The organism is Acetoanaerobium noterae, from assembly GCF_900168025.1.
Lineage (GTDB): Bacteria > Bacillota > Clostridia > Peptostreptococcales > Filifactoraceae > Acetoanaerobium > Acetoanaerobium noterae.
This window is the reverse complement of sequence record NZ_FUYN01000001.1, coordinates 288,357-403,699: the sequence shown is the minus strand read 5'-3', so window position 1 is coordinate 403,699 and position 115,343 is coordinate 288,357. Positions and strand designations below refer to the sequence as shown.

Annotated in this window: 118 protein-coding genes, 3 riboswitches and 1 other annotated feature (2 of these 122 cut by a window edge); of the genes, 103 read left to right on the top strand and 15 right to left on the bottom strand. The window is 33.0% G+C overall.

What is annotated here, in order from left to right:
• The 12 genes from priA to B5X47_RS01960 form a co-directional block, all read left to right on the top strand.
• Nucleotides 1-2,038 carry the 3' portion of a replication restart helicase PriA gene (gene priA, locus B5X47_RS02015; RefSeq protein ID WP_079588549.1) on the top strand. Its footprint begins 209 nt before the window's first position, so only the last 2,038 of its 2,247 coding nucleotides appear in the window; its start codon lies off the left edge, out of view; it ends in the stop codon at nt 2,036-2,038.
• Nucleotides 2,039-2,166: 128 nt separating this feature from the next.
• Nucleotides 2,167-2,625, top strand: coding sequence for a peptide deformylase (gene def, locus B5X47_RS02010; RefSeq protein ID WP_079588548.1), 459 nt, complete (start codon nt 2,167-2,169; stop codon nt 2,623-2,625).
• 6 nt (nt 2,626-2,631) lie between these two features.
• On the top strand, nt 2,632-3,567 hold the full coding sequence (gene fmt, locus B5X47_RS02005; RefSeq protein WP_079588857.1) for a methionyl-tRNA formyltransferase: 936 nt from the start codon (nt 2,632-2,634) through the stop codon (nt 3,565-3,567).
• Nucleotides 3,560-4,075, top strand: a complete 516-nt coding sequence (locus B5X47_RS02000; protein ID WP_143215737.1) for a DUF116 domain-containing protein — start codon at nt 3,560-3,562, stop codon at nt 4,073-4,075. Before fmt ends, B5X47_RS02000 begins: the two co-directional genes overlap by 8 nt.
• A gap of 1 nt (nt 4,076) precedes the next feature.
• A complete protein-coding gene (locus tag B5X47_RS01995; RefSeq protein WP_013362065.1) occupies nt 4,077-4,766 on the top strand; it encodes a zinc metallopeptidase in 690 nt (229 codons plus the stop codon).
• A 75-nt stretch (nt 4,767-4,841) separates the two neighbouring features.
• A complete protein-coding gene (rsmB, locus tag B5X47_RS01990) occupies nt 4,842-6,146 on the top strand; it encodes a 16S rRNA (cytosine(967)-C(5))-methyltransferase RsmB (RefSeq protein ID WP_079588546.1) in 1,305 nt (434 codons plus the stop codon).
• Between the two features lie 53 nt (nt 6,147-6,199).
• Complete coding sequence (rlmN, locus tag B5X47_RS01985) at nt 6,200-7,225, top strand: dual-specificity RNA methyltransferase RlmN (protein ID WP_079588545.1); 1,026 nt, start codon at nt 6,200-6,202, stop codon at nt 7,223-7,225.
• Between the two features lie 15 nt (nt 7,226-7,240).
• Entirely contained in the window at nt 7,241-7,984 is a 744-nt protein-coding gene (locus tag B5X47_RS01980; protein WP_079588544.1) for a Stp1/IreP family PP2C-type Ser/Thr phosphatase, read from the top strand.
• 4 nt (nt 7,985-7,988) lie between these two features.
• Complete coding sequence (pknB, locus tag B5X47_RS01975) at nt 7,989-9,974, top strand: Stk1 family PASTA domain-containing Ser/Thr kinase (RefSeq protein WP_242950984.1); 1,986 nt, start codon at nt 7,989-7,991, stop codon at nt 9,972-9,974.
• Between the two features lie 21 nt (nt 9,975-9,995).
• Nucleotides 9,996-10,889: a ribosome small subunit-dependent GTPase A gene (gene rsgA / locus B5X47_RS01970; RefSeq protein WP_079588543.1), complete on the top strand. Its 894-nt coding sequence runs from the start codon at nt 9,996-9,998 to the stop codon at nt 10,887-10,889.
• A gap of 5 nt (nt 10,890-10,894) precedes the next feature.
• The gene (gene rpe / locus B5X47_RS01965; protein WP_079588542.1) at nt 10,895-11,551 is read left to right on the top strand and encodes a ribulose-phosphate 3-epimerase; all 657 of its coding nucleotides are present in this window, start codon (nt 10,895-10,897) and stop codon (nt 11,549-11,551) included.
• 3 nt (nt 11,552-11,554) lie between these two features.
• On the top strand, nt 11,555-12,202 hold the full coding sequence (locus tag B5X47_RS01960) for a thiamine diphosphokinase (RefSeq protein ID WP_079588541.1): 648 nt from the start codon (nt 11,555-11,557) through the stop codon (nt 12,200-12,202).
• Between the two features lie 180 nt (nt 12,203-12,382).
• Here the strand turns inward: B5X47_RS01960 and rpmB are convergent, their stop codons facing one another.
• A complete protein-coding gene (gene rpmB, locus B5X47_RS01955; protein WP_013362057.1) occupies nt 12,383-12,574 on the bottom strand; it encodes a 50S ribosomal protein L28 in 192 nt (63 codons plus the stop codon).
• Nucleotides 12,575-12,780: 206 nt separating this feature from the next.
• On the opposite strand from rpmB, the gene B5X47_RS01950 reads away from it, so the two are divergent.
• The 6 genes from B5X47_RS01950 to B5X47_RS01925 all read left to right on the top strand — a co-directional run bounded on the left by B5X47_RS01950 (nt 12,781) and on the right by B5X47_RS01925 (nt 18,466).
• Nucleotides 12,781-13,137, top strand: coding sequence for an Asp23/Gls24 family envelope stress response protein (locus B5X47_RS01950; protein WP_079588540.1), 357 nt, complete (start codon nt 12,781-12,783; stop codon nt 13,135-13,137).
• Between the two features lie 19 nt (nt 13,138-13,156).
• Nucleotides 13,157-14,800 (top strand): DAK2 domain-containing protein, encoded by a 1,644-nt coding sequence (locus tag B5X47_RS01945; RefSeq protein WP_079588539.1) that lies wholly within the window; start codon nt 13,157-13,159, stop codon nt 14,798-14,800.
• A gap of 97 nt (nt 14,801-14,897) precedes the next feature.
• Nucleotides 14,898-16,955, top strand: coding sequence for an ATP-dependent DNA helicase RecG (gene recG, locus B5X47_RS01940; protein ID WP_079588538.1), 2,058 nt, complete (start codon nt 14,898-14,900; stop codon nt 16,953-16,955).
• 12 nt (nt 16,956-16,967) lie between these two features.
• Nucleotides 16,968-17,534, top strand: a complete 567-nt coding sequence (rsmD, locus tag B5X47_RS01935) for a 16S rRNA (guanine(966)-N(2))-methyltransferase RsmD (RefSeq protein ID WP_079588537.1) — start codon at nt 16,968-16,970, stop codon at nt 17,532-17,534.
• A complete protein-coding gene (gene coaD, locus B5X47_RS01930) occupies nt 17,527-18,015 on the top strand; it encodes a pantetheine-phosphate adenylyltransferase (protein ID WP_079588536.1) in 489 nt (162 codons plus the stop codon). The genes rsmD and coaD overlap by 8 nt, the downstream gene beginning before the upstream one ends.
• A 1-nt stretch (nt 18,016) precedes the next feature.
• Nucleotides 18,017-18,466 carry a hypothetical protein gene (locus B5X47_RS01925; RefSeq protein WP_013362050.1) on the top strand — a complete coding sequence of 150 codons (450 nt, stop codon included), beginning with the start codon at nt 18,017-18,019 and terminating at the stop codon, nt 18,464-18,466.
• Nucleotides 18,467-18,532: 66 nt separating this feature from the next.
• On the opposite strand, the gene B5X47_RS01920 is transcribed toward B5X47_RS01925, so the two are convergent.
• Together B5X47_RS01920 and B5X47_RS01915 are read right to left on the bottom strand one after the other, a co-directional pair.
• Complete coding sequence (locus B5X47_RS01920; RefSeq protein ID WP_079588535.1) at nt 18,533-19,765, bottom strand: nucleotidyltransferase; 1,233 nt, start codon at nt 19,763-19,765, stop codon at nt 18,533-18,535.
• Entirely contained in the window at nt 19,762-20,337 is a 576-nt protein-coding gene (locus B5X47_RS01915) for a hypothetical protein (protein ID WP_079588534.1), read from the bottom strand. Before B5X47_RS01915 ends, B5X47_RS01920 begins: the two co-directional genes overlap by 4 nt.
• A gap of 72 nt (nt 20,338-20,409) precedes the next feature.
• Here B5X47_RS01915 and B5X47_RS01910 point away from each other — a divergent pair, with 72 nt between their 5' ends.
• The 12 genes from B5X47_RS01910 (at nt 20,410) to B5X47_RS01855 (ending at nt 33,708) form a co-directional block, all read left to right on the top strand.
• Entirely contained in the window at nt 20,410-21,117 is a 708-nt protein-coding gene (locus B5X47_RS01910; RefSeq protein WP_079588533.1) for a tRNA threonylcarbamoyladenosine dehydratase, read from the top strand.
• A gap of 59 nt (nt 21,118-21,176) precedes the next feature.
• Complete coding sequence (locus tag B5X47_RS01905; protein WP_079588532.1) at nt 21,177-22,775, top strand: DUF342 domain-containing protein; 1,599 nt, start codon at nt 21,177-21,179, stop codon at nt 22,773-22,775.
• Between the two features lie 11 nt (nt 22,776-22,786).
• Nucleotides 22,787-24,334 carry a hypothetical protein gene (locus B5X47_RS01900; protein ID WP_079588531.1) on the top strand — a complete coding sequence of 516 codons (1,548 nt, stop codon included), beginning with the start codon at nt 22,787-22,789 and terminating at the stop codon, nt 24,332-24,334.
• A 142-nt stretch (nt 24,335-24,476) separates the two neighbouring features.
• Nucleotides 24,477-26,252 (top strand): EAL domain-containing protein, encoded by a 1,776-nt coding sequence (locus B5X47_RS01895; RefSeq protein ID WP_079588530.1) that lies wholly within the window; start codon nt 24,477-24,479, stop codon nt 26,250-26,252.
• Nucleotides 26,253-26,315: 63 nt separating this feature from the next.
• Nucleotides 26,316-26,774, top strand: a complete 459-nt coding sequence (locus B5X47_RS01890) for a YbaK/EbsC family protein (RefSeq protein WP_079588529.1) — start codon at nt 26,316-26,318, stop codon at nt 26,772-26,774.
• Between the two features lie 88 nt (nt 26,775-26,862).
• A riboswitch (Lysine riboswitch) is annotated at nt 26,863-27,021 on the top strand.
• A gap of 165 nt (nt 27,022-27,186) precedes the next feature.
• Nucleotides 27,187-28,080 carry a 4-hydroxy-tetrahydrodipicolinate synthase gene (dapA, locus tag B5X47_RS01885; protein ID WP_079588528.1) on the top strand — a complete coding sequence of 298 codons (894 nt, stop codon included), beginning with the start codon at nt 27,187-27,189 and terminating at the stop codon, nt 28,078-28,080.
• Entirely contained in the window at nt 28,077-28,838 is a 762-nt protein-coding gene (dapB, locus tag B5X47_RS01880) for a 4-hydroxy-tetrahydrodipicolinate reductase (protein ID WP_079588527.1), read from the top strand. The genes dapA and dapB overlap by 4 nt, the downstream gene beginning before the upstream one ends.
• A gap of 97 nt (nt 28,839-28,935) precedes the next feature.
• Complete coding sequence (dapD, locus tag B5X47_RS01875; RefSeq protein WP_079588526.1) at nt 28,936-29,652, top strand: 2,3,4,5-tetrahydropyridine-2,6-dicarboxylate N-acetyltransferase; 717 nt, start codon at nt 28,936-28,938, stop codon at nt 29,650-29,652.
• A 196-nt stretch (nt 29,653-29,848) separates the two neighbouring features.
• Nucleotides 29,849-30,025: riboswitch (cobalamin riboswitch) on the top strand.
• 117 nt (nt 30,026-30,142) lie between these two features.
• Nucleotides 30,143-31,090, top strand: coding sequence for an ABC transporter substrate-binding protein (locus tag B5X47_RS01870; protein WP_079588525.1), 948 nt, complete (start codon nt 30,143-30,145; stop codon nt 31,088-31,090).
• A 22-nt stretch (nt 31,091-31,112) separates the two neighbouring features.
• Complete coding sequence (locus B5X47_RS01865; protein ID WP_079588524.1) at nt 31,113-32,165, top strand: FecCD family ABC transporter permease; 1,053 nt, start codon at nt 31,113-31,115, stop codon at nt 32,163-32,165.
• Between the two features lie 4 nt (nt 32,166-32,169).
• The gene (locus B5X47_RS01860; RefSeq protein WP_079588523.1) at nt 32,170-32,985 is read left to right on the top strand and encodes an ABC transporter ATP-binding protein; all 816 of its coding nucleotides are present in this window, start codon (nt 32,170-32,172) and stop codon (nt 32,983-32,985) included.
• Nucleotides 32,986-32,997: 12 nt separating this feature from the next.
• The gene (locus tag B5X47_RS01855) at nt 32,998-33,708 is read left to right on the top strand and encodes a pseudouridine synthase (RefSeq protein ID WP_079588522.1); all 711 of its coding nucleotides are present in this window, start codon (nt 32,998-33,000) and stop codon (nt 33,706-33,708) included.
• Nucleotides 33,709-33,749: 41 nt separating this feature from the next.
• Here B5X47_RS01855 and glsA read toward each other — a convergent pair whose 3' ends face one another.
• On the bottom strand, nt 33,750-34,667 hold the full coding sequence (gene glsA / locus B5X47_RS01850; RefSeq protein WP_079588521.1) for a glutaminase A: 918 nt from the start codon (nt 34,665-34,667) through the stop codon (nt 33,750-33,752).
• A 180-nt stretch (nt 34,668-34,847) separates the two neighbouring features.
• On the opposite strand from glsA, the gene B5X47_RS01845 reads away from it, so the two are divergent.
• The 5 genes from B5X47_RS01845 to B5X47_RS01825 are packed head-to-tail and all read left to right on the top strand — an operon-like array spanning nt 34,848 to nt 36,944.
• Complete coding sequence (locus tag B5X47_RS01845) at nt 34,848-35,399, top strand: ribonuclease domain-containing protein (protein WP_079588520.1); 552 nt, start codon at nt 34,848-34,850, stop codon at nt 35,397-35,399.
• Between the two features lie 2 nt (nt 35,400-35,401).
• Complete coding sequence (locus tag B5X47_RS01840; RefSeq protein ID WP_079588519.1) at nt 35,402-35,692, top strand: barstar family protein; 291 nt, start codon at nt 35,402-35,404, stop codon at nt 35,690-35,692.
• Nucleotides 35,692-36,306, top strand: a complete 615-nt coding sequence (locus tag B5X47_RS01835) for a HutD family protein (protein WP_079588518.1) — start codon at nt 35,692-35,694, stop codon at nt 36,304-36,306. The genes B5X47_RS01840 and B5X47_RS01835 overlap by 1 nt, the downstream gene beginning before the upstream one ends.
• 55 nt (nt 36,307-36,361) lie before the next feature.
• Nucleotides 36,362-36,622, top strand: coding sequence for a hypothetical protein (locus B5X47_RS01830; protein ID WP_079588517.1), 261 nt, complete (start codon nt 36,362-36,364; stop codon nt 36,620-36,622).
• Nucleotides 36,623-36,638: 16 nt separating this feature from the next.
• Nucleotides 36,639-36,944: a hypothetical protein gene (locus B5X47_RS01825; RefSeq protein ID WP_079588516.1), complete on the top strand. Its 306-nt coding sequence runs from the start codon at nt 36,639-36,641 to the stop codon at nt 36,942-36,944.
• Here B5X47_RS01825 and B5X47_RS01820 read toward each other — a convergent pair.
• Entirely contained in the window at nt 36,896-37,951 is a 1,056-nt protein-coding gene (locus B5X47_RS01820; protein WP_079588515.1) for an aromatic acid exporter family protein, read from the bottom strand. The two genes, B5X47_RS01825 and B5X47_RS01820, sit on opposite strands and share 49 nt — an antisense overlap.
• Before the next feature lie 92 nt (nt 37,952-38,043).
• A complete protein-coding gene (locus B5X47_RS01815) occupies nt 38,044-38,385 on the bottom strand; it encodes a 4a-hydroxytetrahydrobiopterin dehydratase (protein WP_079588514.1) in 342 nt (113 codons plus the stop codon).
• A gap of 243 nt (nt 38,386-38,628) precedes the next feature.
• On the opposite strand from B5X47_RS01815, the gene B5X47_RS01810 reads away from it, so the two are divergent.
• Together B5X47_RS01810 and B5X47_RS01805 are read left to right on the top strand one after the other, a co-directional pair.
• Nucleotides 38,629-39,651 (top strand): NAD(P)H-dependent flavin oxidoreductase, encoded by a 1,023-nt coding sequence (locus B5X47_RS01810; RefSeq protein ID WP_408605641.1) that lies wholly within the window; start codon nt 38,629-38,631, stop codon nt 39,649-39,651.
• Nucleotides 39,652-39,759: 108 nt separating this feature from the next.
• Complete coding sequence (locus B5X47_RS01805; protein WP_079588512.1) at nt 39,760-41,004, top strand: competence/damage-inducible protein A; 1,245 nt, start codon at nt 39,760-39,762, stop codon at nt 41,002-41,004.
• A gap of 144 nt (nt 41,005-41,148) precedes the next feature.
• Here B5X47_RS01805 and B5X47_RS01800 read toward each other — a convergent pair whose 3' ends face one another.
• From B5X47_RS01800 to B5X47_RS01785, 4 genes are all read right to left on the bottom strand, one after another.
• Nucleotides 41,149-42,060, bottom strand: coding sequence for an NAD(P)-dependent oxidoreductase (locus B5X47_RS01800; protein ID WP_079588511.1), 912 nt, complete (start codon nt 42,058-42,060; stop codon nt 41,149-41,151).
• Between the two features lie 25 nt (nt 42,061-42,085).
• Nucleotides 42,086-43,147 (bottom strand): pyridoxal-phosphate-dependent aminotransferase family protein, encoded by a 1,062-nt coding sequence (locus B5X47_RS01795; RefSeq protein ID WP_079588510.1) that lies wholly within the window; start codon nt 43,145-43,147, stop codon nt 42,086-42,088.
• Between the two features lie 104 nt (nt 43,148-43,251).
• Nucleotides 43,252-43,471, bottom strand: a binding site (T-box leader).
• Between the two features lie 154 nt (nt 43,472-43,625).
• Nucleotides 43,626-43,838: a DUF3006 domain-containing protein gene (locus tag B5X47_RS01790; RefSeq protein ID WP_079588509.1), complete on the bottom strand. Its 213-nt coding sequence runs from the start codon at nt 43,836-43,838 to the stop codon at nt 43,626-43,628.
• A gap of 10 nt (nt 43,839-43,848) precedes the next feature.
• Nucleotides 43,849-44,754, bottom strand: a complete 906-nt coding sequence (locus B5X47_RS01785; RefSeq protein WP_079588508.1) for a ComEC/Rec2 family competence protein — start codon at nt 44,752-44,754, stop codon at nt 43,849-43,851.
• Nucleotides 44,755-44,950: 196 nt separating this feature from the next.
• On the opposite strand from B5X47_RS01785, the gene B5X47_RS01780 reads away from it, so the two are divergent.
• The 5 genes from B5X47_RS01780 (at nt 44,951) to holA (ending at nt 50,091) form a co-directional block, all read left to right on the top strand.
• On the top strand, nt 44,951-45,853 hold the full coding sequence (locus B5X47_RS01780; protein WP_079588507.1) for a DUF2156 domain-containing protein: 903 nt from the start codon (nt 44,951-44,953) through the stop codon (nt 45,851-45,853).
• A 9-nt stretch (nt 45,854-45,862) separates the two neighbouring features.
• Nucleotides 45,863-47,026, top strand: a complete 1,164-nt coding sequence (locus B5X47_RS01775; RefSeq protein WP_079588506.1) for a GNAT family N-acetyltransferase — start codon at nt 45,863-45,865, stop codon at nt 47,024-47,026.
• A gap of 72 nt (nt 47,027-47,098) precedes the next feature.
• Nucleotides 47,099-47,602: an ECF transporter S component gene (locus tag B5X47_RS01770; protein ID WP_079588505.1), complete on the top strand. Its 504-nt coding sequence runs from the start codon at nt 47,099-47,101 to the stop codon at nt 47,600-47,602.
• A gap of 154 nt (nt 47,603-47,756) precedes the next feature.
• Nucleotides 47,757-49,061, top strand: a complete 1,305-nt coding sequence (locus tag B5X47_RS01765) for a ComEC/Rec2 family competence protein (RefSeq protein ID WP_079588504.1) — start codon at nt 47,757-47,759, stop codon at nt 49,059-49,061.
• Nucleotides 49,030-50,091: a DNA polymerase III subunit delta gene (gene holA / locus B5X47_RS01760; RefSeq protein WP_079588503.1), complete on the top strand. Its 1,062-nt coding sequence runs from the start codon at nt 49,030-49,032 to the stop codon at nt 50,089-50,091. Before B5X47_RS01765 ends, holA begins: the two co-directional genes overlap by 32 nt.
• Before the next feature lie 140 nt (nt 50,092-50,231).
• Here the strand turns inward: holA and rpsT are convergent, their stop codons facing one another.
• The gene (rpsT, locus tag B5X47_RS01755) at nt 50,232-50,501 is read right to left on the bottom strand and encodes a 30S ribosomal protein S20 (protein ID WP_013362016.1); all 270 of its coding nucleotides are present in this window, start codon (nt 50,499-50,501) and stop codon (nt 50,232-50,234) included.
• 316 nt (nt 50,502-50,817) lie between these two features.
• Between rpsT and lepA the strand changes: the two genes are divergently transcribed.
• From lepA to B5X47_RS01725, 6 genes are all read left to right on the top strand, one after another.
• On the top strand, nt 50,818-52,620 hold the full coding sequence (gene lepA, locus B5X47_RS01750; RefSeq protein ID WP_079588502.1) for a translation elongation factor 4: 1,803 nt from the start codon (nt 50,818-50,820) through the stop codon (nt 52,618-52,620).
• Between the two features lie 224 nt (nt 52,621-52,844).
• Nucleotides 52,845-53,762: a quinolinate synthase NadA gene (nadA, locus tag B5X47_RS01745; protein ID WP_079588501.1), complete on the top strand. Its 918-nt coding sequence runs from the start codon at nt 52,845-52,847 to the stop codon at nt 53,760-53,762.
• A complete protein-coding gene (locus B5X47_RS01740; protein WP_079588500.1) occupies nt 53,759-55,270 on the top strand; it encodes an L-aspartate oxidase in 1,512 nt (503 codons plus the stop codon). Before nadA ends, B5X47_RS01740 begins: the two co-directional genes overlap by 4 nt.
• Nucleotides 55,251-56,081: a carboxylating nicotinate-nucleotide diphosphorylase gene (nadC, locus tag B5X47_RS01735; RefSeq protein ID WP_242950982.1), complete on the top strand. Its 831-nt coding sequence runs from the start codon at nt 55,251-55,253 to the stop codon at nt 56,079-56,081. The genes B5X47_RS01740 and nadC overlap by 20 nt, the downstream gene beginning before the upstream one ends.
• Nucleotides 56,082-56,317: 236 nt before the next feature.
• Nucleotides 56,318-56,788, top strand: coding sequence for a thioredoxin family protein (locus B5X47_RS01730; protein WP_079588499.1), 471 nt, complete (start codon nt 56,318-56,320; stop codon nt 56,786-56,788).
• A complete protein-coding gene (locus B5X47_RS01725) occupies nt 56,788-57,486 on the top strand; it encodes a cytochrome c biogenesis CcdA family protein (RefSeq protein WP_079588498.1) in 699 nt (232 codons plus the stop codon). The genes B5X47_RS01730 and B5X47_RS01725 overlap by 1 nt, the downstream gene beginning before the upstream one ends.
• Nucleotides 57,487-57,628: 142 nt before the next feature.
• On the opposite strand, the gene hemW is transcribed toward B5X47_RS01725, so the two are convergent.
• Nucleotides 57,629-58,789, bottom strand: coding sequence for a radical SAM family heme chaperone HemW (hemW, locus tag B5X47_RS01720; protein WP_079588497.1), 1,161 nt, complete (start codon nt 58,787-58,789; stop codon nt 57,629-57,631).
• Nucleotides 58,790-59,020: 231 nt separating this feature from the next.
• On the opposite strand from hemW, the gene hrcA reads away from it, so the two are divergent.
• The 11 genes from hrcA (at nt 59,021) to B5X47_RS01665 (ending at nt 69,813) form a co-directional block, all read left to right on the top strand.
• Complete coding sequence (gene hrcA / locus B5X47_RS01715) at nt 59,021-60,067, top strand: heat-inducible transcriptional repressor HrcA (RefSeq protein WP_013362007.1); 1,047 nt, start codon at nt 59,021-59,023, stop codon at nt 60,065-60,067.
• Between the two features lie 35 nt (nt 60,068-60,102).
• Nucleotides 60,103-60,702: a nucleotide exchange factor GrpE gene (grpE, locus tag B5X47_RS01710; protein WP_079588496.1), complete on the top strand. Its 600-nt coding sequence runs from the start codon at nt 60,103-60,105 to the stop codon at nt 60,700-60,702.
• 73 nt (nt 60,703-60,775) lie between these two features.
• On the top strand, nt 60,776-62,614 hold the full coding sequence (gene dnaK, locus B5X47_RS01705) for a molecular chaperone DnaK (RefSeq protein ID WP_079588495.1): 1,839 nt from the start codon (nt 60,776-60,778) through the stop codon (nt 62,612-62,614).
• A 127-nt stretch (nt 62,615-62,741) separates the two neighbouring features.
• Nucleotides 62,742-63,890: a molecular chaperone DnaJ gene (gene dnaJ, locus B5X47_RS01700; protein ID WP_079588494.1), complete on the top strand. Its 1,149-nt coding sequence runs from the start codon at nt 62,742-62,744 to the stop codon at nt 63,888-63,890.
• A gap of 39 nt (nt 63,891-63,929) precedes the next feature.
• Nucleotides 63,930-64,868 (top strand): 50S ribosomal protein L11 methyltransferase, encoded by a 939-nt coding sequence (gene prmA / locus B5X47_RS01695; protein WP_079588493.1) that lies wholly within the window; start codon nt 63,930-63,932, stop codon nt 64,866-64,868.
• A gap of 10 nt (nt 64,869-64,878) precedes the next feature.
• Complete coding sequence (locus tag B5X47_RS01690; protein ID WP_079588492.1) at nt 64,879-65,625, top strand: 16S rRNA (uracil(1498)-N(3))-methyltransferase; 747 nt, start codon at nt 64,879-64,881, stop codon at nt 65,623-65,625.
• Nucleotides 65,626-65,852: 227 nt separating this feature from the next.
• The gene (mtaB, locus tag B5X47_RS01685; protein WP_242950981.1) at nt 65,853-67,217 is read left to right on the top strand and encodes a tRNA (N(6)-L-threonylcarbamoyladenosine(37)-C(2))-methylthiotransferase MtaB; all 1,365 of its coding nucleotides are present in this window, start codon (nt 65,853-65,855) and stop codon (nt 67,215-67,217) included.
• Nucleotides 67,218-67,288: 71 nt separating this feature from the next.
• A complete protein-coding gene (locus tag B5X47_RS01680; RefSeq protein ID WP_079588491.1) occupies nt 67,289-67,630 on the top strand; it encodes a histidine triad nucleotide-binding protein in 342 nt (113 codons plus the stop codon).
• A 123-nt stretch (nt 67,631-67,753) separates the two neighbouring features.
• Nucleotides 67,754-67,930: a 30S ribosomal protein S21 gene (rpsU, locus tag B5X47_RS01675; RefSeq protein WP_005367905.1), complete on the top strand. Its 177-nt coding sequence runs from the start codon at nt 67,754-67,756 to the stop codon at nt 67,928-67,930.
• Nucleotides 67,931-67,945: 15 nt separating this feature from the next.
• Entirely contained in the window at nt 67,946-68,389 is a 444-nt protein-coding gene (locus B5X47_RS01670; protein ID WP_079588490.1) for a GatB/YqeY domain-containing protein, read from the top strand.
• Between the two features lie 149 nt (nt 68,390-68,538).
• Nucleotides 68,539-69,813 carry an MFS transporter gene (locus B5X47_RS01665; RefSeq protein ID WP_079588489.1) on the top strand — a complete coding sequence of 425 codons (1,275 nt, stop codon included), beginning with the start codon at nt 68,539-68,541 and terminating at the stop codon, nt 69,811-69,813.
• Here B5X47_RS01665 and B5X47_RS14070 read toward each other — a convergent pair.
• A complete protein-coding gene (locus B5X47_RS14070) occupies nt 69,775-70,110 on the bottom strand; it encodes a LiaI-LiaF-like domain-containing protein (RefSeq protein WP_079588488.1) in 336 nt (111 codons plus the stop codon). The genes B5X47_RS01665 and B5X47_RS14070 overlap by 39 nt on opposite strands.
• An 864-nt stretch (nt 70,111-70,974) precedes the next feature.
• Here B5X47_RS14070 and B5X47_RS01655 point away from each other — a divergent pair.
• The 4 genes from B5X47_RS01655 (at nt 70,975) to B5X47_RS01640 (ending at nt 74,621) form a co-directional block, all read left to right on the top strand.
• Nucleotides 70,975-72,258: an NfeD family protein gene (locus B5X47_RS01655; RefSeq protein ID WP_159446365.1), complete on the top strand. Its 1,284-nt coding sequence runs from the start codon at nt 70,975-70,977 to the stop codon at nt 72,256-72,258.
• Between the two features lies 1 nt (nt 72,259).
• A complete protein-coding gene (gene floA / locus B5X47_RS01650; RefSeq protein WP_013361996.1) occupies nt 72,260-73,270 on the top strand; it encodes a flotillin-like protein FloA in 1,011 nt (336 codons plus the stop codon).
• Nucleotides 73,271-73,351: 81 nt separating this feature from the next.
• Nucleotides 73,352-73,888: a hypothetical protein gene (locus B5X47_RS01645; RefSeq protein ID WP_079588486.1), complete on the top strand. Its 537-nt coding sequence runs from the start codon at nt 73,352-73,354 to the stop codon at nt 73,886-73,888.
• Nucleotides 73,889-73,904: 16 nt separating this feature from the next.
• Nucleotides 73,905-74,621, top strand: coding sequence for an MBL fold metallo-hydrolase (locus tag B5X47_RS01640; RefSeq protein WP_079588485.1), 717 nt, complete (start codon nt 73,905-73,907; stop codon nt 74,619-74,621).
• 29 nt (nt 74,622-74,650) lie between these two features.
• Here the strand turns inward: B5X47_RS01640 and B5X47_RS01635 are convergent, their stop codons facing one another.
• Nucleotides 74,651-75,085 (bottom strand): S1 RNA-binding domain-containing protein, encoded by a 435-nt coding sequence (locus B5X47_RS01635; RefSeq protein ID WP_079588484.1) that lies wholly within the window; start codon nt 75,083-75,085, stop codon nt 74,651-74,653.
• A 168-nt stretch (nt 75,086-75,253) separates the two neighbouring features.
• Nucleotides 75,254-75,628, bottom strand: coding sequence for a class II SORL domain-containing protein (locus B5X47_RS01630; RefSeq protein ID WP_013361992.1), 375 nt, complete (start codon nt 75,626-75,628; stop codon nt 75,254-75,256).
• A gap of 306 nt (nt 75,629-75,934) precedes the next feature.
• Between B5X47_RS01630 and B5X47_RS01625 the strand changes: the two genes are divergently transcribed.
• The 40 genes from B5X47_RS01625 to B5X47_RS01430 all read left to right on the top strand — a co-directional run.
• The gene (locus tag B5X47_RS01625) at nt 75,935-76,960 is read left to right on the top strand and encodes a PhoH family protein (RefSeq protein ID WP_079588483.1); all 1,026 of its coding nucleotides are present in this window, start codon (nt 75,935-75,937) and stop codon (nt 76,958-76,960) included.
• On the top strand, nt 76,961-77,434 hold the full coding sequence (gene ybeY, locus B5X47_RS01620; protein ID WP_079588482.1) for an rRNA maturation RNase YbeY: 474 nt from the start codon (nt 76,961-76,963) through the stop codon (nt 77,432-77,434).
• 15 nt (nt 77,435-77,449) lie between these two features.
• Complete coding sequence (locus B5X47_RS01615) at nt 77,450-78,151, top strand: diacylglycerol kinase (RefSeq protein WP_079588481.1); 702 nt, start codon at nt 77,450-77,452, stop codon at nt 78,149-78,151.
• A 28-nt stretch (nt 78,152-78,179) separates the two neighbouring features.
• On the top strand, nt 78,180-78,572 hold the full coding sequence (cdd, locus tag B5X47_RS01610; RefSeq protein WP_079588480.1) for a cytidine deaminase: 393 nt from the start codon (nt 78,180-78,182) through the stop codon (nt 78,570-78,572).
• Nucleotides 78,573-78,583: 11 nt separating this feature from the next.
• The gene (gene era, locus B5X47_RS01605) at nt 78,584-79,501 is read left to right on the top strand and encodes a GTPase Era (RefSeq protein ID WP_079588479.1); all 918 of its coding nucleotides are present in this window, start codon (nt 78,584-78,586) and stop codon (nt 79,499-79,501) included.
• Nucleotides 79,502-79,509: 8 nt separating this feature from the next.
• The gene (recO, locus tag B5X47_RS01600) at nt 79,510-80,256 is read left to right on the top strand and encodes a DNA repair protein RecO (RefSeq protein ID WP_079588478.1); all 747 of its coding nucleotides are present in this window, start codon (nt 79,510-79,512) and stop codon (nt 80,254-80,256) included.
• A gap of 12 nt (nt 80,257-80,268) precedes the next feature.
• Complete coding sequence (locus tag B5X47_RS01595) at nt 80,269-80,775, top strand: DUF4342 domain-containing protein (protein ID WP_079588477.1); 507 nt, start codon at nt 80,269-80,271, stop codon at nt 80,773-80,775.
• Between the two features lie 142 nt (nt 80,776-80,917).
• Complete coding sequence (gene glyQ / locus B5X47_RS01590; RefSeq protein WP_079588476.1) at nt 80,918-81,802, top strand: glycine--tRNA ligase subunit alpha; 885 nt, start codon at nt 80,918-80,920, stop codon at nt 81,800-81,802.
• The gene (glyS, locus tag B5X47_RS01585; RefSeq protein ID WP_079588475.1) at nt 81,795-83,858 is read left to right on the top strand and encodes a glycine--tRNA ligase subunit beta; all 2,064 of its coding nucleotides are present in this window, start codon (nt 81,795-81,797) and stop codon (nt 83,856-83,858) included. Before glyQ ends, glyS begins: the two co-directional genes overlap by 8 nt.
• A 267-nt stretch (nt 83,859-84,125) precedes the next feature.
• Nucleotides 84,126-84,770, top strand: coding sequence for a helix-turn-helix transcriptional regulator (locus B5X47_RS01580; protein ID WP_079588474.1), 645 nt, complete (start codon nt 84,126-84,128; stop codon nt 84,768-84,770).
• 17 nt (nt 84,771-84,787) lie between these two features.
• Entirely contained in the window at nt 84,788-85,615 is an 828-nt protein-coding gene (locus tag B5X47_RS01575) for a pyruvate, water dikinase regulatory protein (protein ID WP_079588473.1), read from the top strand.
• A gap of 31 nt (nt 85,616-85,646) precedes the next feature.
• Nucleotides 85,647-88,292 carry a pyruvate, phosphate dikinase gene (gene ppdK / locus B5X47_RS01570; protein WP_079588472.1) on the top strand — a complete coding sequence of 882 codons (2,646 nt, stop codon included), beginning with the start codon at nt 85,647-85,649 and terminating at the stop codon, nt 88,290-88,292.
• Between the two features lie 128 nt (nt 88,293-88,420).
• On the top strand, nt 88,421-90,406 hold the full coding sequence (tkt, locus tag B5X47_RS01565; RefSeq protein ID WP_079588471.1) for a transketolase: 1,986 nt from the start codon (nt 88,421-88,423) through the stop codon (nt 90,404-90,406).
• Between the two features lie 340 nt (nt 90,407-90,746).
• Entirely contained in the window at nt 90,747-91,181 is a 435-nt protein-coding gene (locus B5X47_RS01560; protein ID WP_079588470.1) for an ACT domain-containing protein, read from the top strand.
• Between the two features lie 82 nt (nt 91,182-91,263).
• A riboswitch (THF riboswitch) is annotated at nt 91,264-91,354 on the top strand.
• A gap of 79 nt (nt 91,355-91,433) precedes the next feature.
• On the top strand, nt 91,434-92,003 hold the full coding sequence (locus B5X47_RS01555) for an anthranilate synthase component II (RefSeq protein WP_041487457.1): 570 nt from the start codon (nt 91,434-91,436) through the stop codon (nt 92,001-92,003).
• On the top strand, nt 92,003-93,358 hold the full coding sequence (gene pabB, locus B5X47_RS01550; protein WP_079588469.1) for an aminodeoxychorismate synthase component I: 1,356 nt from the start codon (nt 92,003-92,005) through the stop codon (nt 93,356-93,358). The genes B5X47_RS01555 and pabB overlap by 1 nt, the downstream gene beginning before the upstream one ends.
• The gene (locus tag B5X47_RS01545; protein ID WP_079588468.1) at nt 93,342-94,448 is read left to right on the top strand and encodes an aminotransferase class IV; all 1,107 of its coding nucleotides are present in this window, start codon (nt 93,342-93,344) and stop codon (nt 94,446-94,448) included. Before pabB ends, B5X47_RS01545 begins: the two co-directional genes overlap by 17 nt.
• 39 nt (nt 94,449-94,487) lie before the next feature.
• On the top strand, nt 94,488-95,081 hold the full coding sequence (folE, locus tag B5X47_RS01540; RefSeq protein ID WP_079588467.1) for a GTP cyclohydrolase I FolE: 594 nt from the start codon (nt 94,488-94,490) through the stop codon (nt 95,079-95,081).
• Nucleotides 95,082-95,096: 15 nt separating this feature from the next.
• A complete protein-coding gene (gene folP / locus B5X47_RS01535; protein WP_013361973.1) occupies nt 95,097-95,897 on the top strand; it encodes a dihydropteroate synthase in 801 nt (266 codons plus the stop codon).
• A gap of 1 nt (nt 95,898) precedes the next feature.
• The gene (gene folB, locus B5X47_RS01530; protein WP_079588466.1) at nt 95,899-96,270 is read left to right on the top strand and encodes a dihydroneopterin aldolase; all 372 of its coding nucleotides are present in this window, start codon (nt 95,899-95,901) and stop codon (nt 96,268-96,270) included.
• Complete coding sequence (gene folK, locus B5X47_RS01525; RefSeq protein ID WP_079588465.1) at nt 96,264-96,752, top strand: 2-amino-4-hydroxy-6-hydroxymethyldihydropteridine diphosphokinase; 489 nt, start codon at nt 96,264-96,266, stop codon at nt 96,750-96,752. Before folB ends, folK begins: the two co-directional genes overlap by 7 nt.
• Nucleotides 96,742-97,515 (top strand): 3-deoxy-7-phosphoheptulonate synthase, encoded by a 774-nt coding sequence (gene aroF, locus B5X47_RS01520; protein WP_013361970.1) that lies wholly within the window; start codon nt 96,742-96,744, stop codon nt 97,513-97,515. The genes folK and aroF overlap by 11 nt, the downstream gene beginning before the upstream one ends.
• Nucleotides 97,516-97,645: 130 nt before the next feature.
• Nucleotides 97,646-99,388 (top strand): DNA primase, encoded by a 1,743-nt coding sequence (dnaG, locus tag B5X47_RS01515; protein WP_159446364.1) that lies wholly within the window; start codon nt 97,646-97,648, stop codon nt 99,386-99,388.
• Between the two features lie 84 nt (nt 99,389-99,472).
• On the top strand, nt 99,473-100,573 hold the full coding sequence (rpoD, locus tag B5X47_RS01510) for an RNA polymerase sigma factor RpoD (RefSeq protein ID WP_408605640.1): 1,101 nt from the start codon (nt 99,473-99,475) through the stop codon (nt 100,571-100,573).
• A 154-nt stretch (nt 100,574-100,727) separates the two neighbouring features.
• Nucleotides 100,728-101,456, top strand: coding sequence for a tRNA (adenine(22)-N(1))-methyltransferase (locus B5X47_RS01505; RefSeq protein WP_159446363.1), 729 nt, complete (start codon nt 100,728-100,730; stop codon nt 101,454-101,456).
• Nucleotides 101,422-102,207, top strand: a complete 786-nt coding sequence (locus tag B5X47_RS01500; RefSeq protein WP_079588461.1) for a Nif3-like dinuclear metal center hexameric protein — start codon at nt 101,422-101,424, stop codon at nt 102,205-102,207. Before B5X47_RS01505 ends, B5X47_RS01500 begins: the two co-directional genes overlap by 35 nt.
• A gap of 19 nt (nt 102,208-102,226) precedes the next feature.
• Entirely contained in the window at nt 102,227-102,952 is a 726-nt protein-coding gene (locus B5X47_RS01495) for a zinc ribbon domain-containing protein (RefSeq protein WP_079588460.1), read from the top strand.
• Nucleotides 102,936-104,213, top strand: coding sequence for an ATP-dependent sacrificial sulfur transferase LarE (gene larE / locus B5X47_RS01490; protein ID WP_079588459.1), 1,278 nt, complete (start codon nt 102,936-102,938; stop codon nt 104,211-104,213). Before B5X47_RS01495 ends, larE begins: the two co-directional genes overlap by 17 nt.
• 15 nt (nt 104,214-104,228) lie before the next feature.
• On the top strand, nt 104,229-105,359 hold the full coding sequence (locus tag B5X47_RS01485) for a THUMP domain-containing class I SAM-dependent RNA methyltransferase (RefSeq protein ID WP_079588458.1): 1,131 nt from the start codon (nt 104,229-104,231) through the stop codon (nt 105,357-105,359).
• 29 nt (nt 105,360-105,388) lie between these two features.
• Nucleotides 105,389-106,849 carry a putative glycoside hydrolase gene (locus B5X47_RS01480; protein ID WP_079588457.1) on the top strand — a complete coding sequence of 487 codons (1,461 nt, stop codon included), beginning with the start codon at nt 105,389-105,391 and terminating at the stop codon, nt 106,847-106,849.
• A 131-nt stretch (nt 106,850-106,980) separates the two neighbouring features.
• Nucleotides 106,981-108,036, top strand: coding sequence for a spermidine/putrescine ABC transporter ATP-binding protein (gene potA, locus B5X47_RS01475; RefSeq protein WP_079588456.1), 1,056 nt, complete (start codon nt 106,981-106,983; stop codon nt 108,034-108,036).
• On the top strand, nt 108,029-108,871 hold the full coding sequence (locus B5X47_RS01470) for an ABC transporter permease (RefSeq protein WP_079588455.1): 843 nt from the start codon (nt 108,029-108,031) through the stop codon (nt 108,869-108,871). The genes potA and B5X47_RS01470 overlap by 8 nt, the downstream gene beginning before the upstream one ends.
• Complete coding sequence (locus tag B5X47_RS01465) at nt 108,865-109,656, top strand: ABC transporter permease (protein WP_041487169.1); 792 nt, start codon at nt 108,865-108,867, stop codon at nt 109,654-109,656. Before B5X47_RS01470 ends, B5X47_RS01465 begins: the two co-directional genes overlap by 7 nt.
• A gap of 39 nt (nt 109,657-109,695) precedes the next feature.
• Entirely contained in the window at nt 109,696-110,733 is a 1,038-nt protein-coding gene (locus B5X47_RS01460; RefSeq protein WP_079588454.1) for an ABC transporter substrate-binding protein, read from the top strand.
• A gap of 253 nt (nt 110,734-110,986) precedes the next feature.
• On the top strand, nt 110,987-111,379 hold the full coding sequence (gene flgB, locus B5X47_RS01455; protein ID WP_079588453.1) for a flagellar basal body rod protein FlgB: 393 nt from the start codon (nt 110,987-110,989) through the stop codon (nt 111,377-111,379).
• Nucleotides 111,379-111,819: a flagellar basal body rod protein FlgC gene (gene flgC / locus B5X47_RS01450; RefSeq protein ID WP_079588452.1), complete on the top strand. Its 441-nt coding sequence runs from the start codon at nt 111,379-111,381 to the stop codon at nt 111,817-111,819. Before flgB ends, flgC begins: the two co-directional genes overlap by 1 nt.
• 13 nt (nt 111,820-111,832) lie before the next feature.
• A complete protein-coding gene (fliE, locus tag B5X47_RS01445) occupies nt 111,833-112,132 on the top strand; it encodes a flagellar hook-basal body complex protein FliE (RefSeq protein ID WP_079588451.1) in 300 nt (99 codons plus the stop codon).
• A gap of 22 nt (nt 112,133-112,154) precedes the next feature.
• The gene (gene fliF / locus B5X47_RS01440) at nt 112,155-113,720 is read left to right on the top strand and encodes a flagellar basal-body MS-ring/collar protein FliF (RefSeq protein ID WP_079588450.1); all 1,566 of its coding nucleotides are present in this window, start codon (nt 112,155-112,157) and stop codon (nt 113,718-113,720) included.
• A gap of 11 nt (nt 113,721-113,731) precedes the next feature.
• Nucleotides 113,732-114,754, top strand: coding sequence for a flagellar motor switch protein FliG (gene fliG / locus B5X47_RS01435; RefSeq protein ID WP_079588449.1), 1,023 nt, complete (start codon nt 113,732-113,734; stop codon nt 114,752-114,754).
• Nucleotides 114,738-115,343, top strand: partial view of a FliH/SctL family protein gene (locus tag B5X47_RS01430; RefSeq protein WP_079588448.1) — the 5' portion only. 201 nt of this gene lie beyond the right edge of the window; only the first 606 of its 807 coding nucleotides appear in the window; its start codon is at nt 114,738-114,740; its stop codon lies beyond the right edge, outside the window. Before fliG ends, B5X47_RS01430 begins: the two co-directional genes overlap by 17 nt.

Here is a 115,343-nt window from a genome sequence, read left to right as displayed (position 1 = left end):
AGGAGAAAAAACAAATCTAGACTATGACAAGATTGCTCTTGCATTTTGGATTAGAGATTATTATATGTGTAGCTATTTAGATGCACTAAGCTTACTTTATCCGTCTCAAATTAGAAAAGGAAGTGCTAAGTTTGAGGATTTTGTTGTCCTAAAGGACAAGCTTGCTTTGCAGCTTGAGTATTTAGACTTAAAAACAAATGCACATGTAAAAAAATACTTATATAAATTGATACTGGATAATGTGGAGTTATCAAGGGATAAATTAAATGAAGAATTTAAGGGTAAAAATATTTCTGCATATATAAATAATCTTAAAGAAAAAGAAATAATTGAGATTAAAAGCAGCAGAATTTTTAGAGACTCAAGCAATGACAATATAAATAATACCACCTATATAAGGCATGCTTTAAATAAAGAGCAAAATAATATATTTGAAGAAATAAGTGATGAGCTGAGCACCAAAAACAGACCTGTTTTATTAAAAGGAATAACTGGATCTGGAAAGACAGAAATATATATGGAGCTCATAGACAAAATGATAGAAGAAGGTAAAGGCTCTATAGTATTAGTCCCTGAAATTTCACTTACTCCTCAAACCATTGCTAGATTTACAGCAAGATTTAAAGCAAAGGTAGCTGTCCTTCACAGTCACCTTAGCGTAGGGCAAAGATATGACGAATGGTCAAAGATAGAAAATATAGACGCTCCAGTAGTTATAGGGGCTCGCTCTGCGCTATTTGCTCCAGTTAGAAATCTAGGACTGATAGTCATAGATGAGTGCCATGAGGATGCATACAGGTCCGAGCTTAACCCAAAATATGATAGCGTAGAAGTAGCATGTAAATTAAATGAACTTCAAGCTGTCTCAGTAATATTAGGCTCAGCGACCCCAAAAGTAGAGCAATATTACAAAGCTAAAAATAAGGAATACAAGCTAGTTGAGCTAAGTAAAAGAGCAAATAACAAGCCTCTTCCTTCGATTGAGATAATAGATATGAAAGAAGATGCGAAATTAGGAAATTTGTCTTTTTTGAGCTTTAGCCTGCAAACTAAAATAAGTTCAGCTATGAAAAAAAAGGAGCAGGTAATTCTGTTTTTAAACAGAAGAGGATATGCGAATTTTTTAAGCTGTGATAGCTGTGGACATGTACCAAAATGCAAAAACTGCGATATTTCTCTTACCTATCATAAGAAAAACCAAACCTTAAGATGTCATTATTGCAATTTTGAAATTCCATTTCATAAATCATGTGAAAGCTGCAATGAAGGTACAATGAAAGATATTGGAATAGGAACTGAAAGAATTGAAGCTGAGGTAAGGGAGCTTTTTCCAGAGGCTAAGGTGTTTAGAATGGACAAAGACACTGTAAGCAGAAAAAACAGTCATAGCGAAATACTTTCAGCTTTTAAGCATACTAAAGGAGCTATACTTATTGGAACCCAAATGATAGGTAAAGGCTTGGATTTTCCAATGGTAAGCTTAGTAGGAGTTATAAATGCTGACCAAGGTTTAAATGCTCCAGATTTTAGAAGCTATGAGAGAATGTTTAGCCTTATTGAGCAGGTAGGCGGGAGAGCAGGCAGAGGGGATATAGATGGAAAGGTTTTAATTCAGACATTTTCGCCTGATAATTATGTTCTTAAATACATTTTAAATCATGATTTTGAAGGATTTTATAGTGAAGAAATAAAATTAAGAGAAACCTTTAACTATCTTCCATACAGTAATATAATCAGGGTACTTGTAAGCAGTGTAAATGAACAAAACGCAGCTAATAGCAGTATGCAAATTAAGGATGCAATTATTTTTTATTTAAAGAAAAAGTCTGTTCATAATGTCAATATTATGGGACCTTTTCCTTGTCTTGTAAGTAAAATAGAAAATAAATACAGATGGCAGATTTTAATAAAAGATAGTGAAGTTGAAATTCATTTAATTAAGAGTATAATAAACTATATACTTACAGAAAAAAGAAGTGTAGTTCTTCTAGACAATGTAAATGCTTCAGTTGATATAAATCCTATCAATATGGTATAAATTCTATAGATAGGGTATAAACTATAGTTAAGAATACTTTGTAATCGAGAGATTGCTTATAAAACTATGATATTTTGTTATATTTATACCAAGATTGATAAATTATTTAAAAATTATGGAGGTAAGAAATGGCAATTAGAATTATTAGAACTGATGGAGACGAGGTACTAAGAAAAAAATCTCGCGCTGTTGATAAAATCAACGATAAGATTTTAGAGCTAGTAGAAGACATGATAGATACTATGTATGAAGCTGATGGGGTAGGACTTGCAGCTCCACAGGTGGGTGTGCTTAAAAGAGTAGTGGTTATAGATGTAGGAGATGGTCCTATAGTGATGATAAATCCAGAAATTCTAGAGTCTAGTGGTGAACAAACAGATGATGAAGGTTGTCTTAGCCTACCAGGAAAATTCGGCTGTGTTACTCGTCCGTATTATGTAAAAGCCAAGGCTTATGATACTGATATGAAGGAATTTGTGGTTGAAGCTGAGGAGCTTTTTGCAAGAGCTATTTGTCATGAAATTGATCACCTAGACGGAATTTTGTTTAAGGACAAGGTAGAAGGAAGTTTAAACGAAAGTGAGTAGATGCAGATGAAAGCTATATTTATGGGAACACCTGAATTTGCGATTCCATCCTTTGAAGCATTATATGAAAGTGATTTTGAAATAGCTTTAGTAGTTACTCAGCCAGATAGACCAAAAGGTAGAGGCAAAAAGCTTTCATCTCCACCAGTAAAATTAGTTGCTCTAGAGCATAATATAGAGGTGTTTCAGCCAGAGCGAATTAAAGACAGCGAGGCTATTGAAAAGATAAAGCAAGTAAAGCCTGACCTCATAATTGTTGTTGCTTTTGGTCAGATTCTTCCCAAAGAAATTTTAGAGCTTCCTAAATATGGGTGTATAAATGTACATGCTTCTTTACTTCCTAAATATAGAGGAGCAGCTCCGATTAATTTTGCTATAATTAATGGAGAGAAAAAAACAGGTGTGACTACCATGTATATGGAAGAAGGCCTAGATACGGGAGATATGCTTTTAAAAAATGAGGTTGAAATTACACCTGAGGATACAGCCTCTACACTTCATGATAAGCTTGCAATTGCTGGAAAGAAAACTTTAGCAGATACTTTAAAGGCTATAATAAATGCAGAGCTGGCACCTGAAAAACAGGATGATTCTATTTCAAACTATGCACCTATAATGACAAAAGAGCTAGGGAAAATAAATTGGGATAGGTCAGCAGAAGCAATATCTAATTTGGTTAGAGGGACTGATCCTTGGCCATCAGCCTACACGCTTTATGATAGTGCAGTACTTAAACTCTTTGCTCCAGTTGTTTTAGATAAGCAATCTAAAGAAAAACCTGGAACAATAATAGCTGTGTCGAGCGAGGGCATTGATATAGCATCTGCTGATTATATTGTAAGGATAAAAGAAATACAAATTAGTGGTAAAAAAAGAATGCCAGTAGGTGAATTTCTAAAAGGGAATGTATTAGAAATAGGAAAGGTACTTGGCTATGAGTAAGTTTTTGAAAAAAGCTTATCCTCTTTTAGAAGGAACTGTTGATTTGCTAGGTATAGATAAAAATCAGCTAAGAAAAAAAATGATAGATATGAGCAATAAAAAAACAAGAAGTAAGCAATTTCATTTAAAGCCAAATGAAATTCTAGTGCTGTTACCTCATTGCCTTCAGCTTCAAAGCTGTGACATAAGAATCACAACAAACATATACAACTGCAAAAGATGTAAAAAATGTGATATAGCTGAGATTGTTGCTGTTTGTGAAAAATACGGTGTAAATGTGGTAGTAGCTACAGGTGGAACCCTTGCAAGGCGAGCAATAGTGGATATAAGACCAAAGGGAATAATAGCAGTAGCCTGTGAAAGAGATTTGACTAGTGGAATAGTCGACGTCGGAGAAATGGATGTAATAGGCATTTTGAATGATAGACCAAACGGTCCTTGTATAGATACAAAGGTAGATATAAAAAAACTTGAAGAAGCAATATTGTTTTATTTAGGAGGAGATTAGGATGTATTATCCTTATTTTGACAGTACTATGATTGTACTGATTCCAGCTATAATATTAGCTATGTATGCACAAAGCAAAGTTAAATCAACATACGAAAAATATGTTAGGATAGCAAGTCAAAAAGGCTACACTGGAGCAGAAGCGGCTAGAGCCATTTTAGATAGAAATGGTCTTACTGATGTAAGAATTGAGCATATAAGAGGAACCTTATCAGATCACTATGATCCAAGAACTAGGGTATTAAGACTTTCTGATATGGTTTACAGAGGTAATTCTATTTCTTCATCTGCTATAGCAGCTCATGAGGTAGGTCATGCTATCCAGCATGCAAGAGATTATGCTCCACTTCGTTTTAGAAATGCAATAGTGCCTGTTGTAAACTTTGCATCGAATCTTTCTTGGTTGTTTATTTTGGCAGGTTTATTCTTGTCATTTACTGGATTGATTGATATAGGGATTATACTATTTACAGGTTCAGTAGTATTTCAAATTGTAACTTTACCAGTTGAGTTTAATGCAAGCAGCAGAGCACTAGATGAATTAGAGTCTGTTGGAGTACTAACTAGAGAAGAGATTCCTCATAGTAAAAAGGTTTTAGATGCAGCAGCTCTTACCTATGTGGCAGCTACAGCTACAGCAGTAGCTCAGCTTGTTAGATTACTATTATTAAGAGAGCGTTCTAGGGACTAGCGTTTTGCTGGTCCTTTGTTTTGAATATGATAATATAATTATAAAATGAGTAACTGTATTCATAAAGGAGCAATTATGAGCAATAATGCCAGAAAAATAGCATATGATATAATATACGATGTGAAGTATAACAAAGCTTATTCTAATATTTCAATCAACAAAGCCTTTAATAAAAATACTATCGATAACAGAGAAAAGGGATTTGTTACTGAGCTTGTTTATGGAACTTTGAGTAGGTTGATTTATTTGGATTATCAGATTGAGCAGTTTCTTGATATGAGAGCAAGTAAGCTATCCAAACAAGCCAAAACAGTTTTAGAAATGGGTTTTTATCAGCTTGAATTTATGGACAGTGTTTCTGATTTTGCATCAGTAGATGAAAGTGTAAAGCTTATAAAAAAAGTGGATAATAGAAGTGCAGGGATTATCAATGCAGTAATGAGAAAGAGAGTAAAGGAAGGAAAGGCCGAATACACAGACAAGATTTCAGATAAAGCAAAATCTCTATCTATAGAATTTTCAATTTCTGAGTATATAGCTAGAAGATTTTTGAAAATCTACAAAGAAGAATTTACTAGGCAATTATTAAGTAGCATGCTAGAAAAACCAAGTTTGTTTATTAGACTTAATAAATTAAGAAGCACAGAAGCTGAGCTATTTGAAAATCTTGAACAGCAAGATATATATTCAAAGAAAAATGATATAATAGATAGCGCGTATGAAATTAGTGGAATGAAAAATATTGGCTCAAATCCATTGTTTGTAAAGGGAGGCTTTGTTATTCAGGACTTATCCTCAATGCTTGCTGTAAAAGCCTTAAATCCTTTACCAGGAGATACTGTTTTAGATATCTGCAGTGCACCAGGAGGAAAGTCATTCTATATTGCGGACCTAATGGAAAATAAAGGTCAGCTTGACTCTATGGATATATCTGAGCATAAAATTCAAATGCTTAAAAAAAGAGCAGTTGAGCTTGGGATTGACATTATAAATACTAGAGTTATGGACGCTACTGTTTTTAATGAAGAGATGACTAATAGATATGATAAAATTTTAGTAGATGCACCATGCTCCGGCTTTGGTATAATAAGAAGAAAGCCAGAAATCAGATATAAGTCTTATGAAGATGTAAACCAGCTACCAGAAATTCAATATCAGATTTTATCAAATGCTTCAAAATATCTTAAGGATACAGGAAGCCTTGTTTACAGCACCTGTACGCTTGAGAAGAAAGAAAATATAGAAATAGTGGATAAATTTTTAGAAAATAATAAAGAGTTTTATTTAGAAGAAGAGCCAAAGGAGCTTTACCCACATATTCACAATACAGATGGATTTTTTATAGCAAAATTCAAAAAAGATATTAATAAATCAGTATAATATGTTTATATGTTAGTATATAATAATGGTAATTTGTTACAGAAAGGTAAATTATGAAATCAGATGCATTATCTCTAACCTTTAGTGAGTTAGAGGAAGAAATTGTTAAGCTTGGAGAACAGAAATTCAGAGCTAAGCAAATTTACCCGAAGCTATTTCAAGGAATTTCATCTTTTGATGAAATAGGAAATATCTCAAAAGTACTCAAGGAAAAGTTAAACGAGCACTTATATATTTCTAAGGTGTCAGTATATAAGGTGCTTACTTCAGAACTTGATGGTACTAGAAAATATTTGCTCCAGCTAGATGATAAAAATATTATAGAAGCAGTGCTAATGAGATATAAGCATGGGCTTTCAATTTGCATATCCTCTCAAGTGGGATGCTTAATGGGATGCAGTTTTTGTGCATCAACTATAGATGGACTAGTTAGAAACCTTACTGCAGGAGAGATGATAGGCCAAATTCTTGCTGTTCATAATGATGTAAAAGAACGTATATCTAATGTTGTAATGATGGGAAGTGGAGAGCCACTTGATAATTTTGATAACCTTATTAAGTTTTTAGATATAGTTCACCAAGAGGATTCTTTAAATATAGGATATAGACATATAACTATATCTACTTGTGGGGTAGTGCCTAAGATTAATGAACTTGCAAAATTAGGATATCCAATAAACTTAGCCATATCACTTCATGAAACCACTCATGAAAAAAGAAAAAACATTATGCCTGTAGAAAATGCCTATCCTATTGATTCGGTTATTAAGGCAGCAAAAGATTATGCAAATACTACAAAAAGGCGAGTTACCTTTGAATATGCACTTATAAAAGGTGTAAATGACTCAACCGAAGATGCAAACAGATTATCGAAGCTACTAAAAGGCATGCTGTGCCATGTAAATTTAATACCAGTAAATACAGTTGAAGAGCGTACATACAAAAGGCCAGACAAAGCTGCAATAAATGCTTTTCTTAGTGTTTTGAAAAGCAATCACATAGAAGCAACTGTCAGAAGAGAGATGGGAAAAGATATAAATGGAGCGTGTGGCCAGCTAAGACGAAGCATTGTTGATTAGAAAAGGGTGATAAACTTGGATTTTTCTTTTATAACTGACTGTGGAATGAAAAGACCTACTAACGAAGATTATTGTCATGCAGAAACTCTTATAATCCAAGGTGAGGAGACTGGTTTTTTTGCTGTGGCTGATGGAATGGGTGGCCATAACAAGGGGGAAGTAGCCAGTAAAATGGCTATTGATAAATTAAGAACCTATGTTTTTAGACATTTAGAAGATAATGCCGAGGGCGTAGGAGATTTAAAAATAATGCTATCAAGAGCTTTTTATGAAACAAACAAGCTCGTTTATGAAAAGGCCAATAAAGAAGAACAATTTGCTGGTATGGGAACTACCCTAATAGCAGCTATTATAAATTCAAATAACTTAATTGTAGCTAATGTTGGAGATAGTAGGGCTTATGTGTTTAGAGAGGATACCTTGCATCAGCTCACTGTTGACAATTCATATGTACAGGAGCTGGTTAAGCAAGGAGTTATAAAGCCTGAAGATGCAAGAACTCATCCTCAAAAAAATGTAATCACTAGAGCTGTAGGGACCGACAAAAGTGTAAGAGTAGATTTTTATCAGAAAGAGCTTCAAAAAAAAGATGTGGTTATCCTATGCAGTGATGGACTAACCAATATGGTAGATGATTCTGAGATTCAAAATATATTAAGAACCTGCATCAATCCACAAAATTGTTGTGACAGTCTTGTGGAATTAGCTAATAAAAAAGGTGGAAAAGATAATATAACAATCGTTTGTGTTATCCTATAATATCGTGAAAGATGGTGAAACAGTGAATAATAAAGTTTTAGGAAATAGATATCAGCTGATGGAAAAAATAGGAGAAGGCGGGATGGCAAATGTTTATACCGCTAGATGCCAGATACTTAATCGCATAGTTGCAGTAAAAATTTTAAAGGATGAGTTTTCAACCGATGAAGAATTTGTAAACAAATTCAAAAATGAAGCTCAGGCGGCAGCTAGCCTTAATCATCCGAATATTATAAATGTATATGATGTAGGTCAGGACAATGGCATATCTTACATAGTAATGGAGTATGTAGATGGAATAAATTTAAAAGAGCTCATTAAAAAAGAAGGAGCTTTAGAAGAGCAAAGAGCTATTAATATCGTAAAGCAGATAGCCTTAGCCTTATCAGAAGCCCATAGTAAAAAAATTATCCACAGAGATATCAAGCCACACAATATTATGATAACTAAAGACAATATGGTTAAAGTAGGAGATTTTGGAATTGCAAAGGCTGTAAATAGCTCTACAATTACTAGCGTAGGGGCAGTTATGGGCTCAGTTCATTATTTTTCTCCAGAGCAGGCAAGAGGGGGATATATGGATGAGAGAAGTGATATATATTCACTTGGAATAGTCCTATATGAGCTTCTTACAGGAAAGCTTCCATTTAGCGGAGAAACACCTGTAAATGTTGCTTTAAAGCATATTCACAGTAAGGTAGAGCTAGGTGAAGAGGATTTTGCAAACGTATCACAGGATGCTCAGAATCTTATTTTGAAAATGACTCAACGTAATGTAGATAGAAGATACAAGAATGTCGAGCAGCTAGTTGCAGATATTTCTAGCTTAGAGCAAAAGAAGCCTATAAATAATTTTATTGAAAGAGAAGAGGATTTTGAAACTAAAAGAATACTTTTTGGGCATCAAGAGCTTGACTTTTCCGATGATTATGATGAAGACTATGATGACGAGGAAATTGACATGAAACCAAATAAAAAATCAAAAATAGCGGATAGAAAGCCTAAACGAAAGCATTCTAAGACTATGTCCATTTTTGCAATAATCGCTGCCTTGGTAGCTTCACTGGTGTTTTTAGCCACTGTATTTATATTTTCAGGAGGAGAGCTTCTACCATCGAATGTCTTTGGCATTTTCTCATCGAATAAGATAGATACACCTTCACTTCTTGGAAAAACTCTTGAAGAAGCTGAAGAGGAGGCTACAAAGCTAGGGCTTAAAGTAGAAATGATATCTGAGGAACCAAATAGCAAATACGCAGAGGGAACTATTTCTAAACAAGAACCAACTGAGGGAGTAAAAGTAAACGAAGGAGAGACCATAAAGGTTGTTATCTCTAAAGCATTAGCAGAAACTGTAAGCGTACCTAGTGTTGAAGGGATGAAGCTTACAGAGGCTCTAGAATTACTTGAGTCAAAAAATCTGCAGGAGGCTGTAGAGTATGAATTTACTGATCAGGAAGAGGATATTATCCTTTCACAATCGCCAGCCGCTGGAGAAAGCGTAGAGGAAAGAAGTATTATTAAGCTGAAAGTTAGCAGAGGACCAGAAGAAATACTTGAAATGGTGCCATCTCTTGTTGGCAAATCCTTAGAGGATGCAAAAGCCAATATAGGCAATTTTAAAGTGGGAGAACTAAGCTATAACGAAGATAAATCTAAAAAGGATGGAGTAGTATTATCTCAAATTCCAAAGGCAGATACTGAAGCAAAAAAAGGCAGTGAAATTAATCTAGTAATAAATAGACTAGAAAAAGAAGAACAGCCTCAAACAATTAAAACTAGCATGGCTATCATGCTTCCTGAAAAAGAAACAGTTGCACTTCAGATAAAGGATTTGTCGACAGGAGCTGTAGTATATAACCAAACAATTAGACCAGCTGATTTAAATGGAATATTAATAGTGGATATAATAGGTAAAAATGGCGAAACTAAAGACTATGAAATATATATAGATGGTCAATATTATACAACACAACAAGTAGCTTTTTAAAAAGTGAGGTAGATGTGGAGGATGGAAACAGGAAGAATTATAAAAGGTCTATCGAGTTTTTATTATGTTAAAAACTACGAAGATAATGAAGTATATGAATGTAGAGCGAGAGGTATATTTAGAAAAGATAGCATAAGCCCAGTCATAGGAGATGTGGTAGAAATGACAGTAGTAGACCCTGTGACAAAGAAAGGCATGATTGAAAGTGTAAAAGAGAGGTCGAGCTATTTGTTCAGACCTCCTATTGCCAATGTAACGAAGGCTCTATTGATTTTTGCTGTAAAAAGCCCTGAGCCAAATCTTTCACTAATAGACAGATTCATAGTACTTGCAGAAAGAGAAAGACTTGATATTACTATTTGCTTTAATAAAGTAGATTTAGATACCGAAGGAAAATATGAGGATTATGTAAAAATCTATGAAAGAGCAGGTTATAAGGTCATTTCTGCAAGTGTAAAGCATGATTTAGATTTTCAAAAGATAAAAGATGAGTTTAAAGATAATATAACAGTAATAGCTGGCCCTTCAGGTGTAGGTAAATCGAGTCTCTTAAATAAAATCGATCCAAAGCTAAACTTAAAAACATCTCAGATAAGTGAGAAACTCCAAAGGGGTAGACATACGACAAGGTATGCTCAGCTCATTGAACTAGAGGAGAATGCACTAGTTGCTGACACTCCAGGGTTTAGCTCATTGAACTTGGACTTGATTGACGAGGTTGAGCTAAAAGAATATTTTGTAGAATTTCATGAATATGACCATGAGTGTAAATTTGGATTTAAATGTATACATGAAAATGAGCCAGGATGCAAGGTAAAGCAAGCTGTTTTAGATAAAGAAATACCAAACCAGCGATATGAAAGCTACTTGCAGCTATTAAAGGAAATTAGAAGTGATAAAAAACGGAGGTATTAAATACAATGATTAAATTAGCACCATCGATTCTATCAGCAGATTTTTCGAACCTTTTAAGTGACATCAAGGTTGTTGAGGATGCTGGATGCGAATATTTACACATAGATGTAATGGATGGACATTTTGTCCCTAACATTACAATTGGACCACCAGTTATAAGTGCCCTTAAAGGCAAAATTGATATGGTTTTTGATGTGCATCTTATGATTGAAAATCCAGATAAATATATAGAGGCTTTTGCTGATGCTGGGGCTGATCTTATTGTAGTACATCAAGAAGCTTGCACTCATCTTCACAGAACCATACAATCGATTAAAGCATTAGGGAAAAAAGCAGGTGTTGCACTTAATCCTGCTACGCCTATTGAAACTATAAAGCATATAATTCATGACATAGACATGGTTCTTATTATGACAGTAAATCCTGGTTTTGGGGGACAAAAATTCATTGAATCTATGATACCTAAAATAAAAGAGCTTAAATCACTATGTCTTAGAGAAAACGTGAATATAGATATCCAGGTTGATGGAGGAATTACTCCTGAAAATGTAAAGAAAGTAGTAAGTGCAGGAGCAAATATAATAGTTGCTGGATCTGCTATATTTGGCAGCAATGACATAAAGCAAACTGTTAAATTGTTTAGAGAAAATTCAGTGGTATAGATTATGAAAAAATGCTGTATATTTGTAAATGGAAATATGAAAACTTCTGAGTTTTATAAAGCAACAGCTTCTTCGCATGAGCTTTTGATATCAGCTGATGGAGCTTCAAACAGACTCTTTGAATTGGGAATTGTACCAGACTATATTGTAGGGGATTTAGATTCAATTAAGAGTGAAGTTGAAGAGTATTATAAAACTCAAAAAACAGTGTTTATTAAATTTCCAGCGAAAAAAGATAAAACAGATACAGAGCTTGCAATAGATTTAGCAAAAGACATGGGCTATTCAAATATTACTATGCTGGGTTTTCTAGGTGAGAGATTAGACCACATGTTAGGTAATATTTTTATGCTATATTATGCTCAGCAACTAGGGCTTAAGCTAGAGCTTGTAGATGAAAATAATAAGGCATGGCTCATTACTAAAGGAAAAACTAATATTTTAAATGAGAAGGGTAGAACCATATCCTTTATAACTTTAGGGGACAATGCTTATGGAATTACTCTTAAAGGATTTGCTTATCCACTTGATAATTATAATTTAGAGCTAGGCTCTACTAGATGCATATCGAACATAGTATCTGAGGATGAAGCTGAAATAGAGCTAGAGATAGGGAAGCTTATTGCTATCTTAACTAACCCAGAATTATAATTTAGCATGAATTAAGATTCCTATAATTAATTAACAATGATTTTATGTATTTAAAAAATTGGTGTTCAATTAGAATGATTATTTAGATAGCTTAATATAAATCTGCAATAAAAAAGACTTGAAATCTTCTTAATTAAATTAATTAGAAAGATTCAAGTCTTTTTTTAAGTACATTGGTTGTTATACAGCTCTTTGTACTTTTCCAGAACGTAAGCATCTTGTACATACTTTTATTGTCTTTGGAGTTCCCTCAACTACTGCCTTAACGTTACGCAGATTTGGAGACCAAGTTCTTTTTGTATGACGATTTGAATGGCTGACATTATTGCCGCTTACTTTGCCTTTTCCGCATACCTCGCAAACTCTTGCCATTTCAAAAACCTCCTTATTTAACAGAATGATTAATAGAAAACAAATATTATGATACCATACAGAGCCTACAAAAAGCAATACTAAGGTTAAATTTACTTGAACAAAATCTTGATATCATATATACTTTGAAAAGAGATAATTTAATAAAATAGGGTATAAATAAATTCTAAATAAAATAATATCACAGCGAACAAGGAGGTATATCAATGGCAGGTATCTTAGCAAATGAAAAAGGAAATGTATATATAGATAAAGAAGTAGTTGCTAAAATAGCAAGTCAAGCGGCAATGGAATGTTATGGTCTTGTTGGAATGGCATCAAAAAACAAATCTACAGGAATTGTAGAGCTTCTCCAAGGTCCAAATGGAAGTAAGGGAGTACAGGTTGACATTGCAGAGGAAACTGTTAGTATTGAGCTCTTTGTCATTATTCAATATGGAACTAAGATATCAGTAGTTGCAGACAATATAATCGATAGAGTTAAATATTATGTAGAAAATCAAACTGGACTTAAGGTAAGTAAAATCGATATCAATGTCCAGGGCGTAAGAGTTCAAAAGTAACAGGAGGTTCTTATATCACATGAGCAAAATAGATGCAGTTTTATTAAAAGAAATGATTTTATCAGGAGCAAATAACCTTGTAAATGAAAAAGCACTGATAGATAAATTAAACGTATTTCCTGTACCAGATGGCGATACTGGTACAAACATGTCACTTACAATTGAATCAGCTGTATCAGAGCTTGAAAGCTCTAATATAAATACGATTACAGAAATTGGAAAAGCAATAACCAAAGGCTCGTTAATGGGAGCTAGAGGAAACTCAGGTGTAATATTATCTCAGCTTTTAAGAGGATTCGCAAAATCTATAGAAAATAAAGAAGAGCTTACTATTGAAGATATAGCACTAGCACTTGATTCTGCGAGAGAAGTGGCATATAAAGCCGTAATTAAGCCTGTAGAAGGAACTATTTTAACTGTAGTTAGACAAACAGCAGAAGAAGCCTTGAAAATATATAAAAATCATAAGGATATGAAATTCTTTCTAGAGGAATTATTAGAGGCATCAAATAATTCACTTAATCATACGCCAGAGCTTCTAAAAGCTCTTAAGGATGCTAATGTTGTTGACTCGGGAGGAAAAGGCTTTGTTGTATTTTTTGAGGGCTTGTATCGTGGTTTCATAGGTGAGCCTGTAAAAAAGGATAAGTCTGAAAAGCTAGCACCAGCATTGTTTGAAGAAGAAGATATCCATATATTTGAAGGTGAACTTGAATTTGGATACTGTACTGAATTTATGGTAAAAACCACTAAAATAATACCTGAAGACTTTAAAAAAGAGATTGAAAGCTATGGAGACTCGCTGATTGTAGTTGGGGATGATGGATTAATTAAAATTCATATCCACACTAATAATCCAGGTGAGGTTATGGAAAAAGCTATAAATTATGGAGATTTAGATAGAATTAAAATTGAAAATATGAGGCTTCAGCATGAAGTTAGAATAGAGCAAAACAAGGATGCTAAAGCTGAGGTTGTATTAGAGTCAAGCAGAGCAGAAATTAACAAGGGCTTTGGTATAATATCTGTTGCTATGGGAGATGGACTTAGTAAGATAATGAAGGATTTTGGAGTAGACCATATTATAGAAGGTGGTCAGACTATGAATCCTAGCACAAAAGATTTCTTAGAAGCAATAGATAAAATTGAGGCAAATGATATCTTTATTTTACCGAATAACAGTAATATTATAATGGCTGCTACACAGGCTAGTGAAATTAGCACTAAAAATATAAAAGTTATTCCTACCAAAACAATACCTCAAGGTTTTCAAGCGCTTATGAATATGAGCTTACAATCTAGCTTTGAAGATAATTTAAGCTCAATGACTGAGTCTATTGGCTATGTAAAAAGCGGTCAGGTAACCTTTGCTGTTAGAGATACAAGCGCAGATGGGCTTGAGATATCAAAGGACGATATAATAGGCATAGGTGAAAAGAAGATTGTATCTGCAGGCAAAGAAGTAAGCGCCGTTACAAAAATGCTTATAGAAAATCTTGTAGATGAGGATAGCGAAATAATTAGCTTGTTTTATGGTGAAGATATCAATGAAGATGAAGCTGAGAGTCTTATAGAGGAATTAGAGGAAGCTTACCCAGATTTAGATATTGAACTATATCATGGGGGACAGCCTTTATATTATTATATTATTTCTGTGGAATAGATTATTTTATAGATAACAATAAAAAGGGAACCTCACGGTTTCCTTTTGTCTTTAAATCGAGTATCTATACTATTTTTTATAGAAAAAGAGGATGCTTATGAAATCAAGACTAGATTTGGAAATAGATATAATTCCAGGGATAGGGCCAAAGAAAAAAACTGTTTACAACAATCTGGGAATTAAAACCATAAAAGATTTGTTAATGCACTATCCCATGAGGTATGAAGATAGAAGACATTTTAAAAAGATTGCGGATGTACATTTTGAAGAGAAAGTTTGTATTGAGGGAAAGATTATATCAGTAGATTTAAAGAAGCCCAAAAAAAATATGGTTATTTTAAGAATATGTATTTATGACAATACCCAAAAGGCTTTTTTGACTGTTTTTAACAATCCTTATATACAAAGTCAGCTGACTATAGGAAGGACTATAAAAGCTTATGGTACGGCTAAAAGGATAAATGGGATATGCAATCTCAGTGCTCCTGAAATAGATTTTGACAATTACAGCAAAAAAACTGGAATAATATATCCAGTATATCCATTGACAAGAGGTTTATTTAATGATGAAATAATAAAGTCGATAAAGTGGGTATTGCAAAGCTTAAATATAAAAGAGCTAGAGTATCTTAATTCTAAATATAGGCAACAATTGAGGTTATGTGAGCTAGACGATGCAATAAAAAATATTCATTTTCCAAAGGATCCCCTACTCATAAAGGTTGCAAAATTCAGGCTGGTTTTTGATGAGTTTTTTTTGCTCAATATTGGCTTATCTAGCATTAAGCATGGGTTGGTTAAAGAACCAGGAATAAAGCATGAAAGCTCAGAAGAAACCAAATCTAAAATAGAAGCATTTGTAGAAGAATTGCCATTTGAGCTTACAAAAGCTCAGTCAAAAGTAATGCAAGAAATAACTCGCGATATGGCATCCCATAAACCCATGCAAAGACTGGTACAAGGAGATGTAGGCTCTGGAAAAACTGTAATTGCTATGATTGCGGCATATTATGCTTACATAAATGGATATCAATGTGCTCTTATGGCTCCGACTGAAATATTAGCGAAGCAGCATTACAATAATTTTTTAGATATATTTAAAAATACTAATGCAGAAATTAGACTGCTAACTGGAAGTACAACAGCAAAAAATAAAAGAATAGTTTATGAAGAGCTTTTAAATGGAAGCTGTGATATTGTAATTGGAACTCATGCTCTAATAGAAGATAAGGTTAAGTTTAACAACCTGAGCCTAGTAATAACAGATGAACAGCATAGATTTGGAGTGAGGCAAAGGAGCAAATTGCTACTTAAAAATCATCTTACAGTAGATATGTTAGTAATGACAGCAACCCCTATTCCAAGAACCTTAGCTTTTATTTTGCATGGTGATTTAGACATTTCTGTAATTGACCAGATGCCATCAGGAAGAAAGCCTATTAAAACCTTTGCATCAAAGAAGCAAGAGGCAAATAAGGTTTATGATTTTGCAAAACAAGAGATAGCTCTAGGACGACAGATATATATAGTGTGTCCACTAATAGAAGAAAGTGAAAATTTGGATATTCAAGCAGCAAATGAATTGTTTGAGACGCTATCAGAATCGGTATTTAAAGGATATAAGCTAGCACTTTTGCACGGGAAGATGAAAGCTCAAGAAAAACAGGAAATAATGGATGCGTTTTCAAGTGGAAGAATAGATGTACTCATATCGACAACAGTTATAGAAGTCGGAGTGAATGTGCCAAACTCATCTGTTATGATAATTCAAGATGCTCAGAGGTTTGGATTGTCACAGTTGCATCAGCTAAGAGGTAGAGTTGGAAGAGGAGAATATCAATCGTACTGTGTACTACTATATGAGGGTAAGAATAAATATATAGAGCAGAGAATGAAAATTATGCAAAATAGCAATGATGGTTTTGAAATATCACAAAAGGATTTGGAGCTCAGAGGACCTGGAGAATATTTTGGAACAAGACAGCATGGACTAGACAATTTTAAGCTAGCAGATATTTCGAAGCATATTTCCATACTTAATCTTGCCAAGGCTTTTGTAGATGAGGTAATGAACGAAGATCCAGAATTGAAAAATGAAGAAAACAAGGCTATAAAAATAGAATTAGATAAACGATTTAATAAATTGATGGGTTAATGGAGTGAACATATGAGAGTTATAGCTGGAAAGGCAAGAGGAAAGAAGTTACTATCTCCTCAAACGGATAAGATAAGACCTACTCTAGATAGAGTAAAGGAATCACTGTTTAATATTATCGGTTTCGAAATTAGAGATTGTAGCTTTTTAGATTTATTTTGTGGAAGTGGAGCCATGGGGATAGAAGCAATCTCTAGAGATGCAGATAAAGTTTATTTTGTAGATAGAGATTCTAGCTCTATTGAACTCACACAAAAAAATATAGAGTCTTGTAAATTTGATTCTACAAAATATAAAATACTAAAAGCAGACGCATTTGAGGCATTAAATTCGCTTGCAAACAAAGGAATAAAATTTGACTATATTTTTATGGATCCGCCTTACGGATTTCTAGATATAGATAAAATAATTGAGAAAATATCTCAGCTCGATTTATTAAACAGTGGAGGGCTTTTAATTGCAGAAACAGATATTGATGACTCTATATCTGAAGAGATAGGAAAGCTAAATAAAACTAGAGAAAAAAAATATTCAATAACCAAATTATCGTTTTACGAGAGGACTGAACATAATGGCTAAAATAGCAGTATATCCAGGGAGTTTTGACCCTATAACAAATGGGCATATTGACGTTATAAAAAGAGCGTCAAAGGTTTTCGATCATCTGATAGTTGCTGTTTTAGTAAATGACAGTAAAAAAAGTATGTTCACTCTTGATGAGAGACTAGATATATTAAAACACAGTATAGATAATCTAGATAATGTAAGCTTTGATAGTTTTTCAGGGTTACTTGTGGATTATTGCAAAGAAAAGCAATTATCAGCAATAGTAAGGGGCTTAAGAGCTATTTCAGATTTTGAATTTGAGCTACAAATGGCTCAGATGAATAGACAACTATATGATGAAACTGAAACAGTCTTTTTTACTACTAGTGAGCAATATTCATATTTAAGCTCAAGTCTAGTAAAGGAAGTTGCGAAATTTGGCGGAAAAATTGATGGACTTATACCAGATTATGCTATAATGAAGATGAAGCAAAAGTTGAGTAGGGGGGAGTAAAGTGGAGGTATTAAATCTTTTGGAACTTCTCGAGGATATAATTGAGGAAGGCTCTAAGCTGCCTTTTGGAAATAAGGTAATGATTGATAAAAGTAAGGCACTGGAGATTCTTCGTGATGTACGTATTAGTCTTCCAGATGAAGTAAAGCAGGCTGAATGGATTAATACAGAAAGACAAAGAATCATAGACGATGCAAAAGAAGAAGCAGAAAAGATGATTAAGGACACTGAGGATTACATAAAGCAGAAAGTTGCTGATAGTGAAATCACTAAAAAAGCTCAAGAAAACGCTAAAGAAATCATTGAAAAAGCTGAAAACAAAGCTAAAGACTTAAAGGATGGGTCTAGAGAGTATGCAATTGAAGTACTCAAAAAGCTAGACACGGATTTAGGGAAGTTAAATAGCAGACTACAAAAAAATATGCAAGAATTAAGAGAATTTGATTTATAAAATGAAAAAGATTTTATCAAGCCTAGGCTAAAGATAAAATCTTTTTTTGTTGCTAAAATACGGCTTTTATTTTATAAAGACAGGAGATTTATAATAATCTTGATCTAAATTAGAACCTAAGTCAAAAGCTTTTTTGCTAGTTCTGTTAATTAAATTATAAATTCTAGTAGCTTTAGTATCATAGTTAAAACTAATTCTTTGAAGCTCAGTTTCAGGTGTAAAAGCGGAAACCTTATTTATAATAGGAATAGAGCTAGTTTTCTTCATGAGGTTAAGAAGCTCAGTTCCTTTTTGATTAAAAGCCAAAACTCTAACATATGGAGCTGGTGAAGTGGTATTTATGATAATATTCATATCGCTTTTAGTTATTTCTAGCAAAATATTAAATAAAATCCTCTTAATTCTCGTGTAAGTAAATCTTTTGCTTTTAATAGAGCTGGCAAGCTCATCCAAGGTAGAAGAAGTAAGAGCCGCTTTATAAATTTTATTGTGGAGTCCTTCATTTACGTCAAATATATCGCTTAATCTATCTAAATTGCAAATTATATTATAGCGTATAAATTCAAAAAAACTTTCATCGTGAATTATTTTATCTAGCTTAACAAGCTCCTCAAGCATAGCATAGGTAGGCAGAGGAACAAAATTCTGCAAATTAATATCCAGAGTTGTTTTAAGCTGCTCCCTGATTGCTGTGGCACTGCAAATTTGCCCTACTAAATCTAAACTATTATATGTGCTTCCAGTCCGTTTAATAGTGTGGGGTGTTATTGAGCTTTTTTGTAGTATAAGCTGCTTAGTATATTCAAGCCCCAAAATATCGTTTGAGGTAGTGCTCAAATCCACCTTTGATATTGCTTTCAAAGCATTTTCTCTAGCTTTTGGATAAGGGATTCCTAATTTGAGATTTTCTTTTATTGAATTACTTAGAAGCTCGCTTTCATTTGCAAGAAGCTCAGATGCCATCAATAAGCTTTCTACATCGTTTGATTCGCTTCCAAAGACTAAATTATCTACCATATTAAGCTGGTTAAGTATTGAAATGCTACCTTTTGCAAATATTTCTGAGGACTGTGAAGCGAATAAAACTGGCAATTCGATTACTAAATCTACTCCGTTTTTCACAGCTAAAGCAGCTCTATGCCATTTATCAAAAAGAGCGGGGCCACCTCTTTGAATAAAATTGCCACTCATTATACCTATACAATGGGTGGCATTAGTTATTTGTTTGGATTTTTCAAGATGAAGCTTATGTCCATTGTGAAAAGGGTTGTATTCTACTATAAATGCTGTCGTTATCATGAAATCACATCCTTGATACTGTCGTGAATTTTTCTAAGGATACCTTTTTCTGGGTCTAACAATAGTTTTAGATGATGAGGGCTTTTCGATGCAGTTTGCAAAAATTTATCTTCGTTTATAATCAAATGATAGTTTCTTCCAGAGACTATTCCTAAGTTTGAAAGGGGTCTATTATGAGAAGTTATTACCCTTAGAATTTTAGAAATATTATTTTGATTTTTTGCTAAATCCACTTTTGCTATATGGTCTATTAGCTGATTATATTTTTCCAAAACGGTATTTACGAAGGATAGGATTTCGTCCTTAGGAGAATTAGGCAGTTCTTTTGAAGCTTTATACTCATCTTGCTTCAAGCTATATTTAGAGTAGTGCTCAGATTCGGAGTGCATTTTTTCTAAATGATCATAAAATTGCTCTTTTGAAAGCCAAAAGTTATCTGAAAAATTAAAGGTGCTATTTTGAATTTCAAATGAAGGAGCAGATTTTTCCACACTATTTACACTGCTTACAACAGTTTGACGAGATACTAAAATATCGCTTACTCTACTTCTATTTACTCTAGAAATTCTCATTTTACACCTCCACTAACTTATCTATATATTATATCGTAATTTGTATAGTATAATATAGGGCGAGGTGAAAAAATGAAAAAAGAATTTCAAAGATTAGGATTACTTTTTGGAGAAGAAAAAGTGGATTTATTAGCTAATAAACATGTGGCTATTTTTGGCATAGGTGGAGTAGGAAGCTATGCAGCAGAAGCTATTGCTCGAAGTAATGTAGGAAAAATAACCCTAGTTGATTTTGATGATGTGGATATTACAAATATAAATAGACAAATTCCTGCACTTTCGTCCACTGTAGGACAAAAAAAGGCAGATGTAATGAAAAGAAGAATTGAAGATATAAATCCTGATTGCACAGTAATAGTACTAGGCAAAAAATATCTGCCTGAAAATAGAGAAGAATTTTTTATAGAAGATTACGACTACATTGTCGATGCAATAGATATTATTACTTCGAAGATAGATTTAATAGTTGAAGCAAAGACTAGAAATATACCTATTATATCATCTATGGGAATGGGCAATAAAATTGATCCTACAAAAATAAAAATTGCAGACATATACAAAACTCATATGTGCCCACTTGCAAAGGTACTTAGAAAAGAATTAAAAGCTAGAAATGTTAAAAAGCTCATGACTGTATTTTCTGAAGAGCCGCCACTAAAGCCAGTTATTACTATAAGCAGTGAGAGTAAAAAAGTAGTTCCAGGCTCTACAGGCTTTGTACCATCTGTTGCAGGACTTATTATGGCTTCTAAAGTCATTTCTGATTTATTAGATATATGATTTTTTTAGAATAATATGGTAAAATAAGTTTAACTATATTCTTGAGAGGAATAAAATCTATGACTACCATATTCGAAGATAATAATTTATGTGTATTTTTAAAGGAAATAAATGGGAAAAGTGAAGTATGGCTAATAGTAAAAAATCACTCGACTCCGCTTAATTATTTTGATTCTATATGTAGAGATTTTCCTAGAATCAAAATATCTAATTTTATTTCCTTAAAAAAAGCTTTTGATGAACCGAATGTAAGCGTTTGCATTGGCGAGTATAAACCAAAGTATTTGGTTAGTGCTTCAAAGGATGAAATGTATGCCTACATAGATATAAATATGACTCAGAGCGAAATTGAAAGTTGTAATATAAATATAATTAAAACTGAAATTATTAAAGCACTCAATGAAGCTGGAATTAATGAGGGAATAGATTTGGATGAGATTTCAGAGGATATGGAGTCGTTTGCTAGATTAACCGTTGCAAAAGGGATAGAACCAGTAAGTGGAAAAGATGCAAAAATAACTTACTTCCAGCTGAGTGAAAAAAAACCTACGATCAAAAGCGATGGTAAAGTAGATAACTATGAAATGAATTTAATAGATAAAATTGAAAGAGGAGGCTGGCTAGGTGAAAAGACATTACCTACTTTAGGTCAGCCAGGAAAGACAGTGTTTGGGAAAACAGTAATAGCAAAGCCAGGAAGGGATTATATGCTGAAATTCGATGCTAAATCAGTAGATGAGGTAGTTGAAGAAGGGAAAATAATTCTTGCTGCTAAATTTGACGGAGCTGTAAAGTTTGAACACGGGAAAATTGGAGTGCATAATCACTTAGTTATTGATGAAAATGTAGGTTATTCTACTGGAAACATAGATTTTGACGGATATGTTACAATCCATGGAGTAGTTGAGGATTTATTTTCAGTAAGAGCGACTAAGGATATTTTCATAAAAGGAAAAATGGGAATAGGAGCAGTGGGAACAATACACTCCATTAATGGAGATATATCTATTTTAGGAGGAGTAAATGGAAAGAAAAAGGCTAAACTCATAGCAGGTAGAAATGTATATGTCAAATATGTTAATGAAGCTGAAATAGAGGCAAAAGGGGAAATAAACATAGGTTTATATGCTTATGAAAGCATATTAAAAGGAGACAAAGTGATTTTATCTCCAGATAAAGGTAAGGTAGTAGGAGGAGAAATACAAGCTAAACATCTAGTATCTGCAAATACCTTTGGAAACTCTATGGAAAAGGCTACTAAAATTCAAGTTAAAGGATTTGACAGAAATAAAGTAAACGAAGAGCTCGATGTAATAAAGGTAAATTTCAATGAGACCATAGCAAAAGCAAATAGATTAAAAAGAGAGCTTGAAATTCTTGAACTGAACCAGGAGAATTTATCTGAAAAAGATGAGTTTACCTATAAAGGAATGCTTTTAACTTATGAAAATCTAATTGATGAAATCAATAAACTAAATTATGATTTCAAAAAACTAGAAGAATTTTTAAGAACTAAGGGAGAAGGCGAAGTCAAGATTCTTGGCAGTGCATATCCTAAAACAGTACTAGATATTAAGAATCTTCAAAAGGTCATAAATAAGACTATGTCAGGATCTTTTTATGTAAAGGATAATAGTCTTCACTTAACACAAACATAAAGGAGTAATATATGGATACATGCATAAGACAAAATAAATGCATCTATAATATGGAAAAAATTCTAACTTCAGTAGACTATTTTTCTCAGTTTCTGAGCTTAGAACAGATACTATCTTATGGCTATGAATTTTTCCACGACACCTTGGGATTAAAAGCATCTGCTATATATTATTTGGATGATGATACTTATAAACTAGTGAGTAAAATAGGTTATGATTATGATATAAAATTAAAAGAGCATAAAAAAAACGATAAGATAAATAATATAGCCACTTTATACGGAAGAATATTATATGAGAATTTTCAAAAGTATTTTGATGAGGATTTTGTAGATTATTTTGATCCAGAACTGATTATTCCTCTTATTGTTAAGGATAAACTATACGGTTTTATAATATCTGATGGCTTTTCCTATGATAACAATCCTTACTCCAGTATTCTTAGTATGGAGTATCTTGAGGGTATGAAAACTTTATTAAATATGGCTCTTTCCAATACTCTCTTATACAGGGATTATAAGAAATTAGCAAGAAATATAGATAAAGAATTATTCCAGCAATTCTCTATCAATCAAACTACCAAAATACTTTTAGCAGAAACAGACATAGAAAAGCTTTATAGTTTATGCATAGATGTAGTTCGTGAGCTCACCTCTAGCAGTGTGACAGCTCTAATACTGTACGATTCTATTCGAAATAAATTTATAGTAAAGGGATACAGTGATATCATAAATTTTCAGAATTATTATAATGAATATGAGCTTTTATCAAACTCTATTGATATTCAAAAAACTGTATTTGATTTAGATAAGGACATGGATGAACTAAAAAGTATATTCAAAAATTCTGATGCATTAAAAAATCTTACAGCAAAGTATGTAGTACTGATAGGTAAAAGTCCTGTAATGGGTTTTATAACAGTTGGAGAACCAGTCAGTGGATCAGTTTATGATGACTCTACTTTGAATCAAATAGAAAATGTTGGAAAAACTGTTTATCTTGCTTTAAAAAATGCAAATTATATTGCTGAAATAAAGCAAAAAGAAAAAGAAACAGCACTGCAACTTAAAAACATAAAAAAGCTAAATTCTATGATTAGAAATATAAATTCCTGTTTGGAATTAGAGGAATTAATGGAAATAACCCTAAAGACCTTAGCAGTTGGATATAAAGTAAAGCAAGCAGCAATTGTATTAAAAGACTATAATGGTTTTTTACTTAAATCAATTGGATATAAATCTAGTGAACTAAGTATTAAGCCACATATATTTAGTGAAAGTTACGATGAAGTATTTTATAGTCAAAATACCGGTAGCATGGAAGATTTTATTAATATAAGCATAGAAGATGCTATAGAGTCAAACTGCATGATTTTGCTTCCAATAAAATCAGATTATATAGGAATGGAGGATGATTCTGTATTAGGCTACTTAGTGATAACTAAATTGGATGGAATTATGGAAGAAAGTCATATTGTAATATTTGAAACTTTAGCTAGTAGTATAACTCCTGTAATAAAGCAATTTCTTGAATTAAGAAGATTTAAAATTAAGGATTAATTATTATAAAAAATAAATTATATTTAAAAAGATATTCTAATTTTGGATATCTTTTTTTGTACTTTTGATGTATAAATAGTATAATAATATTATTATGCATATAATTAATGTTAATATAAATAAATCTTTTAGGAGAGTTTTGATGAAAAAAAGGGGATACAATAAACATAATATAAATCACTTTAAAGTAATGGTATTGCCTCTTATGATTACTGCTATAGCCATCTTTGTTGGAAACATATTGACCTATGTTTACAATAATATCATGATAGCTTTTTTCGTAAGTATCCTTGCAATAGTAACATTTTTATGGAGCCAAAATAAAAATATAATAATGCCTATAAAAAGACTTGAGCATGGTATTAATAAGATAGATTTAAGCAATAATTTATCTTATAGGCTTCCAATACATAGAAAAGATGTTTTTTATAGTATTTCACTTGCAATAAATGCTATCTTAAACAAAACAGAAGAATTATTTCATAAGATAAAAGATAATGAAGAAGCATTAATGAGCTCCAATGATGAGATTATGGCTGCGTACGAGCAACTTAGAGCATCTCAAATTGAGCTTGAAACTAAATACTCTGAAATTGAGCAATATAGTCAGGAGCTAGAAAAATTAAAAAGTCATATAGAACATATGGCTTATAATGATGAGCTTACTAATCTTCCAAATAGAAGAAGTTTTATGGAAAAATTAAGCAGTGAACTCGAATCTAAAAAGGAAGGCGCAATTATTTTTCTTGATATAGATAATTTTAAAGCCATAAACGATACTCTAGGACATGTACATGGAGATGAGCTCCTTAATAGAGTTGCGTATAGATTAAAGCTACTACTTGGAGCGAATGCCTTTATATCTAGATTTGGAGGAGACGAGTTTTTAATCTTAATAAGTGATATTGATAAAGAATCAGTAGAAAACCTTGCGAATTCTATACATGATATCTTTGATGAATCATTTTTGCTAAACAATAATAAAATCAATGTGGATTTTAGCATGGGGATAACTTTTTATCCAAAGGATAGCTCAGATATAAATCAGCTTATAATGAATGCAGATACAGCTATGTATCAAGTGAAAGCATCTGGCAGAAATCACTTTAAATTCTTTGATTTAGAAATGATTGAGTCTATAAAAGAAAAAGTAAAAATTGAAACAAAAATTAGAGAAGCTCTTAAAAATGATGGATTTGTCCTTCATTATCAGCCTCAAATTAAAGTAGATGCGCTTTCAATTTATGGCTTTGAGGCTTTGCTTAGATTTAAAAATGACACCTTATCCCCTGCTGTGTTTATACCTATAGCAGAAGAATCAGGACTTATAATTGAAGTTGGTAGATGGGTGACAAATGAAGCTATTTTGCAGTTATACGATTGGAAAGAAAGACATATTAATCTAAAACCTATATCTATTAACTTGTCAACAAAACAAATCATGGACAAAGGCTACATAGAATTTCTTAGGGCAGGTCTTGAAAAATATGCGATACCTCCTGAATTTATAGAAATTGAAATTACGGAAAGCATCTTGCTTGAAAAAACTGAAAAAACAATTGAATTTCTAAATGAATTAAAGCAAGTAGGTGTAAAAATAGCTCTGGACGACTTTGGAACAGGGTACTCATCTCTTAGCTATTTGACTTTCATACCTGTGGATAAAATTAAATTAGATAAATCACTAAGTGATAAATTTCTAGAGCTTACAAATATTAAAGTTATGGATAGTTTGATTTCGCTAGCACATAGTCTTGAGCTGGAGGTAATTGCAGAAGGTATTGAAGATTTGGAGCAATATAGAAGACTTAGAGTAGGAAAATGTGATTACATTCAGGGTTATCTTTTTGGAAAACCAATAGAAGTAAATGAAGCGGATAAAATTTATGATTCAAACTTATCATATGTAATAGCATAGCTTATGCTATTACATATTTTTTAGGATTATTAAAATTACAAAAGGCTTAAGGGGGAAAATGCCATGTCAGTTCAAAGTGTAAGAGAATTTTTTAAAAGTAATAATCTAGATTATAAGATATATGAACTTGAGGAGAGTACTGCTACTGTTGAATTAGCAGCGAAAGCTCATAACGTAGAGCCGGCGATGATTGCTAAGAGTATGGCTCTTAGGTTGAAGGAAAGATACATAATTATTGTCACAGCAGGAGATGCAAAGCTAGATAATAAGAAATTTAAAGATGAATTTAAAGAAAAAATTCAGTTTTTAAAAGGTGACGAGGTACCAGAGATAACAGGTCATCCAGTTGGAGGAGTTTGTCCTTTTGGGCTTAAAGAGAATTTTGATGTTTACTTAGATGAATCATTAAAACGTTTTGATTTTGTATTCCCAGCTGCAGGCTCTGCAAATACCTCAATAAAAATTGCTCCAGATAATCTTAAAGATATAACAAATGCAGCTTGGATATCAGTTTCAAAATAATTTTGAATAATTTCTTGACGTTTTATATAGCTTTATGTTACTATTTTAAAAATACCTAAGAATTTTAAATAAAAATTGAATACGTACAATACTTTAAAGAGGCTGCGGTTAGTCAAGAGTACTTTAATTAGGAAAGGGGCAACCGCCGAAGCATAAGCTAGACATAGCTGTGCTGGGACTATGTTTAATAGACATAGTACTGTTATTATGAGATTGCCCAATCTCATAATATTGCGCTTTATAGTGTTGGGGCAAAAGGGAACTTTTATATTTCTGTGCGCATATATATAATAGTCGTGAGCCTTTTGCTCACGGCTATTTTTTTATACGAAATTAAGTTAGGTGTTAATATCTTTAGTATTTAAGTCTGATATTGATATTGTTAAAACTTACTTTTGAGAGGATGATATGTATGAGTATTTTTACAGGAAGTGCAGTAGCATTAGTTACCCCATTTATTAACAATCAGGTTGATTATAAAGCATTAGAAAAATTAATAGAATGGCATCTAGAAGCTAAAACAGATGCTATAGTAGTTTGTGGAACTACAGGAGAATCATGTACACTTTCAAAAGATGAGAAAAAAGATGTGATAGCATTTACCATAAAAAAAGTATCAGGAAGAGTACCAGTAATAGCAGGAACTGGAGGCAACAATACCCAAGAAGCAATAGAGATGAGCTTATTTGCAGAAGGGATAGGAGCTGATGCCTTATTGCTTGTGACTCCTTACTACAATAAAACTACTCAAAGAGGTCTAGTTGCACACTACTTTGCAATAGCTGATCAAGTTAATATACCGATAATTTTATACAATGTACCATCTAGAACAGGCCTAAACATTCAGCCGGAGACTGTAAAAGAGCTAGCCACTCATAAAAATATAGTTGCAATCAAAGAAGCAAGTGGGGATTTAAGTCAGATAGCAAAAATTGCTAGACTTTGCCCTGCTGGATTTGACATTTACTCTGGAAATGACGACCAAATACTTCCAGTATTATCACTTGGGGGAGCAGGTGTGATATCAGTAGTTGCAAACATACTTCCAGATGAAACACACCAAATATGTGAATTATACTTTAATGGAATGACTAATGCTGCGACTAAGCTTCAGCTTGATATGCTAGATATAATCAATGCACTTTTTATTGAAACAAATCCAATTCCTGTAAAAGCAGCGCTAGAAATTATGGGGAAAATAAATGGAGAGCTTAGACTTCCACTTATTCCAATAAGTGATAGCAATAGAGAGCTATTAATTGAAAGCATTAAAAAATTTAATCAGTCTATGGGGGTGAGCGCTTGATTAACATAGGTATTTCGGGAATAAATGGAAGTATGGGTCAAATTATATACAAAAAAATAGTTGAAGATGATATGTTTAATCTAGTAATGGGAATAGACGCTAGACCAGAGCTTTATGAAAATAAATGTAGAGTTTTTGAAAAACCAGCTGATTCAGATATATATCCTGATTTAATTATTGATTTTTCTCACCACTCATGTCTAGATGAACTATTATTATTTGCAAAGGAGCATGGGATTAGTCTTGTTCTTGCAACTACAGGCTACGATGCAGCTCAAATTGAAAAAATACACAGCTATAGCTCAGATATTGCCATTTTATACTCTGCAAATATGTCTTTTGGAATAAATTTATTAAAGACAATTTTAGAAAAATATTCAAGATTACTAGATGAGCGAAGCTATGATATTGAAATAATTGAAAAGCATCACAATAAGAAAGTAGATGCACCTAGTGGTACTGCATATATTTTAGCTGATGCAGTAAATTCTAGTATATCCACCCCAAAAAACTTTGTAAATGGAAGACAAGGAAGAACCAATCCTAGGACGACAAATGAAATAGGGATACATGCAGTTAGAGGAGGAAACATCTTTGGTGAGCATGAAGTTATATTTGCAGGAAGCAGTGACATTATTGAAATAAAGCACACAGCACTTTCTAAGGATTTGTTTGCAGATGGAGCTATTGATGCTGCAAAATGGCTTTATGGGAAAGAAAAAGGAATGTACTGCATGCAAGATATGTTTGAAATTTAAAAATTAAAAACAAAAATATATGGTTTTATACGTAGACCATAAATTACGTAAATAATAAAAAGGAGATTATGATAATTAATTTATCATAAAAAACATTATGACTAACGAAACTAAACTAACAGATGCATATGAAATTGCTAGATTTATAAAGGAAGCTAAGAAAACCACTCCGGTAAAGCTATATGTTAAGGGAGACCTAAATTATGAAGCTATTAATGAATTAATGGTTTTTGGAGAAGGAAAATCGAGAATTTTATTTGGAGAAGCTGATGAAATAAATAAATTCTTGGAGCTAAATAAAAATCAGATTGAGTTTTATTATATAGAAAATGATAGAAGAAATTCCGCTATTCCTATGTCAGACTATACAAAATTTGATGCGAGAATTGAGCCAGGAGCAGTAATTAGAGATAGAGTATCTATAGGGAAAAATGCCGTTATAATGATGGGAGCAGTAATAAATATTGGAGCAGAAATTGGCGATGAAACAATGATAGATATGAATGCTGTAGTTGGAGCTAGAGGAACAATAGGAAAAAGATCTCATATAGGAGCGGGAGCGGTTATTGCTGGTGTACTAGAACCACCTAGTAAAACACCAGTTATAGTGGGAGATGACGTTCTAGTTGGAGCAAATGCAGTAGTGCTAGAGGGTGTAGTAATTGGAAATAACAGTGTAGTTGCTGCTGGAGCTGTAGTTACTGAAGATGTCCCAGAAAATACAGTTGTTGCAGGTTCACCTGCGAGAGTTATTAAGCTTAAGGATGATAAAACTAAAGAAAAGACTCAAATATTAGATGACTTAAGAAAATAAAAAATGCTTAAATTTATAAAAATCCTGATTTTAAATTCTACTAAATAAAATCAGGATTTTTATTATGAATACAATAGGGTTTCTAGGTGTCAATTAAAAATCTTTGATTGTATTAAGTTGGAACTGTTCTTAATTTGCTTTAAAGCAAATTTGTTGTTTTTGAATAAAACTGATATAATAAAAATTATAAGTTTAAAAAAATTATAAAAGATATGGTGCCCTTGATGGGTTAAAAGGGAAAGTGGTTAAATTCCACTGCAGCCCCCGCTACTGTATATGGGAACGAAATTCGATTAAGCCATTGGGAAACTGAGAAGGCCGAAGATTAGGATGAACCATGAGCCAGGAAACCTGCCTTATCTTATTATTATTACTATCTTCGGAGGGAGGATTGAAGTATTTATGTCGACACTTTCCTTTAAGGGTAAGTGTATTTTTATGCAAGGATACAAGCAGATTTAATAATTATATTTACGAAGGGGATATAAAAATGACATTTAATAAAAAAACCTTAGTAAGGACATTGATTTTATTTATGATAGCTTTGTTAAGCTTTACGGGTTGTCAGGCACCAGCCCAGACTGAAGAGGAGGAAAATATACAAACGAATACAGCGTCTAAGCTCTATCCACTTGAAATTACTGATTCTATGGGAAGAAAAGTTACTATAGAAAATGAACCTCAAAGGATAATATCCATAGCACCAAATATCACAGAGACTATTTATGCGCTTGGTATGGAAGCTAAGTTAGTAGCCAGGACGGATTATTGTGATTACCCTGAGCAGGTTTTAGAAAAGGAATCAATAGGGAGCCTGAGAGAGCCTAACATAGAAAAAATATTGGAGCTTGACCCTGATTTAATAATTGCATCTACTCATTTTGATCCAGATGTCTTAAAAAAATTAGAAGATTCAGGACTTACGGTAGCAGTTCTATATGGAGAAGAGAGCTTTGAAGGGGTATATGACACAATTTTAAAAACAGGAAGGCTATTAAATGCAGATGAAAATGCAAATGCCGTAGTAGCGGATATGCAAGCAAAGGTAAAGAAAGTTAAGGAGGCAGTTGAAAATCAGCCTAAACCAAAGGCATATTACGTAGTTTCTTATGGCGAAGGTGGAGACTATACAGCAACAGGTGAGACTTTTATTTCTCAGATTATTGATATGGCTGGTGGAGAAAACATAGCAAATGATGCCACAGGATGGAAATATAATCTCGAGGCACTCGTAGAAAAAGATCCAGATATAGTGATTTGTTCAAAATACTTTGAAGCAAAAGCAGGAATAAAATCAGCAAATGGATATAATGAGCTAACAGCAGTTAAAGAGGGCAGGTTATTTGAAATTGATAATAATATGCTAGATAGACAAGGACCTAGACTTGCTGATGGATTAGAGGAATTAGCAAAGATACTTCATCCTGACAAATTCTAATAATGACGAAATGAGGAAGGCTATGAGCTTTACAGAGAAAAAATCATTCTACAAATTAATGTTTATAATTTTGACAATAATGTTGATGTTAGGGATAGTGATATCTAGTATGACTGGAGTAGCAGATATTTCTATAGATAAAGCAGTGAGAATTCTATTGTCAAAGCTACCTCTTGTAGATGATTTAATCTCGCTTGATGATATTAAAAGAAATCAAATAACTATTATTTGGCAGATAAGACTTCCTAGAATAATCCTAGCAGCTTTTGTGGGAATGGGGCTGTCGGTATCAGGAGCAGCATTTCAGGGTATGTTCAAAAATCCAATGGCAGACCCATATGTGCTGGGGATATCATCTGGAGCAGCGCTAGGAGCTGCTATTGCAATGATATTTGGTTTAGGAGTAGGGGCTATAGGCATAGGAGGTGTTACTCTCTTTGCGTTTATAGGAGCTATTCTTACAGTAAGCCTTGTATATCTGATTGCAAAAACTGGAACGAAAATACCTGCAAGTACCTTGCTTCTTGCAGGTATATCAATAAATTACTTATTTTCAGCAGCAATATCGCTTTTGATGCTCTTCAATCATGCGCAGATTGAAAAAATAGTATTCTGGCTTATGGGAAGTGTTTCTGCAGCAAGCTGGAATCAAGTTTACATCTTAGTTCCCATTGTCGTTTTAGGAACTATAGGAATAGGTATTTTTTCAAGAGATTTAAATATAATGTTACTTGGAGAAGACTCAGCAAATAGCTTGGGAGTAGAGGTTGAAAGAGTAAAAAAAATTTTGCTTTTTATATCATCTATGATAGTTGCTTCGGCAGTTTCAGTAAGTGGTATAATTGGGTTTGTGGGTCTTATTGTTCCTCACACTATAAGATTGCTTATAGGCCCAGATAATAGAGTACTCATACCCTTTTCAGCTATTGGAGGAGCGATTTTTATGATATTAGCAGATACCATGGCTAGAGTTGCAATACCACCTACAGAGCTTCCAGTAGGATCAATCACTTCGTTGTTCGGAGCGCCGTATTTTATTTATTTACTTGTTAAAACAAAAAAGAAGGTGGCATGACCATATGTCTATTAAATTTGAAAGTCATATAAAGGTAAAAAACTTAGATTGGAGCTACGGAGCTCAAGTAGTTCTAACTGATGTGAGTGTTAATATTGAAAAAGGGAAGTTTTATACCATATTAGGGCCCAATGGCTCAGGGAAAACAACCTTAGCAAAAATAATAACTAAAACTATGGATACTCCGAAAAATAAGGTTTTTTTATTAAGTGAAGACATTACAAAATTGACAAATAAGCAAACTGCTCGTAAAATTGCAACTGTACCTCAAAATACAATTATAGATTTTGATTTTTCTGTTATGGATATTGTGCTTATGGGAAGAGCTCCTTATCTTAGAAGATTTCAGTCTGAATCTAGCCTAGATTTTGAACTAGCTAAGGATGCAATGCTAAAGACAAATACATGGCATCTAAGAGATAAGAAAATCGATCAGATAAGTGGTGGAGAAAGACAGAGAGTTATTATTGCAAGGGCGATTACTCAAGATACTGAAGTTTTAATCCTCGATGAACCTATTTCAAATATAGATATTCATCACCAAATTCAGCTTCTTGAAGTTTTGAAAAAATTAAATAAAGAAAAAAATACAACAATAATTACTATACTTCATGATTTAAACCTTGCTGTGCAGTATAGTGATGAGATTTTCCTTTTGTCGGATGGAAAGCTGGTAACTCATGGTAATCCACAAGCTGTTTTGACAAAGGAAATAATAGATGAGGTGTATAATATAGAAGTAGATATGGTGGTTCATCCTAGCACAGGAAAACCATATATTATACCAGTATTTAATGAGCTTCAAAAAACAGGAAGCTAAGAAAGGGTAAGTATGCGATTAAATAATTATATAAGCTCTTCAGGACTTTGCTCTAGAAGAAAGGCAGATGAACTAATTAAAAATAATAAAGTAAAAGTAAATTCGAAAATCGCTGATTTAGGATATCAGGTCAGTGAAGGTGATATAGTTGAGGTGGACGGGACCATAATTAAACCTAAAGAGGATAAGGTTTATATTGCACTATATAAACCAGTAGGTATTACCTGTACTACAGAAGGACATATTGAAGGTAATATTGTCGACTATGTGAATTATAAAGAGAGAATTTTTCCAATAGGAAGACTTGATAAGGATTCCGAGGGACTTATTCTTTTAACTAATGATGGAGATATAGTTAATCGTATATTAAGAGAAGAAAATCATCATGAAAAAGAATATATAGTAACAGTAGATAAGCCTTTAGATAGCAAGACTTTAAAACAAATGAGCCAAGGAGTAAGAATATATAATCCTGTAAAAAACACTTATACAACTACTAAACCATGTAAAATCCATAAGATAAGTGAAAAAAGCTTTAAAATAGTTTTATCACAGGGCTTAAATAGACAAATAAGGCGTATGTGTCAGCATTTTGGCTATAAGGTTAGAAAGCTAAAGCGTGTGAGAATATTAAATATCACTCTTGATGGATTATCCTATGGGAAGTGGAGATTTTTAACTCAAGCAGAAGTGGCTAGCTTAAAGACAAAAACAGATATCTAGCTCCAGTTGCATAGACGGAGTTAAATATCTGTTTTATTTTTTTAAAAAATACTTAGATTTAGTTCATTGGAAAGATATTCTAAAACTTTTTTTCCTGCCATGCTGTTTCCGTGAGAATCTAGGGCTGGACCTATAACAGCTATGCCCATGTTTTGAGGAGCCACTGCCATTATGCATCCACCTACACCACTTTTTGAAGGAAGTCCAACCTCAACAGAAAATTGTCCCGAGGAATCGTAAAGTCCGCAGGTAGTCATTATGGCTTTTACTATTCTGCATATTTCTATGCTCATCAATCTTTCGTTTGACCATGGAGTGATGCCGTTATTTGCTACCACGCTAGCCATTTTTGCAACGTCTAGGGCAGTTACTTCAATAGAACAAAGCTTAAAATATGTATCTAGGACATCCTCAACATCCTTTTCAATCAGACCAGCACCTTTTAAGTAATAGGCTATGGCTCTATTGGTATTTCCTGTTAGCTTTTCTGACCGATATACGGATTGATTTATATCTATAGCTGGGTTGTCTGCCATAATTTTAATCATGTTGTGGATTCTATTAAATTTCTCAATGCCGTTATCCCCCTGAACCATCGAGGTACATACAATAGCACCAGCATTTATAAAAGGATTAAGTGGTTTATGAGATTCTCTAGTTTCTAATTTTACCATAGAGTTAAACGGATCTGCTGATGGCTCCATTCCAACACTAGAAAAAACAGTTTCTTTTCCTTTATCTATGAGAGCACAAATTAAGGTCACTACTTTAGAAACACTTTGGATAGTGAATTTAGTATGTGAATCTCCAGCACAAAGCGTTGTATTGTCAATATTGTAAATACAGACACCTAAAGCATCCGGATTTTCTTTAGCAAGCTCAGGTATGTATGAAGCGACAGCGCCATGGGCAGTCCAATGTCTGTTATTGTCAATAGCCTCTTGAAGTATCTTTTGCATATTGTCTCCTCCTGTGGTATAAATCTAAAAGTTTAACACACTAAATACATTATAACGGTTTTTATCATATTTATGAAAACATTTTCCTTGATTTTGAAATATTATAGAAAAATTGCAAATTATTTCTAGAAGTATTATATAATATTGCTATAGAAATTGTTAATTTTAGGAGGTTTAGATGTGAATTTTAATATAAAAAAAGTATTATCCGTAGTTATGATGATTGTATACATTTTTTCCTTTGTAGCTTGTAGCCCATTTCAAACAGAAGAATATAAAGATTCAGATATCCCACAAATAAACGAAAGTGAAGAAAGCTTAGATGATTTAGAAAATCAATCAAATGAAGTATATGAAACTTCAAATTCATCTAATGCCGAGATAGATGAACAGGGTTATTACACAAGTAAAGCTGAGGTTGCACTATTTATTCATACTTACAATAAGCTTCCAAGAAATTATATAACTAAAAAAGATGCAGTTAGCATGGGATGGGAAGCCAGTGAAGGGAATCTATGGGATGTGACAGATAAAATGAGCATTGGAGGAGATAGATTTGGAAATAGAGAAGGTAAGCTACCTAAAAAATCAGGCAGGGAGTACTTTGAATGTGATATAAATTATAAAGGGGGATTTAGAGGACCAGAAAGATTAGTATATTCAAATGATGGGTTAATATATTACACAAAGGATCATTATGATAGCTTTGAATTGCTTTACAAAGAGGAGTGATTATGATAAAAGTAGTTTTAGATGGAAAAGATATGAAAAATAAAGACTATGTACATCTTTATATAAAGCATCAATTGGATAACAACGAATACTATGGAAATAATTTAGATGCTCTTTGGGATGTTCTTATGAGCTATAGTTCAAAGATTGAAATTAGGCTCATTAATAAGGAAAGCCTGATAGCTAATTTAGAAGACTATGGACATGCTCTTATAGATGTGTTTGAAGATGCATCAAAAGAAAATAAGAATGTTATATTTGAAATTCATAACACTCGTGAGGAGAAGCTATAATGAACTACAACCTAAAAATAATTCATAAAGAAGAATATCAGACATCCTCTTGGTTAGGAGGAACTACTACGCAAATGTTGATTTTTCCCGAGCATTCTAGCTACGCTGTGAGAGATTTTGCATTTAGAATTAGCTCAGCTACTGTGGATTTAGATAAATCAGAATTCACAGAGCTTAAAGGGATTAATAGGTATATAACTCCACTAGATAATATTCTAAGGCTTACACATAATAATAAAGATTTTATAGATTTGCAGCCTTTTGAGGTTTATAATTTCTCTGGAGCTATTCCTACTACAAGCTATGGAAAAGCCAAGGATTTTAACCTTATGCTAAGTGAAAAAGCTTCAGGGAATCTTAAATCAGTAAAAATAGACAAAGTGTATACTATGACTTTATTTAAGGAGACCTTGGAAGCTGGATTTGAAAATAGGTTTGAAATATTAATATCTCCATTTCATGATTTAAATATTAAGCTAGAGGATAGAGATATAACTTTATCAAAAATGGATTTGTTACTTGTAAATGCAAATAAACCAAATGCAAGCTTAGATATTGAAATTAACTGTGAAGAAGTAGCAGAAATTTTACTTTGTAGTATTAGTACAACCTGATAGTTTAACCAATTTTTGGGTATTATTATACAAAATAATACAGGGAGGGAATTTTATGAGTTTTATGGATAAAATGGCTCAGACGCTTAACAAGGTTGGGGAAAAAACATCGGAAGTTGCAAACACTACAAAAACAAAAATGGATATTGCAAAGGTTAAATCCAATGTTGACGAAAAGTATAAACTACTTGGAGAGCTTGTTTATACAGCATTAAAAGAAAATAAAACAGTTGACGAGCAGGTTCAGGCTTATATAAATGAAATTGATATACTAAAAGCAGAAATAGCAAATTTAGAATCACAATTAGGAGAATAAGACTGGAGGAATTCATATGAAAATTAAGACAAAAGATCAAGTATTATCACTTTATAAGTCAAGGTATCCTGCACTGGATAAATTTTTTCTGCAGCATCTAGGAGAAGAATATGATAGGTATGCAGACAAAATTTCAGCCATGAAATCAATCGAGGAGTTTGATGAGTTCTTCGATTCCGAGGTGGAACGAAATGAACAACTATATAGGGACAATGCCAATATAGAAGGGATAGAATCATCATTGTCAGATCAATACATGGCTGTTATGGCTGCTTACGGCATAATAATGTTTTTTAGGGATAATATTTTAGCAGATGAGTAAATATTTTCTACTGATTTTTCTATAGTTTTAAGATTCCAAATTAAACGATTACTTTCGCTTCCAGAATAATCAATATGGTTATTCTGGAAGTTTTTGTTTTCTAAATTCAAATTATTAAAATCAATGGTGCTTAGACTTACTATTACGTTATCTATAGAGCTTAATATTTTTTCACTGTGAATATCGAGGAAAGGATCCTCTTTATAGGCAAAATAAATATCGTAGGATAAATGGTTTATCTTTTTTAAGTCATCAATTATTGTTGAAATAGTAATAAGCTCATCTTTTTGGACGGCTTTGTAGGGAAGTGCTGATTCACTAAGCATAGTTTTGATGTTTGAATTCACTAATTCCACATCATTAAAAATGCTTTGATACAAGATATTTGAATTTTCATTAGAAATATCTGTGCATAAAAGTTGATTTTTTATATGAGTAAGGCCTTTTAAGGTTTGAAGCTTAACAAATTCCAATCGCTTGTGACCAATTTTTTTGTAATAAAAAAATGAAAATAAATAATTATAAAATATTGCTATTGCTACACCTAAGCTAAGGGCTGCGATTCTCAATCTAAAGGTGAGCCAGATGCTAGGCTCTGCAGCTGCATTTAGCTGTACAAACTGAGTCATATAAATACAAGTGAATATAGCTACGGGAGAAACCATTCTCCAGTTTATTTTAAGAGATACATATAATGTAAGTGCCATTCCTAGAGCTATAGTGTATACATTGATACCAAATAGCAAAATCAATATTCCAGTGCAAGCTGCTCCTAAAGTAGAAGCTAAAAGCTGATTAATTCCCCCTTTTATTCCAGATACATTAACAGGCTCGAGATTGTACATAACTCCTAAAAGAACGGATATCATATCCAGATTTGCTATAGGCATTTTTGAGCCTATGATATACCCAGTGGCAATTGCAACCATAGACTTTACAATATAGAGTTTAGAATCAAGAAGCATTGCTTCTTTATTAAATCCTAAAATATTCGAAATACTTTTCATTTTTGCCTCCACTATTAATTATAAAAACTTAGCCCCTAGAGAGGCTAAGTTTTATGTGTGTATTACAAAATACTACAAAGATTAAAGAAGGACTAAATAGCTAAATCATCGATTTTAGCGGCCATAATAAAGTCGTTTATACTAAGACCGTGGATTTTGTGAGTCAGAAGTATTACCTTCACTTTGCCCCAGCTTAGCTCTATATCAGGATGATGCCCTTCAGCTTCAGCAACTTCTCCAACCTTATTTACAAAATTAAGGGCAGACATAAAATCCTTGAATCTAAATGTTCTAATAATCTTTGTATTGTTATCAAGACTCCAGTCAGGATGGATAGCCTTCATTAATTCAAATAATTCATTTCCGTGAAGAGGTATAGTGCCAGTACTGCAAGCTTCACATTTTTTAGAAGACAAGTTATTGTTTTCGTTCATTTAAACCATCCTTTCATTTAACAGTATTAATTAAAATTATACCAGAAAATTAATTATAAATATGCTTTTTGCTTAAACATTAATGGTTAAATTGCAAAAATAAAAAAATACTTTGATTATCAAACTAAAATAGTTTAAAATAAATATGTATACTTTGATTATCAAAATATTTTAAAAGGAGAGATTACCATTAATAGTTTAAAGCCGATAAAATTAGGTGACCGCATAGCAAAGCTTCCAATAATACAAGGAGCAATGGGTGTTGGAGTGTCACTATCTTCACTTGCATCAGCAGTAGCACGTGAAGGTGCTATAGGAGTTATTTCAGGAGTTCAGATAGGCTATGATGAGCCAGATTTTTTATCAAATAACAATGAAGCAAATGTAAGAGCTTTAAAGAAGCATATAAAAAGAGCTAAAGAGCTTTGTGGCGATGGAATACTAGGAGTAAATCTATTAACAGCAATGAAAAACTATAAAGAAATGGTTGCGGCTGCAGTAGAAATGAAAATAGATTTAATAATTTCAGGAGCTGGACTTCCATTAGATTTACCTGCTTTAGTAGAAGGCTCACAGACAAAAATTGTACCGATAGTGTCATCAGGAAAAGCAGCAGCTCTTATATCTAAGGTATGGGACAAAAAATATAAAAGAATACCTGATATGGTTATAGTTGAAGGACCAGAAGCTGGGGGGCATTTAGGCTTTTCGAAGGAAGAACTGGCAAAAAATGAATTTAAACCGCTTGAAGAGCTAGTGACTGAAGTAATAGAAGCGATGAAACCATTTGAAGAAAAATATAAAATTCAGGTTCCAGTGATTGCTGCTGGTGGAATATACTCAGGAGAGGACATTGCAAAGTTTATTAAGCTAGGAGCGAGCGGTGTTCAAATGGCAACTAGATTTGTTGCAACTGAAGAATGTGATGCTCATATAAATTTTAAAAATTCATATGTAGATGCAAAAAAAGAAGATATAAGATTGGTACAAAGCCCTGTAGGGATGCCAGGAAGAGCTGTAGATAATGAGTTTACTAAAAAGCTAGACAAAGGCAATATTCCTGTAAAGCGTTGCTATGATTGCCTTATCCCTTGTAACCCAGCTACTACTCCATACTGCATTTCTCAAGCTCTTATCCAATCAGTGACAGGCGATATGGAAAATGGACTTGTTTTTGCGGGGACGAATGCTTATAAAATAGATAAAATAACTACAGTCAAGGATTTGATAAATGAGCTTTGCGAGGAAGCAAACAGTTATTTATAGAGAGTAATTACTCTTCTGTCTTGATAAGTTTAATTCATTGATGTATTCTTAAAATGATATTTTAGTATTATGTTCTTTTTAATATAGATACTCAGGAGGATATAACTTATGAAAGCAGAAATAATTGCTGTAGGTACAGAGCTTTTAATGGGAGAAATTTTAAATAGCAATTCTAGGGATATTGCAAGAGAGCTATATAATTTAGGGATAGATGTCTATCATCAATCTGTTGTAGGGGACAATCTAAACAGAGTATCAAAAGAACTTGAGACAGCTTTTGAAAGAGCTGATTTAGTTATAACTACAGGAGGGCTTGGACCTACAAGAGATGATCTTACAAAGGAAGCAGCAGCTCATTTTTTAAAAAGAGATATGATACTTGATGAAGCGTCAATAAAGCATCTTGAGGATTTTTTTGGCTCAAGAGGGCTTCCTTTAAATGAAGGCAACAAAAGACAGGCTTATTTTCCAGAAGGAGCTAAGATAATTCCAAATGAAAATGGAACAGCTCCAGCTTGCATTATAGAATTTGATGAAAAGGTTCTAGTCATACTACCTGGTCCACCAAGAGAAGTAATACCTTTGATGGAAAAATATATTATTCCATATCTAGAAAAAAGAACTGGCAAAGTATTTATTTCGGATATCATTAATATTTCAGGTATAGGCGAAGGGCATATGGAAGAAAAAATTATGGATATCATAGAAGCCCAGGAAAATCCAACTGTGGCTCCATATGCAAAAGAGCACGGACTTACACTTAGAGTTACAGCTAGTGCCAGAACTGAGCAGGAAGCGAAATCATTGCTAGAGCCTGTAGTAAAGAAAATATGCGATAGACTGGGTATGGATGTATACGCTATTGGAGATACGACTTTGGAAGCAGTTGTAGCATCTTTATTAATAGAGCAAAATTTATCTATATCAGTAGCTGAATCTTGTAGTGGAGGTCTGCTTGCAGGAAGACTTATAAATTATCCTGGAATATCCAAAGTATTTAAAGAAGGCTTTATAACTTACTCAAATGAATCGAAAATAAATACCTTGGGTGTTGATTATAAAATTTTATCCAAATATGGAGCTGTAAGCGAAGAAGTTGCAAAGCAAATGGCAAAGGGTGCTGCAGATAGAGCAAAGAGTGATGTTGCTTTATCTATTACTGGAATAGCTGGTCCAGATGGAGGGACAGATGAAAAACCAGTAGGGCTTGTTTATATAGGCCTGTACTTGCTTGGAGAAGTTAAGGTGATGAAGATGGACTCTTGGGGCTCTAGAGATAATGTTAGAAGAAGAGCAGTTTCTCAGGCACTAGATATGCTAAGAAGAGAGCTACAAATTAGAGCTTCAAAATAAATTAAAAAAGGGACTGTGAAAAATTTAGTACTTATCTGTACTATTTTTTTACAGTCCTTTTTTTGTTAACGAGAATAACTGTGCAGTTGCTTTCGCTTTTAGTTTGAAAAATATATGCCTATATATTTTTTGCTCGAGTCCCTATTATATTACGTTCTTTCTTTGGATAGGCTGTAGGATTTGGGTTATTTCCATGCCTATTCTATAAAAAGCTTCATGAGTAGAGCCACCTAAATGAGGAGTTACAGAAACATTAGGATGATTGCAGATTCTTTCATTAGGATGTGGTTCGTTTAGAAATACGTCAATAGCAGCTCCTTTGATATAATCGTTATCTAAAGCTGTAAGAAGAGCATTTTCATCGATTACTCCTCCTCTAGCTGCATTTATGATATAAGCACTTGGCTTCATCAAAATAAATTCTTCCTCTTTTATAAGAGGCTCAGGTAAATATGGTGTGTGTATAGAAATAAAGTCAGCTTTTGGAAGCAAGTCTTTTAAATCATGATAGGTTCCAGGCACATCGATATTTCCAAAATCATATAAATCGTTGTAGATAATATTCATTCCAAGAGCATCAGCTTTTTTTGCTAGGCATTTACCAATTCTTCCAAATCCTATTATGCCAAGAGTTTTACCTTTAATTTCAGTTCCCAAATATGCTGCCTTATTCCACTGTCCATTTCTAAGGCTTACAATTGATTTATTAATATTTCTAGCAAGGACTAGAAGATGTCCAAGGGCTAATTCTGCCACAGAGTCAGTGCTGGCATTAGGAGTGTTATAAACCTCAATCCTGAGCTGATTTGCATAATCCATATCTATATTATCTGTTCCTACTCCTGCTCGAACAACCATTTTAAGAAGTCCGTTATGGCCCTTTGCGAGTAGTTTTCTATCAACTCTTGTATGAGATTTTACAATCAAAACGTCTATAGTTTGAATTATATCCATAAGTGCATCGTAATCGTATTTCTGATTTATAATTTCATAACCAAAACCCTTAAGTATATCTATAGCATCTGCTTGAAGACCTTCATTTATTAATATTCTCATTTTATTTTCCTCCTGTATATATCAATTAAATTAATTTATCAATGGTTTCTAAATAAGCCTTTAGTTCTTCTATAGTGGTATCTGCCATATGTGCGATTCTAAAAGTCTTATCCTTTAGCTTGCCGTATCCATTTGAAAATACGTAGCCTTGATCTTTTAGTTTTGAAGATAGCATTTTTAAATCAGTTTCTCTAGAATTCACCACTGCTGTCACTGTATCGGAATAGTTATTGTCATTTACAAGGAGCTTATATCTATCTCTTGCCCAGTCTCTGGTAATATCAGCTAGTAGCTTATGTCTTTGAAATCTATTTTCTTTTTTCTCTATGTTAATTATTTTGTTTAATTTATAATCCAAGGCATACATATGTGATAGTGAAGGCGTAGCTGGATATTGGTAGTCCTTGTTTATTGTATACTCATACAAAGTGAGCAAATCGAGATAATATCCTCTGTTTTCAACATACTTAGTACGGTTTATTGCTTTATCTGATAGACTGCAGATAGAAAGTCCCGGAGGAAGCCCGAGGCATTTTTGTGTAGAGGTGACGCAAAAATCTATTTTACAAGAATCTACGTCTATATCTACTCCACCAGTTGAGCTAACTGTATCTACAGCAAAGATTATATCGCTATATTTTTTCATGACATTGGAGATATCAATAAGTGGATTTTCTACACCGGTAGAAGTTTCGTTGTGAGTTATAGCAGCAAAATCATAACAGCCCTTTTTTAGTATGCTGTCAATAAACTCTGCTTTGTTGCTATACCCTTCTTCTACTTCGTAAATATCAGCTTCTTTTCCGTTAGCTATTGCCATTTCATACCATCTTTTTCCAAAAGCTCCTAAGGAAAAGAACACTCCTTTTTTTAGTATAAGACTTTTTACAGCTGCCTCCATAAGTCCACTCCCTGAAGATGTGGACAGCAGTATAGAGTTTTTTGTATTCCACAGAATCTGCATATTTTCTGATATAGATTGTTGGAGACAGGAGGCTGATTTACTCCTGTGACTTATCATTGGGCTGGACATAACTTTTAATACATCTTCTTCTACATTTACTGGTCCTGGAATAAATAACCTCATGCTCTACCTCCTTAATAAATTCATTAACGCTAATTAAAATACTTATTATAACTAAGCTAATTTTACAATCTGGATTTTGGATATTAAAAAAGACTCCGTCCCACAAAAGGGACGAAGTCTAAACTCCGCGTTGCCACCCAAATTAACCGCTATCATTGATAGCTGTTCACTTTGACACCTTTAACGCAGGCTTACGGTTCTGATTACTTGGATTTCCTCAGAACAGCTCAGAAATGGATTCCATAAAATTTCTCACTGATTCGCACCAAACATCAGCTCTCTGAACAGAAATTATAATGTACTATTTTTCTTCATAGCTTTTCTTGTTTATTTAATGTCAGATTGTACATGTAATAAAATAATAAGTCAATAAAATAATTTTATATTTTTATAAAAATTATTTTATTGCGAGCACTACATGGTTCGAGTTAGCACTTGATAAATCTGTTTTGCTTATCTCAGTGAGCTGATTGGACTATTATTCAAATAGCTCATCCATCAAATCTTCGATTGCTTGTTTTTTATTTTTAGTTTCTTCTATGCATAGATTTATTTTGTCATCTAGTAGTTCTATTACATCACCAGTAGAGATATTTTTTGGCAAGTCACTGATATTTATATCTATAAACTCATTGTTTTCAAGCTCTATAACGGCAATATCTCCTTCAAATCTATCTATTATTCCTTTCATAATCAGCCTCCTATTTATATTTTCTATAAGTGTAAGACCCTGGCTCTGTATTTGCAGTTATTGTTTTTCCATCTGTCCTAAAAATAATATCTCCTTGTTCATCCGTTCTGTATAAAGGGATACTGCTTGTTTCAAGTAAGTCTAGGACTTCCTTGTGAGGATGAGAGTATTTATTTTTATATCCACAAGATACTATAGCGGCAGAGGGCATAACAGCGTTTAATAATTCGGGACTTGTAGATGAATGACTTCCATGGTGTCCAAGCTTTACAACATCTGACTTAAGACTGTAGTCAGATGCTAGCATATCATATTCGTTTTTATATTCGGCATCACCCATAAATAAAAAAGATGCTTGATTATAGTCGAGTTTTACTACTATGGAATAGAGATTGTTATCACTTCCATAATCCTTTGATTTTATAGGAGATAAAATTTTAAGCTTTATATTTTCATCATAATCTAGCTCTCTATCAGCATAACCTTCTTTTATGGATAAATTTTTTGACTTAGCAGCAAGCAAAACAGATTCAAATGTATTTGTGGTATGGCTTTTTCTTGGAAGATAAAATTCTCCTATTTCAAAAGCCTCTATCACATCATCTAGACCACCTATGTGGTCAGCATCTGGATGAGTACCGATTAGTATGTCAATTTTGGATATGCCTTTTCTTTTTAAGTACGAGATGACTTCACTTCCTTTGCTGTTGTCTCCGGCATCGATGAGCATAGTCCTACCATTTGGAGAAATTATCAAGGTACTATCACCTTGGTCTACATCTATAAAATGAACTTGAAGTCTTGTATCCTTTTCTAAAATATCACAAGCTGAGAAAATAATAGAAGAAGCCATCAGGGCAAATATTAATAACACATTTAGAGAAAATTTTTTAAGTTTATTTTTATTGAAATTCATTTATGTCTCCTTTGATTTAACTAATTATTATAATTTTAATTATAACATAATCCATAAGGAAGGTATTTGATTAGAAAGAAGGTTATTGGTGTATAATTTTTCTTAGGGAGTGTTACATCGGTTACATACTGAAATGGTATGTTATAATATAATATTATGATTAAAGTTTTTTGAGGAGGAGATTACAATCAATAAATTGGAAGATGAATGTAAACTTAAGCCCATAGGAATAAATTCTAAGGACGAGCTTGAAGAGTATTTTAATAAGGTGAGATATGAAGCCTGTGAATATAGCTTCATGACTATTTATATGTGGCAGCATGTATTTAATACGAGCTATATGATAGAAGATGGCTATCTTAATATATTTGGACGAGTAAATGACAGTTATTTTGCTATCCAGCCTATAACTGAGCCTGAAAATTATCAAAAAGCCTTTGAGGCTATAGAAGGCTGCTTTAATGGATTGGAACAAAAATTAATTCTTAGAGCTGTTACTAAGCCATGGGTTGAATATTTATCTCAAAAATATCCTGATAGATTTGAGATAATTGAGGAGAGAGATTCTCATGATTATTTTTATGAAGCAGAAAAATTAAGGACATTATCAGGAAGAAAATATCACTCTAAGAAAAATCACTACAATAGTTTTTTAAAGGAATATGGAGATAGATTTGAGTATAGAAGATTAGGCTGCAAGGACTTTCCAGAAGCAATTGCTTTGATGGAAAGATGGGCTGAGGATAAGGAAAAGGACCAGCACTTAGTTGGGGAAAGACTTGCAGTAGAAAAGGTATTTAAAAATTATCCTAAGCTTACAGAAACCAAAGTCGGTGGAATTTATATAGATAATAATTTAGAGGCTTTTACTTTTGGCGAATTACTTAACCCTGATACTGTTGTTGTGCATGTAGAAAAAGCTAATCCTGAAATAAGAGGACTTTATACTGCTATCAATAAATTGTTTTTAGAAAATGAATTTCCAGATGTTGAATTTGTGAACCGTGAAGAGGATTTAGGCTTAGAGGGCTTGAGACAAGCCAAATTATCCTACAAGCCTATTAAGCTAGTGGAAAAGTACACTCTGATTGAAAAATAGGAGGGCTTTATGTCAGAAATAAGATATGCTTTGTATGACGATCTTAAAGAAATAAGAAATTTATGGGAATATTCATTTTCAGATGAGGAGAGCTTTGTAAATTATTACTTTGATAAAAGATACAATCCAGGGTGTAATTTGATTGCTAAGGAAACTGAATTACTTGCATCTCTTCAAAGAAATCCATATAAAATAAATATTAGTAAGGATTCCCAAAATACGGCCTATGTGGTAGGGATAAGTGTATATCCAGAACATAGGGGCAAAAAACTAACAACAAAGCTTTTAAATAAAGCTTTGGAGGAGGCCTATAACCTAGGAGAGAAGATATCACTATTGATGCCTATAGATACTGCTATTTATAGACGATATGGCTATGAAAACTGCTTTAGTTTATATAGCTTTGAGGTTAATCTATCTGATATTGAGTATAAAAATAACAAATCTGTAAATCTTGAAAGAATCACAAAGATGACAGATGAGCTTGCGGACTTGCTTATAGAAATTTATCTAGAGAAGGCAAAAAATTGGGATATTTATTTGGAAAGAGATAGAAATCATTATTACACTTACTTTGAAGAAATTAAAGTTGAAGCAGGAGAGATTTTTTTAGCAAAAAATAATGCTAATGAGCCTATAGGGTATATGGTTTTTTATCCAAAAATGGAACCATCTAAGGGTTATGTAAGAGAACTGTTTTACCTGGATTCTAGTGCTTTGGATTCATTTATGACGCTTATGGCTAGTCACAAGACTCAGCTTGATAGTGTTACTATACAGCAACCTATAGATTCTCAGCTTATGTATTATTTCGGATTTAACAATAAAATATCTGTAAGTCTAAAGCCTTTTATGATGGCTAGGATAGTAGATGTAAAATACGTACTTGAAAAATTAGCTAAAGATATGATTTTAGATTTAAGCATAAGGATTAATGACGGTATTTTGAGTCAAAACAATCAGGTATTTCATATTAAAAATGGCTCAGTAGCAATTTCTGATAATAAAGCTGATGCAATAATGGATATAGGAACCCTAACTCAACTTTATATGGGAACTGTATCAGTTTCGGCAGCTTATGATTTAGGAAAAATTGAAGCTGAAAATATTAATTTGGCTCAACTTAATAGACTATTTTCTTATAAAATTTCATATGTGAATGAATATATCTAATTTTGTAACGATACACTATTTATTGATACTGAATTAAGATTTATGTAGAATATAAGTAAGGAGGGGAAACTTATGAATAAAACTCATAAATTAGTTACCTATAGCTTACTTATAGCACTTGTTTGTGTGGGTACAATGTTTATCAAAATACACGTACCTGCAACCAACGGTTATGTTAATATAGGGGATGCATTTATTATTATTTCTTCACTTATGTTTGGACCTGTAGCAGGAATGATTGCAGGTGGCATAGGCTCTGCGATGGCGGATTTATTATCTGGATATGCACATTTTGCTGTATTTACACTTATAGTAAAAGGTATAGAAGGATATATCATAGGTTGGTTATTCGTTAAATTTGGAGGAACTAAGCTAGCTGGAATGTACAGCTCGTTAGCAGGTGTTGCATTTATGGTATTAGGTTATTTTATGGTTGAAACAGTTATGTATTCAAGCTATAAAGTTGCACTTCAGAGTATTGCATTTAACGGAGTCCAAGCGTTGGCTTCATTTATTATAGGGTATCCAGTATTTTCCTATATATCTAAAAATGTAAGACTTAAATTCAATGTATAATCACAGCTACTAAATAATTAATTTTAATATTAAATATAGCTATTAACGACCACATTATCCTTTTGGAGATGTGGTTTTTTGTGAATAAAATAATTGACTGAATATAAAAAATACTTCATCATATTAGATATAGAAAAAGAATGGATGAGTGACTATGAGAAGATACTCTTTTGTTATATTCATTTGTATTTTTATTTCAGCAGTGTTTACCTTGGTATACCAAGAGCGAAGCTTTATAGAGTCAGAACCAATTGAGGTTTATCGGGAATATCAAATAGACCAAGTAGAAAAAAGACCAAATTACACTATGCTTTACTCAGGGGATTCAGCCATAATTCAGTATGAATATTCTAGCTTAGATTATACTGATAATATCCTGCCAGGTAGCGTAATTGCAGTTGAAGGAAAAGTAACTGCACTAAAAGGACATCCTCAAAGAGGATATGCAAACTATTTAAGGTCAAGAGGATACAATTATTTGATAAATGGAAACATTGATGATATAGTAAGCCATAAATCAAATTTTAGAACACTCATATACGAAATAAGAGAGTATTTAGGAAAATATATAGACTCGATTTACAGAGTAGATAGCCCTTTTGTAAAAGCTTTGGTTTATGGAGATAGAGCAGAGATGAATGAAAATGATACAGAGCTATTTTCTAAAACTGGAATTTCTCATCTCTTGGCAATATCTGGTTTTCACATTGGACTTCTAGCTTCTATGGCATTGATTCTGCTTAAAAAGTTACCAAGTAATATTAGATATTTTATAGTTTTGGGTTTTATTTTTATATATGTCATAATTACTGGAGCAAGACCCTCTGCCATAAGAGCTGGGATTTTCTATTTGATGTATATAGCTAGCATTTTTTATTGCAAGAGATATGATGTTATTAGCAGTGCGTTTTTACTTTCAAGCGTGCTAATAGCTTTGAATCCATATATTTTATACGATGCTGGCTTTACATTGTCCTTTATGGCTGTTATTTCAATAGGTATGTTTTACCAAAGTATTAATGCTACTTTTGAAAAGACAAAGATACTGCATAAATACATAGCTAACCTTACTAGCATGACAATATCCGCTCAAGTTTTAACTCTACCCCTTACATATTTTTATTTTCAGAGAATATCAATTATATCAATTTTTTCTAATTTAATAAGCGTACCACTAGTTACTTTAACCTATCCCTTTATGTTATCGTCTTTAGTGCTTTATAAGATACCGTTTTTAGGGAATCTACTTATGAGCATGGTTAAAAGCCTGAAATTTATTTTGTATTATTTCAATCAAAAGATATCAGCGTTTTCTTTGTCTTATATTGACTTTGAGGCATCAAATATTTATACTACAATAGTTGCCTATGTTCTAATATTTACATTCTACTTTATCTTTGCTATCTATACCTTAAAGGAGAACAAAAATGAATTACAAGGATTTGCTGAAAAATATTGACAATGAAAAGGATAAGGTCTATCTCATCTATGGAGAAGAGGCTTATCGTATAGATTCTATATTAGATTGTTTTAAGAATAAGCTAGAGCCAGCATTTAGAGATTTTAATCTAACTGTTATTGATGACAAGGTTATAGATATTGATAGGATAATAGAAAACTTTGAATCAGTGCCTTTTATGGATAAAAATAGAATAGTAGTGATAAAAAGTAGTGAGTTCTTCAAAACTGGGACTAAGGGGCTGGCTAAAGAAGATGAAAAAAAACTACTAGCCTATCTTGAAAATCCAGCGGAAACGACTATAGTTTTATTTTGCCCGCCAGAGGTAGATAAAAGATCTAGTTTATTTAAGCTGCTTAAAAAAAATCACTGTATTTTTGAAGCAAACAAGCTTGAGATGAATGAACTTAAATTATGGTGCAAAGCCGTTTTAAAGAAATCTAATACCATTATTAGCGATTTGGAATTGGAAAGCTTTATTGAAAAAACTGGTTATTATTATAAAGAGTCTGGGAAAAGTTTAAGAGATTTAGAAAATGAGCTAGTAAAAATTTCAGCTTTATATCAAAAGCAAGGGAAAATTACAATTCAAGATATAGATTTAGTAATTCTTCAAAATTTCGAGAATAATGTATTTAGATTGATTGAAGATACCTTTAGCGGAGATTTTAAAAAGGCTTTGATTGAATTCAATCATATAATTGACTCTGGAGAATCTGCTCTTATGATTTTAACTATGTTTGGAAAACAACTCTCTATGATAACGAAATACCATATATTAAAGGCCAAGGGATACAATGAAGCTTTGATAGCTCAGAAGCTATCAGTTCATCCATATGCTCTTAAAAAGGCGGGTATACACTCTCAAAAATTAAAGTACAAGGAAGCCTTGGTGCTATTAAACCTTTGCCTTGATACAGATTACAGGATTAAAAATGGTCAAATTAATGAGAGAATAGGTGTAGAGCTTATTCTTACGAAAATATGTCAGCGCATTAAGACAGAAAAACCATCTAAGGTCTTTGCTTAAAAAAATCAACAAAAAAAGGAAGACCTCAGTCATCCTTTATGTAAACTATTAAAACCCCAAGGTATATGGGGTTTTTATTTATGGTAAGCAAATACCTTAGTAAGCTTTACTATGTTAACGAACTAAAGCTGTCCTCTGAATTAGTTAGCTTTAGCAGCGTTTAATCTAGAAGCTAATTTTGATACTTTTCTAGCAGCAGCATTTTTATGAAGAGTTCCTTTAGCTGCGATTTGATGGATTTTCTTTTGAGCGTACTTGAAGTTTTCAGTAGCAGCTTCCATATTACCTTCAGCTAGAGCAGCCTCAAATCTTTTGATTGCTGTTTTTATTTGAGATTTTCTCATTCTGTTAATAAGAGTTTTCTTAGCAGTAACAGAAATTCTTTTCTTAGCAGACTTAATATTTGCCAATATATTCACCTCCTGTTTTTTGGATTCTTCCAATTGGTCAACAAAAAAGATTGTACCAAATAAGCGAGCAAAAGTAAAGGACAAAAAGCTTTATAACGTAAAAAAATTATTAATTTAAGTAGTTTCAGAAAGCTTTATGAGATAAATGTTAAAAATCATTATAATTCCACTTCAATTATAAAGGCGTTTCTGATAAGATAAAGCATATCCTAAAAATTTATTTACTCATCTTTATATATTATATAACGAAAAGAGAGATTTGTAACATAAAATTAACATTTAAATAAGAAAATTATTTTTAAGGAGGAAGAAGTAGTTGGATAGACAAAGCCGCACAAGAAATTTTAGTATCATTGCTCATATCGACCATGGAAAATCAACACTAGCTGATAGATTGATTGAAGATACAGGATTAGTACAATCAAGAGATATGAAGGCACAGCTTCTGGACAATATGGATTTGGAAAGAGAAAGAGGAATAACGATTAAACTGCAGTCGATTAGACTAGTTTACAAAGCAAAGGATGGAGAGGAATACTTTTTTAATTTAATTGATACTCCAGGTCACGTAGACTTTAACTACGAAGTATCTAGATCCCTTGCTGCCTGTGAAGGTGCTCTCCTTATAGTTGATGCAGCTCAGGGAGTTGAAGCCCAAACCCTAGCTAATGTCTACTTGGCACTTGACCAAGATTTGGAAATAGTACCTGTAATCAATAAGATAGACCTTCCTAGTGCTAGACCTGAGGAAATTAAGACGGAAATAGAGGATATTATAGGACTAGATGCATCTGAGGCTCCTCTTATTTCAGCAAAAGACGGGACTAATATAGATCAGGTTCTAGAGGCGATAGTACATAAGGTACCAGCACCAAAAGGCGATATTGATGCACCACTTAAGGCTCTTATATTCGACTCGTATTACGATTCATACAAAGGAGTAATTTCTTACGTAAGAGTATTTGAAGGCAAAGTGAAAAAAGGCGATAGAATAAAGATGATGAATACAAAAAAGGTATTCGAGGTTACAGAAGTTGGAGTTGTTTCTCCTACTCATATTCCAGTAGAGGATTTAGTAGCTGGAGATGTAGGATATATAGCAGCTTCTGTTAAGGATATCAGAAGCTCTAGGGTTGGAGATACTATCACCTTGGCTGATAACCCAACAGAGCATCCTCTTCCAGGATATAAAAAAGCTACCCCTATGGTTTATTGTGGGATTTACCCTGCTGAAGGGGAAAAATATGAAAATGTAAGAGATGCATTAGAAAAGCTTCAAGTAAATGATGCAGCTCTAGAATTTGAAGCAGAAACCTCTGCAGCTTTAGGTTTTGGATTTAGATGTGGATTCCTTGGCCTTCTTCATATGGAAATAATTCAAGAAAGATTAGAAAGAGAATTTGACTTAAATATGATTACTACGGCTCCATCTGTATTATTTAGAGTAATAAAAACTGATGGGGAAGTACTCATGATACAAAATCCTACTAATCTCCCTCCAGTTCAGGAGATTGACCATATAGAAGAGCCTATAGTAAAGGCGAATATAATTGTACCTACGGATTATGTTGGACCTGTAATGGAGCTTGCTCAGGAAAGAAGAGGCAATATGCTCAATATGGAGTATCTAGACACCAAAAGAGTTACACTTCACTATGAGATTCCATTAAACGAAGTTGTATATGACTTCTTCGATTCATTAAAATCAAGAACAAAGGGTTATGGCTCATTAGATTATGAATTTAAAGAGTATAAAGAAGCAAAATTAGTTAAGCTTGATATTCTAATCAACAGAGAGCAAGTGGATGCACTTTCATTTATAGTTCACGAAAGTACTGCCCAAACTAGAGGAAGAGTAATGTGTGAAAAGCTAAAGGACGAGATTCCAAAGCATCAGTTCCCAGTGCCTATACAAGCAGCAATAGGAACTAAGGTAGTAGCAAGAGAAACGATAAGTGCATATAGAAAAGACGTACTTGCGAAATGCTACGGTGGAGATATAAGCCGTAAGCGTAAGCTACTTGAAAAACAAAAAGAGGGTAAGAAAAGAATGAGACAAATTGGGAATGTAGAGGTTCCTCAAAAGGCATTTATGTCAGTTCTTAAGCTAGATAAATAAATTCAATAATTATTTTTTAGTGGAAAGCGCTTCTGATAAAGGGAGCGTTTTTTTTCGTCTAATAATTTAGTGTTTATGAATTCTAGTAGATTCATAGTAAGGCATTGCTCTTTTTATAATATTGAAAAATAAAGACTATAGTGATATATTGTTTACAGATGACAAGACAGCAGGAAAGTCACTGGCATATTTTAAATATCAAATTTATAAAAGGAAGGCGAACCATGAAAGAAAACATACTTGAGCTAATAAAAAAACAGAAGCTTGAAGAGGATTGTGTAATTTTGGCGCATCATTATCAAATGCCTGAAATCAAGCAGGTAGCTGATTACATAGGAGATTCATATTATTTGAGTGCTTTGATAAGTAAGCTTAAAACACCTAAGATTTATTTCTGCGGAGTTAGATTTATGGCTGAAACAGCTAAAATATTATCGCCAGATAAAACAGTAATACTTGCTAATCCTGATGCTGGTTGTCCTATGGCCGATATGGTTTCACTTGATGACTTGATTGAGTTTAAGGAAAATAATCCCAACCATCTTATTGTTTCCTATGTAAATACAAGTGCTGATATAAAAGCTCAAAGCGATATTTGTGTTACATCTTCCGTAGCTCTTAATATAATGAACACTGTAAAGGATAAAGAAATTTTATTTTTGCCAGATAGAAATTTAGGGAGATATATCAAGGAGAAGACTAAAAATGAAAATGTTACTCTTTGGGAGGGCTTTTGTCCAATTCATGAAAGAGCAGAGCTAGAGGATATGAATGCTTTAAAATCTAAGCAGCCCGATGCTGTGGTGCTTATTCATCCAGAATGCAAATGGGAGCTGGTGGAGCAAGCAGATTTCGTAGGTTCCACAACTGAAATTATGGATTTTGTAAGTAAATCTGACAAATCAAAATTTATTATAGGCACGGAGCTAGGTGTGCTTGAGTCTTTACAGAAGCAGCATCCTGAAAAAGAATTTTTCTTGTTATACGATGAATTTGTATGTAAAAATATGAAAAAAACAACTGCTCAAGATTTACTTAATGCTATGCAAGGAAAAGGTGGAGAAGCAATAAAGCTAGATGAAGATGTTATGGTGAAAGCTTCTAAAAGTCTTTATGAAATGATTAAAAGGAGTTCGAAATGAAATACGATGTTTTGATTATTGGAGCTGGAATAGCAGGACTTTATACAGCTTTGTCACTTCCTTCAAACCTAAAAGTGCTAGTCCTATCAAAGGATGAGATAAATAATTGTAACACTTATAGAGCGCAAGGTGGTATAGCTTGCGTTTGGGATGAAGATGATGATTTTGAAATCCATATGGAAGATAGTCTTAAGGCTGGAAATGGAAAAAATAATAAAAAAATGCTAGAAATTATGGTTAGTGAAGGACCGGAAAATATCCAGAACTTAATTGATTATGGTGTGGATTTTGATAAAAACGAAAGAGGGTATGATCTGACGTTAGAAGGAGGACATACAAAAAGAAGGATACTGCACTATAAGGACACTACTGGAAAAAGAGTTATTGAAGTGTTGGCTCAAAATGCTTTTAAGAAAAATAATATAGAAATTAATGAAAGAACTATGGCAGTGGATATTGCCAAATCCAGGAATGGCTTTTTAACCACTGTTTTAGATGAAAATGAGGAGCCTATGTACATAGAATCAGATTTTACTGTGATTGCCTCTGGAGGCATAGGAAGGCTCTATAAATATACTACGAATGCATCTATCGCTAGTGGAGATGGAATAACTCTAGCTAGTAAAGCCGGAGCAAAGCTAAAGCATATGGATTTGATTCAATTTCATCCTACAGGACTATATGAAAACAGCGGGGATAGATTTCTTATTTCTGAATCGGTTAGAGGAGAAGGGGGAATCTTAAGAAATAACAAAAAAGAAGCCTTTATGCATTTATATCATGAAATGGCTGATCTAGCTCCTAGAGATGTAGTATCAAAATCAATGCTTAAGGAAATGAAAAATTCTAATTCAAACTATTTATATTTAGATGTAACAGCAAAGCCTAAAGAGTACCTAGAAAATAGATTTCCACATATATATAAAAGCTGTAAAAACAGAAAGCTAAGCATGGAAAAGGATTTTATTCCAGTAAGTCCCTGCCAGCATTACTTTATGGGAGGGATTGAAGTAGATGAATTTGGAAGTACAACTGTAGATAACCTGTATGCGACTGGAGAATGTGCTTGTACTGAAGTTCATGGCAATAATAGATTAGCAAGTAATTCGTTATTAGAAGCCTTAGTATTTTCAAAAAGAGTGGCTAAATCTATTGAAGGCAAGTACAGCAGATTAGAAAATACAGACATAAAATCTAATATTAAAGTAGAGGCTAGGATTCATGATAATTATGGTTTACAAGGCTTAAGCTATAATGAAAAAAAACATTTAGAATTAAGTGAAATAGAAAGCTTAAAAAATAAAGTTCGAGAGATAATGCAAAATAGCTTTTTTGTAAATTTTAATATTGATTATGCGGAAAAAAATATTGAAGCTATTAATGAGCTTAAGTTTGAATTAAATTTATATAAAAATAATAATAAAAATTTCTATGAGCTTGTATCATTAGCAGAAGTATCCAATATTATTTTAAAGGAGAAATTAAAAAATGCTAGAGTTTCAAATTGATCAACTGGTTAAAATGTGGCTAGAGGAAGATATTAATAATATTGACCTTGCTAGTAGTGTGATTTTTGATGAGGAGCATAAAAGTAAGGGTAAGTTTATGGCTAAGGAAGATGGAGTAATTTGCGGGTGGGATATAGTAAGAAGAGTTTTTGAGCTTCTTAAGTATGAAGGTGAGCTGAAGGTTTTAAAATCAGATGGGGCAAGCGTTCTAAAGGGTGAATGCATAGCTGAGCTTTATGGCCGGACAAAATCTCTTTTGATGGGCGAAAGAGTTGCTCTTAATATCTTGTCTCATCTTAGTGGGATTTCAACTAAAACAAATAAGGCAGTAAGCGTGCTTTCTAGAGGAAATACAAAGCTTTTAGATACGAGAAAAACAACGCCAGGGCTTAGAATACTCGAAAAATATGCTGTTAGGACTGGTGGTGGAGTAAACCACAGATACAATCTTTCGCAAGCTGTAATGATTAAGGATAATCATATAAAGGCATCTGGAGGCATAACAAATGCCTATGATAAAGTAAAATCTAAGTCAGGACCAATGACAGCTATAGAAATAGAGGTTAAAAATATTGAAGAGCTAAAAGAAGCTATTATGCTTAAGCCAAACTTAATACTACTTGATAATATGAATGATAATCAGCTTAGAGAGTGCGTAAACTTATGCAATGGTTTAGTGCCGCTTGAAGCTTCAGGAAATATGACCTTAGAGCGCCTAGACGAAATTAAAGACATAGGCCTTGATTATATATCGATGGGGGAGCTGACTCATTCAGTCAAAGCGCTTGATATATCGATGAAATTAATATAGAAAAATTATAAGTCCAGTTTAAGCTAAAATGTACAAATTAATTCTTACATTTTAGCTTAAACTGGACTTTTTTTAATTAAACTTTCTAATTTACTACTTTTTATGTAAAATAATAACACTAGATTCATAAGCTTCATTTTAAACTTAATTACTTTCTTCTTTTCAAATTTAGACTTTTTTGGTACAATTAAATGTAATATCTATATATTCTAAAAAAACGATATAAGAGGTGAGCTATGAACAAAAATATTAAGATTTTGGTAATAGTCCTTGTAATAGGAGCGTTGGCAGCTATTTATTTCAATAAAAATCTCTCAGATTCAAGTGGAAATACTCAAACAGATAAATCTGAGATAAATGCTACACAAACTGAGGAAAGCTATGAAACGACAACAAATGAATACTATGATTTAGCAATAGAAAATGGTTACCCTACATTTTTAGAATTTACAACTTCAACTTGCCCAGCCTGTAAGTATATGGAGCCTACAATAGAAGAAGCCAAGATAAAATTTAAAGGGAAAGCAAACGTAGTTGTTGTAAATTTAGATCTTCAGGAAAATGCTCATTTGGCGATGGCGTATAATGTAAGAGTAGTTCCTACCTTAGTGTTTTTAGATAATGATGCAGTAATTAAATCGAGAACTGAAGGTGTAACTACACTTGATGATATAGAAAAAATGCTTAAAGAAGCAGGTATGCAGTAATGGATGCTGTACTTCAAATGTTTTCTGCATTTATGCTAGAGCATATCTATATGGCTGTTCCGATAGCTTTTTTAGCGGGTGTCATATCAGCTTTTAGTCCGTGTGTACTCACAACAATTCCTTTGGTTATAGGATATATGGGTAATAGTAAAATATCGGATAGAAAAAAAGGGCTATTATATTCTCTGGTATTTACTTTAGGTTTAAGTATCACATTTATTGCATTAGGATTTTTGACAGCTTATGTAGGAATGATTTTTTCTGGATATGGGAAGCTTATATATCTAGTGCTAGCCTTTATTATGATAGGAAGTAGTTTGAATATACTTGGGATTATAAATTTCAAAAAACAGGAAAATGCTTGTAGTATAGAAGAAAAGCCTGTGAGAAAAGGCTTGTTTGGCATATTTACCTTAGGTTTATTTGGTGGATTTGCAGCTTCGCCTTGTGCTACTCCTGTACTTGCAGCTATTCTTTCTTTTGTAGCAAGCAGAGGAAATCCAGTGCTAGGAGTTTTTATGCTGATGGCTTACAGCATAGGAAATAGTATACTTGTGATTCTTGCTGGAGTTTCGGTATCTACTTTAAATAGCCTTGTTACACAGCCCAAATATATAAAGCTTGCGAACAATTTAAAAAATATTTTGGCTGTTTTTATATTATTTGCTGGATTATATGTGTTTTACCTAGCAGTATAGTTAATTAAGTATATGACTATAGATAAATAGCAGTCAATAATTTCATTTTTATACTATAAGATGTATTGTATTAAACAAAAAGGAAGTTGCTCTCAGTTACTACAAAAGCACTTCCTTTTTTGTTTAATATAAAAATTTTAGTTTAAGATAATAATGTTAAAAAAGCATAATTACTAAGCTCAAAGCCTTTTAATGTAAGACTTACTTTGGAAGCATCATAAATTAAAAGACCTTCATTTAAGAGTTTATCTAATTTGGGCTTGTAACTTGCTAAAAAATTTATGCTAAATCTTGAATTTATATCTTCAAAATTAATGCCTTCCTTCATTCGGAGCCTTAAAAATATCCATTCTTCAAAGGCCATAGTATCATCAATGAGCTCTGTGCTTTCTATTGGCAAACTATTTTTTGATAGTAAATCGATGTATTCTTCTATGCTACTGGTATTAGAATATCTGCTGTTATCGAAAAAAGAATGTGAAGAAACTCCAAAACCCAAATAAGGCTTGACTTTCCAGTAAGTTATATTGTGGCTACACTTTCTGCCCGCAAGAGCAAAATTGGATATTTCATAATGCTCATAGCCAGCTGATGTAAGCATATTTACGGCTAACTCATACATGTTTATATCCTCATCCTCGGTTGGAAAGGTTATCTTGTTTTCCTTATGAAGCTTATATAGCGCAGTACCTTCTTCTAATATAAGAGAGTAGCAGGATATATGATCTGGCTTTAAAGCTAATACTTTTTGAATGGAGGTTTTAAAGGATTCAATAGTTTGATTTGCAATGGCATACATCAAATCTATGTTAATATTACTAATTCCGTGGGCTTTGAGAATATCTATAGATTCTTCAAGATCTTTGAAGCTATGAATTCGGTTTAGTACCTTAAGCTCTATTTCATTTGCTGACTGAAGTCCAAGGCTAACTCTATTGATACCATATTGCTTCATGGCGATAGCTTTTTTTGAAGTAATAGTTTTAGGATTTGCTTCTATAGTATATTCTATATTATTTGAATTGCAATTTAGCTGTAGTATTTCATCTATGCTTTTAATCAGAAGTTCAAATAAATTGTCGCTTAAGCTAGTGGGTGTGCCACCGCCTATGAATATAGTTGAGATTTGATTTTTATCAATTGTAGATTTATACAATAGTAGCTCTTTTAATAAAGCATTTATATAGGGCTCATGAAAAGCAGTGGAATTTGCGAAGGAAACAAAATCACAATAAGAGCATTTGCTAAGACAAAATGGAATATGAAAATATAGACTTAATTTTTCTTTTTCTGGATAATTCATAATTTATTACTCCTCTTTGGTAAAGCTTATTTTAACTTGATATATTATACTCTACAGTATCCAAATAAAAAATAAAATAAATATTAGAAAAATAAATATTAAGATGTTGACAACTCAAAACAGAATAGTTATTATATATTTAGAGTTAGCACTCGAACATAATGAGTGCTAACAAATAAACCAATAATTATTTAATATAGATGTATTTGTTTGATAAAACGAGGTGACAGTATGGCGTCAAACTTAGAGTTGAGCGATAGAAAGCTTAGAATATTACAGTTTATAATTCAAGAATATATAGAGACGGCTGAACCCGTAGGCTCTAGGACTATTTCAAAAAATAAAACATTAGGCGTAAGTGCTGCTACTATAAGAAATGAAATGGCAGACCTTGAAGAAATGGGATTATTATTACAGCCTCATACTTCAGCTGGAAGAATTCCTTCCCATGATGCTTATAGACTGTATGTAGACAAGTTAATGGGTGTTATTGGACTTAATAAAAAAGAAAAGGATGAAATCGAAGGAGCACTTGTTGGGAATATAGAGCAGATACAAGAACTACTTGAGGATTCCTTAGCTCTGCTGACCCAGATAACAAACTATACATCTGTAGCTATCTCACAAAAAGTAGAAAAATCTAAAAAGATAAAGCAATTAAATTTAGTTCATATCGATTCTATGACTGCTGTTTTAATAATGGTTATGGAAGATGGGACTGTGAGAAATAGCAAGTTTAAATTAAGTGTTCCAGTTTCTGAAGAGAAGCTTGAGCTCATATCAAGGACATTAAATGACAATATAAGAGGCAAAATAATTGAAGACTTTGATATGAATTTTATTAATTATATTAAGCATCAAATCAAGGAGTACAATAAGATTTTTGACGATATGTTTACGGTTATGAAATCGAACATGGATAAAAATCTTTCTTTTAATGTACTACTAAATGGAGCTACTAATATTTTTAATTTCCCTGAATTTAGTGATATAGGCAAAGCAAAATCTTTTTTAAATCTTTTAGAGCAGAAAAACGAAGTAGCTAGCCTGCTAGAAGAAAAGGGAATACGAAAAGGCAATGTAAATATAATAATAGGCGATGACTCGATTGATGATGTACTGGGAAGCTGCTCGATTATCACAACAGAGTATGAATACAAAGGAAAAACAATCGGGAAGCTTGGAATAATCGGACCAAAGAGGATGGATTATGACAGAGCTTATTCTGTCATGAATTATATTACTAAACGCCTTAATAAACTTATGAACAATACTTAAATATAGATAGAGGTTATAAGAAAGGAGGATTTGAATTGTCACTTAATGACGAAGTCTTAAAAGAAGATAAAGACACCATAGAGGAAGGACAAGAAAATACAAATACAATGCAAAAGGAGCAGGAAATGACTCAGGATGATATCAGAGAGGTTGATGAACAAGAAGACTTGATAAATGAAGAAGAATCGGCTGAAACAGCTCAAATAGAAAAACTTCAGCAAGAAATTGAAGAAATGAAAGCACTTGCCCAAAGAACTCAGGCAGATTTTATGAACTACAAAAAAAGAGTTGAAAAAGAAAAAAGTGAGCTAACAGTATTTGCAAATGAAAAAATAGTAACTGAGATGCTTACAATTGTAGATAATTTCGAGCGTGCTTTACAAAGTGAAAAAGAAAATTCAGAAACAGCTTTTTTTAAAGGTGTAGAATTAATACTAAAGCAGCTTATGGATACTCTTTATAAATTTGGTTTAGAAGAGATTGATGCTTTGAACCAAGATTTTGATCCTAATTTCCATCATGCAGTAATCCAGGAAGAAGCAGATGAACCTGACAAGGTAATCGATGTGCTTCAAAAAGGATATAAGCTAAAGGATAAGGTAATAAGACCATCAATGGTAAAGGTTAGTAAATAGAAGCTATAAAAATACTTTGTTAAATCAGTAATAGCGATAAAAATTTACGAAATATATTGAGGAGGAAATAATAATGGCAAAAACAATAGGTATAGATTTAGGAACAACAAACTCATGTGTATCAGTTATGGAAGGTGGAGAACCAGTTGTAATTCCAAATGCTGAGGGAATGCGTACGACTCCATCTGTGGTTGCTTTTTCAAAGGATGGAGAAAGAATAGTTGGAGAGCCAGCTAAAAGACAAGCTGTTACAAATCCAGATAGAACTATTGCATCTATCAAAAGAGAAATGGGAAGAGACCATAAGGTTACAATAGATGGAAAAGACTACTCTCCACAAGAGATTTCAGCGATTATTCTTCAAAAATTAAAATCAGATGCTGAGGCATATCTAGGAGATACTGTAACTGAAGCAGTAATTACTGTTCCAGCATACTTTACAGATGCACAAAGACAAGCTACTAAGGATGCCGGAAAAATAGCAGGACTTAATGTCAAAAGAATTATTAACGAGCCTACAGCTGCTTCACTAGCTTATGGACTTGATAAAACTGACCATGAAGAAAAAATACTAGTATTTGACCTTGGTGGAGGAACATTTGACGTATCTATTCTAGAAATCGGAGATGGAACCTTTGAAGTTTTATCGACTAGCGGAAACAATCAACTAGGTGGAGACGATTTTGATGAAGTTTTAGTAAACTATATAGCAGATGAATTTAAAAAGACTGAAGGTGTTGATTTAAGACAAGATAAAATGAGCCATCAAAGACTTAAGGATGCTGCAGAAAAAGCTAAAAAAGAGCTTTCATCTACTTTAAACACAAATGTAAATCTTCCGTTTATCACAGCAACTGCAGAAGGACCTAAGCACCTTAATATGGACATCACTAGAGCTAAATTTGAAGAGCTTACAGCATTCTTAGTAGAAAAAACTATGGAGCCAACTAGAAAAGCTCTTGCTGACTCAGGCTTATCTATATCAGAAATTGATAAAGTAATCTTAGTTGGAGGATCGACTAGAATTCCAGCTGTTCAAGAAGCAATTAAGAAATTTACTGGAAAAGAGCCTCATAAAGGAATTAATCCTGACGAGTGTGTGGCAATAGGCGCGGCTATTCAAGCTGGAGTACTTGCTGGAGATGTTAAAGATGTTTTATTACTTGATGTAACACCTTTATCACTAGGGATAGAGACTTTAGGTGGAGTATTTACTAAAATAATTGAAAGAAATACAACTATTCCTACAAAAAAATCTCAAGTATTTTCTACAGCAGCAGACAATCAAACTGCAGTAGATATACACGTTCTTCAAGGAGAGCGTTCTATGGCAGCAGATAATGTTACTTTAGGTAGATTCCAGCTTATGGATATACCAGCGGCTCCAAGAGGAATTCCTCAAATTGAAGTTACTTTTGATATAGATTCAAATGGTATAGTTCATGTTGGAGCGAAAGATTTAGGAACAGGCAAAGAGCAAAAAATTACTATTACTTCAAGTACTAATCTTTCAGATGAAGAAATAAACAAAAAAGTTAAAGAAGCAGAAATGCATGCTGAAGAAGATAAAAAGAAAAAAGAAAAAATGGAAGCACTTAACCAAGCAGAATCTACAATCTATCAAACTGAAAAAACTATAAAAGATATGGGAGACAAAGTTTCTGCAGCGGAAAAAGAAGCAGTAGAAGCTGCGATTGCTGGATTAAAAGAAGTGAAAGACAAAGCTGATGCGACAGGTGAACAAATCAGAGCAGAAATTGATAAAGTAATGCAAGCAATCCATCCAATTTCACAAAAAATGTATGAGCAGGCTCAGGCAGAGGCTCAGGCTCAGCAAGGAGCAGAGCAACAATCTCAGGCTGGGGACGATGTAGTTGATGCTGATTATGAAGTGGTTGACGAAGACAAATAAAAAGATTAGACTAAATAGCAGACAAAAGAAATTATAGCTTGCAATATTGCAAGCTATAATTTTGTAGCTTAAATATAAAATAGTCGAAACTATAACTATAAATCAGTGATTAATAGGCGGTGAAAGTGTGGAAAAGCGTGATTATTATGAGGTGCTTGGTATCTCAAAAGATGCTTCAGAACAAGAAATAAAAAAAGCATATAGAAAAATGGCAATGAAATATCACCCTGATAAGAACCAAGGGGATAAAGATTCAGAAGAGCATTTTAAAGAAGTAAATGAGGCATACGAAGTTCTTTCAGACCCTCAAAAAAGAAGAACTTATGACCAATTTGGTCATGCTGGCTTCTCAGGTGGAGGCTTTGGACAGGGAGGCTTCTCAGGTGGACAAGGCTTTGGTGGCTTTGAAGATATTTTTGGAGATATTTTTGGAGACATGTTTGGTGGAGGCTTTGGTGGTGCAGGAAGAAGCTCTAGAAAGACAGGACCAAGAAAAGGCGCTGATATGAGACTAAGAATGGAGCTAAAGTTTGAGGAAGCTGCATTTGGAATAGAAAGAGAAATATCACTTCAAAGAGAAGAAGAGTGTGACACCTGTCATGGAAGTGGAGCAAAGCCAGGAACGAGTACTACTACTTGTCCTACTTGTAATGGAACAGGAGAGGTAAGACAAACTACAAGAACTCCTTTTGGCAATATGATTAACGTAGCTCCATGTCCTAACTGTCAAGGAGCAGGTACCATTATAGAACATAAATGTGAAACCTGCTACGGTCAAGGAAGAGTCAAAAAAGCTAAGAAAATCAATGTTAAAATTCCAGCAGGTGTAGATGATGGTGCAACTATTAAAATGTCTGGAGAGGGACAACTAGGCTACAAGGGTGGTCCTAGGGGAGATTTATATATAATCATAAATGTAATCCCTCATAAGCTTTTTGAAAGAGACGGCTACAATGTTTATCTTGAAATGCCGATAACATTTGTGCAGGCAGCACTAGGCGATGAAGTAGAAGTACCGACTTTAGATGGCAAAGTAAAATATAAAATACCTGAAGGAACTCAGTCAGGAACGGTATTTAGGCTTAGAGGCAAGGGGATCCCACATCTAAGAAGCACTCAAAGAGGAGACCAGCTAGTTAAGGTATCTGTTGAAGTTCCTAAGAAATTATCAGAAAAACAAAAAGATTTACTGAGAGACTTTGCTAAAGAAACTGGAACAGAGGTTAATGAGCAAAGCAGAAATTTTTTTGATAAAGTGAGAGATATTTTTAAGTAATTTTTTTAATTATGCCAGACTTTTCTCAGGAGGAAAACAATGAAATGGACTGAAATAAAAGTAAAAACTACAACAGAAGCTGTTGAAGCAGTTGCAAATATTTTTTATGAAATAGGCGCACAAGGTGTTGTAATAGAAGATCCTAATGATTTTTTATATCAGCAAAAAGATGAGCTTTCTTGGGACTATATTGAAGAAGAAGTATTTTTTAATGGTTATGAAGGAGCTATAGTTAAGGCTTATCTTTCTGAAGAAGAAAATGTTCTGGCAAAAATAGAATCAATTAGAGAGAGCGTTAATAATCTTCCTAGCTTTGGGATAAATATAGGCGATGGAATTGTTGAGCTTGAAGAAGTGAATCAGCAGGACTGGGAAAATGCTTGGAAACAATATTATAAGCCTGTCAAGGTATCGGATAAGATAGTAATTAAGCCTACATGGGAAGAATACAATGCAAAGCTAAATGAGTTAGTTATTGAGCTTGATCCAGGAATGGCTTTTGGAACAGGTACACATGAAACAACGAATATGTGCATCCAGGCTTTAGAAAGACATATAGATTCAAATTGTAGCGTGCTAGATATAGGCTGCGGAAGTGGAATTTTATCTATAGCTGCAGCTAAACTCGGAGCAGACAGAGTCTTAGGCGTAGATTTAGATCCAGTAGCTGTAAAGGTGTCAAAAGAAAATATAGAGCAGAATAATCTACTTGGCTTTGTAGAAATAAGACATGGAAATCTTATGGACGTTGTAACTGAAAAAGCAGATATCGTAGTTGCAAATATAATTGCTGATATAGTTATTAAGCTTGCTGATGAGGTTGCTAACTACATGAAGGAAGATGGACTTTTTATTTCATCAGGGATAATAATGCCAAGACTCGAAGAAGTTAAAAAAGCAATAGAGGATAAAGGCTTTGAAATATTGGAAGTTAATACTCAAGGCGAGTGGGCATGCATCACAGCTAAGACTTTATAGGTGATTTAAAATGGATAGATTTTTTATAAGACAGGAAATATCCCAATCAACTTTCATAGAGAATCAAGAGGATGTAAAGCATATATCGAAAGTATTAAGGCTTAGAGTAAATGACAAAATAGAGGTTGTAGATTCTAACGAAAAGGAATATCTATGCGAAATTATTGCCATTTCAAAAGACAGTGTTGAGTATAAGGTGATTGAAGAAGTGGCAATAAAAAGAGAACTAGGAGTTCAGATTAAAGTATATCAAGGAGTTCCTAAGGGTCAAAAACTGGATTTAATCGCTCAAAAGCTAACGGAAATAGGAGTATATTCTATTACCCCTGTTGAATTTAAGCGCTGCGTTAGCTCCATAAAAGAAGAAAAAGAAGATAAAAAAATTGCAAGGCTTCAAAGAATTATTTATGAGGCCGCCAAGCAAAGCAAAAGAAATCACATACCTAAGATAGAAAGTCCGATGACTTTTAAAGAACTCGTCAAAGAATTAAAAAGCAATACCATAAATATTGTTTTCTATGAGTGTGAAGAAGAAAATAATTTAAAATCTTACTTTGCTTCACTAGCTTTATCAGACATAGAAAGTATTGGAGTAATAGTAGGCCCTGAAGGTGGAATAACTCCTGAGGAAATAGAATTACTAGAATCAAATGGATGTAAGGTGCTGACTTTAGGTGCTAGAATACTTAGAACAGAAACAGCAGCAGTGGTTGCTAGTGCTATAATAGCATATGAAGCTGAAAATATACAAACATAGTAAGAATCTAACTGGTTATAAAAAGTGAGATTGCTAATGGAAATAGGAAACCTAGTTATATTCACAATAATTTTGTAAAATCAATGATGCTTTTAAAGTTCGTAGTCTAGCTTGATTAGACCTTAGGCTTTAAAAGCATTTTTGCTTTTTAAATTTCTATAATATACTTTTTTTATCTTGTTTTTTATGATAGAATCTTTTCTTGAATTATTAATAGGAGGAAGATTATGTTAAAACCTAAAGTGCAGTTGTCCTTATTGGCAGAGGATTTTTATAATAGATATCAAAGACATAAGCAAGTAGCATTTTTTACACTTGGCTGTAAAGTTAATCAATATGAGACAGATGCTATGGAGCATCTTTTTAGAGATGCAGGATATGAAGTAACGGATTTTGAAAGCTTTGCAGATGTATATGTGATTAATACTTGTACAGTAACCTCTATGTCTGATAAAAAATCAAGACAAATGATTAGAAGAGCAAAAAAACATAATGAAAATGCAATAATTGCCGTTGTAGGGTGTTATTCTCAAAAATCACCGGATGAAGTAATCGCTATCGAGGGCGTTAATCTTGTCATGGGAACTAGCGATAGAAACAAGATAGTTACAGAAGTAGAGAAGCTAGATGTGAAGGATCATGTTATTGAAGTAGAAGATATAATGAAGCAAAGAGTATTTGAAGCTCTTTCTATAGAAGAGACTTATGGAAAGACTAGAGCATTTTTGAAAATTCAAGAGGGCTGTGATAGATTTTGTAGTTATTGTATTATTCCATATACAAGAGGACCAGTAAGAAGTAGGCCGATTAACGATATAATTTCTGAGGTGAAATCTCTTGCGAAAAATGGATATAAGGAAGTTGTATTAACAGGAATCCATGTAGCTTCTTATGGCAAGGATTTGGGTGATATAAGGCTAATAGATGTAATAAAAGCAATTAATGATATAGATGGGATACATAGAATAAGAACTAGCTCAGTGGAGCCTCTTATTATAACGGATGATTTTTTAAGTGAGCTTAAAGAAGTTGATAAATTCTGTCCGCATTTTCATTTATCTCTTCAAAGTGGAAGCGATAGTGTGCTTGAGAGAATGAACAGACGCTATGATAAAGCAGAGTATAAATCGGCTGTCGATAAAATTAGAAAAATTTATCCTGATGCTGCGATTACTACAGATATAATAGTTGGATTTCCAGGAGAAAGTGATGCTGAGTTTGAAGAAACAAGAGCATACTTAGAGGATATAAATCTTTATGAGATGCATATATTCAAATTCTCACCTAGAGAAGGAACTAAAGCTGCAGCTATGGACAATCAAGTTAAGCCAGAGATTAAAAATCATAGAAGCGAAGTGCTTATTGAGCTTGCAGAAAAAAATAAGCTCGAGTTTGAAGAAAAGCTAGTTGGCAAAGAGGTTGAAGTACTTTTTGAGTCATCTGAAAATGGTATCTATGAAGGACATACAATGAATTACGTAAAAGTTCATGTGCAATCAGACATGGATTTAATTGGCGAGATAGCTCGAGTAAATATTGATAGACTAGAGAATAAAAAAATATATGGAAAAATAATACAAAATGAGATTTAATATTATGAAAATTCTAATTAATGAGGTATAATAGTGTAGATATATACATAGATTAGCTAGGGGGTGTTATAATGTCAGATTGTATTTTTTGCTCTATAGTAAATGGCGATATCCCATCAAATAAAGTTTATGAAGATGATGAAATATTAGCGTTCAGAGACATAGCTCCTGAAGCTCCCGTACATATTGTTATAGTTCCAAAATTGCACGTGGCTAATATTTTAGATTTGGATGAGTCAAGTGATTTAGGACAAAAGATGCTAAAGGTAGCATCAAAAATCGCCAAAGATGAGGGAATTGCTGAGTCAGGATTTAGGATTGTAAACAATTGTAATGCTGATGGAGGGCAGACAGTTTTCCATTTACATTTTCATTTATTAGGGGGAAGAAATCTTAAGTGGCCTCCAGGTTAAAAAACTCTTGAAATAATAGTGATTTCAGTTTATAATGATTTAGTATCAATGCCCAGCCAATAAATAGATTGACAACTCCATATTATCGTAACAGTGTTAGTAATGGAGGGGAGGGATAAGGAAATGGCAACAGAAGTAAAAGTTAAAGAGAATGAATCATTAGACAGCGCTCTTAAGAGATTTAAGCGTCAATGCGCTCTTTCAGGTGTAATGTCTGAAGTTAGAAAGAGAGAGCATTACGACAAGCCGAGTGTTAAGAGAAAGAAAAAAGCTGAGGCAGCGAGGAAAAAGAAAAGATAAATAGAGGTGAATGTTATGACTCTTAAGGACAAACTTATGGATGACCTTAAAGAATCCATGAAAAATAAAGAACAAGTAAGAAAGTCAGTGGTTACCCTTATTCGTTCTGCTGTAAAACAAAAGGAAGTGGATGAAAGAGTCGAACTCTCTGATGAAGATGTTTTAGCAATTATAGCCAAACAAGTTAAGCAGAGAAAAGATGCACTTGAAGAATTTAAAAAAGCGCAAAGAGAAGATTTAATCCTGCAGACAGAGCAAGAGATAGACATTCTTACGCAGTATCTTCCAAAACAGCTTACAGATGATGAGCTGGAGTCTATTATTCAAGAAATAATCAATCAAATTGGCGCATCAACAATGAAAGATATGGGCAAAATCATGGGCTTGGCTACGCCAAAAGTGCAAGGCAGAGCTGATGGAAAAAGAATCAACGAAATAGCTAAGAAATTCCTTAATTAACGCATACTAAGAGGCCTTTGGCCTCTTTTTTATATAACAATATTGTGAATATAGTAAGTTTTTTAGAAGCCATGAGCAAGTCTATTGATTTAATGGGTAGAGTTATTATTATCGCTTTTTAATTTCTGAGCATAGAAGGTGAAAAGGCTATGGAACAAAGCAGTATAATCGATAATAAATCTAAGCAATCTATAAAACAAAGAATAATAGCTAATAAAGAAGGGATAATAGTTTGGGGAGCTCTTGTAATTAATATGATTTTGGTATTTATACAAAGATTATATATAGGGGTTATGCCTGATTATTTAATGCAAAGGCTTAACATGGATATAAGTCAGCTCTCATTTTTGACATCGGCAGCATTTTATGGATATGCTGTATTTCAGATTCCATCTGGTATATTAATTGATAAAGTAGGAGTTAGAACCTTGAATATTTGGGGAGGGTTGTTGACTCTTCTGGGATCCATATTATTTAGTCTAACCAATAGTTATTATTTGGCATGGATAGCGAGATTTTTTATAGGTGCAGGAACCTCTGTTGTAATAATATCTATTATGAAGGTTCAGGCATTGTGGTTTAAGCCAATTTATTTTTCTCAGCTTTCGGCACTTATGGCACTGATTTCTAATTTAGGAATGTTTGCAGGGACTTTACCTTTGGCTGTATTAATAAAATTTACAGGAGCTCAAACTACTCTGTACATAATTTCGATACTTAGCTTATTAGGACTTATTTTAGTTTTATTTTTTGTAAGAGAAAAAAAAGAAAAAAATGAAGAGCTTGATGTGAGTAATATACATAAGGCTAGAGGTTTTTCTCAAGCGATAAAAGAGGTTTTGACAACTAGGGGAACCTATCCATCGATGTTAATAATCTTTTTTTTCATATCTACTATGACATCTATGATGGGACTTTGGGCAGTCAACTATCTTACAAGCGTATATGATATGAGTAAGATAGCAGCTTCAGGCTATGTTGTTTTCTTTACATTTGGATTTATTGCAGGCTCGCCTGTAATGTCACTATCAGATAGGCTGTTAAAAGGCAATTATAAGAAAAGCTTATTGTTTTTTACAGGAACATATTTTTTACTGTGGTTTTATTTTTTAATAATAAAAGCAGGAAAGCCTCCTGTAAATCAAATACCAGTTATATTTTTCTTGATGGGAATTGCAGTTATGGTTCATATTTTAGCATTTACAGCTTCAAAGGATGCAAATAAAATTGAAAATGCAGGAGTTGCTACTTCTGTAGTAAACACCATGGAATTTATAGGAAGCGGAATTATAAATTTTTTAATCGCGCTTAATCTACAAAGAGGCGTCCCTACAGAAAAAGCATTCTTAATAATACTTGTATTTTCTGCAGGGGCATTTATAGTTTCACTTTTTGTCAGATTTGACAATCAAGCTAATTCCTAGAATTATAAGTAGAATTGGCCAGAATTTATCAATGAACAAAAACAAGTTAAAGTGAAATAGGTTTAGGTTATCCCCTAAAAGAACGAGTCCGGATAAACAAACTAGGGAATTGAAGATTATATTTTTTGATCCACTAGGTCTCAGAAGGCCGTCTATGCCTAGGTAAATGATTATAAGCGGCCAGTAAATTCTAACGAGCTGCCAGGGAGTATGAGAAATATAACCTAAGCTGTTCAAAAATAATAATATACCTAACGTAATCAGCAGTAATCCTGATATTTTAGAAAAAGATTTCATTTGAGTAGCCTCCAGTTTTACTAGTTTTACTTATCTATTTCTATTATAACAATGATTAGTTTAAAAAAAATTACAAATTTTTTATAAATTAATGTTTAAAATAATATTTAAATGGTAAATATAAAATAAGAAGGATGAAAGTCCTTCTTTAAATACAGAAACTTTATTACACCGTATTGTTTACAACAGTTTCACAATTTCTAAATATATGATTTATCTTTTTAATTTTTAAGATAATCATATAAATAGAAAAAGATTTAAATCTTTAAAGTATGGTTTTAGGTTTGAAGTGTGAGTATTGAGAATTTAGGATTTTGAAAGATTTAAATCAATTTTTTAGAAACAAAATGTAAGAGTAAGAAAGTTTCAAAGCAACAAATTTTTAAATTGAAACAAGCTTTAAGAGTTTCAAATGAAACAAAGAGAAACAAAGAAGAACCAATGAAACAAATTTAAGAAGCAAGATTTAAAAGTTGAGTTTCAAATTTAGTTTTAAGTTTTAAGAGTGTTTCAAAAAGTTTCGATGATTCAAAGTTTCAAAGTTTCAAAGTTTCAAAGATTTAAAAAACCTTAGTAACAAAAAGTTTAAAAGAAAGAATTTTAGAAGTTTTGCTTGAGAACCATTTTAGAAATGTTTTTCACCCAAATGAATAAAATTTAAGAGGTAGTTAATGGATCAAAGTTTTCTAAACAATACGGATGGAACTAAAGTTTCAAAATGAGACCGGTTATAGTAGATAATTTACTTTAACCGGTCTTATATTTTTTGTTTATTGTATTTAGATTGTAATAAATTAACAGTTTAAATGGTATATACTTAATATAAAACAAAACGCTCAAAGCATAATGAAGGGGAGGTGTATCATGAAACGTATTTTATTAATATTTGCTCTTATGTTATCTATTATTCCTAGCTTAAGCTTTGGGGCTTCTGACAATGTGTACGTTATAGAAATAAGCGGGGAAGTCAATCCTGGAATGCTCAACTATGTAAGAGAAAATATTGAAGATGCAAATAATAAAAATGCAGACTTGATTTTATTTGAGGTGGATACATTAGGAGGTAGAATTGATTCTGCAGAGAAAATTAGCCAAGAAATATTAAAATCGAAAGTGAAAACAGCTTCATATGTAAACACTAAAGCAGAATCAGCAGGAGTTTTGATTAGCATTTCAGCCAATTCGCTTTATATGGCACCGGCTTCTACTATAGGCTCGGCTGAACCAATACCGAATACTGAAAAAACTTTATCCTACTGGAAATCGCTTCTTGAAACCACAGCAGAAAAAAGAGGAAGGGATCCTAAACTAGTAGCAGCGATGGCAGATTCTTCTATAGAAATAGATAATTTAGTAGGAAAAGATAAACTGTTAAATCTTACGACAAATAAAGCAAAAGAGCTTAATTTTTCTGATGGAACTATGAACTCAAGACAAGAAATCTATGAAGATTTAGGATTAAGCGCTGTTAATGAAATTATTACAATGAGGAAACTTTCTGATAATATTATCGGATTTATATCATCATCGTTAATTAGTCAGCTTTTATTAACTTTAGGATTTGTAGGGCTCGTAGTTGAAGTTATAACACCGGGCTTTGGATTTGGAGGATTTCTTTCAATTGTTGGATTCTCATTATTTTTTGCAGGGTCTATTATTTCTGGAAGCACAACCTCATTTGCAATAATAGTATTTTTACTGGGAATAATTCTTCTGCTTGTTGAAATATTCATGCCTGGATTTGGAATATTTGGAATAGCAGGGATAGCTGGTATATTAGGAAGTATTGTAATGGCATCTACCTCAGTTAATCAAGCAATTATGTCAATTGGGATATCACTTCTTATCACAACTATAATAGTAGCTTTGATTATAAAGTATCTTCCTAAAAGGAATTTATCAAAAACCTTATTCCTTGGTACTAATTTAGATAAAGAAAATGGCTTTGTTTCATCGAAAGAAGATACCTCTTATATTGGTATGACTGCAAAAACTCTAACCTATTTAAGACCTTCGGGAAAAATTGACATAGATGGAAAAATGTTAGATGCTATTTCTGAAGGCAGGTATATAGAAAAAGATAAAATTGTGGTAGTATTAAGTGTAGAAGGCAGTAGACTTAAAGTAAAAGAAAAGGAAGGTGAATAACATGGATTTAGCACCATTGATTTCAATTGTAGTAATTTTTGTATTAATAATTTTCTTACTATCTATGTTTTTAAGCTTTGTTCCCCTAGGACTATGGGTTACAGCTCTATTTTCTGGAGTAAAGGTATCAATTATGACTCTTGTAGGGATGAGATTTAGAAGAGTTCAACCTATTAAGATAGTAAATCCTATGATTAAAGCAACTAAGGCTGGATTAAATCTATCTATTGATAAGCTAGAGGCTCACTATCTTGCTGGAGGAGATGTAAATTCAGTAGTAGATGCACTTATAGCAGCTCAAAGAGCAAATATAAACTTAGAATTTGAGCAGGCTGCGGCTATTGACTTAGCAGGAAGAGATGTTCTTGAAGCTGTTCAGGTTTCTGTTAATCCAAAGGTGATAGAGACACCTATTATTTCAGCTGTTGCAAAAGATGGTATTGAGGTGAAAGTTAAGGCTAGAGTTACTGTAAGGGCTAATATAGAAAGACTTGTTGGTGGAGCTGGTGAAGAAACTATAATTGCCAGAGTTGGCGAAGGTGTAGTTACTACAGTAGGTAGCTCTACAAATCATAAAGAGGTATTAGAAAATCCAGATAAAATATCCAAAACAGTTCTTGATAAAGGACTTGATTCAGGAACGGCATTTGAAATTTTGTCTATAGATATTGCAGATATAGATATCGGAAGAAATATAGGAGCTCAACTTCAAACTGATCAGGCTGAAGCTGATAAGAAAATAGCTCAGGCAAAAGCAGAGGAAAGAAGAGCTATGGCTATAGCTCAAGAACAAGAAATGAAAGCTACTGTGGTTCAAATGCAAGCTAAGCTAGTTGAATCGGAGTCAGAAGTTCCGCTAGCTATTGCTGAAGCGTTCAAAAATGGAAAATTAGGCATAATGGATTATTATAATATGAAAAATATTATGGCAGATACTCAAATGAGGGAATCCATAGCAAACAGTGAAGAAAGAGACCAAGAGCACGCTGAGTCTGATAAACATAAAAAGTAATAATAAATATACTTGCTGCATGATTATGTGGCAAGTATATTCTCTATTGTGAATTAAGCTTTAATCAAGAGAGGTGACAAAATGGATGGTTTGATAAGTTTGATTATTTTTTTTATAATTTCTTCGATTTTTTCAGGGAAAAAAAATGAAAAAAAGAAGTCAATTAAACAGAAAAATAATCAAAATATGAATGAAACAGCCTCAAATAACTCTCAGCGGATGGAAGATATTTGGAATGAAATGAAAACAGGACCAGCTAAAGACTTAATATCTATGGACAAAGTTGAAAGCCTTGCTAAAAAAGCCAAATCATTAAAAAACAAATCTATTGAAGCTGAGAAAAAAAGCTTTGAGAGTAAAAAAAATAAGTCAAACACTCAGACTTTATACAAAAAAGATAATGTAAATTACGATATTTCTGTTGAAAGCAATGAAGGTAAATCTTTAAATTCTGACTATGTTTTAAGAAGCGATAGTAGCTCTTTATCATCTTCTGAAACAGCTAAGCATAAGCGAAAAAAAGATTTATTTAGAAATCAAGATGATTTAAAAAGGGCAGTAATTATGAAAGAAATTATCGACAGACCACTTAGTGTGAGAAATCTTAGGAAATTTTAAATTAGGAGGGGTATGATTGAAAATAACGTATTTGTTTCACAGTGGCTTTATGGTTGAACTTGATAACAATCTATTTATTTTCGACTATTTTAAAGATAACTGTAAGAAAAACAGATATAGAGATTGTGGTCAGCTAAAACCTGAAGATATGCCAAAAGATAAAAATGTGTATATCTTTGTATCTCATGGACATTATGACCATTACGATAAAGAAATTCTTACCTTTAATGCAGATAATGTAAATTATATTTTTTATAAAGAAATAAGAGTAAAAAATGAACAAGACAATATTTATTATATGAATCCTTATGAAACTTTGATTATTGATGATATTAATATAAAGACTTATGGCTCTACAGATGAAGGGATATCATTTTTGATATCGGCAGAATCGAAGACTATATTTCATGCAGGAGATTTAAACTGGTGGCATTGGGAAGGTGAAACGTCAGATGAAAAGGAATATGCAAAAAAAGCTTTTTTATCTGAAATAGAAAAAATAACTGAAAATAATATAGATATTGCTTTTTTTCCAGTAGATCCTAGATTGGAGCATGCATATTACATGGGTGGAGAATACTTTATTGAAAAAATCAAGCCAAAGATATTCATCCCTATGCATTTCCAAGATGTATATGATGTTACAGATAAGTTTAAAAAACATATGAGCAATAAAACAGGCATAGAAATTTTGACTATCCATGAGCGTGGAGAGATTATATATAAAGATTAAAAGGAATCTAAATTAGATTCCTTTGTTTTTTATCTCTTTAATCTTCTATTTATATCTGTTTGTCTGTCGTTAGACTGTTTAGTCCATTCTTTAAGCATATCTTCAAGGTTTAATGATTTTTCTGGCTCTTTTTTGAATGAAGGCTTATCATTTCTTTCGAAACGATCGGATTTTTCTCTGTTATCTCTAGAAAATCTTGGCTCTTTATCTGCTACTGGTTTTGGATTTGCATCTTTAATAGATAGAGAAATCTTGCCAGAATCAGGCTCAATCGATATGATTTTAACTTTGACAGTGTCTCCTTCAGATAAAGCATCACTTACTTCTTTGATGTAGTCATGAGAAATCTGAGAAATATGTACTAGACCTCTTTTATTGTCTGCAAGAGAAATAAAAGCTCCAAATGGTTTTAATTGAACCACTTTACCTTCAACTATCATACCAACTTCTAAATTATTTGACATAAACACACTCCTATAATTAATGATAGTATAATTATAGCATAAATTAACTCTAAAAAACACAAAAAGCAGGATTATAATCCTGCTTTTTGTTAAAATTAAAATAAAACTTACTTAATTCATGCATTTATCGAAGCTGTAAATTTCTATATAAATATAAATTTAGCTAGATTATATTACAGTTACATCAGCTGAATTTTCCCATAATCCGTGGATATTGCAGTAGCTAATAGCTATTAGCTTTCCAGAAGAAGGAAGCTTAACCTTTGCAATAGCTACTGGCTCAGTAAACATTTCGCCTTCTCCATGAGCCATAAAATTGTAAGTTCCAAGCTCAACTGGGAATTTAGCTCCTTCGGCTAGGAAGAAAAGCTTAAACCATGAAATATGATGCTCTAAAGTGTTTGGATGTGCTATTGCATCCCCGATTGATAATTTAATTTCAGTCAAAACATTTGCTGAAATAGATTCTGGTGCATGAATAACAGGAACGTGTTTTTCGCCTTTCCAATCACCAGTTTGTAAGTAGTTTGCTAATATAGACATTATATTACCCCCTAAATTTAAAATTGTGATTAACAGTAAGTAAAGCTTTGGGTTTTCCTTTAAGGATACATAAGCTTACTGCATTCGTGTATATTCCTACCCTATGAAAAAGACTTCTAAACATTAAGAAAGAATTCTAGGGTATTAAAAAAATAAAAAGGCAAGTGTAAAGCTTAAGTAAATAAATACTTTGCACTGCTTAGCTATGTTAATAAGTTCTTTAAAATGGTATAATAAAAAATAGGCTAAAATTGTAAAATTGATTGTTTTGCTAATATAATACAACTTACCAAGGAGGAAAATTGTTTGTTGGAACAAAAAAAACTCGAACTTCACGATGAAGCTTTTCAAAGAGAGCTATTCGGAAATTTTGATAAAAATATAAAGATGATAGAAGAGCAATTTGGCATTCATGTTGTGCTTAGAGATGGCAATGTTGTTCTTATAGGTGATAAAACTCAAGTTGAAAATGCAGAAAGATTGATGCATGATTTGTTTAAGTTAGTTCAAAAAGGTGAAAAACTTAGTCCTCAAACTATATATTATTCTATGGATTTGGTGTCCACTAAATCTGAAGAAAAGCTATCGGATTTGTCCGATGATGTAATAGTGCTTTCTGCAAAAGGAAATCCTATAAAACCTAAAACTTTAGGTCAAAAGGAATATATCTCTAATATAAGAAATAATGATATTACAGTATGTATTGGACCAGCTGGGACTGGAAAAACATATCTAGCTGTGGCTATGGCAGTAATGGCTTTTAAAAGAGAAGAAATAAGCAGAATAATACTTACAAGGCCAGCAGTAGAAGCAGGAGAGAGCTTAGGCTTTTTACCAGGAGATTTAAAGGACAAGGTAGATCCATACCTTAGACCTTTGTACGATGCTCTTTTTGATATAATGGGAGCTGACAAATTTGCAAAATACATGGAAAGAGGTATGATTGAGGTTGCTCCACTTGCCTATATGAGAGGAAGAACCTTAGACAACTCTTTTATAATTTTAGATGAGGCGCAAAATACAACTCAGGAGCAGATGAAGATGTTCCTTACAAGACTTGGCTTTGGCTCTAAAGCTGTTGTTACAGGAGATATTACCCAAATAGATTTGCCGGGTGTAAAGAAAAGTGGTTTAATTCATGCAACAGAGGTGCTAAAAGATGTAAAAGGAATAGGCATTTCAGCGCTTAATGAAAAAGACGTTGTAAGACATGAATTAGTACAAAGAATCATCAAAGCTTATGAAAAGTATGAAAAAAAGGTGGCCTTTAAAGAGCAAGAAAAACAAGCAAACAAATCAAATACTTTCAAAAATAAGCGAGGGGGACAGTAAATGCTTCAGCTTTTATTTGAAAATGATTCAAATTATATTCCAGCAAATGATTTAATAAAAATGCTCGAGAGCGTTATGCTAAAATCTCTAGAGCTTGAGGGATTTACCAAGGAAGTAGAGATTTCGCTTACCTTCACTACTGATGAGCTTATTAAAGAGATAAATAGCAAACATAGAAATATGGATAAAGCCACAGATGTGCTTTCATTTCCAATGTATGAAAAGCAAGAGCTTTCTGACATTAACACAAGCATTTCTAATTTTCCTGTTGCACTAGGGGATATTGTGGTATCAGTAGAAAGAGCATTTTCACAAGCAGAGGAATATGGACATTCATTTGAAAGGGAAATGGCATTTTTGGTTTGTCATTCCATGTTTCATCTTTTAGGCTATGACCATATGACCAAACAAGAAGAAAGCTTGATGATGGAAAAACAAAATAAGGTACTAGAAGCTCTGGGCATTAATAGATAGTAAGGAGGAGATGTCTTGGAAAAAAACACAAACCTCATAAAAACATTTAACTATGCTATTGATGGTATAATATATACTCTAAAAAGCCAAAGAAATATGAAGATTCACTATGCAATAGCAATATTGGTGTTATTTCTTACGCTTTTTTTGAACTTGAGCCGAATAGAAATTATAGCAGTGTTTTTTTCTATTTCACTTGTCATCTTGTCCGAAATGTTCAACACTGCCATAGAAAAAACTGTGGATTTAGTAACGACAGAATACAGTCCCCTTGCTAAAATAGCAAAGGATGTAGCCGCTGGAGCTGTACTTGTTTCTGCACTTAACTCTATTATGGTAGCGTATTTAGTATTCTTTGACAGATTAAATCCCTCTACCTTATCTTTATTAATCAAGATAAAAAATCAAGATGTCCATGTGACTATTATAGGTATAATTATTACTCTGCTTTTTGTCGTGGCAGGAAAAACACTTTCACCTAAGGGAAGCCATGTACAAGGTGGAGTAGTAAGTGGTCATGCAGCATTATCTTTTGCACTAGCCACATCAATAGGATATATTTCTGAAAATGCGTTAGTAGCAACTCTTTCGTTTATGCTAGCTTTATTAGTAGCTCAGAGCAGAATAGAAGGGAGAATTCACACCTTAAGAGAAGTGATTTATGGAGGAATTTTAGGAATCCTTGTTATAACACTATTGTTTAAGGTAGTTTTTTAATCAAAAGTAACTAGGAGATGATATAAATATGGATAATTTTAAATTACTTGAACTTGCAGAGCAGGCAAAAGAAAATGCCTATGTTCCATATTCAAAATTCAAGGTAGGGGCAGCTCTTCTTACAAAAAGTGGCAAGGTCTATACTGGCTGTAATGTTGAGGTAGCATCTTTTGGAGCAACAAATTGTGCTGAAAGAACTGCTATATTTAAAGCTATATCTGAAGGGGAAACTGAGTTTGAAAAAATAGCAGTGGCTTCTTCAAATGATGATGAAACTTTTCCTTGTGGTATTTGCAGACAGGTTATAGTGGAGTTTAGCAAGGATTTAAAAATAATACTAGGAAGCACAAGTAAAAATATAATAAAAGAATACACTATAGATGATTTGCTACCGCATTCATTTACAAGTGATGATTTATAAAAAAGGATGGTATGATGAAAAATAACTCAAGTAAAAAGAATTTTAAATCTGGATTTGTAAGTATTATAGGAAGGCCTAATGTAGGGAAATCTACATTGATGAACTCTCTAGTCGGAGAAAAAATTGCTATCATGAGCGATAAACCTCAAACTACTAGAAATCAAATCAGGGCTATTTATAACGATGATGAAATGCAGATAGTATTTATGGATACACCAGGAATCCAAAAGCCCCAAAACAGACTAGGCGATTATATGCTCAAGGTCTCACATTCATCTATGAGAGATACTGATGTAATATTATTTGTGGTGGATGATTCAAAATCTATAGGCAAAAAAGATTCAGATATAATTGAAACCTTAAAAACAAACAAATCAAAAAAAATACTAGCTATAAATAAAATAGATAAGCTTTCAAAGGAAGAACTGATGGTCCTTATCAACATGTATTCAAAAATAGGCATATTTGATGAGATAGTACCAGTATCTGCTCTTAAGGGAACTAATAACGACACCTTAATAAAAGTGCTTGCAAAGTATATGGAAGCTGGACCTCTTTATTTTCCAGTAGATATGATTACTGACCAGCCTGAGAAGGTTCTAGTTTCAGAAATAATAAGAGAAAAGCTGCTTATGTATACTGATCAAGAAATTCCTCATGGAATAGCAGTTGATATAGAAGCGATGAAAAAGCGTAAGGATAAGGATATAATTGATATTTCTGCTGTGATTTATTGCGAAAGAGAATCTCATAAGAAAATAATAATTGGAAGTCAGGGAAGAAAAATTAAAGGAATAGGCAAGGCTGCAAGAGAAGAATTAGAGATGATTCTTGGGAGTAAAATATTTTTAGAGCTTTGGGTTAAAGTTAAAGAAAACTGGAGAGATAGAGAAAACTATATTCGCTCATTTGGATACGAAGATAAGTAGGAAAAATCATGCAAATAGAAACAGAAGGTATAGTAGTAAAAACGGTTAAATATGGCGAGGCAGATACAATACTCACTATAGTGAGCCAGAAGCTAGGCAAAATTACAGTGTTTACGAAAGCTTCGAAAAGAGTGAAAAGCCCTCTTATGTCAGCTTCTCAGATATTTGCATATTCAAATTTTGTGTTAACTCACCAATCTGGTTCATATAGACTTCAAAGGGTAGAACTTATAAAAAACTATTATAAAATTTCTACTGACTTAGATAAATTTTTTTATGCCTCTTATTTTATGGAACTATCTGAAAAACTTATGATAGAACACCAAACCAATATAAAATTATTTAATTTATTAAAAGATACACTAGATATACTGCTGGAGCTAGATACTCAAAAGCTAGAGCTTATGCGAATCATTTATGAATTAAAGATTTTAGAGTGCTCAGGTTTTAAACCTGAAGTTTTAAAGTGTGCAAATTGTGGTATCATACAGTTAGAGCGTTCTAGATATTTCAGTATAATTGAAGGTGGAATTATCTGTAAGGATTGCAGTAGTAAAGTAAAGCCTTTGATGGAGTTTGATAAGACAACCATCAGATTTGTAGAGTATGTATATTCTAATGACATGAGCTTAGCTGTAAATGCAAAGGTGTCAAAAATCATACTCGCTGAACTAAAACGACTGCTACATCATTATATTGAAGAATATCTAGGGACATTAAATTTAAAATCTATAAATTTTATTGATAATTATTAAGGAGGTTTTAAAATGGTAACATTAGAAAAAATTGATCAAGTTGTAGACAGAACAGGTGTGACATATGAGCAGGCAAGAGATGCGCTTAATGCTTGTGAAGGCGATGTTATAGATGCTATCATCTATTTAGAAAAAAGCCAACACAGTTTTATGGAAAATATCAACATCAAAAGCAGTGAAGTTACAGACACACTAAAAGACCTTCTTAAAAAAGGCAATGTAACAAGAGTTCTAGTGGAAAAAGACGGAGAGGTTTTACTTAATCTTCCAGTTACTGTAGGCGCTATTGGACTTGTTATGGCTCCGGTTGTTGCTATGATAGGAGTAGGAGCAGCTTTTGTAACTAAATATACTATTAAGATAGTAAAGGAAGACGGAGAAGAAATAGATGTAAATAAAATGACAGAAGAAAAAGTTGCTGAAGTAAAGAAAATGGTAGATGAAAAAATGGGTAAAAAAGATTCTGCTGATGTGACTGAAGAAGTAATAAAAGAAGAAGAGGAAAATAAAGAAATTTAATTTCATAATCTTATACTTTGCAAAAAGACCTTATTCTAGTGAGATAGGGTCTTTTTTGCATGCAATGGTTGACTAGAGCCTCTGATTTGTTCTATATTAATAATATTAACCTTATAAACTAATGCAAATGGGGGCATATAAAATGAATTTTCAGCAAATGATATTGAAACTTCAAGAATATTGGTCAAACCAAGGCTGTATCATAATGCAAGCGTATGATAGCGAAAAAGGTGCAGGAACTATGAATCCAGCAACCTTTTTAAGAGCACTTGGGCCAGAGCCTTGGAAAGTATGCTATACAGAGCCGTCAAGAAGACCAGCAGATGCAAGATATGGCGAAAATCCGAATAGACTATATCAGCATCATCAATTCCAAGTAATAATGAAGCCATCACCAGATAATATTCAAGATATTTATCTTAAATCACTTGAAGCTATAGGAATTAATCCTAAAGAGCATGATATTAGATTTGTGGAAGACAACTGGGAAAACCCTACCTTTGGAGCATGGGGGCTAGGCTGGGAAGTTTGGCTTGATGGAATGGAAATTACTCAATTTACTTATTTTCAGCAAGTAGGTTCTATTGACTGTGAACTTGAGTCTGCTGAGCTTACCTATGGATTGGAAAGAATAGCTCTATATCTGCAAGAGAAAAACAACGTGTATGATATAGATTTCACTGATGAAATTAAATATGGAGAAGTATTCAAAAAAGCTGAGTACGAGCATTCTGTATACAGTTTTGAGCTATCTGATAAGGATATGCTTCTTAATATGTTCAATACCTATGAAAAAGAAGCTACTAGACTTATTGATGAGAGCCTTGTAATGCCTGCCTATGACTACGTACTTAAATCATCTCACGCCTTTAATTTATTAGATGCAAGAGGAGCTATCGGAGTAAGTCAAAGAGCTCTTTATATAGGAAGAGTTAGAAATATGGCTAGAAAAATTGCTTCAGCATATGTAAAGCAACGTGAAGAAATGGGATTCCCATTACTAAAAGGTGGTGATATCAATGAATAAAAAGCTATTATTTGAGATAGGAACTGAGGAAATTCCAGCTAGATTTATTGCAAAAACAAAAGCTGATATGAAGGGATATCTAGAAAAAACACTTAAAGAACTTCATATTGAATATAAATCTATAGAACTAAAATGCACACCTAGAAGATTTGTGGTAGTTATAGATGAGCTGGCAGAAAATCAAGCTACTGTTGAAGAAGAACTAAAAGGTCCAGCTAAGAAAATTGCTTTTGATGAAAATAATAACCCAAGCAAAGCTCTTCTTGGATTTCTAAAAGGCAAAGATATCAGTCCAGAGGAAGTATACTTTAAAACAGTGGGCAAAGATGAATACGCTCATATTAAGCTTACAAAAGAAGGGCAAGCTGTAAAAGGCCTGCTTAAAGATATTTTTGAAGGAATGATAAAATCAACTACCTTCCCTAAATCTATGAGATGGGGTGGCAAAAATATCCGTTTTGTAAGACCGATAAGATATTTCGTATGCCTAATGGATGAAGAAGTAATTGATTTTGAAATTGAAGGCATTAAAACAGGCAATATTACAAAAGGACATAGATTCTTAGGCAGCAGTGAAATAGTAATTAATACTCCTGATGAATATGAAGCTAAGCTTAAAGAGAACTTTGTAATTCTAGATGATGAGCAAAGAAAAGCATTAATATTAGAGCAGTGTAAAGCTGTAGCTGATTCTCTTGGTGGAACTCTTATGATGGATGAGGATTTACTAGAGGAAGTAAATTATATTGTAGAGTATCCTACAGCTTTTTATGGAGAGTTTGACGAGAGCTATCTATCGCTTCCAAAGGAAGCAATCATCACTCCTATGAAAGAGCATCAGAGATATTTCCCTGTACTTGATGCAGATGGCAAGCTTCTAAATAAATTCATAACTGTAAGAAATGGCGATAGCTATGCGATAGACAATGTTAAAAGAGGAAATGAAAAAGTACTGGATGCTAGACTTAGTGATGCACTATTTTTCTATCATGAAGATACTAAAAAGCCTCTAGAGGCTTATGTAGAAAGATTAGATACTATAGTGTTCCAACAAAAACTAGGAACTATACTAGATAAAACTAAGAGAATTCAAAACCTATCAGAAAAAATTGCAAAAGCTCTAGCTTTAACTTTGCCAAATCTAGATAGAGCGGCTTACCTTTCAAAAGCAGATTTGACAACAGCTATGGTTTTTGAATTTACAGAGCTACAAGGTATAATGGGAAGATACTATGCGAATCTTTCAAACGAGCCAAGTGAAGTAGCGGAGGCTATATACGAGCATTATCTTCCTAGATTTGCTGGAGATGAGCTTCCATCTACAAATGAAGGTATAATTCTGGCACTTTCAGATAGATTGGACTCAGTAGCTGGCTTCTTTGCTATAGGTATTCAGCCTACAGGTTCTCAGGATCCATATGCGCTTAGACGTCAGGCTCTTGGCATACTTAATATTATGATGGAAAAGAAGCTAGATGTGAGATTGTTCGATCTACTTGATTTAGCTCTAGAAAATTTTGATTTTGAAGATATGGACAAGCAGTCAGTTAAATCTGACCTTATGTCATTCTTTGAGCTTAGACTTAAGAATCTATTTACTGATATGGGTATACGCTACGATGTAGTTGATGCAATTATTAATATAGAGGATTCTAATCCATTTGATTTATTAATAAGAGCTAAGGACTTAGATGCTTGGGTTAAAAATAATAGCGTAACTGAGGCTCTTCAGACTTTTAGCCGTATATCAAACATTTCCAAGGAAGCAATTGCTGGAAAGGTAGATGAAGCTTTATTTGCTCATGATAGTGAAGCAAAGCTAAATACTGCATATAATAGTATTAAAGCTGAGGTTGAAGCTATGCTGGCAAGAAGAGAATATGTTAAGGCTTTAGAGTTATTAATCTCTATTAAGGATAGTGTAGATGCATTCTTTGACAGCGTAATGATAATGGACGAAAATATGGATATTAGAGCAAATAGACTTGCTATGCTTTCAAATATAAGAACTACAATGGAATCTGTTGCTGATTTATCTAAAATTGTGAATGCATAATAAAATCAATATATAATATAGAAAAACATGACAACCTTATCAGAGGCTGTCGTGTTTTTTTATTTCAAGAAAAAGTAAAATAATTGTTATATTAGTGAATTTTATTATTTTAAGAAATTATTATTTTATAAGATATTTATATTATTTAGATAAGGTATAGAAAATTATGGGTAAATAATAGTAACTGGAATTTTTGACAAAAATCTAGCATTTAATATATTGACACCAAGAACAATATGACATACTATATGTATATAATATGTCACAATGGAGGTGAGGAAAATTCAAATTACTGAACGCCAGCAAAAAATCATTGATATTGTAAAAGCTGACCAGCCCATTACAAGTGAGCAGATTGCTAGTAAGCTAGGACTTACTAGAGCGACTCTTAGACCAGATTTATCCATACTTACAATGAGCGGACTTTTAGACGCACGTCCCAAGGTAGGATATTTTTATACAGAAAATGCAATTAAATCATATAGCATAAGAGAAATAAGCAACAAAAAAGTTGCAAATGTAATGAGTATACCAATCATCATAGAGGAAAATGTATCTATTCACAGTGCAATAGTAACCATGTTCCTAGAGGACGTAGGCTCGATATTTATCACATCTAATAAATATCTTAGTGGAGTAGTATCCAGAAAGGATTTATTAAAAAGCGCAATAGGAAATGGAGATATATCTTCTATACCAGTTAGTATGGCAATGACAAGAATGCCGAATATCATTTGTGTCAAGGAAAATGAGACTGTAGAAGATGCACTTAGAAAGCTAATAGAGCATGAAGTAGATAGTCTGCCTGTAGTTCAAATTGAAAAAGAAGGAAATAACGAGCAGTATGTTGTTGTTGGAAGATTTTCGAAAACTACGGTAGCCAGATTATTTATGGAGATATTACAAAACTAATCTAACGGAGGATGCTAATGAGCATATTATCAGTATATATAATATCTGATTCTCTAGGAGAAACAGGTGAACAGGTTGCAAAAGCAGCTATATCTCAATTTGAATTGGATGATTATGAGATAAAAAGATTTCCTTATGTTCTTAACTTAAAGCTTCTAAGTGAAATATTAAAAGAGGCTTCAAATGAATCTAATGCAGTACTTTTTTACACACTGGTTGATAAAGAGTTCATAGAATACATAAAAGATTTTACTGCTGAATCTGGGCTTATTGCAGTGGATTTGTTAAGCCCGCTTATAGCTGCTATTAGAGAGTCAACTCATTTGGAACCAGCAAGAGAGCCTGGTACTATAAGAAAGCTAGATGAAGCTTATTTTAAAAGAGTTGAGGCAATAGAATTTGCAGTTAAATACGACGATGGAAAGGATCCAAGAGGTCTATCAAAGGCAGATGTAGTAATTCTTGGTATATCTCGTACATCTAAAACTCCTCTTTCTATGTATCTGGCAAATAAAAACATAAAGGTTGCCAATGTTCCTCTTGTTCCAGAATCAGTACCACCAAAAGAAATATACGAGGTTCCGGCTAAAAGAGTTATAGGGCTTACGAATTCTCCTACAAAACTAAATGAGATAAGAGAAGAAAGATTAAAGGCTCTAGGACTTCCTAAAGGTTCTAGCTATGCGAGTATGGAAAGGATATTAGATGAAATAGATTATGCAGAAAAAATCATGAAAAAAATAGGCTGTCCGATAATAGACGTTTCGAATAAAGCTATTGAAGAGACAGCAGAGCTTATTATTAGTATTTTAAAACGTAATGGAATAAAGGTTTTTAAAGATTAATTATGATATATTCATGGGAGGTTAATTAATTATGGATAATAAATTTGTATATAGTTTTCATGAAGGTTCAAAAGAAATGAAATCACTACTTGGTGGGAAGGGTGCTAATTTAGCTGAAATGACTAATATAGGGCTTCCTGTTCCTCCAGGATTTACTATAACTACGAAGGCTTGTATTAATTTCTACGATGAAGGAAAAACTCTATGGCCATCACTAATAGATGAAATTAAGCTTCATCTTGCTGAAGTAGAAAAAACATTAAATAAAAGGTTCTCTGACGAAGAAAATCCACTTCTTGTTTCTGTTCGTTCTGGAGCAGTTTTTTCAATGCCTGGAATGATGGATACTATACTTAACCTTGGACTTAATGACAAAGCAGTAAAAGGTCTTGCAAAATCTACAGGCAATGAGCGTTTTGCTTATGATAGTTATAGAAGATTTATTCAGATGTTTTCAGACGTAGCTATGGAAATTCCAAAGGTTAGGTTTGAATCCTTACTTGAGGAAATGAAAGAGAAAAAAGGAGTTCACAACGATACAGATTTAGATAGTGAGGATTTAAAGGTTTTAGTTGAAATGTACAAAAAAGTATATTTCGAAGAAAAGCATGAAGAGTTTCCACAAGATCCAATGAAACAGCTAGAGCTTGCAATTAAAGCTGTATTTGAGTCTTGGAACAATCCTAGAGCTATGATATATAGAAAGCTTAATGATATTCCTCACGATTTAGGAACTGCAGTAAATGTACAGTCCATGGTGTTTGGAAATATGGGTGATAAGTCTGGAACAGGTGTTGCATTTACTAGAAATCCAGCGGATGGAGAAAATAAACTCTTTGGAGAGTTCTTGATAAATGCGCAAGGAGAAGATGTAGTTGCAGGTATACGTACTCCAAATGAAATCTCTGAGCTAAAAGATATTATGCCAGAAGTTTACAGTCAATTTGTGGATGCAACTAAAAAGCTAGAGCACCATTACAAGGATATGCAAGATATTGAGTTTACTATAGAAAATGAGAGATTATTTTTACTTCAAACTAGAGCTGGAAAAAGAACTGCTCATGCAGCAATCAATGTTGCAGTTGATTTAGTAGATGAAAATCTTATTTCTAAAGAAGAAGCAATAATGAGAATAGAGCCTAATCAATTAGACCAGTTACTGCATCCAATGTTTGAGCCAAAAGCTTTAGCAGATGCTCAAATTATCGCAAAAGGACTTCCAGCATCTCCTGGTGCTGCTTCTGGAAAGATTTATTTCCATGCAGATGATGTTGTTGCAGCGAAAGCTAGAGGAGAAAAATCTATCCTAGTAAGACAAGAGACATCTCCTGAGGATATAGAGGGAATGGTAGCGGCAGAGGGTATTCTTACAGCTAGAGGTGGAATGACATCTCATGCTGCAGTTGTTGCAAGAGGAATGGGTAAATGCTGCGTAGCTGGATGTAGTGAAATAAGAGTTGATGAGGCTTCTAAAGTTATTAAAGTTAAGAATGAAATTATAAAAGAGGGAGAATTTATTTCTCTTGATGGAAGTGCTGGAACAGTATATAGAGGAGAAATTATTAAGATTCAGCCAGAGCTAAGTGGAAATTTTGAAAAATTCATGACCTGGGTAGATGAATTTAGAAGATTGAAAGTTAGAACCAATGCGGACACTCCTAAGGATGCAGCTCAAGCAGTAGTGTTTGGGGCAGAAGGAATTGGACTTTGCCGTACTGAGCATATGTTCTTTGATGAGAAAAGAATTCCTGCAGTTAGAAGGATGATAGTGTCTACTACTTTAGAGGAAAGAAAAAAAGCTCTTGATGAACTTCTTCCTATGCAAAGAAAGGATTTCTATGAAATCTATGAGGCTATGGGAGAAAGGCCTGTTACAGTAAGACTTTTAGATCCTCCACTTCATGAATTCTTGCCACATGGTGATGAAGACATTAAATCTTTAGCGGAGTCTATGAATATAGCTTTTGAAGATTTAAAAGATAGAATAGAAGATTTGGCTGAATTTAACCCTATGCTTGGGCATAGAGGATGCAGACTTGCTGTTACCTATCCAGAAATATACAGAATGCAGACAAGAGCGATAATCGAAGCTGCTTTAGATATAAAAAAATCTGGAATGGAGTCTATACTTCCAGAAATAATGATACCTCTTATAGGAGACGTTGTTGAGCTTAAATATGTTAAAAAAGAAATAGAAGAAGAAATTCAATTAGTATTTGAAGAAAGAAATGATAAAGTAAACTACCTAATAGGAACTATGATAGAGGTTCCTAGAGCAGCAATAACAGCAGATGAAATAGCTACTGAGGCGGAATTCTTTAGCTTCGGAACTAATGACCTTACTCAAATGGGATATGGCTTCTCGAGAGATGATGCAGGTAAATTCTTATCTGATTATGAATCTAAAGGTATTTTTGAAAAAAGTCCATTTGAAGTGCTAGATCAAAAGGGTATAGGAAAGCTTATGGAAATAGCTGTTGATTTAGGAAAGAAAACTAGAGCAAATATTAAGCTTGGAATCTGTGGAGAGCATGGTGGGGAGCCATCTTCTGTAGAGTTCTGCCATAGATTAGGTCTAGATTATGTTTCTTGCTCGCCATATAGAGTTCCAATAGCTAGACTTGCAGCAGCTCAGGCAGTTATAAAGGAAAGTGTAAATGTAACTAGAGATAAGTAGCAGTTAATCAAAATACAATGGGATATTTATCTCATTGTATTTTCTTTGAAGCGATTTTTTATCAAAAATGAATATATTATGGTAAAATAATAAAGTAAATAAAACGAATTTTAATTGGAGGTTTTAAAGTGAAAAAAATCGATGAAAGAGCTATAAATTCGATAAGATTTTTATCTATCGATAGCATCAATAAAGCTAACTCTGGCCACCCTGGACTACCAATGGGTGCAGCACCAATGGCATATACATTATGGAGCAAATTTTTAAGAATTTCTCCTCAGAATCCTACATGGGAAAATAGAGATAGATTCGTACTATCGGCTGGGCACGGCTCAATGCTTCTTTATTCACTACTTCATCTATTTAACTATGGATTGCCTTTAGATGAGCTTAAAAACTTTAGACAATTTGACAGCAAGACTCCAGGTCATCCAGAATATGGTCATACCGTAGGAGTGGAAACTACTACAGGACCGCTAGGACAAGGCTTTGCAAATGCAGTGGGTATGGCTATAGCGGAAAGACATTTAGCTGGAAAGTTTAATACATCTAAATTTGATATAGTAGATCACTATACCTATGTACTTGCTGGAGACGGCGATATGATGGAAGGAATCACATATGAAGCAGCTTCACTTGCAGGAACGCTTAAGCTAGATAAGCTAGTTGCTCTTTATGATGATAATAAAATTACTATAGATGGAAGTACTGATATTTCTTTTAGCGAAGATGTAAAAAAGAGATTTGAGGCAATGCACTGGAATGTTATCGTAGTTAAAGACGGTAATGATGCTGGTCTTATAAGAAAAGCTATAATAAAAGCTCATAAGTCAAAAGGCAAGCCTACACTTATTATGGTTAAGACCATAATAGGCTTTGGAAGTCCTAATAAAGCAGGTACTTCTAAAGTTCATGGCTCTCCACTTGGCAAGGATGAAGCTATGCTAACAAGAGAGGCTCTTGGATGGAGTGATTATAGCGAATTTGAAATCCCTGAAGATGTAAAAGACCACTTTATGAGACTTAGCAAGAAAAAAGAAAAAACTTTTAAAGAATGGCAGTCAAAGCTTGTGGATTATGCTAAGGAAAATCCAGAGCTTTATAGAGAGTGGAAAAAATATCACAGCAATGAGATTTCTAAGGAATTGTATGAAGATAAATCTATATTTGAAACTTCTAGTGACAGTATGGCTACTAGAGCTTCAGGTGGAGATATATTAAATAAAATCGCAAAATATGTTCCAAATATAGTTGGAGGATCAGCTGACCTAAATGAATCTACAAAGACTTATCTTAAAGAAAAAGGTGATTTTTTAGTAGATGATATGGGAGCAAATATATTCTTTGGTATCAGAGAACATGCCATGGGAGCTATAGTTAACGGTATAGTACTTCACGGAGGACTAAGAGCTTATGGTTCTACTTTCCTTGTTTTCTCTGATTATATGAGAACGCCTATTAGACTGGCTTCTCTTATGAATATACCGGCTATGTTTATTTTCACTCATGATTCAATAGGAGTAGGAGAAGATGGACCGACTCATCAGCCTATAGAGCACGTTTCAAGCTTAAGAATGATGCCAGGACTTAGCGTGTGGAGACCTGCAGACTATATGGAGACAGGCTATTCTTATGTTGCGGCATTTGAAAAAACTGATGGTCCAAGCGTTATGGTTCTAACAAGACAAAACCTTCCAAAGCTAGATGGAGTGAATGAAAATGTTAAGAAGGGTGGATACATCCTATCTAAAGAAGAAAAAGCTACTCCAGATGCAATTCTTATGGGCTCGGGCTCTGAGGTTTCATTACTAGTAGAAGCTAAAAAAGTATTAAAAGAAAAAGGTCTGGATGTAAGAATAGTATCAATGCCAAATATGAATGTGTTTGAAATGCAATCTAAAGAATATAAAGAAGAGGTACTTCCTAGCAATGTAGAAGCTAGAGTATCTGTAGAAGCTGGAGTTACTATGCCGTGGTATAGATACCTAGGAAATAAAGGAACTGCAATAGGAATAGATACCTTTGGTGCTTCTGCTCCAATAGAAAAATTAATGGAGCATTTTGGTTTTAGTGTTGACAATGTAGTAGATAAAACTCTTGAGGTAGTTAAATAGTATCTCAATAAAAGATTAAAATATAATATGAATTTTTATAGTTAAAAAGCTGGAATAGACGAAGTTCTTCATCTAAACTGGCTTTTTAATTTTAAATTAATGATAATAATTTATTAGAAATAATGAAATTTATAAATATTAAATTTCATAATTCGTTAAAACATTACAAATGCTTAATTTCAGATAAATATGCATGCTTTACATCTTGAATAAAGGTATGCTATAATTTTTAAGATGTATACTAATTTTGAGTTATATTTTTTTATGCATGGTCTAAAATGTCAAGGAATTATAATTTAGATATAAAATCAAACTAAAGCTGTAATTAGGGGGCAAGACAATGAAGAAATTTCTCATTATAGATAGCACAATTCTACCTTCAGTGTATGAAAAGGTAGTTGAGGCTAAGGAGATGCTCAGAACAGGCAAAGCAAAAGGAATAACAGATGCAGTAAAAAAACTAGGTATTAGTAGAAGTACCTTTTATAAATATAAAGACCATGTATTTAATGTATCTGAAGGTATGATAGGAAATAAGGCTACTGTGTCATTTTTATTAAACCATGAGCCTGGGGTACTGTCCTCGATATTAAGAATATTAGCAGAAAATAAAGCCAATGTTTTGACAATAAGTCAAGACATCCCTATAAATAAAATAGCTAATTTATCAATCACATTTGATATGTCCAGTATGGAGCTTGAAATGGATGCATTTTTAACTATTTTAAAAAGAATAAGCGGAGTTGTTAGAGTAGAGCTTATAGCGATGGAATAATTAAAATGTAAATGAACGTTTTTTGGTTGACAAGAAATTAACACTAAGGTTATAATTATGAATATATATACATAAAGCTTTACGCAGAGTAAATTTGCAGCGTTAAGTGTTAAAGGCTGGGAAGTCGCCTTTAAACGAAGGTAGTACCGCGACTGTAAATTGCATCCGCTGCACAGCGAAGACTAATCACCTTTTCTGTGGGGAAGGTGATTTTTTGCGTACACAATTTGGGAGGGAATTAACTTGATCTTGATGATTGATAATTTTGATTCTTTTTGTTATAACATCTATCAGTACCTAAGAGAGTTAGGTGAAGATGTAGAAGTAGTTAGAAATGACAGCATTTCAGTCAAACAAATACTAGCAAAAAATCCTGAAATTTTACTAATATCACCAGGACCATGCTCTCCTAAAGAAGCAGGGATTTCTTTAGAAGCAATTGATTATTTCAAAGACAAGCTACCTATTCTAGGAGTTTGCTTAGGGCATCAAGCAATTGGAGAAGCTTTTAAAGGAGAAATAATAAAAGCTAAAAGACCTATTCACGGTCATGTACATAGAATAAAGCACGATGAAAAAGGAATGTTTAAAAATTTACCTAATCCCCTTGGAGTTACTAGATATCACTCTCTAGTAATAAATGAGCAAAATTTTCCAAGTGAATTGGAAATATCAGCGCAGACTATAGATGGAGAGATTATGGGGGTAAGACATAAGCGATATCCTATCGAAGGTGTTCAATTTCATCCTGAAGCTATACTTACAGAGCACGGGCATGATTTATTTAGAAATTTCATAGAAAATGCAAGAGGGTGCAAATAATGATAAAAGAGATAAAAAAATACATTGAACCTATTGAAATTTTTGAACTAATAAAAGATGAACCTCATAGCTTTATACTTGAAAGTAGTCTTTACCACGATGAATATGGCAGATATAGCATAATAGCATCAAATCCATTTGAGGTAGTAAAGTACTCAAATGATCCTGAGTGTATAGATAAATTTAGAACTATAATGAATAAATATTCTTTTGCAAGTAATAATGATACGAAATCTTTACTTCCTTTTAATGGAGGTGCAGTTGGTTATCTTTCGTATGACTTAGGCAGATATATTGAAAAAATAGAAAATAAAACTATAGTTGATATGGAAGTTCCGGATTTATATTTTGGCTTGTACGACTGGGCCTATGTAGTTGACCATAAAGAAAGAAAGCTGTATTTAGTCTCTGCAGATTTGGATAAGGATAGGGAAGAAAAGCTTATCATACAAAAAGAAGAGTTGATTCTAAATCATACACCTGCTGAAAAACTAAGCTCAGTAGACGAAGAAGTTCAGCTAAAATCAAATTTTACTAAGCAGGAGTATATAGACAGCATAGAAAAGGTAAGACAATATATTAGAAGCGGAGACATATATCAAGCAAATTTAACTCAAAGATTTGAAGGTAAAACAAAGAGAAGCGCTTTTGATATATATTCGGAGCTGAGAGAAGTTGGACCTACTATTTTTGGTGGACTTCTGAATTTTGAAGATGTGCAGGTTATTTCGAATTCTCCTGAAAGGTTTATTAAGGTAGAAAATAGAAAAATCCAAACTAGACCTATTAAAGGAACTAGGCCAAGAGGAGACAACCCTGAGCAGGATGAATTTTTCAAAACTGAACTTTCAAATAGTGAAAAGGACAAGGCTGAACTACTTATGATAGTAGACCTTGAGAGAAATGATTTAGGAAGAGTATCAGAGATAGGAAGCGTTAAGGTTCCAGAGCTATTTAAAATAGAGGCCTATGCTAATGTATACCATTTAGTCGCTACGATAGAATCAGAAATAGACAAGGACAAAGATATCTATGAGGTTATCAAAGCAACATTTCCAGGAGGTTCTATAACTGGGGCTCCAAAAATTAGAGCTATGGAGGTCATAGAAGAGCTTGAGCCGACTAGAAGAAATGTATATACTGGCTCGATTGGATATATAGGATTTGATGGTTTAGCTGACTTAAATATAGCTATAAGAACTATAGTAAAAAAGGATGATAGAATTACTTTTCAAGTAGGCGGTGGAATTACTTGGGATTCAAATCCAGAGGATGAGTACATGGAGACTCTTCACAAAGCTAAATCTATCATGAAAACTTTAAGAGGATATATTCAAGATGATACTTCTAAGTAGAGGGGTTTTAAACTGGGATGATAAAGCTTTAAAGTTTGGACTTGGTATATTTGAAACTCTTCTTATTAAAAACAAGCAAGTATACTTTTTAGAAGACCATATTTCGAGACTCTTAGCTACTAGTGAAAAGCTTGACATAGGAAAAAGCTTTGCTAAGCAGGCAGTACATGATTTAAAGCAAACCTGCTCAGATTTAAAAGAAAATCAGATTATAAGATTAACCTTATGTGACAGTGGATACAGCATAGAATCTAGAGAGCTGACCTACACCCTTGATAACTATAAAAATGGATTTAGCTTGGAGATATATCCCTATAAAAGAGGGGAAAATCCTATGCTCAGGTTCAAAACTACCTCGTATATAGAAAATCACATCGCTAGAGAAAATGCAAAGAATTCGGGCTTTGACGATGTTGTTTTTTTAGATTATAAATCCAATATTCTAGAAACAAGTATAGCTAATATAATTTTTAGAAAAAAAGATACATTTTTTATCAATGATGAAAATGCTTTCATGTTAAGTGGAATAGCCCTAAAAAATATACGAGGAATCCTTAGCTTTGAGCTCGGTTACAAGCTAAGTGAAGAGATGGTAAGTGTAGATGAACTAGAAGCATTTGACGAAGCGTTTATTTGCAATAGCGCTATGAATATGATGCCAGTTAAATCAATAGGAAATATAAGCTATAGCGTTAATACTGACTTGGCAATAACTGTAAATGACTTGCTAGAAGTACATAGCAGATATGAATTATCTCACGATGATGTAATAGAGTTTGTGAGGGCACATTATTTATCAGATAAGGATATCAAATACATATTTATAACAGGGTCATCTAAAAGTCTAGGATATAGCAAGCAAAGAGATGTAGATGTATTTGTATTTGATGATGATACTAAAGAGCAAAATAGAAGCTTAGTTAGACATCTTGGATATGACTGGGATATTAACATATTCTCGCTTGAACTAGCAGATAAAATGATTCATGAGAATATTAAGTTTTTAGTAAAAGCTATAACGGAATCCACTTTAATATATGGAGACGAAGAGGATTTTGAGAATTTAAAAAAAGTAATTTCTATTTCTTAAAAAGTAAAATTTATTTGTAACTCTAAGGAGGAGTATAAAATGTCAAATGAAATTAAAGCTGTTGAAAAAATGGATAAGGATAAGATAAAAAAAGCAGTGAGAGATATTTTAGAGGCTATTGGAGAAGACCCAGATAGAGAGGGGCTAGTTGATACTCCAAAGAGAATTGCAAATATGTTTGAGGAAATATTTGCAGGTCTTCATCAGGATCCTAGAGAGCACCTTCAAATATTTTTCCAAGAAGAAAATCATGAAGAAATGGTTATAGTTAAGGATATATCTTTTTACTCAGTATGCGAGCATCACCTAGTACCGTTTTTTGGAAAAGCACACGTGGCATATATACCTAGAGGTGGAAAGCTAACAGGGTTATCCAAGCTTGCTAGAGTAGTTGAGACTGCTGCAAGAAGACCTCAGCTTCAAGAAAGAATTGCAAAAACGATAGCAGATTCAATAGTAGAGGTTCTTGATCCATATGGAGTAGTAGTTATTCTAGAAGCTGAGCATATGTGCATGACAATGAGAGGGATTAAAAAACCTGGTTCAAAAACAATAACATCAGCAGTTAGAGGAATATTTGAAAAAGATGTAGCAGCAAGAGCAGAGGCTATGTCGCTTATAAATATAAAATAGCAAGGAGAATATACGATGATGGAATTTGGAAAGAAAACTTATATCATGGGTATATTAAATGTCACTCCTGACAGCTTTTCTGATGGAGGAGAATTTACAAATGTAGATAACGCTATTAAGCATGCTTTAGAAATGGTAGAGCAAGGTGCAGATATTATTGATATAGGAGCAGAGTCTACAAGACCAGGGTTTATTGAAGTTGATGCAGATACTGAAATTAAAAGACTGATTCCAGTGATAGAAGCATTAAAAATTAAAACAAATGCACTTATTTCAGTGGATACTTATAAATCTGAGGTAGCTAGAAAAGCTATGCAAAGTGGAGCTGATATAATCAATGATGTTTGGGGATTTCAAAAAGACACTAAAATGGCAGAGGTAGCAGCTGAATTTAATTGCCCTGCAGTTGTAATGCACAATCAAACTGGAACGGATTACAGTATAGAGATAATGCAGAGCATAAAGGATTTTTTTGAAAAAACCATTGAAATAGCTCTAAAAGCTGGAATGAAAAGAAACCAGCTGATTTTAGATCCAGGAATAGGGTTTGGAAAAACACCTGAGCAAAATATGTATGTTATGAAAAGACTAGAAGAGCTTAAATGCTTTGGACTTCCAATTTTACTTGGTACATCTAGAAAATCTATGCTAGGAAAAATTCTAGACCTTCCTCCAAAAGAGAGGGTGGAAGGAACTATAGCTACTACAGTTATGGGAATCATTCAAGGCGTAGACATTGTTAGGGTTCACGATGTAAAAGAAAACCTAAGAGCGGCTATGGTTACAGATGCTATATATAGAAAGGAAAACCAATAAAATGGATAAAATACTTCTAAATAATATGGCGTTCTTTGGCACTCATGGTGTCTTGCAGGAAGAAAAAACTCTAGGACAAAAGTTTTTTATAGATGCTGAGCTCTATTTGGATTTGAAAGATGCAGGAAAAACTGATGATTTAACAATGACGGTAAGCTATGCAGATGTTTATGAAATTATAAAAACCCACGCACAGGATAAGTGCTATGATCTCTTAGAAGCTCTAGGAGAAAATATTTGCAATTGCATTTTAAAAAATTATAAAACCATTAAAGAAATTAAATTGACTATTAGAAAACCAGAAGCACCTGTAAGGGGAATATTTGATTATATGGGGATAAGCATAATCCGAAATAGGGAGGATATATGGTAAAAGCGTTTCTTTCTTTAGGGAGTAATATGGGGGATAGATTAGAATATCTAAGCAAAGCTATAGATAAGATTGCAGAAATTCAAGGCTGTAATATTTTAAATAAATCAAGAGTATATGAAACTGAGCCATGGGGATATGAAAATCAGGAAGCATTTTTAAATTTATGCATTAGCATAGAAACATCCTTATCTCCTTATGAACTGCTTGAAAGCCTCCAAACTATAGAACTAGAGCTTGACAGAGTGAGAAAGATACACTGGGGACCTAGAACTATAGATATTGACATACTTCTGTTTGATGATATAATTTGTGAGGACGATAAATTGACTATTCCTCATCCTAGGATGAGAGAGAGAGCATTTGTACTGATTCCTCTGTATGACATTGAAAAAAATCTAATTATTGACGGGATAAAGCTTGAGGATTTGATTAATAAAATTGATACAAGAGGAATAAAGGAGTATAAGAAAAATGATTTCTAAAATATTGAATAAGGTAGATGCTCCGTTTGATGAAAACGTAATAGATATCGAAAAAGAAAAGCTGATAATAGCTGGACCTTGCGCTATAGAATCCTATGACCAGCTACTGGAAACAGCTAGATTTATAAAATCAAAAGGCGTTAAAATCCTTAGAGGAGGAGCTTACAAGCCAAGAACTTCTCCGTTTGCTTTTCAAGGAATGAGAAAAGAAGGCCTTGAGATTTTAAAAGCTGTGAAAAAAGAAGTAGGCATTATGGCGGTGACAGAAGCTATTGATGAAAAAAGCTTAAGTGAAGTCTATGAAGTATCAGATATGATTCAAATAGGTTCGAGAAATATGCAAAATTTTTCTCTACTTGTAGAAGCTGGAAAACAAGATAAACCAATTCTTCTTAAAAGAGGAATGTCAGCGACTATCAAGGAGTGGATACATGCAGCTGAATATATAGCAAAGCAAGGAAATACCAAGATAATTATGTGTGAACGAGGCATAAGAACTTTCAATGACTATACTAGAAATACTATGGATATAGCAGCCATTCCTATAATAAAACAGGAAACTGGTTTAAAAGTTATTGCTGATCCAAGCCATGGAACTGGAAAAAGAAATCTTATTTTGCCAATGTCTTTAGCATCGCTTGCAGCAGGAGCTGATGGACTTATTATAGAGGTTCATCCTCAGCCAGAAGATGCACTCTCAGACGGAGATCAATCTTTAAATTTTGAAGAATTTTCAAATTTAATATCAGTTATAAAAGGATGAGAATTCTCATCCTTTTTAGTCTTTTTAATCAAATATATAAATTTTAGAATTTTCAGATGAAGGAAAAAAACTTTTTATATAGAATAATATCTTATATGCCTCTTTTATCTATTTGGGAGATGTGATGTCTATGATAGACGATAATTTTATTGAAGATGTAAAAGCAAGGATAAATATTTTAGATATTATTTCCTCCTATGTTGAACTTAAAGGTAATGCAGAAAGCTATAAAGGTCTATGTCCGTTTCACAACGAAAAGTCGCCATCTTTTATGGTAAATGAAAAAAAACAGATATTTAAATGTTTCGGTTGTGGGGAAGGTGGAGATGCAATAGCTTTTATTATGAAAAAGGAAAATTTAGACTTTATGGATGCACTGAAGGTATTAGCTGAAAAAGCCAATATACCTTGGCCAGAAGACAAAACCATTACTTTGCAGCAAAGGCAGACTGCAGAGCTAAGGGAAAAATTACTTCAGATACATTTGATTGCAGCTAGATATTACTTTCAGATGCTTTGGAATAATGTTGATAAATCTTTAGACTACATAAAACGCAGGAATTTAAGCGATAAAACCATAAAAAAATTTGGTTTAGGATATGCGCCTAGAAGCACAGCTTTACGGGAGTATCTATTATCTAAAGGCTACATCGAAAAGGAACTTATAGAAAGTGGGCTATTTGTCTCTAGAGGAACGCAGATAAAGGACCGTTTTTTTGGACGAATTATGTTTCCGATTTTCGACATAAGAGGAAGAGTGATTGCTTTTGGAGGAAGGGTAATTGATTCTAGCTTACCTAAATATCTAAACTCGTCTGATACACTTATTTTTCATAAAAAAGATCATTTGTATGGCTTAAATATAGCAAAAAATAATTTGACTAGAGATATTTTTCTAGTAGAGGGCTATATGGATGTAATAGCCATGCATCAATATGGATTTTCTTCAGCGGTTGCATCCTTGGGTACTTCACTTACTGAGCAGCAGGCTCAAAGTATAAAGAAATATTGTAATAATGTATATCTAGCCTATGACAATGATGAAGCTGGAATAAAAGCTACTCTTCGGGGGATAGACATACTAAAAAACAATGAACTTAGTGCATTTGTTTTAGATTTTTCTCCTTGGAATGACCCAGATGAATATCTGAGCAATAATTCCACTGAAGAATTTGAAACAATTATTAGCAATTCAAAATCAAGCCTACAGTTTCAAATTGAACAGATACAAAAAAAGTATAGTTTGGATATGGAAAAGGATAAAGTCACTTTCATAAAAGAAGCATCATTTGTTTTGAAAAAGCATAGTAGTCCTGTGGAAATTGAAACTGAAATCATAAGACTATCAGATATTACTGGACTATCTATTAAATCTATTGGAAGTGAGGTGTATGGAAAATATTTCAGTCCAAAACAGTTTGAAACTCAGGGGATGAAAAAATCAAGTAAGTTTACTGAAAAAAATGATATAAAAATACATAAAGATGAAGAAGCCTGGCTTATTACTGAGTTTTCTTTTTTAAGTTATTTAGTCAATCATATTTCAGAATATGATGTAATAAAAAATATGCTTTCAAAAGATGATTTTTCAAATGAAGAAAGCAGAGAAATTTTTGATATGCTATCAGATAAAAATTTATCTGATGTAGTCAAAGAGAAATTTAAGGGTAAAAATATAAAGTATGAAGTTATATCTTCTGAACAAATTTATAATTTGATGCTTATAATTAAAAAAAATTCATTAAAAATGAAGATAAATCATTTGCTACAGGAACAAAAAAAATTGGATTCTAGCAATGAGAAAGACCAGCGCAGATTAATAGAAATAGGTATGAGTGTAATGGAATTTACTAAGGAATTAGATAATCTATAGATTAGAAGCTTAGGGATTTTAGGGTATATTTATAGCTTGAAGGAGTTGATTTTTTTGGATAATGAATTGAAGCAAGAGAAAAAAATGGCTGTAAAGAATTTGATTGATAAAGGTAAAAAAGATGGATCTTTAACCTATGAGCAAATAGGTGAAGCCCTAAGCGAGATGGAGCTAGACAAAGAACAGATTGAAAATATCTATGACACCTTTGCTCAAATGGGGATAGATATTTTGGATGAAAATATAAAGGACGATACTGTTATTTTCAATAAGGAATTTGATAAGGATCCAGATGTTGAAGCAGAAGATGAAGAGGAAGATGTATCTAAACTGGATTTGTCAATTCCTAAAGGAATATCAATTGACGACCCTGTAAGAATGTACCTTAAAGAAATAGGAAAAATCCCACTACTTTCTGCTGAGGAAGAAATTGATTTGGCTGAAAAAATGGGCTATGGAGATGAGATAGCAAAGAAGAAATTAGTAGAAGCAAACCTAAGATTAGTTGTATCTATTGCAAAAAGATATGTTGGAAGAGGTATGTTATTTCTTGACCTTATCCAAGAAGGGAATCTTGGTTTAATAAAAGCTGTAGAAAAATTCGATTATAAGAAAGGTTTCAAGTTTTCGACTTATGCAACCTGGTGGATAAGACAGGCAATAACTAGAGCTATAGCCGACCAAGCTAGAACTATTAGAATCCCTGTTCATATGGTGGAGACTATAAATAAATTAATTAGAGTTCACAGACAGCTTCTTCAAGAGTATGGAAGAGACCCTAAACCTGAAGAGCTTGCTAAAGAAATGGATATGCCAGAAGAAAAAATTAGAGAAATAATGAAAATAGCTCAAGAACCAGTATCCTTAGAAACGCCAATAGGTGAAGAGGAAGATAGCCATTTAGGTGATTTTATACCTGATGACGATGCTCCAGCACCTGCTGAAGCAGCAGCTTATTCTCTACTTAAGGAACAGCTTGAGGATGTACTTTGCACATTAAATGAGAGAGAACAAAAAGTTCTTAAATTACGCTTTGGTTTAGAAGATGGAAGAGCAAGAACCTTGGAGGAAGTTGGAAAAGAATTCGATGTTACAAGAGAAAGAATTAGACAAATTGAAGCTAAAGCTCTAAGGAAATTGAGACATCCTAGTAGATCGAAAAAATTAAAAGATTATTTAGATTAATTTATAGAAGATTCGCATCAGCGAATCTTTTATTATGAATAGGCTAAGATTTCATAGAGATTGGAACAAGTTATATAAGACTTTGAAAATATGGGTATAAAATAGATTTAAGATTGCTATGAAAATGAGATTTTTATAAAGATAGGTGATTATTGTGATAAGTAAAAGATTAGAAACTATACTTAAATTGATTCCAAATGGCGAGGTTTTAGCAGATATAGGAACAGACCATGGATACATTCCCACTTATGCAGTAAAAAATAATATAGTCAAAAAAGCAATTGCCGCGGATATTAGCAAAGGCTCTCTAGAAAAAGCTGTTATTGAAATTAAAAATAATAACTTGCAGACAAAAATTGAAACAAGATTAGGAAGTGGGCTAGAAGTATTAGAGGTTGATGAGGCTGATGTAGTTGTAATAGCAGGTATGGGCGGTATTTTGATTTCTGAGATTCTAAATGAATCCTATCATAAAAAATATAAAGCAAAACATCCTATTTTTATTTTTCAGCCTGTACAATTTCCTGAAAAATTGAGACAATATTTATATAAAAATAATTTTGATATCTTAGATGAAGAGCTTATAGAGGATGAAGGTAAATTTTATCATATAATAGTGAGTAGATACTCATTAGAAAAGGTATTAAAAACTATAGAGCCTCCATTTGATGAGATAGGAAATATAAATTATAGGAAAGCAAATGAAGTTTTGTTTAAATTACTTCAATCTAAAATTAATACTAATAAAGCAATAATAGGTAAAATTAGAGAAAGTGGTAGTGGAGAAAATAACGCAAAAGTTGAAGAATTATCCTTGAAGATAAAATGCTATGAGGAGATGATAGAAGATGCAGCTAGAACAACTCAAAATAAACCTAGATGAACTTTTGAAGCCAAGCCTGGCATATGATTGGGATAATGTTGGACTAAGTATTGGTGATAAGTCAGCTTATGTTAATAAAGTGCTTATAACCCTTGAAATTAACGAGGCAGTTGTTGATGAGGCTATAAGTAAGGACGTACAATTAATTATAAGCCATCACCCCTTGATCTTTAGACCTATTAAATCTATAACAAATTTTGATGATAAAGGAAATATCCTTCTTAAATTAATTAAAAATTCAATAGGCGTTTACGTTGCTCATACAAATTTTGATATTATTGAAGGTGGCTTAAACGATTATATTTCAAATTTATTATCTCTTAATAATATAAATAAATTAGCCTATGAAAATTCGGATATAGATGCAATAGGAAGATATGGTGAGCTAAAAGAAGAGATGAGCGTTGAAGAGTTTATTATGTTTGTAAAAACTAAGCTTAATTTATCCGACCTGAGGATAGTTGATGGAGGAAATACCAAAATTAGAAAAGTGGGTATAGTAACTGGTTCTGGCATTGAATATGCGAGTAATGCCTTTGAGGCTGGCTGTAATGCTTATTTGACTGGAGATATAAAATATCATGATGCCCAAGATTGGCTTGGCAGAGGAATGAATATATTTGATGTGGGTCATTATGGGAGTGAAATTCACTTTAAGGAAAATATGCTTAGAATTCTAAGAGATAAATTAGGTGAGGAAGTTGATTTTGTTGTTTCGGATGCTTTAAAAGATCCGTTTAGGGCTGTTTAAACGCCTAAGGAGGATTATTTTGGAGATTTTGAGAAGAATAGATAAAGGCTACAGGTTAATAGAGCAAGCTAAAGACAAAAGTGAACGACTTATGAATGTTGAATCTATAAAACGCTTAAAACATGAACTGGATTTAATTCTAAAGGAAGAAAACGCGATAAGAGTTCAAGTTGATCAAGCAAGAACAGGACTTTTAATAAAAGAGAAGCAACTTTCAGATGTAGACAGACAGCTTTTATCAATTTTAGAGAAATTGTATGAATCGGAGCATCAAAACTCTAAAATTTTGCAAGAATTAAAAAAACAAGAAGTTATATTAAAAGATAAAAAAATAAATCTTGAAGATGAAATAATGAAAGAGTTTTATATAATAGAAAAGTTTTCAAAGGAATTGAATCTTTTTAAATCTAAATATAACAAGGTTGAGAAGCAATATAATTCAAAGAAAATAAGTCAGCATGAAAAGGTTGCTTACTTAGAAGACAAAATTAAATTGATGGAAAAAAAGATTAGAAAACTCAGAAAGTCTGCTGACCCTGACTTACTCAGACTCTATGATAAAAAAAGGCAAACCATGAAGGTTGTTTTTACTAGAGCGGAAAACGGAGTATGTGAAATATGTCATATGACATTATCCACTTCTCTAATTGAAAAGGTTGAAAACTGCTCGGAAATAATTGAATGTGATTGTTGCAACAGAATATTGTATTTGGAGGAAATAAAAGACAATGATGAGACTTTATAGTGACGGAGGCTCAAGAGGAAACCCGGGAGAAGCCGCTATAGGATTTGTTATTTATGAAGGAGATAAAATAGTTTATGAAAAAGCAAGACCAATAGGGATTGCGACTAATAACATAGCAGAATACACTGCTCTACTAGAAGGCTTAGAGGCTTTGATTTGCCTAGGAGTTCAGGATGTAGAAGCTTTTTTAGATAGTGAGCTAGTTGTAAAGCAAATAAAAGGTGAATATAAAGTAAAAAACCAAGAGCTAAAAGTTATTTTTGATAGAATAAAAGATAAAATTAATAACTTTAAATCTTTTAGTATAAATCATGTAAAAAGAGCCTATAACAAAGAGGCTGACAGAATATTAAATATAGCACTTGATACAATGACAACCTTTGAAAATGGAAGTTTAATAAACCGTGTAAGCAAAGCTTCAGTAGAGGAGAGTAATAATGCTTTTAGACTTGATACTATTGATGGAGACTTAAGAAAAAAAGTTGAAGACATAAAAAATTACATAAAAAAAGACAAGAAGGTTGTAGTGGCATTTTCTGGTGGAGTAGATAGTAGTCTATTAATAAATCTATGCAAGGAAGTACTAAGAGATGAGGTAGTGGCTGTTACCGTAAAAGGCCCACACATACCAGAGAGTGAATTTAATGAAGCTGTTAAGTTAGCAAATGCGATAGGAATTAAACATGAGATAGTGGAAGAAGATATTTTATCCATTAAGGAAGTTAGAGAAGGGGATTTGAGACGATGCTATTACTGCAAAAGCTTCGTGTTTAAGTACATAGATGATTATGCTAAAAAAATAGGAGCTACTGCAGTTTATGATGGAAGTAATATTGATGATTTATCTGACTATAGACCGGGGATGCAAGCGCTAGAGGAATTACATGTCAAAAGTCCATTTTTAGAAACGAATTGGACAAAATCTGATATTAGAGAATACTCAAAGCTATTAGGTTTGAAAACTCACGACAAAGAAGCTGCGGCTTGCCTTATTTCGAGAGTTTCTTACGGACAGACCCTTACTAAAGAAATACTAACTAGGATTGATAAAGCAGAAGCTTATTTAAAATCTAAGGGACTCAGAAACGTAAGAGTAAGGGTACACGATGACCTGGCTAGAATAGAGATGAATAGTGATGATTTAAAGCCGTTTATAAATCTGGATTTATTTAAAGAAGCTAACGAATATCTTAAGAATCTAGGCTTTAAATATGTATCACTTGATTTAGGTGGATATAAAACAGGAAATATGAATAAATAAATTAAGGAGAAAAATATGAAATATGAAGCAATAGCACCTTGTCTTTTTGGAATGGAAGCAACTGTATCTTTTGAACTTAAAAACATGGGCATTAAAGTATTAAATGTATCTGATGGAAGAGTTACCTTTGAAGGAGATGCTTTTGAAATTGTAAGAGCAAATTTATCCCTTAGAACTGCTGAAAGAGTTCTAATTAAAGTAGGAGAATTCAAGGCATATAGCTTTGAACAATTATATCAAGGAATATTAAAGCTTCCTTTTGAAAACTACATTCCAAAGGATGCAGAGTTTCCTATTTCCAAAGCTAAGAGCATAAATAGTAAACTGTTTTCTAAATCAGATATTCAATCTGTAGCCAAAAAAGCCGTAGTTGAAAGATTAAAGCAAAAGCATAAAGTTCAAACTCTTCCAGAAACAGGTGCACTTCACCCTATTATTATTTTCATTAATAAGGATGTAGTTGAAGTAACGATTGATACAACAGGTCCAGCTCTACATAAAAGAGGATATAGAGAAAAATCAGGTGGAGCACCTATAAGAGAGACTCTAGCTGCATTTATGGTAATGCTTACTCCTTGGAGAGAAAACAGAACCCTTGTAGACCCAATGTGCGGGTCAGGAACTATTTTAATTGAAGCAGCTCTTTATGGTGCAGGAATAATGCCTGGGATAAACAGAAACTTTACTGGAGAAAATTTATCTTTTCTGCCAAAGCATGTTTGGCAGACTGAGAGAAACGAAGCTCTATCGCAAGAAAAGGACGTACAGTTTAAGCTTAAAGGCTATGATATAGATGAAGACGTAATTGAGCTAGCTAAAGAAAATGCAGAGCTAGCAGGAGTTGGTCATCTTATAGATTTTGAGGTTAAGGATATGACCACCTGGGAAACTGATGAGGAGTATGGATTTATAATAACTAATCCACCTTATGGTGAAAGACTATCAGCAGAAGAAGACATTACTGAATTTTATAAAGAAATGGGAAAAGTATTTAAGAACTTAAAAAACTGGTCATATTATTTAATAACGACTTTAGAAGATGTAGACAAGATTATGGATATACCGTTTCAGAAAAAAAGAAAATTATATAACGGTATGCTTAAGAGTTATTATTATCAGTATTTGGGGCCAAGACCACAAAAATAATTATAAATTTTATAATCAGGAGGAATTCAATGCTATTTAACAAAAAAATGACAAAATTTATTACTCTTATTATTTCAACAATGTTATTATTTTCAGCTTGTTCACAAGGTAGCTCAACTACAAATGAGGAAATAAAAGATGAAACTAATAAACAAGTTCAAGCTGAAGAAAAGCAAGCTACAGAGAATGAACAAGAGGTAGAGCAGGCTAAGAACGATGAGTCTATTAGATATATAAGTGCGTCAAAATTAAATGTGAGAGAAACTCCTGATTCTGCGGGGACTATTTTAGATAGTTTGCTTAAAGGTAGCAAAATTAAAGTATTAAGCGAATCAAAAAATGAAGCTGGAGAGCTATGGTATGAAGTAGAATATAAAACCTTTGACGGTAATAAAAAAGGCCATATATCAGCAGAGTACACGGTTTCTAAAAGAGAAGAATTACTAGATGAGCACTTAAGAGGCCTAGATTTTTCAGCTTTTGAAAAAATTGAATATAAGAATAATAAAAAAGTAAAAGTCAAGGGTGTTTATGTTACGGTTAATTCAGCAGCTGGAGCTAAATTAGATTCGTTAATTAAGCTAGCTGAAGAAACAGAAATTAATGCTTTTGTTATTGATGTCAAGGATGATTTTGGAAATATGCTATTTAAAACTAAAGCAGCTGAAAAATATGCGCCATCTGCTAATGATAAAGCACCTATAAAGAATATAGACGAATTCATAAAAAAGCTAAAGGAAAAAGATATTTACACTATAGCAAGGATAGTGTCGTTTAAGGATCCTACCTATGCTCAGTACAACACTGACAAAGTAATTATTAATAAACAAACGAATCAACCATTTGTAAATAAGGATGGAATCATATGGGTTTCTCCTCACGATAGAACATTATGGGATTACAATATCGCTGTGGCAAAGGAAGCTGCTATTGCTGGATTTAATGAGATTCAATTTGACTATGTTAGATTCCCTGCCTCAGACGGAGGTAAGCTTGATGAAATCCTAGATTATAGAAATGAAAAGAATGAAGGTAAGGCTGAGACGATTCAAAACTATTTAAAGCAAGCCTACTCAGTAATATCTAAAGAAGAAGCTTATATTTCGGCTGATGTTTATGGCCTAGTTGGAAGTGTGCCTGATGACATGCATCTTGGACAGTACTGGGAGGCAGTTAGTAATTACACAGATTATATATCTCCGATGATGTATCCAAGCCACTACGCAAATGGAACCTACGGAGTAGCCGTGCCTGATGCAGATCCTTACAATACCTTGCTACAAGGCGCTAAGGATGCAGTTCTTAGAAATGAAAATCTAGAAACACCAGCTCAGATTAGACCTTGGATTCAAAGCTTTACGGCTTCTTGGGTTAAGGGATATATAAAATATGGCCCAGAGCAAGTTAAAGCTCAAATAAAAGCTCTTAACGATGCTGGGATTGAGGAGTACCTTCTTTGGAGTGCTAGCAATAATTATGATATAAAGTAGCTTTATGACTGATAAGTCTCAGTTTTTGATACTACATTTCCTTGACAAACCCAATATTGGAAACTAGAATTATAAATTGGGCTTATTAATTTTTGAATATTAAATTTTATATAGATAAAGAGGAGGTAGCTATGACACCATCGATAATTGAACTGAAAAATGTCTCAAAAATATTTGATGAAAAAGAAGCATTAAAAAGTATAAATTTAGATATAAAAGAAAAAGAATTTGTAACGCTTCTTGGTCCAAGTGGATGCGGAAAAACAACTACACTGAGAATTATTGGAGGATTTGAGACAGCTTCCAGTGGAGAAGTGTTTTTCGATGGAGTCAATATTAATTCTATACCTCCTTATAAAAGACAAATAAACACTGTGTTTCAAAAATATGCTCTTTTTCCTCACTTAAATATATATGAAAATATAGCTTTTGGATTAAAAATTAAAAAAGTAGATAAAGCTACAATAGATAAAAAAGTAAAAAAAATGCTATCACTAGTTAACCTAGAGGGCTTTGAAAAAAGAGATATAAATTCGCTTTCTGGTGGACAGCAACAAAGAATTGCAATTGCAAGAGCGCTTGTCAATGAACCAAAGGTGCTACTTCTAGATGAACCTCTAGGAGCTTTAGACCTTAAGCTTAGACAAGACATGCAGTATGAACTTAAAACCATGCAGCAAGAGCTTGGTATTACATTCATATATGTTACACATGATCAAGAAGAGGCTCTTACGATGTCCGACAGAATTGTAGTTATGAGTGACGGAAAAATTCAGCAAATAGGAACACCTGAAGATATATATAACGAACCAGTAAATCGATTTGTAGCTGATTTTATTGGAGAAATCAATATGGTTACAGCTACTATGATAGAAGACTATAAAGTAATGTTTAACAATAGAATTTTTGAATGCGTAGATAAGGGCTTTAAACCTAACGAAAAGGTAGATGTTGTTATTAGACCTGAGGATATAAATATAGTAACTAAAGAAAATGGAAAGATTACAGGGCTAGTTACGGATGTCGTTTTTAAAGGGGTTCATTACGAAATTATTGTAGTCGACCAGCAAAATAATAAAGAGTGGATTATACACACTATCCATCATACTCAAGCAGGAATTGAAGTAGGTCTGGATTTTACATCTGAAGCTATTCATGTTATGAGAATGGAGGTTATAGATGAATAAAAAAAATATCTTAGCCGTTCCCTATGTTCTATGGGCTATACTATTTACCATAGTTCCACTATTTATAGTTTTGCTCTATTCCTTTACTAAGAGAGATGCTTTTGGAGGAATGATTTTCTCATTGACCTTTGAAAATTATAAAATGTTCTTTGAACCAATTTATTTAAATGTACTTTGGAGATCTCTAAGGTTATCATTATATAGTACAATTGCATGTTTTGTGGTTGGATATCCAATGGCATATATAATTTCGAAATCCGATATAAAGAAACAAAGCTTGATGATTATGCTATTTATTTTGCCTCTTTGGACAAACTTTCTACTAAGGACATATGCTTGGATGGTAGTACTAAGAGAACAAGGTGCATTAAATGAACTACTGTTACTTTTAGGAATAATAGATGAACCACTTCAGCTACTTTATACTAATGGAGCTGTTATAATGGGTATGGTGTATAACTTCTTGCCTTTTATGGTGCTACCTATATATTCAGTATTATCAAAAATAGATAAAAGCTTACTTGAAGCAGCTCAGGATTTGGGAGCAAATTCATTTAGTACATTTATAAAAGTTATATTCCCACTTAGCTTTCCAGGCGTTGCATCTGGTGTTTTGATGGTATTTATGCCTGCGATATCAACTTTTGTAATATCGGACTTACTAGGCGGAGGGCAAACTATTTTACTTGGAAACCTGATTCAGAACCAATTTATGATGGCTAGAAACTGGCAGTTCGGATCAGCTATATCTATGATTATGATGGTTATGATTGTGCTTTCTATGGGTTATCTCACTAAGCATAGCTCCAAAGAAGGAGGGACTGGTCTATGGTAAAAAAATACCTCTCCCGAACTTATGCTTTTTTAGTATATTTATTTTTATATATGCCGATATTTCTATTGATTCTATTTTCATTTAATGATTCTAGATATGGTGGTAGATGGCAGGGTTTTACTTTTAAATGGTATACAGAGCTTTTCTCTGATGGAAGTATTATGGAATCGCTTTACACTACAATAATAGTTGCAGTAATCGCTTCTATTATATCTACAGTAATAGGAACAATTTCAGCTATTGCAATCCACAATATGTCTCCAAGAAAGAAAGCTATTCTTACAAATTTAAGCTATATACCTATGGTGAACCCTGATATAGTAATAGGAATATCGCTTCTTTCATTTTTTTCGATACTAAATTTAAAATTGGGGTATATAACTTTAATATTAGCTCACATTACATTTAATATTCCCTATGTAATATTTGCAGTATTACCAAAGTTACAGCAGCTTAACCCAAATATTGAAGAGGCAGCCCTTGACTTAGGAGCTACCCCTATACAGGCTTTTTTTAAAGTTATCCTTCCTGAAATTATGCCAGGGATAATAACTGGATCACTACTAGCCTTTACTTTGTCTCTAGATGATTTTATTGTAAGTTTCTTTACAACTGGATCTGGAGTTAGCACACTTTCTATAAAGGTTTATTCAATGACAAAAAGAGGAATCAGCCCTAAAATTAATGCATTGTCTTCTCTTATGTTCATAGCAGTGCTTGCACTCATGCTCTTGCTTCAGTTAAGGGATGCAAAAAATAAATCACAAAGTGATAATGTTAGGTAATTAAGTATATAATTTTATTTATAAAGGAGTGTTGATAACTTGAAAAAAATATTTATGATTTTACTTATGGCAACAATGGTGTTTACTTTCGCAGGATGTGCTTCGGATACAAAATCTACTACGTTAAATGTTTATAACTGGGGAGACTATATAGATCCAGAAGTAATTAAGGATTTTGAAAGTGAATTTGATATTAAAATAAACTACGAAGAATTTGCAACAAACGAAGAAATGCTTGCCAAGATTCAAGCTGGAGGAACTTCATACGATGTAATTTTTCCATCTGAATATATGGTTGAAAGTATGATTCAAAGAGGACTGCTACACGAATTAGACTTTAGCAAGCTAGAGAATATGAAAAATATTGGAGGCCAATATCAGAATCTTGAGTATGATAAAGACCAAAAGTATTCAGTTCCTTATCTTTGGGGGACAATGGGAATAGTATACAACAAGACAAAAGTTTCTGATCCAGTGGACAGCTGGAATATACTATGGAATCCAAAATATGAGGGACAAATTATAATGCTAGATTCTCCTAGAGATACAATAGGAATAACACTTAAGAAACTGGGTTATTCTTTAAACACTAAAAATCCAGCTGAGCTAGAAGAAGCTAAACAAGCATTAATAGAGCAAAAGAAATTAGTTCGCTCATATGAAGTTGACACATACAAAGGACAAATGATTGCTGGAGAAGCAGCTATGTCACTTGCTTGGTCAGGAGATGCTATGCTTCTTATGTCTGAAAATGAAGATTTGGCATACGCTATACCAAAAGAAGGGACTAATCTTTGGTTTGACTGTATGGCAATACCAACTACAGCAGCCCACAAAGAGGAAGCTGAAATATTTATTAACTTTATGATGAGACCAGATATAGCAGCTAGAAACTCTGAGTATATTAAATATTCAACTCCTAATGAAGCAGCATTAGAGCTTCTTCCGGAAGAAGAAGTAAATAATGAATATCTTTACCCTAAAGGAGACCTTAATAAATTGGGAGAAGTATTTACAGATTTAGGCGAGTTTACAACAGAATATGATAGAGTTTGGACGGAAATCAAATCTTATTAATAAAGCTAAGACGGCATAAGTGATTATGCCGTCTTTTTGGGTAAATAACAAGAAAGTATGAAATTTTAGAGTACTTGACTCACTCTAAAATAAATTAGTAGTCCAAAAGACTTATTTTAGATAATAACTATTTCGAAATGGTTACAATAATAGTACAATAGAGTGGTTAAGATATTTTTACGATGGAAATTTTAATAATTAATTATAATAAAGTAAGGGATTTTTAAATTATTATCTAAAGGAGGGAAGTTTTATGGATTTTTCTAATATTAAAAATATGCATACAGCACTAAATGCGTATACCTTGAGAAACGAAACAATAAACAAAAATCTTGCAAATGTAAATACTCCAAATTACAAAAGAGAAGTTGTAAGCTTTGAGGAGTACTTAGATAAATCAAAAAATAAATATATTTCTGGTTTTAAAACTAACAGTAAACACATTGATATTCCATCAAATAATTCTTCCGCGCCATACACGATTAAAAGAGATATGTCAGTGAGTACCAGAGAAGATGGGAATAATGTTAATGCTGATGTTGAGGCTGCTAATCAAGTTAAGAATACAGTTAATTACAATGCTGTAGTACAAAGAATTTCGTCTAATTTCCAAACACTAAAAACTGCTATTAGGGGGGGAAGTTAATGTCTATTTTTTCAAGTATTAATATAAGCTCATCAGCTCTTACAGCAGAGAGAACCAGAATGGATGTAATTTCAAAAAATCTTGCAAATGCAAATACTACTAGAACTCAAAGTGGAGATCCGTATAGAAGACAAGTTGTTGTTTTTAAAGAAGCGGAGGAGAAGCAGTCATTTAAGAGTATTTTAGAAAGTAAAAAGAGCAAAGATGTTGATAAAGGTGTAGAAATTGTTGGAATCGTAGAAGATAAAACTCCATTTAGACAGGTATATAATCCAGGCCATCCTGATGCGGACGAAAAAGGATATGTTACTATGAGTAACGTAGATACAATAACTGAAATGGTTGATATGATAAGTGCTACAAGATCTTATGAGGCGAATGTTACAGCACTTAATACATCTAAAAGTATGCTTTTAAAGGCTTTAGAAATTGGGAAATAAGGGAGTGGATTAAATGGATATAAAGGTTGGAGGACTATCGTATACTAGTCCTATGAGATTAACAGATACAAACGAGAAAATAGAAAAACCGCAGATGCCTTTTTCTGATTTTTTAAAAAATTCAATATACAATGTAAGTGATAGTCAAAAACATACTCAAGAACTTACGGATTTGCTTATCGCAGGGAAGCTAGATAATCTTCACGATTTAACAATTGCAGCAGAGGTTTCCAGCGTTAACTTTCAGGCCTTAGTTGAAGTGAAAAACAGAGTAATTGATGCATACAAAGAAATAATGAGAATACAAGTATAGAGGCTGAAAGAGGTGCACTATATTGGACTTTTTTAATAATATTAAAGATAAAACAGGTAAGCTTTCCGAAAAATATTCAACAAAACAAAAGGTATTGCTTGGAGGATTAGCCTTAGGGTTAGTAGTGGTTACCACTGCTATGATAATCTATCTCACAAGACCAAATTATGTGACCTTATATAGAGATATTGATTTAAAAACGGCTTCAGAGGTTACAAGTCAATTAGAGGAGCTAAATATTCCTTACAGATTAAATCAAGATAATTCTATTAGCGTTCCAGATACATATATAAATAAGGCTAAAATCGATTTAGCTGGAGCAGGACTTCCTGATGCAACTTTTGATTACAATGATTTGATAAATAGAAATTCTATGTTCATGAGCGATGATGAAAAGAATCAAGCTAGAAATTATGCTCTTCAAAATGAAATAGCTAATGTAATCCAAAGTATACCAGGAGTAAAAAAAGCTTTTGTAAATTTGAGTATTCCAAAAACTCAAGAATTTATTTTACAAGAAAATAAAATGGATGCAAAAGCAAGTGTATTTCTAAATTTAGATGATAAAGCAAGTTTAGATCAAACTAGTATTCAAGGAATAACTATGTTAGTTGCTAATTCCGTAGAAGGACTTAAGCCTGAGAATGTAACTGTACATGGACCAAATGGACAGGTATTAAACGAAGATAGTACTGATACTAATAACACTTTAGTTTCTCAAACTAATTTAGAACTTCAGAATAAAGTTAAATTAGATGTAGAAAAAAGCCTTAACAATTTTCTGGCTCCGATATATGGATACGGAAATGTTTCTGTAATGGCTAGTGTAAAGCTTAATTTTGATACTGATAATACACAAAGCAAATCATTTGCACCCCCTATTGAAGGTGAGACTGATGGGCTTGTTAGAAGCTTACAGGAAAATATAGAAAAAGTTGAAAACTCTCAAGAAGCTGTTGGAAATCCAGGAGTAGATGCCAATGCGGAAGAAGAAGTGGTAGATTATGCTACTCTAGACCCTAATGCACTTAATTCTAACTATGATAAGAATGAAAGAATAGTAAACTATGAGCTTAATGAGATTGTGAAAACAGTTGAAAAAGCTAAGGGACAAATTGAAAGTCTAACAGTTGCAGTAGTGCTCAATAAGGATTCCTTAGAAGGTGGAGAGCTTACCGAGGAGCAGAAAACTGAGATAGCATCGCTTATAAATGCAGCTACTGGATTAGAAACTAAATCGGTTGAGATTTACGCTCAATCATTTAATCAAGATATTCAAAACGCACTGTCTGATACTGCAAATCAAGAAGGAATTCCTATATGGATGTGGATAGCATTTGGAGTAATTGCACTAATACCAATTCTTGCAATAGGGATATATATGATTATGAAAAGAAGAAAAGAAAAGAAAAAAGAGGCAGAAAAGCTTTTGGAAATCCCACAAGAATCTGCAATATCTAAAGCTGCGGTTGAACAGATAGAGCTTGAGATTAAAGAATCTGGGAGAAAGAAAAGTATAGAAAGCCTTATTGACACAAACCCAGAAATAGTAACTCAATTATTAAAAACCTGGCTAGATGAAGAATAGGAGGGTAGTAAATGTCCAAAGCTGCATCAAAAAAAACTGAATTATATGGAAAACAAAAAGCTGCTATTCTTCTTATAACGCTAGGACCAGAACATTCTGCGAAAATTTTTCAACATCTTACTGAAGAAGAAATTGAAGAGATGACTTTAGAAATAGCAAATGTAAAAAAAGTTGACCCTTTAGTTAAAGAAGAAATTCTGGAAGAATTCTATGAAATGTGCGTTGCGCAAGAATATATTTCTGAGGGTGGAATTGGATACGCTAAAGATATACTTGAAAAATCTTTAGGTAAAGATAAAGCATTTGAAGTAATAAATAGACTTACTGCATCACTTCAAGTTAAACCATTTGATTTTGCAAGAAAAGCAGATGCATCTCAATTAGTAAATTTCATTCAAAATGAGCATCCTCAAACTATAGCGCTTATACTTTCCTATTTGGAGCCATCTAAATCGGGTCAGATTTTATCTTCACTATCGCAAGAAAAGCAAAGTGAAGTAGCAAAAAGAATAGCCACAATGGATAGAACTTACCCTGAGGTTATTAAAGAGGTTGAGCTTGTTTTAGAAAAGAAACTATCAAATATTGTTACTCAAGATTATACAAAGGCTGGTGGAGTTGGCTCAGTTGTAGAAATACTTAACTCAGTTGATAGAGGTACAGAGAAATATATCATTGAAAACCTTGAACTTACAGATCCAGAGCTAGCAGAAGAAATTAAAAAGAGAATGTTTGTATTTGAGGATATTATTAATCTTGATTCTACAGCAATTCAAAGATTTATTCGTGAGATTGAAAATCAAGAGCTTACAGTTGCTCTTAAAGGAGCTACGCCTGAAGTGTCTGATTTGATTTTCTCAAATATGTCAAAGCGTATGGCAGAAATGATAAGAGAAGATATGGACTTTATGGGACCAGTAAGACTTAGAGATGTTGAAGAAGCTCAACAAAATATTGTTAATACTATTAGAAGGTTAGAAGAAGCTGGAGAAATTGTAATCTCTAGAGGTGGAGGAGATGAAATCATTGTATAAAGTGATTAAATCCACTAGAGTAGATTTGGAAGAGGAAGTATGTATATCTGGTTCATCTTCTGATGAGATGACTCATATGGAGCTTGCGGACGAAGTGAATGGAGAAGCTGGCTCTAGAGAAAATTCTCTCGAAAATGCAATTAAATACAAACTAAAATTAGAAAAACAAGCAAGACAAACCTTAGCTGATGCCAAAATTCAATCTGAGATTATGATAAATGAAGCTAGAAAAGAAGCCGAGGCAATAACTAAAGAATCAAAGTATGAGGCAGACAATCTAAGAGCTTCAGAATCGCAAAAAGGCTACAACGAAGGCTATGATAAGGGCTATAACGAAAGTATACAAAAATATAATATGCTAATTGAACAAGCCAATCAAATTATAGATGAAGCGGAAAACTATAAAAAACAATCCATTGAGTCTTTGGAGCAAGAAATAATTCAAGTTGTGTTAGCCTCAGTTGAGAAAATAACTAGAAAGATTCTTGATGAAAATGACGATATAATACTAGGAATTATTAAAAATGCAATTGAAACTATGACATTTAGAGATTATTTAATTATAACAGTGTCTAAAGAGGATTTTGAA

What these genes read in the sequence shown, in the direction of transcription:
- def (WP_079588548.1), top strand. Translation starts at nt 2,167, where the DNA reads ATGGCAATTAGAATTATTAGAACTGATGGAGACGAGGTACTAAGAAAA.
- fmt (WP_079588857.1), top strand. Translation starts at nt 2,632, where the DNA reads ATGAAAGCTATATTTATGGGAACACCTGAATTTGCGATTCCATCCTTT.
- B5X47_RS02000 (WP_143215737.1), top strand. Translation starts at nt 3,560, where the DNA reads ATGAGTAAGTTTTTGAAAAAAGCTTATCCTCTTTTAGAAGGAACTGTT.
- B5X47_RS01995 (WP_013362065.1), top strand. Translation starts at nt 4,077, where the DNA reads ATGTATTATCCTTATTTTGACAGTACTATGATTGTACTGATTCCAGCT.
- rsmB (WP_079588546.1), top strand. Translation starts at nt 4,842, where the DNA reads ATGAGCAATAATGCCAGAAAAATAGCATATGATATAATATACGATGTG.
- rlmN (WP_079588545.1), top strand. Translation starts at nt 6,200, where the DNA reads ATGAAATCAGATGCATTATCTCTAACCTTTAGTGAGTTAGAGGAAGAA.
- rsgA (WP_079588543.1), top strand. Translation starts at nt 9,996, where the DNA reads ATGGAAACAGGAAGAATTATAAAAGGTCTATCGAGTTTTTATTATGTT.
- rpe (WP_079588542.1), top strand. Translation starts at nt 10,895, where the DNA reads ATGATTAAATTAGCACCATCGATTCTATCAGCAGATTTTTCGAACCTT.
- B5X47_RS01960 (WP_079588541.1), top strand. Translation starts at nt 11,555, where the DNA reads ATGAAAAAATGCTGTATATTTGTAAATGGAAATATGAAAACTTCTGAG.
- rpmB (WP_013362057.1), bottom strand. Translation starts at nt 12,574, where the DNA reads ATGGCAAGAGTTTGCGAGGTATGCGGAAAAGGCAAAGTAAGCGGCAAT.
- B5X47_RS01950 (WP_079588540.1), top strand. Translation starts at nt 12,781, where the DNA reads ATGGCAGGTATCTTAGCAAATGAAAAAGGAAATGTATATATAGATAAA.
- B5X47_RS01945 (WP_079588539.1), top strand. Translation starts at nt 13,157, where the DNA reads ATGAGCAAAATAGATGCAGTTTTATTAAAAGAAATGATTTTATCAGGA.
- recG (WP_079588538.1), top strand. Translation starts at nt 14,898, where the DNA reads ATGAAATCAAGACTAGATTTGGAAATAGATATAATTCCAGGGATAGGG.
- rsmD (WP_079588537.1), top strand. Translation starts at nt 16,968, where the DNA reads ATGAGAGTTATAGCTGGAAAGGCAAGAGGAAAGAAGTTACTATCTCCT.
- coaD (WP_079588536.1), top strand. Translation starts at nt 17,527, where the DNA reads ATGGCTAAAATAGCAGTATATCCAGGGAGTTTTGACCCTATAACAAAT.
- B5X47_RS01920 (WP_079588535.1), bottom strand. Translation starts at nt 19,765, where the DNA reads ATGATAACGACAGCATTTATAGTAGAATACAACCCTTTTCACAATGGA.
- B5X47_RS01915 (WP_079588534.1), bottom strand. Translation starts at nt 20,337, where the DNA reads ATGAGAATTTCTAGAGTAAATAGAAGTAGAGTAAGCGATATTTTAGTA.
- B5X47_RS01910 (WP_079588533.1), top strand. Translation starts at nt 20,410, where the DNA reads ATGAAAAAAGAATTTCAAAGATTAGGATTACTTTTTGGAGAAGAAAAA.
- B5X47_RS01905 (WP_079588532.1), top strand. Translation starts at nt 21,177, where the DNA reads ATGACTACCATATTCGAAGATAATAATTTATGTGTATTTTTAAAGGAA.
- B5X47_RS01900 (WP_079588531.1), top strand. Translation starts at nt 22,787, where the DNA reads ATGGATACATGCATAAGACAAAATAAATGCATCTATAATATGGAAAAA.
- B5X47_RS01895 (WP_079588530.1), top strand. Translation starts at nt 24,477, where the DNA reads ATGAAAAAAAGGGGATACAATAAACATAATATAAATCACTTTAAAGTA.
- B5X47_RS01890 (WP_079588529.1), top strand. Translation starts at nt 26,316, where the DNA reads ATGTCAGTTCAAAGTGTAAGAGAATTTTTTAAAAGTAATAATCTAGAT.
- dapA (WP_079588528.1), top strand. Translation starts at nt 27,187, where the DNA reads ATGAGTATTTTTACAGGAAGTGCAGTAGCATTAGTTACCCCATTTATT.
- dapD (WP_079588526.1), top strand. Translation starts at nt 28,936, where the DNA reads ATGACTAACGAAACTAAACTAACAGATGCATATGAAATTGCTAGATTT.
- B5X47_RS01870 (WP_079588525.1), top strand. Translation starts at nt 30,143, where the DNA reads ATGACATTTAATAAAAAAACCTTAGTAAGGACATTGATTTTATTTATG.
- B5X47_RS01865 (WP_079588524.1), top strand. Translation starts at nt 31,113, where the DNA reads ATGAGCTTTACAGAGAAAAAATCATTCTACAAATTAATGTTTATAATT.
- B5X47_RS01860 (WP_079588523.1), top strand. Translation starts at nt 32,170, where the DNA reads ATGTCTATTAAATTTGAAAGTCATATAAAGGTAAAAAACTTAGATTGG.
- B5X47_RS01855 (WP_079588522.1), top strand. Translation starts at nt 32,998, where the DNA reads ATGCGATTAAATAATTATATAAGCTCTTCAGGACTTTGCTCTAGAAGA.
- glsA (WP_079588521.1), bottom strand. Translation starts at nt 34,667, where the DNA reads ATGCAAAAGATACTTCAAGAGGCTATTGACAATAACAGACATTGGACT.
- B5X47_RS01840 (WP_079588519.1), top strand. Translation starts at nt 35,402, where the DNA reads ATGATAAAAGTAGTTTTAGATGGAAAAGATATGAAAAATAAAGACTAT.
- B5X47_RS01835 (WP_079588518.1), top strand. Translation starts at nt 35,692, where the DNA reads ATGAACTACAACCTAAAAATAATTCATAAAGAAGAATATCAGACATCC.
- B5X47_RS01830 (WP_079588517.1), top strand. Translation starts at nt 36,362, where the DNA reads ATGAGTTTTATGGATAAAATGGCTCAGACGCTTAACAAGGTTGGGGAA.
- B5X47_RS01825 (WP_079588516.1), top strand. Translation starts at nt 36,639, where the DNA reads ATGAAAATTAAGACAAAAGATCAAGTATTATCACTTTATAAGTCAAGG.
- B5X47_RS01820 (WP_079588515.1), bottom strand. Translation starts at nt 37,951, where the DNA reads ATGAAAAGTATTTCGAATATTTTAGGATTTAATAAAGAAGCAATGCTT.
- B5X47_RS01815 (WP_079588514.1), bottom strand. Translation starts at nt 38,385, where the DNA reads ATGAACGAAAACAATAACTTGTCTTCTAAAAAATGTGAAGCTTGCAGT.
- B5X47_RS01805 (WP_079588512.1), top strand. Translation starts at nt 39,760, where the DNA reads ATGAAAGCAGAAATAATTGCTGTAGGTACAGAGCTTTTAATGGGAGAA.
- B5X47_RS01800 (WP_079588511.1), bottom strand. Translation starts at nt 42,060, where the DNA reads ATGAGAATATTAATAAATGAAGGTCTTCAAGCAGATGCTATAGATATA.
- B5X47_RS01795 (WP_079588510.1), bottom strand. Translation starts at nt 43,147, where the DNA reads ATGAGGTTATTTATTCCAGGACCAGTAAATGTAGAAGAAGATGTATTA.
- B5X47_RS01790 (WP_079588509.1), bottom strand. Translation starts at nt 43,838, where the DNA reads ATGAAAGGAATAATAGATAGATTTGAAGGAGATATTGCCGTTATAGAG.
- B5X47_RS01785 (WP_079588508.1), bottom strand. Translation starts at nt 44,754, where the DNA reads ATGAATTTCAATAAAAATAAACTTAAAAAATTTTCTCTAAATGTGTTA.
- B5X47_RS01775 (WP_079588506.1), top strand. Translation starts at nt 45,863, where the DNA reads ATGTCAGAAATAAGATATGCTTTGTATGACGATCTTAAAGAAATAAGA.
- B5X47_RS01770 (WP_079588505.1), top strand. Translation starts at nt 47,099, where the DNA reads ATGAATAAAACTCATAAATTAGTTACCTATAGCTTACTTATAGCACTT.
- B5X47_RS01765 (WP_079588504.1), top strand. Translation starts at nt 47,757, where the DNA reads ATGAGAAGATACTCTTTTGTTATATTCATTTGTATTTTTATTTCAGCA.
- holA (WP_079588503.1), top strand. Translation starts at nt 49,030, where the DNA reads ATGAATTACAAGGATTTGCTGAAAAATATTGACAATGAAAAGGATAAG.
- nadA (WP_079588501.1), top strand. Translation starts at nt 52,845, where the DNA reads ATGAAAGAAAACATACTTGAGCTAATAAAAAAACAGAAGCTTGAAGAG.
- B5X47_RS01740 (WP_079588500.1), top strand. Translation starts at nt 53,759, where the DNA reads ATGAAATACGATGTTTTGATTATTGGAGCTGGAATAGCAGGACTTTAT.
- nadC (WP_242950982.1), top strand. Translation starts at nt 55,251, where the DNA reads ATGCTAGAGTTTCAAATTGATCAACTGGTTAAAATGTGGCTAGAGGAA.
- B5X47_RS01730 (WP_079588499.1), top strand. Translation starts at nt 56,318, where the DNA reads ATGAACAAAAATATTAAGATTTTGGTAATAGTCCTTGTAATAGGAGCG.
- B5X47_RS01725 (WP_079588498.1), top strand. Translation starts at nt 56,788, where the DNA reads ATGGATGCTGTACTTCAAATGTTTTCTGCATTTATGCTAGAGCATATC.
- hemW (WP_079588497.1), bottom strand. Translation starts at nt 58,789, where the DNA reads ATGAATTATCCAGAAAAAGAAAAATTAAGTCTATATTTTCATATTCCA.
- hrcA (WP_013362007.1), top strand. Translation starts at nt 59,021, where the DNA reads ATGGCGTCAAACTTAGAGTTGAGCGATAGAAAGCTTAGAATATTACAG.
- dnaK (WP_079588495.1), top strand. Translation starts at nt 60,776, where the DNA reads ATGGCAAAAACAATAGGTATAGATTTAGGAACAACAAACTCATGTGTA.
- prmA (WP_079588493.1), top strand. Translation starts at nt 63,930, where the DNA reads ATGAAATGGACTGAAATAAAAGTAAAAACTACAACAGAAGCTGTTGAA.
- B5X47_RS01690 (WP_079588492.1), top strand. Translation starts at nt 64,879, where the DNA reads ATGGATAGATTTTTTATAAGACAGGAAATATCCCAATCAACTTTCATA.
- mtaB (WP_242950981.1), top strand. Translation starts at nt 65,853, where the DNA reads ATGTTAAAACCTAAAGTGCAGTTGTCCTTATTGGCAGAGGATTTTTAT.
- B5X47_RS01680 (WP_079588491.1), top strand. Translation starts at nt 67,289, where the DNA reads ATGTCAGATTGTATTTTTTGCTCTATAGTAAATGGCGATATCCCATCA.
- rpsU (WP_005367905.1), top strand. Translation starts at nt 67,754, where the DNA reads ATGGCAACAGAAGTAAAAGTTAAAGAGAATGAATCATTAGACAGCGCT.
- B5X47_RS01670 (WP_079588490.1), top strand. Translation starts at nt 67,946, where the DNA reads ATGACTCTTAAGGACAAACTTATGGATGACCTTAAAGAATCCATGAAA.
- B5X47_RS01665 (WP_079588489.1), top strand. Translation starts at nt 68,539, where the DNA reads ATGGAACAAAGCAGTATAATCGATAATAAATCTAAGCAATCTATAAAA.
- B5X47_RS14070 (WP_079588488.1), bottom strand. Translation starts at nt 70,110, where the DNA reads ATGAAATCTTTTTCTAAAATATCAGGATTACTGCTGATTACGTTAGGT.
- B5X47_RS01655 (WP_159446365.1), top strand. Translation starts at nt 70,975, where the DNA reads ATGAAACGTATTTTATTAATATTTGCTCTTATGTTATCTATTATTCCT.
- floA (WP_013361996.1), top strand. Translation starts at nt 72,260, where the DNA reads ATGGATTTAGCACCATTGATTTCAATTGTAGTAATTTTTGTATTAATA.
- B5X47_RS01645 (WP_079588486.1), top strand. Translation starts at nt 73,352, where the DNA reads ATGGATGGTTTGATAAGTTTGATTATTTTTTTTATAATTTCTTCGATT.
- B5X47_RS01635 (WP_079588484.1), bottom strand. Translation starts at nt 75,085, where the DNA reads ATGTCAAATAATTTAGAAGTTGGTATGATAGTTGAAGGTAAAGTGGTT.
- B5X47_RS01630 (WP_013361992.1), bottom strand. Translation starts at nt 75,628, where the DNA reads ATGTCTATATTAGCAAACTACTTACAAACTGGTGATTGGAAAGGCGAA.
- ybeY (WP_079588482.1), top strand. Translation starts at nt 76,961, where the DNA reads ATGCTTCAGCTTTTATTTGAAAATGATTCAAATTATATTCCAGCAAAT.
- cdd (WP_079588480.1), top strand. Translation starts at nt 78,180, where the DNA reads ATGGATAATTTTAAATTACTTGAACTTGCAGAGCAGGCAAAAGAAAAT.
- era (WP_079588479.1), top strand. Translation starts at nt 78,584, where the DNA reads ATGATGAAAAATAACTCAAGTAAAAAGAATTTTAAATCTGGATTTGTA.
- recO (WP_079588478.1), top strand. Translation starts at nt 79,510, where the DNA reads ATGCAAATAGAAACAGAAGGTATAGTAGTAAAAACGGTTAAATATGGC.
- B5X47_RS01595 (WP_079588477.1), top strand. Translation starts at nt 80,269, where the DNA reads ATGGTAACATTAGAAAAAATTGATCAAGTTGTAGACAGAACAGGTGTG.
- glyQ (WP_079588476.1), top strand. Translation starts at nt 80,918, where the DNA reads ATGAATTTTCAGCAAATGATATTGAAACTTCAAGAATATTGGTCAAAC.
- glyS (WP_079588475.1), top strand. Translation starts at nt 81,795, where the DNA reads ATGAATAAAAAGCTATTATTTGAGATAGGAACTGAGGAAATTCCAGCT.
- B5X47_RS01580 (WP_079588474.1), top strand. Translation starts at nt 84,126, where the DNA reads ATGGAGGTGAGGAAAATTCAAATTACTGAACGCCAGCAAAAAATCATT.
- B5X47_RS01575 (WP_079588473.1), top strand. Translation starts at nt 84,788, where the DNA reads ATGAGCATATTATCAGTATATATAATATCTGATTCTCTAGGAGAAACA.
- ppdK (WP_079588472.1), top strand. Translation starts at nt 85,647, where the DNA reads ATGGATAATAAATTTGTATATAGTTTTCATGAAGGTTCAAAAGAAATG.
- B5X47_RS01560 (WP_079588470.1), top strand. Translation starts at nt 90,747, where the DNA reads ATGAAGAAATTTCTCATTATAGATAGCACAATTCTACCTTCAGTGTAT.
- B5X47_RS01555 (WP_041487457.1), top strand. Translation starts at nt 91,434, where the DNA reads ATGATTGATAATTTTGATTCTTTTTGTTATAACATCTATCAGTACCTA.
- pabB (WP_079588469.1), top strand. Translation starts at nt 92,003, where the DNA reads ATGATAAAAGAGATAAAAAAATACATTGAACCTATTGAAATTTTTGAA.
- B5X47_RS01545 (WP_079588468.1), top strand. Translation starts at nt 93,342, where the DNA reads ATGATACTTCTAAGTAGAGGGGTTTTAAACTGGGATGATAAAGCTTTA.
- folE (WP_079588467.1), top strand. Translation starts at nt 94,488, where the DNA reads ATGTCAAATGAAATTAAAGCTGTTGAAAAAATGGATAAGGATAAGATA.
- folP (WP_013361973.1), top strand. Translation starts at nt 95,097, where the DNA reads ATGATGGAATTTGGAAAGAAAACTTATATCATGGGTATATTAAATGTC.
- folB (WP_079588466.1), top strand. Translation starts at nt 95,899, where the DNA reads ATGGATAAAATACTTCTAAATAATATGGCGTTCTTTGGCACTCATGGT.
- folK (WP_079588465.1), top strand. Translation starts at nt 96,264, where the DNA reads ATGGTAAAAGCGTTTCTTTCTTTAGGGAGTAATATGGGGGATAGATTA.
- aroF (WP_013361970.1), top strand. Translation starts at nt 96,742, where the DNA reads ATGATTTCTAAAATATTGAATAAGGTAGATGCTCCGTTTGATGAAAAC.
- dnaG (WP_159446364.1), top strand. Translation starts at nt 97,646, where the DNA reads ATGATAGACGATAATTTTATTGAAGATGTAAAAGCAAGGATAAATATT.
- rpoD (WP_408605640.1), top strand. Translation starts at nt 99,473, where the DNA reads ATGGCTGTAAAGAATTTGATTGATAAAGGTAAAAAAGATGGATCTTTA.
- B5X47_RS01500 (WP_079588461.1), top strand. Translation starts at nt 101,422, where the DNA reads ATGCAGCTAGAACAACTCAAAATAAACCTAGATGAACTTTTGAAGCCA.
- larE (WP_079588459.1), top strand. Translation starts at nt 102,936, where the DNA reads ATGATGAGACTTTATAGTGACGGAGGCTCAAGAGGAAACCCGGGAGAA.
- B5X47_RS01485 (WP_079588458.1), top strand. Translation starts at nt 104,229, where the DNA reads ATGAAATATGAAGCAATAGCACCTTGTCTTTTTGGAATGGAAGCAACT.
- B5X47_RS01480 (WP_079588457.1), top strand. Translation starts at nt 105,389, where the DNA reads ATGCTATTTAACAAAAAAATGACAAAATTTATTACTCTTATTATTTCA.
- potA (WP_079588456.1), top strand. Translation starts at nt 106,981, where the DNA reads ATGACACCATCGATAATTGAACTGAAAAATGTCTCAAAAATATTTGAT.
- B5X47_RS01470 (WP_079588455.1), top strand. Translation starts at nt 108,029, where the DNA reads ATGAATAAAAAAAATATCTTAGCCGTTCCCTATGTTCTATGGGCTATA.
- B5X47_RS01465 (WP_041487169.1), top strand. Translation starts at nt 108,865, where the DNA reads ATGGTAAAAAAATACCTCTCCCGAACTTATGCTTTTTTAGTATATTTA.
- flgB (WP_079588453.1), top strand. Translation starts at nt 110,987, where the DNA reads ATGGATTTTTCTAATATTAAAAATATGCATACAGCACTAAATGCGTAT.
- flgC (WP_079588452.1), top strand. Translation starts at nt 111,379, where the DNA reads ATGTCTATTTTTTCAAGTATTAATATAAGCTCATCAGCTCTTACAGCA.
- fliE (WP_079588451.1), top strand. Translation starts at nt 111,833, where the DNA reads ATGGATATAAAGGTTGGAGGACTATCGTATACTAGTCCTATGAGATTA.
- fliG (WP_079588449.1), top strand. Translation starts at nt 113,732, where the DNA reads ATGTCCAAAGCTGCATCAAAAAAAACTGAATTATATGGAAAACAAAAA.